Source organism: Streptomyces sp. HUAS TT11 (assembly GCF_051553595.1).
Taxonomy (GTDB): Bacteria; Actinomycetota; Actinomycetes; order Streptomycetales; family Streptomycetaceae; genus Streptomyces.
Window position 1 is genome coordinate 1,422,617 of sequence record NZ_CP196184.1, and the last position, 110,678, is coordinate 1,533,294.

Here is a 110,678-nt window from a genome sequence, read left to right on the forward strand (position 1 = left end):
TCGCCCCGGCCGCCTGCCAGGTCGAGGGGGAGTGTGATGTTCTCCGCCACGGTGAGTGTCGGCACCAGGTTGAAGGCCTGGAAGACGAAACCGATCCGGTCACGGCGCAGGAGGGTCAGCCGGCGGTCGTCCAGGCTGCTCAGATCGGTGTCACCGATGAGGGCGGAGCCGGAGGTGAGGGTGTCGAGTCCGGCGGCGCAGTGCATCAGCGTCGACTTGCCGGACCCCGAGGGCCCCATGACGGCGGTGAAGCGGCCCGCCGGGAAGGCGACGCTCACCCCGTCCAGGGCCCGTACCGCGGTGTCGCCGCTCCCGTACACCTTGACGGCGTCGACGACCCGCGCCGCCGTCCGTGCGGCGGTGGCCGCGGGAGCGGTCCGATGCGGTCCCGGTGAGGCGCTGCGCTCCGCGGGGACCTCGTTCGGGACAGTGGTGGACGACGGGCCGGAACTCATGCGGCACCGCCCTTGCCGGTGCGGCCGAACTGGTCGTCGAGGACGGAGAGGCGGCGCCAGTACTCGTCCTCGTCGATCTCTCCGGAGGCGAAGCGCCGGCCGAGCACGGCGATCGGCGAGTCGCCCGCCGGACGGCCGTCCACGGCGCGCCAGGGCGCGCCGCGCCCCCGCCAGGCGGTGCGGCGCAGGACGGTCACGACGCCGATCACGACGGCCGCCCAGATCAGCGGGAAGAACAGGATCCAGGGGCCGGGGCCGCCGTCCCAGTGAGCCAGGGTCTGCATCTCGGGTCATCTCCTCGGTGCGTTGCTGCGGGATGCCTCGAGACTGGCGCCGGAGGGGGGTCCGGGTCGTCGTACGGCCAGCGGCAGTGTGCGTACCCCCGCGGGAGTACGTGTGCGGGTGGCCGCTGCTACCAGGAGAGCTCGATTTCTGTACCTACTGGTATGTACAGTGCTCGCATGAACACCCCGGAGCGACTGATCGAGTCCACCCGCGAACTGCTGTGGGAGCGCGGCTATGTGGGCACGAGTCCCAGGGCGATCCTGGAGCGCGCGGGCACGGGCCAGGGCAGTATGTACCACCATTTCCGGGGCAAGCCGGATCTGGCGCTGGCCGCGATCCGCCGTACCGCCGAGGAGATGTGGGCCACCGCTCGGAGCCTGCTGGACGGACCCGGCACGCCGTACGAGCGGATCGAGGCGTATCTGCGCCGCGAGCGCGACGTACTGCGCGGCTGCCCTGTCGGTCGGCTGACGATGGACCCGGACGTGATCGCCAGTGACGCACTGCGCGCACCCGTCGACGAGACCCTGGACCGGCTGCGCGAGCGGCTCGCCGAGATCGTCGAAGAAGGCAAGGCGCAGGGTGAGTTCGCACTGTCCCTGGACGCGGCGGAGATCGCGGCGACGATCCTCGCGACGGTCCAGGGCGGCTATGTGCTGGCCCGTGCGTCGGGTTCGCCCACGGCCTTCGACGCGGGCGTACGGGGCCTGCTGTCCCTGCTCCGTACCGACACCCCCTGCTGAGGAGCCGATCGATGCACGCCATGCAGTACGAGCTGACCCTGCCCGCCGATTACGACATGGACGTCATCCGCGCCCGCGTCGCCCGTATCGGTCATCTGCTCGACGACTGGGCGGGCCTCGGCTCCAAGGCCTATCTGATGCGGGAGCGAGGCGTGCACGGCTCGCCGGTCAATCAGTACGCCCCGTTCTACCTGTGGAACACGGTCGAGGGCATGAACTCCTTCCTGTTCGGCGGAGCCTTCCAGGGGCTGGTCGACGACTTCGGACGGCCGGAGGTCCGGCAGTGGACCGGGGTGGCCTTCGAGGAGGGCGCCGCGGCCGGCTCCCCCGCCGTCACCGCGGTACGACGCGGTGAACAGGTCACGGCGGGGGCGCAGTTGTCCGGACTCCTGCAGGAGGCGGCGCGCGAGAGCGGGCGGCTGGCGGCACAGGACGGGGTGGTGCTCGCGGCGGCAGCCGTCGACACGCACCGCTGGGAGGTGGTCCACTTCTCGCTCTGGGACCATGACGCGCCCAAGGAGCCGGGTGACGTCTTCCAGGTGCTGCACCTGTCCGCGCCGGGACGCCACGCGCTGCCGCGGGGCCGGCAGTGGTGAGTACTGTCCGCACCGTCCTCGGTGACGTGCTCTCCCGGGAGTTGGGCGTGTGCGACGCCCACGACCACCTCTTCTTCGGCAGCCCCCTGCTACCGGGTCAGGAACTGCGCAGCGCGTCCGCGGCGCGTGCCGAACTGACCGCGTTCCGCGAACAGGGCGGCTCCGCCGTCGTGCAGTGGACGCCGTACGGCCTCGGCCGGCGCGCCGCGGACCTGCCGGCGCTCTCCCGCGCCACGGGAGTGCATGTGGTGGCCGCGACCGGCCTGCACCAGTCCGGCCACTACGACGACGGCACCCTCGCCGGCCTGCGCGGCCGGCTCGCGGACGTCCTCGTCTCGGAACTCCTCGACGGCATCGGCACGTCCGGCGTGCGGGCCGGGCTGATCAAGGTCGCCGGCGTCTTCCACGCCGTGGACGCACACGCCCGCTGGACGATGACGGCGGCCGCGGAGGCTCATCACGCCACGGGTGCGCCGATCGCGGTCCACCTCGAGCTGGGCACGGCCGCGCTCGACGTACTCGACCTGCTCTGCGGTGAGTTGGACGTGCCGCCGCACCGGGTCGTCCTCGGGCATCTCAACCGCCACCCGGATTCCGTCGTACACCGAGAGGCCGCGGACACAGGCGCGTTCCTCGCCTTCGACGGCCCTTCACGCGCCCACCACGCCACGGACTGGCGCATGCCGGAGGCGCTGCTCGCGCTCGCCGAGGCAGGACACGGCGGACAGTTGCTGCTGGGTGGCGACACGACGACGTCCGCGGCGCGGTCCGTGAACGGCGGGCCCGGACTGCCGTATCTGCTGCGCCGTGTACGGCCGAGGCTGGAGGCCGCCCTGGGCGGCGACCTGGTCGTGCGGATCCTCATCGACAATCCCGCTCGGGCCTTCGCCGTGGAGTGGGTCTGAACCGACCGCGGCCGACCGTGGGACGCATCGCTGCCGCCGCCCCCGATCAGGCGAGCGCCGCCAGCGGATCGTCGAGCACCGGCTGCCAGGCCAGTTCCGCCGCGCCCACCAGGCTGTTGTGGTCCAGCGTGCAGGGGAGGATGGGGACTCCCCCGCTGCGGCCCCACAGACTGCGGTCGGCGACGACGGCCCGCAGCCGCTCGGGGTCGGCGTCCACCAGGGTGCGGTGCAGTCCGCCGAGGATGATGCGGTCCGGATTGAGGATGTTGACCAGTCCGGACAGGCCGAGGCCCAGCCGGTCGATCAGCGCCTCCACGGCGGTCCGGACGGCCGGGTCGGCCGGGTACCGGGTGCGGATGAGCTCGTTGGCCTGCTCCAGCTGCGAGACCTCGGGCCCGGCGTCGTGGCCCGCCTCCTCGAGGAAGGCCAGCGGGTCCGCCTCCACGTCGAGGCAGCCGCGGCTGCCGCAGTGGCAGGGGCGTCCCTCGGGGTTGACGGTCAGATGTCCCACCTCGAGCGCGAGACCCGAACTGCCGGTGTGCAGCCGCCCGTCGAGCACCAGCGCACCACCCACGCCCCGGTGCCCCGTGGCCACGCACAACAGGTCACGGGAACCGCGACCGGCACCGTGCCGGTGCTCGGCGAGCGCGGCGAGGTTGACGTCGTTGGCGGCGAAGGCGGGCCCGGCGAGACCCGCGGCGCGCACGCACTCGGCGAAGATCTCCCGCACGGGGGCGCCCGGGGGCCACGCGAGGTGGAGCGGGTTGAGGGCGAGGCCCTCCGGTTCGGCGACCGCGGACGGCACGGCGAGGCCCGCGCCCACGCAGCGCCGCCCGGTCCGGCGCAGCAGCTCGTTGCCCGCCTCCACCACCGAACGGAGCACCTTCGCCGGGTCGGCGTCGACGGTCTCGCAGCCGGGCGCTGTCGCGACGATACGGCCGCCGAGCCCGACCAGCGCGGCCCGGAAGCCGTCCGCGTGCACCTGGGCGGCGAGTGCGACGGGTCCGTCCTCGGCGACCTCCAGCCGGTGCGAGGGACGGCCCTGCGCGCCGGCCGCGGCGCCCGGATGCGCGTCGACCCGGATCAGGCCGAGCGCCTCCAGCTCGGCGGCCACCGCTCCCGCGGTCGCCCGGGTGACGCCGAGTTCGGCGGTGAGCACGGCACGGGTCGGCGCACGCCCGGTGTGCACCAGCTCCAGCGCGGGACCGAGCGCCCCGCGCCCCCGGTCGAGTCGCGTCCGGGTGTTGCCTTCCCCTGTCGTCCGGGGGGCCGCCTTGCCAGTCATGAGGGCGAGTCTCCCATGATCCGCTCCGGATCCGTCCGGAGCCCGCTGACCCGCAGGGTGATGTTGAGCCGCCCCGTCAGTCCCAGTCCGGACGGCGCGGTCCCCGGACGCACCAGCGGCACCCCGTGGTAGGCGAACCGCGCCGGGCCGCCGAAGACGAACAGGTCCCCGCTGCGCAGCTCCACGTCCGTGTAGGGGCGTGCGCGCGTCTGCGTGTTGCCGAAGCGGAAGACGCAGGAGTCACCGAGGCTCAGTGACACGACGGGGGCACCGGACTTCTCGTCGCTGTCGCGGTGCATGCCCATACGGGCGTCCGCGTCGTAGAAGTTGATCAGCGCGATGTCGAACGGCTCGCGGGGTGCGGCGGCCGCACCGAGGGCCGTCTCGACCGCCTCGCGGCCGAGCGCGGCCAACCAGTCGGGCAGCGGTTTCACGGGGGCGCCGTCGCCGTCGACGACTGTGCGGGCGTATCCGTAGGGATACCAGTGCAGGCCGAGGCAGACCTGCCGTGCGGTCATGGTGCCGCCCCCGGGGGTGTGCACGGTCCGCAGTCCGGCCGGCGGCCGGGCCCACTCGCGGCAGGCCTGAAGAAGCCGCACCTGACGGCCCTGGTCCAGCCAGTCCGGCACCTGGACCGCGCCGGGGACGACCTCGATGCGGCTGCGCGGGAAGAGCTCGGCGTCCATGGACTCATCATCACGCAGCGCGGGCGGCCCACGGGACCGCGTGCCACTGCCGGGAACGGGGCCCGACCTGCGGCTCGGCTAGCCTGGACGCACGATGAACGACCGTATGACCACGCCCTGGGGCACGTACACGCTGGCCCGCTTCCCCGAGGATCCCCGTGACCGGCTGCGCGCCTGGGACGCGTCCGACGCGTACCTGCTGCGGCACCTCGCGGCGGACGGCACCCCGCCGGCCGGCGCGGTCGTGGTCGTCGGCGACCGATGGGGCGCACTCACCACGGCCCTCGCGGCGCACCGGCCGACGCTGATCACCGACTCCTTCCTGGCCCGCGAGGCGACCCGGGCGAATCTCGCGCGCAACGGCGTCGAGGCGGACACGGTAAGTCTCCTGACCACCCGGGACGTTCCGCCGGACCGCATCGACGTGCTCCTCGTACGGGTGCCGAAGAGCCTTGCCCTGCTGGAGGACCAGTTGCACCGGCTGGCACCGGCCGTGCACGAGGGGACGGTCGTCGTCGGCACGGGGATGGTGAAGGAGATCCACACCTCGACGCTGAAGCTGTTCGAGCGCATTCTCGGCCCGACCCGCACTTCGCTGGCCGAGCAGAAGGCCCGGCTCGTCCTCTGCACCCCCGACCCGGCACGCGTGCGGGGCGCCGACCCCTGGCCCTACCGCTACGAACTCCCCGACGGTATCGGTGTGTTGTCCGGCCGGACCGTCACCAACCACGCCGGCGTCTTCTGCGCCGACCACCTCGACATCGGCACCCGGTTCTTCCTCGGTCATCTGCCGCGGGGCGGGGGTGCCCGCCGGATCGTCGACCTGGGCTGCGGCAACGGCGTGGTCGGGCTGGCCACCGCCCTGGCCGACCCCGAGGCGGAGGTGGTGTTCGTCGACGAGTCCTATCAGGCGGTGGCCTCGGCGGAGGCGACCTACCGTGACAACGCCGGGGGGAAGGCGGAGTTCCGGGTGGGTGACGGCATGTCCGGGCTGCCGGACGCAAGCGTCGACCTCGTGCTCAGCAACCCGCCGTTCCACTCCCACCAGGCCACGACGGACGCCGTCGCCCGGCGTATGTTCTCCGGCGCGCGGCGTGCGCTGCGGCCCGGCGGCGAGCTGTGGGTGGTCGGCAACCGCCACCTGGGCTACCACGTGACGCTGCGCCGCATCTTCGGCAACAGCGAACTGGTCGCGAGCAACGCCAAGTTCGTCGTCCTGAAGGCCGTCCGGAAGTAGCCGCAGCGGCAGGCCCCACCGCAGGGTCTACAGGGGAGCCGCCCCGGGCCCGCCACCCAGGAGGACGGTGACGAGGCGGGCCAGGGCGGTGCTGGCGAACCGGGTCCGGACGACGGAGCGCTCGTCGGCGTGGTCGAGGACGATCACGTCGTCGGCGATGTCCGTCACCGGTGTGCGCGGGTCGGCCGTGATCGCGGTCGTCCGGGCCCGTCCGCGGAGCCGGTCGAGGAGGTCGAGTACCTCGGTGGTGGTGCCGGACCGGGTGAGGGCGACGACCCGGTCGTACGGGGGATGTCGCCGTGCTGGGCGTGGCGGCCTTCGATGCCGTCCACGGCGCGGCGGCGAACGACGAGGCGGAGGCGGCGATCAACCGGCCGCTGTGCGAGCGCGCCGAGCGCGTCGTCGTGGCGGCGGACTCCGGCAAACCGGGGCAGCGCGCGTTCGCCCGCATCTGCGCGGTGGAGTCGGTGGACACGCTGGTCACGGACGCCGTGGCGGGGGCCGATGCGGTACGGCCGTTCGAGGAGACGGGCGTACGGGTGATCACGGCCTGAGGCGCGGCCACCCGCCCGCCGGTGGGCGAACCGGCCCGCCGCGCCGGTGAGCCCCCGCGCCTGCGCTCCCCGCGCCCGCGCCGACCGTGGCGCCTAAGCTGTTACCTGCGGTGGGGCGGTTCCTGGTGCTCAGGGAGGCTTCGATGGCCGAGACGCCGTGCGACCGGTTCGCACCCGGAGACTCGCGGTATCTGCCGATCGCCGACCATGGCCTCATCGGCGATCTGCGTACGGTCGCTCTGGTGGGGACCAATGGCACCATCGACTGGTACTGCTGCCCGGCCTTCGACCGCCCGAGCGTCTTCGCGTCGATCCTGGACGCGGAGCGGGGCGGCTCCTTCGAGCTGACGGCCACCGTGCCGGCCCGGACCAAGCAGTTCTACTTCCCCGACACCAACGTCCTCATCACCAGGTTCTTCACCGAGGACGGCGTCGGCGAGGTGCAGGACTTCATGCCGGTCGGCACGGGGTGCGTCGAGGCCGAACGCCACCGGCTGATCCGGCGGGTGCTGTGCGTGCGCGGCTCCCTCCCGTTCCGGGCGCGGATCGCCCCGCGGTTCGGCTACGGCGCTCAGCCGCACACCCTCCGCCTCCTCGGTGACGTGGCCGTCTTCGAGTCCGCCGACCTGTCCCTGGCCCTGACCGCCACCATGCCGCTCGAAGGCGACGACTCCGACGTCTGGACCGACTTCAAACTCAGCGAGGGCGAGTCGGCGGTGTTCTCCCTGGACCAGGTCGACGAATCCCTCCCGCCGCGCATGTGCGCACGCGCGGAGGCGGAGCGGCAGTTCGCCACCACGGTGGCGTACTGGCGGCACTGGCTGGCCGCGTCGCGCTACCGCGGCCGCTGGCGGGAGATGGTGCACCGCTCCGCCCTCACGCTGAAGCTGCTCACCTACGCCCCGACCGGCGCGATCGTGGCCGCGCCCACGACGAGCCTGCCCGAGCAGCTCGGCGGCGAGCGCAACTGGGACTACCGGTACGTCTGGGTGCGCGACGCGGCCTTCTGCGTCTACGCCCTGCTGCGCCTGGGTTTCACCGGCGAGGCCGAGGCGTTCATGCGGTTCGTGACCCGGCACATCATCCCCGGCGACGGCGGGCCGTCGGGCCCCCTGCAGATCATGTACGGCATCGACGGGCGCACCGACCTGCCCGAGTACGAACTCGACCATCTGGAGGGCCACCAGGGTTCCGCGCCGGTGCGGATCGGCAACGCCGCCGCCGACCAGCTCCAGCTCGACATCTACGGCGCCCTCATCGACTCGATCTATCTCTACGACAAGTGGGCACAGCCCATCTCCAGCGACCAGTGGGACAACGTCTGCGAGCTGGTGGACTGGGTCTGCAAGCACTGGGACCAGCCCGACGAAGGTGTCTGGGAGACCCGGGGCGGCCGCAAGAACTTCCTCTACTCCCGGCTGATGTGCTGGGTGGCGATCGAACGTGCCATCCGGCTCGCCAACCGCCGGGGGCTGCCCGCCGACCTGCCCCGCTGGCGCCAGTGCCGGGACACCATCTACCGGCGGATCATGCAACGGGGCTGGTCCGAGCGGCGGCAGGCCTTCGTCCAGCACGAGGACGGCGACGTGCTCGACGCCGCGGTGCTGATGATGCCGCTGGCCAAGTTCATCGCGCCCACCGACCCCAAGTGGCTGTCCACCCTCGACGCCCTCACCCAGGACCTGGTGTCCGACTCCCTGGTCTACCGCTACGACCCGCAGGCGAGCCCGGACGGTCTGCGGGGCGACGAGGGTACGTTCTCCATCTGCTCGTTCTGGTACGTGGAGGCCCTGGTCCGGGCCGGCCGCCTGGACGAGGCGCGGCTCGCCTTCGAGAAGATGCTCACCTACGCGAACCACCTGGGGCTGTATGCCGAGGAGATCAGTCACACCGGTGAGCAGGAGGGCAACTTCCCGCAGGCGTTCACCCACTTCGCGCTGATCAGCGCGGCGTTCAACCTCGACCGGGCGCTCGGCTGACCGGCCGTGCGCCCCCGGCGGCTCTCTTGCCCCCACCCGGTGGACCCCTCTAGGCTGATTTTGTGCCGCTAATAAACAAAACCCGCCCGCACAGTGTCGTGCCGGGCAACGACCTGACCCGGCTCCGGATCGCCGTCACCGTCTTCTTCGCCCTGGACGGCTTCATCTTCGCCGGCTGGGTGGTCCGCATCCCCGCCATCAAGCAGCAGACGGGCGCCTCGGCCGGCACACTCGGTCTCGCCCTGCTCGGGGTCTCCGCCGGCGCGGTCGTGACGATGACGCTCATCGGGCGGCTCTGCCGACGCTACGGCAGCCACCCGGTGACCGTGGTCTGCGCGGTGCTGCTGTCGCTGAGCGTGGCGCTGCCCCCGCTCACGCACTCGGCGCTCGCCCTGGGGCTGGTACTGCTGGTCTTCGGGGCGGCGTACGGGGCGATCAACGTCGCGTTCAACAGCGCCGCCGTCGACCTGGTCGCCGCGCTCCGGCGGCCGGTCATGCCGAGCTTCCACGCGGCGTTCAGTCTGGGCGGCATGGTGGGCGCCGGTCTCGGCGGACTGGTCGCGGGATCCCTGTCCCCCACCCGGCACCTCCTGGGGCTCACCGTGATCGGCCTGCTCGTGACCGCGGCCGCCGGGCCCACCCTCCTGCGTCACGAGCCCTTGGTGCCGCCGGACCGCGTGCGGAGCGCGGAACACCCGGCACGCCGTCTCGACACCAGGACCCGTGGCCTGGTGACGGTCTTCGGCCTGATCGCCCTGTGCACCGCGTACGGCGAGGGCGCGCTCGCGGACTGGGGCGCCCTGCATCTGGAGCAGGACCTCCATGCGCACCCGGGTGTGGCCGCGGCCGGCTATTCGTCCTTCGCCCTCGCCATGACCGTCGGCCGGCTCGGCGGCACATCGCTGCTGGAACGGCTCGGCCCGGTCCGCACCGTGGTCGCAGGCGGCGCCACCGCCACCGCGGGCATGCTGCTCGGCTCACTCGCCCCTTCCGTGTGGGCGACGCTCCTCGGCTTCGCGGTGACGGGCCTCGGCCTCGCCAACCTCTTCCCGGTCGCCGTCGAGCGCGCCGGCAGGCTCGCGGGCCCGACCGGGGTCGCGGTGGCCTCGACGCTCGGCTACGGCGGCATGCTCCTCGGCCCACCCGCGATCGGATTCATGGCCGACTGGTACTCCCTGCCCGCAGCGCTCACCAGCGTCGCGGTGCTGGCCGCCGTCGCCTCCGCGATCGGATATGTGACGCGCCGTGCGACCACCGTCCGTGAAACCACGGTGAAACCGGGCTGAAGGCGGCTACCGGCACGCCGTCCGGCGTGGCGTCGCACCACTTCGCACCACACCACCACCCCGGCCGCCGGAACCTGCCCGGTCCATCTGACCCCCGAGCTCGTCGAGGACCCAGTGGGCGCCTACGCGCGCATCCGCGCCCGGGAACGCCTCCCGCAGGTGATGCTCCCGGGTCTGCGGACCCCGGTCCGGCTCGTCACGCGCCATGCCGACGCCGAGGCCGCACCGACCGAGCCCCGGCCGATCCGGGACCGCTCCAGGGTTCCCCGCGTGACCGGGGGCGCGGACCCACAGGCGGAACTGCTGGAGCGGGCCTTCGCGGGCTTCCCCGCCGACTGCGCCACGTACGTCTCCGGACATCCGGCCCTGCTCGACGGCGAGGAGCACGCGCGATCGCGGCGCGCCCGTTCGTGGAACGGGCGGCCGAGGACCTGCTGTCCGCTCTCGCGCACAAGGACGAGGCGGACCTGCCGGCCGAGTTCGCCCACCCGCTGACCACCGTCGTCGTCCGCGAGCTCGTCGGCTTCGACGACACCGACCGGGACTCGGCGCGTCCATGTACGCCACCGAGGACTTCGCGTTCACCGGAACCCCACCGCAGAAGGGGGCCGAGGCGGTGACCGTCGCCCTGCTCACCGCCGACGACGATCCACGGGAGGACGGCGAAGGACCGGAACGTCCGGACATCGCACCGGAGTTCGCCCGGAGAGACGGGCATCCGACCTTCGGCCACGGCCCCCGCTACTGCCTGGGCTCCGCCCTCGGGCGCCTTGGCGCCTCCGCCGTCCTCGACCGGGCGCTCGTCCGGCGGCCGGAGACCGCGCCCGCCGTGGGCCGCGGGACGGTTCGGGCACTGGCCGGGCGACGGCTTCCATCTGCTGCGCCCCCGTCGGGCCGCGCGCCGATGCTCCCGGGCGGTCGCCGGACGTGTGGCACGGGCCCGCCGGTGCGGTTCTCCCTTCGGCGCACCGCGTCCGGCACACTCCCCCCATGGAGACTGCCGAGTTCGTACAGATCCTGGACCGTGAAGGCGGGTTGCTGGCCGCCGCGGCGGAGCAGGCCGGCGTCGACGCCGAGGTGCCGACCTGCCCGGGCTGGCAGGTGCGGGATCTGCTGCGGCACACGGGCATGGTGCACCGCTGGGCCGCGTCCTTCGTCGCCGAGGGGCACACCTCGCCCCACCCGGTCGGCGGCCTGCCCGATCTCGACGGCTCCGCACTGGCGGCCTGGTTCCGGGACGGCCACCGCCATCTCGTGGACACCCTCTCCTCCGCCGCGCCCGATGTGCGGTGCTGGCACTTCCTGCCGGCGCCCTCACCGCTCGCGTTCTGGGCGCGGCGGCAGACGCACGAGACGACGGTGCACCGGATCGACGCGGAGGCGGCACGCGGCGGCGCACCCACCGCCGTCGCCCCCGCACTCGCCCTCGACGGCATCGACGAGTTGCTGCGCGGCTTCCACGCCCGCCATCGCAGCAGGGTCCGCAGCGAGGAGCCGCGTGTCCTGCGCGTGCGGGCCGCGGATGCCGACGACGCCGTGTGGACCGTGCGGTTGTCGACCGAGCCGCCCGTGACCGAGCGGGACGACGCGGGCCGGGCGGACTGCGAAGTGACCGGACCCGCCGACCGGTTGTACCTGGCGCTCTGGAACCGGCTGCCGTTCCCGGCCGTGACCGGCGACGCCTCGATCGCGGCGCTGTGGCGCGAGAAGTCCGCCATCGCCTGAAGTTGAGCGGGCCCACCCGCCGGACGCGTCCCGCCAGGCGCTGCCAAGCCCTCAGTCCGTGAGCATCCTCGCCAGTACCGCACGCTGCACCGGAAGCACCTCGCCGTGCAGCGTGCGCCCCTTCGCGGTGAGCGCCACGCGCACGCCCCGCCGGTCCTCGGGGCACAGGGCCCGCTCGAGCAGTCCGTCCTTCTCCAAACGCGCGATCAGCCGCGACAGCGCGCTCTGGCTCAGATGGACCCGCTCGGAGATCTCCTGGACGCGGTAGGAGCAGGAACCGTCACCCGCCGCCTCGGACAGGACGTCGAGGACCTCGAAGTCACTGCCGCACAGACCGTGCGCGTGCAGGGTGCGGTCGAGTTCGCACTGGGTGCGCGCATGCAGGGTCAGGATGTCGTGCCATCGGCCCACGAGCGTCTGCTCGGCCTTGTCCACAGCCGCCATGGTCGCACGGTAGCAAGGATCCAAGATTGTTGCATCCGAATTAAATGCACTTGCATTGCATGCATGTGCATGTAGTCTCTCGTCCATGACCTCTCCGCTCACCACCTCTTCGTCCGAGGGACGCTGGACTCCCCGGCTGTGGGGCACCCTGCTGGTGCTCTGCGCAGCGATGTTCCTGGACGCACTGGACGTGTCCATGGTCGGCGTCGCCCTGCCGTCCATCGGTTCCGATCTCCATCTGACGACATCGACGCTGCAATGGGTCGTCAGCGGCTACATCCTGGGATACGGCGGTCTGCTCCTGCTCGGCGGACGGACCGCGGACCTGCTCGGCCGGCGTCAGGTGTTCCTGATCGCCCTCGGCGTCTTCGCGGTCGCCTCGCTGCTCGGCGGGCTTGTGGACTCCGGCCCGCTGCTGATCGCCAGCCGCTTCGTCAAGGGCCTCAGCGCCGCCTTCACCGCGCCCGCCGGCCTCTCCATCATCACCACGACCTTCCCCGAGGGCCCGCTGCGCAACCGCGCCCTGTCGATCTACACCACCTGCGCGGCCACCGGCTTCTCGATGGGGCTCGTCCTGTCCGGGCTGCTCACCGAGGCCAGTTGGCGGCTGACCATGCTGCTGCCCGCTCCGATCGCACTGATCGCCCTGGTCGCCGGCCTGAAGCTGCTGCCGCGCAGCGAGCGCGAGAAGGACCACAACGGCTACGACATCCCCGGCGCCGTCGTCGGCACCGCGTCGATGCTGCTGCTCGTGTTCACCGTGGTGGAGGCGCCACAGGCGGGCTGGGCGTCGGCCCGCACGCTGGCGTCCTTCCTCGCCGTCGCCGTGCTGCTCACCGTCTTCGTCCTCGTCGAGCGGCGTTCGGCCGGCCCGCTGATCCGGCTCGGCGTGCTCCGCTCCGGCAACCAGATCCGCGCCCAGCTCGGGGCCATGGCGTTCTTCGGCTCCTATGTCGGATTCCAGTTCCTGGTCACGATCTACATGCAGTCGCTGCTCGGCTGGTCCGCGCTGCACACGGCGCTCGCCTTCCTGCCCGCGGGCGCACTGGTCGCCGTCTCCTCCACGAAGGTGGGCTCGATCGTGGACCGCTTCGGCACCCCGCGGCTCATCGCGACGGGCTTCGCCCTCATGGTCGTCGGATACGCGCTGTTCCTGCGCGTCAGCCTCGACCCCGGCTACGCGGCGGCCATCCTGCCGAGCATGCTGCTGATCGGCGCGGCCTGCGCACTCGTCTTCCCTTCGCTCAACATCCAGGCCACGAACGGGGTCGACGACCACGAACAGGGCATGGTCTCCGGTCTGCTCAACACCTCCGTCCAGGTGGGCGGTGCGCTCTTCCTGGCCGTGGTGACGGCGGTGGTGACCGCCCACACCCCGGAGCACGCCTCGCCCCAGGCCGTCCTCGACAGTTACCGGCCCGGTCTGATCGTGGTCACCGGCATCGCCCTGGCCGGGCTGCTGATCACCCTCCCGGGACTGCGCACACGCCGGACCGGACGGTCCGTCGTGGTCGCCAGGTCCCTTCGGGCGGAGGCGGACGCGGAGACCGTGGCGGTCCGCGACTGAGGTCCGTCGTCCGGATCAGGTCGGCATGATCCGAACGACAGGCCCCTGGGGGACGCCTCCCGGTGTGCGCCCGGCGGTGCGGTCTTCCCCCGCCGGGCGCACGGCTGTTTGCATCAGTCCGTGGAGAACCACGGGGGCGGTTCGTTCACGGGCGGGACACGGCGCACTCAGGCCGATCGGGACGCGGTCACCGTCGAGATCGGGTACGCCCTGTGCAGCGCGGCGTTCGCGGCGGCGCTGGTGTGCGCGGCCGTGGTGGGACCGGTTTCCGCCTTCGGCCTGAGGGGCGGCCCGCGGCGTGCACTCCTCCTCGCCGGCACGACCGTCGCCTGCCTGGTCTTCGCGGCGCGCGTCGTGGCCGTACTGATCCGCTTCCACCCCGGGACCACGGCTCAGCCCAGCCAGCCCGGCCGGACCAGTCCCGACTCATAGGCGAGAACCACCAGTTGGGCCCGGTCGCGGGCTCCCAGCTTGACCATGGTCCGGCTGACGTGCGTCTTCGCCGTGAGCGGGCTGACGACCAGACGGCGGGCGATCTCCTCGTTGGACAGGCCGATGCCGACCAGCGCCATGACCTCACGCTCCCGCTCGGTGAGCCGCGCGAGCGAAGCGGCGGCGGCCGGCTCCTTGGAGCGGGCCGCGAACTCGGCGATGAGCCGCCGGGTCACGCCCGGGGAGAGCAGGGCGTCGCCCTTGACCACCGCCCGTACGGCACGCAGGAGTTCGTCCGGCTCGGTGTCCTTGACGAGGAAGCCGGAGGCACCGGAGCGGATCGCCTCGAAGACGTACTCGTCGAGTTCGAAGGTGGTGAGCATGACCACCTTCACCCCCTCCAGGTCCGGATCCCCGGTGATGCGGCGGGCCGCCGCGAGCCCGTCGACCACGGGCATACGGATGTCCATCAGCACCACGTCGGGCCGTGTCTCCCGCACCCCGCGCAGCGCCTCCTCGCCGTCGGCGGCCTCCCCGGCCACCTCGATGTCCGGCTGCGCGTCCAGCAGCGCTTTGAAACCGGCCCTGACGAGCGACTGGTCGTCGGCGAGCAGTACCCGGATCACACGTCCTCCCTGTGCTCGGCCGACTTCCGGGCCACCGCCTCCAGCGGCAGCCGGGCGAGGACCCGGAAGCCCCCGTCGTCACGCGGACCCGCCTCGATCGTGCCGCCGAGGGCGCCGGCCCGCTCCCTCATCCCGGCAAGGCCGTTGCCGCTGCCCCCCTCGTCGGTACCGCTCGGCGGACCGTCGTCGTCGACCCGGAGGCGCAGGACGCCCTCCACCCCCTCCACGTGCACGCGCGCATGCCGGGAACCCGAGTGCCGTACGACGTTGGTGAGGGCCTCCTGGACGATACGGAACGCGGCGAGATCGGTACCCGGAGCCAGTCGCGGCACCTCGCCCTCGACCCTGACCGCCAGACCGGCGTGCGCGGCCTGTTCGACGAGTTCCGGCAGCCGGTCGAGGCCGGGCGCCGGCGTGCGCGGCGCGTCACCGGGTGTGCGGAGGGTGTCGAGCACCTGGCGCACCTCACCGAGTGCCTCCTTGCTGGCGGCCTTGATCGTGGTGAGCGCCGTGCGCGCCTGCTCGGGGTCGGAGTCGAGCAGTGCAAGACCGACGCCCGCCTGGACGTTGATCACGGAAATGCTGTGGGCGAGGACGTCGTGGAGTTCGCGGGCGATGCGCAGCCGCTCCTCGTCGGCGCGTCGGCGGGCGGCGAGCGCGCGTTCGGCCCGCTCGCGTGCCCATTGCTCGCGGCGGACACGCATCAGCTCCGCCAGGGCCACGATCGCCACCACCCAGGTGGCGATCACCAACTCCTGCCCCCAGGAAGGGGACGAGTCGTCCGGCGGCGGCAACCACCGGTACAGCCAGTGCGACACGAGCACGTGCCCGGCCCAGAACACCCCGACAGCCGTCCACGCGACCTTGCGGCGACCGGCGACAAGGGCGCTGAAGCACCCGACGGCGACGGTGAGGAACACGGGACCGTACGGATACCCGGCGCCCAGGTAGACCACGGCGGCGGCCGCCGTGATGAACACCACGGGCACGGGATGGCGCTGCCGCCACAGCAGCGCTCCACAGGCCACGAACAGAAGCGCATAGGCGAGGGGCCCGAGACCGACCCGCTCGCCCTTCTGGTTCAGGGCCGCGAAGTGCGTGCCGAAAAGCACGACCAGGGTGAACAGCACGGTGGAGCGCCAGGGAAGACGGGACCCCCCGGACTCGTTGTTCCACCACGGCGGTCCGGGCCACCGCCGGGGAACGTCTGCGCGCTGCTCCTGCATGAGGTTCACGCTAGACGTACCCGGCCGGGTAGGACGTCGGCCGGGCGAGGTGATCACGCGTACTCCCGGGGAAGTACGCCGCGGCCGCACCCGGCACCCGTGCACGCCCCTCAGCGTCCGGCCGTCAGCCCTTCGACCTCGGCTGCGAACAACAGCTCGGGGTCGAAGCCCATACCGGTGAAGTGGCCCGCGAGCTCCAGCGACAGGACCCCGTGCAGACGGCTCCAGAAGACCAGCGCCCTGTGCAGGACGGCGGGAGCGTACGCGGGGTCTCCCGCCCAGTGCCCGTGGTCCGCGAGATGCGCGTCGAAGCTGTCGGGGACCGCGGTCCCGGTCCCGGCCGCCGCGCACACCTCGAGCAGCGCCGACATGATCTCCCGGGCGATGGTGGTGATGTCGTCGGGCGCGTGGTAGCCGGGGACGGGCGTGCCGTAGACGAGGAAGTACCGCTGGCGGTCCTCCAGCGCCCAGCCGCGCAGCGCCCGGGCCAGCCCCGGCAGGCCGTCGCCCGATCCGGCCGCGGCGCGGAACGTGTCCGCGAGGCTGCGGTAGGCGTCGCGGATCAGCTCGGTGATCAGCTCGTCCCGTCCGCCGAAGTACCGGTACAGCGCCGGGCCGCTCATGCCGAGTTCCTTGGCGATCGCGTTCAGGGACAGCCCCGACGCCCCGGCCGTGGCGATCTGCTGCCAGGCCCGCTCCTTGATCTCCGCGCGCACCTGGCTGCGATACCGCTCACGGGGGCTTGCCGCACCTGCCGCCATCGTCCCGGGCTCCTCTCCGCTGGTCCGTTTCAAGCTATCACCGCCGAGAGAGGGCGTAACCACCGAACAGGCAGCCGCTTGACACTCGCGCGAGTAGCAGTCATGTTTGTTATAGCTTCTAACGCAAGCAAGAACTTCACCGCTCGACGGAGGTCGTCATGGAAAGCCAGGAACTGCTCGAGGTCGTTCTGCCGGGGAAGGTCGAACCGGAGGGCCTTCAGTTCCGGCGCGGGGCCGTGCCCACGGCCGGCGCAGGGCAGGTCGTGATCCGCATGGAGGCCACGGGGGTCTCGTTCGCCGAGCAGCAGATGCGCCGCGGCCGGTACTACGACCAGCCGCCGTTCCCGTTCGTGCCCGGCTACGACCTGGTCGGCACGGTTGCGGAGGCCGGCCCGGGCGTCGCACCCGCACTCGTCGGCAAGCGGGTGGCCGCGCTGGTCAAGGTCGGGGGCTGGGCCAGCCATGTCGTCCTGGACGCGGCCGACGTGGTGGAGGTGCCCGCCGGCGTCGGCGCGGCCGAAGCGGAGACCCTGGTGGTCAACGGCGTCACCGCATGGCAGATGCTCCACCGCAAGGCCCGCGTCCGCGCGGGCGGGACGATCCTGGTGCACGGCGCCAACGGCGGCGTCGGCACGGTGCTCGTACAGCTCGCACGGGCTGCGGATCTCACGGTGATCGGCACGGCGTCCGCGCGCCACCACGACTCACTGCGGGAACTCGGCGTCATCCCCGTCGACTACCGGTCGCAGGACGTGCCCACCCGGGTCCGTGAACTCGCGCCCGGCGGCGTGGACGCCGTCTTCGACCACCTCGGGGGCCGAAGCGTGCTCGACTCCTGGCGCCTGCTCGCCCCCGGCGGAACCCTGGTCTCCTACGGCAGTGCATCGACGAGGGACGACACGGGCTCCAAGCAGTGGCCCGTCCTGAAGATCCTCGGCCGCGTGTGGTGGTGGAACGCGCTGCCCAACGGCCGCCATGCCTGCTTCTTCAACGTCTGGGCCGGCCGCGCGCTGAGCAGGGACCGCTTCCGGTCCCGGCTGCACGCCGACCTCACCTCCGTGTTCGGCGCCTTCCGGCGGGGCGAGGTGACCGCACGGATCGCCGCCCGGATGCCCCTCACCGACGCCGCCGAGGCCATGCGGCTGGCCGAGTCCGGCACGGTCGCGGGCAAGGTGGTCCTGGTCCCCGGCGACCAGGGGCTGTTGTTCGGATCGGGCCGGCAGGGCTAGACCGCGCCTTTCGGGTCGGCATGATCCGAACGACAGGCCCTGACTAGGGGAACACCAGGCCCACACCGTGCGCCAGTCCGGCCGCTGCATGGCGGAAGAACGTCTCGCGCTCCACCACCACGTTGTTGAACTGCCCGAACAGCTCGAACCCGACCAGTCCGTACAGCTGCGCCCAGGCGGCCACCAGGGCCGTCACCACCTCCGGCGGGAGGTCGGGGGCCAGGTCGGCGGCCATGCGCCGGGCCTCGGGCTCGAGTTCGCCGGGCAGCCGGTTGCGGGCCACCCCGTGGCGCCCGTACGCGTCGCGGACGATGCCGATCAGCAGGAGCCCCACCCGGGAGGCCGGCGGGATGGTCGCCTCGGGTGCGGAGTAACCGGGCACCGGCGAGCCGTAGATCAGGGCGTACTCGTGCGGGTGCGCAAGCGCCCAGCCGCGCACCGCCTCGCACACCACGACCCACCGCCGGGCGGGGCCGATGTCGCCGGCCTCGGCGTCCGCGGCCTCGGCGGTCTCGCCGAGGGAGTTGTAGGCGTCGATGATCAGCGCGGTGAGCAGATCGTCACGGCTCGGGAAGTAGCGGTAGAGCGCGGAGGAGACCATGCCGAGCTCACGGGCCACGGCGCGCAGCGAGAGCCGGGCGGCGCCCTCCGCGGCAAGCTGCTTGCGGGCCTCCTCCTTGATGGCGGCGGTCACCTCGATCCGGGCACGGGCCCGGGCTCCTTGTGGGGTGCTCATGCTGGGAGTGTGCCATGTTCGCGGAGCAGTGCACACATTACGGAGCGGCGCTCATTCTTTGGAGCGGCGCTCACTATTTGGAGCGGTGCTCACCCGGAGGGGCGTGCACTCAAAACGGCGCTCACCACGGACCGACACCCGTCCGCAGCTCCGGCGAGAGCAGTGCACAAAAACGAGAGCAGTGCTCTTGCATTGGATCGCCGATCTCCCCCACACTGTTCCTTGAGCGAGAGCACTGCTCTCGGAAACTGGGTGAGAGCACTGCTCTCCCGAACAGATGGGGGTCACCATGTCGTCTTCGTCCGCGCCGTACTACCGCCAGGGCAGCCCGATGACCGTGCGTCTCAACAGCGTCATCGGCTGGCTGGCCCGGCACGGGTTCAGCCTCGCCGGCACGGCGGAGATGTCGGTGCGCGGCCGCAAGAGCGGTCAGATGCAGCGCATCCCGGTCAATCCGCATGTGTACAAGGGCGGCCAGTACCTTGTCTCCGCCCGCGGGCACTCCCAGTGGGTCCGCAACATGCGCGTCGCCGGTGGCGGGGAGCTGCGTGTGGGCCGCAAGGTCCGCGAGTTCACCGCGGTGGAGCTGCCCGACGACGAGAAGCTCCCGCTCCTGCGTACCTACCTGGAGAAGTGGGGCTGGGAGGTCAACCAGTACTTCCAGGGGGTCACGGCCAAGTCCAGCGACGAGGAGATCATCGCGGCCGCTCAGGACCACCCGGTCTTCCGCATCGAGGTCAGGAGCTGACCCCGTCGCCCGCAGGCCCCCGGTCCAGCGCGGTCAGCGCACGCTGGGCGATCGGACGGGTGCGGACGAGCTCGCCCAGGGAGGTGGCGCCCTGGGTGATGTCCTTGAACACGTTCCAGGCGGGACGGAATCCGGTCAGCGCCGCGTGGACCAGGCCCGGGCGGCGCTCGAACACCGCGAGCATCCGCTTGCCGACGCTCATCTCGACGCCCAGCCCGGCCTTGATCGCGAAGGCGTAGTTCAGGGCCTGCCTGCGGGTGTCCACCGCGTCGTGCGCCTCCGCGATACGGACCGCCCACTCCCCCGCGAGCCGTCCCGACCGCAACGCGAACGAGATCCCCTCACGGGTCCAGGGCTCCAGCAGGCCGGCGGCGTCCCCGCAGACCAGCACCCGCCCGCGCGACAGCGGTGAGTCGTCGGCACGGCAGCGGGTCAAGTGCCCCGAGGAGACGCTCGGTTCGAAGCCGGCGAGCCCCAGACGCGCGATGAAGTCCTCCAAATACCGCTTGGTCGCGGCGCCTTCACCGCGTGCGGAGATCACGCCGACCGTCAGTGTGTCCCCCTTCGGGAAGACCCAGCCGTAACTCCCGGGCATCGGTCCCCAGTCGATGAGCACCCGACCCTTCCAGTCCTTGGCGACGGTCTCCGGCACCGGGATCTCCGCCTCCAGGCCGAGGTCCACCTGGTCGAGCTTGACGCCCACGTGCGCCCCTATACGGCTGGCGCTGCCGTCGGCGCCGACGACGGCGCGCGCCAGCAGGGTCTCTCCGCCCTGCAGGACGACGGCCACCGTGCGCCGGTCCGGCACCGACGAGCCGTGCTGCTCGACCCGCGACACCGTGACGCCGGTGCGCAGTTCCGCGCCGGCCTTCTGGGCGTGCTCGACGAGCTGCTGGTCGAACTCCGGACGGTTGATCAAGCCGAACAGCATGTTCTTGGAACGGCGGGTACGGGTGAAGCGCCCGTTGTTCGAGAAGGTGACCGCGTGCACCCGGTCGCGCAGCGGCAGTTCGAAGCCGGGCGGCAGGGCGTCGCGCGAGGGGCCGATGATGCCGCCGCCGCAGGTCTTGTAGCGCGGCAGTTCGGCCTTCTCCAGCAAGAGCACGCTGCGTCCCGCGACTGCCGCCGCGTAGGCGGCCGAGGCCCCCGCCGGTCCCGCGCCCACCACGACGACGTCCCACACCTGCTGCACGTCGTCCGCCGAAGAGTTCTCGCTGCTCACGATGGTCTACTGCTCCCGATCAAGCTGCTTGCCGCACCTGTCCCTCGCATCCTACGGCGGCGTCGTCACAGGTCGCTGTGGGAGGATCGGCAGCGTATGCGCCCTGCACACCAGTACGCGCATGCGCATATCCGTACAGGAACTGCTCAACAGTACAAAGTCGCACCTACAAGGAGCGTGCCCATGTCGTCGAATCCGGTCGCCGAGGCCGTTGCCTCGCTGATGCCCAGGGCGAAGGAGGAGCTCACGGAGCTGGTCGCCTTCGCATCGGTGGCGGACTTCGACCAGTTCCCCAAGAGCGAGAGCGAGGGCGCCGCGCGGTGGATCGCCGACGCGCTCGCCACCGAGGGCTTCCAGGACGTGGCGCTGCTCGACACCCCGGACGGCACACAGTCGGTGTACGGCTACCTGCCCGGCCCGGAGGGCGCCAAGACGGTGCTGCTGTACGCGCACTACGACGTGCAGCCGCCCCTGGACGAGGCCGGCTGGACCACCCCGCCCTTCCGACTGACGGAGCGCGACGGCCGTTGGTACGGGCGCGGCACCGCCGACTGCAAGGGCGGCGTCATCATGCATCTGCTCGCGCTGCGCGCCCTGCGGGCGAGCGGCGGCGTGCCGGTGCACGTCAAGGTCATCGCCGAGGGCTCGGAGGAGCAGGGCACCGGGGGCCTGGAACGGTACGCCGAGGAGCACCCGGACCTCCTCGCCGCCGACACCATCGTCATCGGCGACGCGGGCAACTTCCGCGCCGGACTGCCGACGGTCACCTCGACACTGCGCGGTATGACGCTCGTCCGGGTCAGCGTGGACACGCTCGAAGGCAACCTCCACTCGGGTCAGTTCGGCGGTGCGGCACCGGACGCGCTGTCCGCCCTGATCCGTGTACTGGACTCGCTGCGGGCCGAGGACGGCTCGACGACCGTCGACGGACTGGTCGCCGAGAACCGTTGGGAGGGCGTCGAGTACCCCGAGGAGCAGTTCCGCAAGGACGCCAAGGTGCTCGACGGGGTCGAGCTGATCGGCTCCGGCTCGGTCGCCGACCGCATCTGGGCGCGCCCGTCCGTGACCGTGCTCGGCATCGACTGCCCGCCTGTCGTGGGCGCCACCCCGTCCGTCCAGGCGAGTGCCCGCGCGCTGATCAGCCTGCGGGTGCCGCCGGGTGTCGACGCCGTCGACGCCACGAAGCTGCTCCAGGCGCACCTGGAGGCGCGAACGCCGTGGGGCGCACGGGTGCGGACGGAGCAGATCGGTCAGGGACAGGCGTTCCGGGCCGACACCTCCAGTCCGGCGTACGCGGCGATGGCCGAGGCGATGGAGGCCGCCTACCCGGGCCAGGAGATGCAGTACGCGGGCCAGGGCGGCTCCATCCCGCTGTGCAACACCCTTGCCTCGCTCTATCCGCAGGCGGAGATCCTCCTCATCGGCCTGAGCGAGCCCGAGGCGCAGATCCACGCGGTCAACGAGAGCGTGTCTCCGGACGAGTTGGAGCGACTGTCGGTGGCCGAGGCGCTGTTCCTGCGCAACTACGCGGCCGGCTGAGCGGCTCCGCACACGGCGAAGGGTCCTCGCCCCTCCTGGGCGGGGACCCTTTCCACGGCCGTCCCCCGACCTCCGGCGCCGTCCTTGCACACCGTCGGCGACAGCAGGGTGCGGGCGCGAAGCCGGTTCAGCCGACCGGGACGCCCGCCTCCAGATAGTGGGCCGCTCCACGCTCACGCGCCCGCAAGGCCCAGCGCAGCCGCTCGTAACGGACGGCGGGGAGCAGACCGGCCGCTTCCGCCTCCGTGACGAACCGCCAGTCGCGCAACTCGGGCCCGGGCAGCAGCAGGCGGTCGGCCGCCGTGCTGTCCAGTCGGCCGCCGTCGAAGAGGAGCCGCAGTCCGCCGTATCCGGGCGGTACGGGGGGTTCCCAGTCGACGACCAGCAGCCGGGGGACCTCGTCGAGCGTGAGCCCGGTCTCTTCCGCGACCTCGCGTACACCGGCGCGCGCGGGGGCCTCTCCGGGTTCGACCACGCCGCCGGGAAACTCCCATCCGGCCTTGTAGGTGGGGTCGACGAGCAGCACTCGGTCCTGCTCGTCGAAGAGCAGCACACCCGCGGCGAGGGTCTCGGAGGTCGGTTCCGGGGTCTGCACGATGTCGCAGACCGGCGCGGTACCGGTACGGACGGCCTCGGCGATCCGCAGGGCGGTCTCGTACGGGGTGAGGGCGCTGGTGTCGACGGGGTACGCGTCCGCGGTGAGCCAGGCGGCGAGGGCGGCGCGATAGGGCTCGATGTGGTCGTACGACCACTGGCGGACCCGTATCTCTCCGTCGGGGAGGTCGGGCGGCACCTCCCGGCCGGCTATCCGCTCACGCAGGATCGTTTCGGCCGGGGCGAGGAGGACATGGCGTACCGGGATGCGGCGGGCGGCGAGGCCGCCGAAGATCTCGTCGCGGTACTCCTGGCGCAGCAGGGTCATCGGAACCACGAGGACACCGCCGAGTTCGGCGACCATCGCCGCCGCCGTGTCGATCACGAGCCGTCGCCAGATCGCCAGGTCCTGGAAGTCGCCGACCTCGGCGAGGCGCTTCGGCGGCAGCAGGTACGTGAGAGTTCCGCCGATGACCTCGGGGTCGAAGAGCGTGCTGTTCGGGATCAGTTCGATCAGTTCCCGTGCGGTAGTGGTCTTCCCCGCACCGAACGCACCGTTGATCCAGACGATCACGGTTCCATACCTTTCTTCCTGGGTTCGTTCCGGTCATTCGTAAGATCGGGAAACCCAGGGGTCCTGGGTGTGGCTGTTCATGGTTTGCCGCTGTTGTGGCTCAGGGGGATTGGCCGCCCGGGACCCCGCGACGACTCGGCCACTCATTGGGATACGCGAACTGCATCGCTTCGTATGGACACGTCGGCGAGGTCGTCTGCTGGGATCGGTGACGGAACGACTTCGGAGGTGGACGTGCCCGAACTGTGGGCCGGAACGGATGCGGGCAAGGCCGAGCATCACTGCACGGTGATCGACCAGGACGCCACGGTGTTCCTCACCCGCCGGGTCCCCAACAACGAGGCCGACTTGCTGGAACTCCTCGCGGTTGTCCTGGAGTTGGCAGAGGGCGAGCCCGTCACCTGGGCGGTCGACCTGAACGCCGGCGGTGCCGCACTGTGGATCGCTCTGCTGGTCAAGCACGGTCAGCGACTGCTCTACATCCCCGGCCGCACGATCCACCACGCATCCGCTGCCTATCGAGGCAGTGGCAAGACGGACGCGAAGGACGCCTTCGTCATCGCCGACACCGCCCGCATGCGCCGCGACCTGCAGCCGCTTCAGGCCACCAGCGAGATCGCGGTCGACCTGAAGATCCTCACCGCCCGGCGCATGGACCTGTCCGCAGACCGCACCCGAGCGATCAACCGGCTCCGTGCCCAGCTGCTGGAGTACTTCCCCGCGCTGGAACGGGCCTTCGACTACAGCACCTCCAAGACCGCGCTCATCCTGCTCACGAAGTATCAGACCCCCGCCGCCCTGCGACGGGTCGGCCGGGCCCGGCTGGCGACCTGGCTGAAGAACCACGGCGTCCGCACCATCACCACTGCCAAGAACGCCGCAGACGCGGCGGTGACGGCGGGCGAGGCCCAGCACACGGTGGTGCCTGGGGAGAAGAGCGCCGCGAAGATGGCCCACACCCTCGCGCGGGAGGTGATGGCCCTCGACCTGGAGATCGCTGAACTCGAAGCCCAGATCGAGGGCCGGTTTCGCGAACATCCCGACGCCGAAGTGATCACGTCCATGCCCGGCATCGGCGACATGCTCGGCGCCGAGTTCATCGCCGCCACCGGCGGAAACATTGCTGCCTTCGGCAGCCCCAACCGCCTGGCCGGCGTCGCCGGACTCGCCCCCGTCCCCCGAGACAGCGGCAAAGTCTCCGGCAACCTCCGCAGGCCCTACCGCTACAGTCGAAGACTCCTGCGCATGTTCTACCTGTCCGCCCAGGTCGCAGCTCTCCACTGCCCCGAGTCCAAGCGGTTCTACCAGCGAAAACGAGCCGAGGGAAAGAACCACAAGCAGGCCGTCCTCGCCCTGGCCAGACGCCGCCTGAACGTGCTCTGGGCGCTCATCCGCGACCACCGCACGTTCGAAGCAACCCCTGCTGCCGCAGCGGCCTGACCCGCTCACGAAGCGTCACCCAACCCGTTTGACAACGTCATTGGGAATCCCCCTCTTCTATTGGCCCCCTGTGGCTTGCCCCTTCAACCCTGCCACGGAAACCCGCCGCAGATGAGGGTGCATCCGGCGGACGGCGCGCCGCGGCGCCGGTGTCCCCGCCGTCGGGGCCCGGCGCCGGGAAGCGGGCTCCGGGTCAGCCGTTCTGCCCGAGGGTGCCCTCGTCCGCTGCCAGGCTGTCGTGGTCGACGGCGTGGTCGACGGTGCTGAACGTGTCCTTCACGTTGAGGTCGCCGAGCCCGTCGTGGTCGGCGGCGGGTGACGGGGTGATGGCCGCCACGACGAGTCCGGTGGCGAGGGAGGCGATGGCGAGCATGCTGCGCTTCTTCATGCCCTCTTCAACTGCGAAACGGGGCAGGAGTCACGCACCTGCCCGTCGGCCCTGTGCCCCTTCGCGATCGGATGCCGGTCCCCCGGCGCGTTCCACCCGACGGGATGTCCTCCTGCCGCGGCCCGGTCCGCCGCCGCACGCGTTCGACAGGACGGACGACAATCGCATCGGTCACAACATGCGGGGCCTTCGGGCAGAACATCCGATGTCCCCAGGGGGAAGCTCCATGACACAGGGCCGTTCACCGGTGACTCCGCAGGCCCCTCCCAGAGGCGCCCCTGCACACAACCGAACGCGGAGCCTCGGCACTTCACCGGATTGAGCCACATTCACCTGCTTCCGGTCCATACCGAACAGCCGCCACCCCTCCTCTTCCACCACAGTCCAACACGGCCTACCGTAAGCGAACAGTTTGACGCGAGCATGCAGACGTCCCATCTCCAGCGAGAGACGGAGGAACGTAACGATGCGTCACCTTCTTCCCCGCACAACCCGCCGACGAGTGGTCGGTGCGCTCACCGCGGGCCTGTTGTGTACGACGGGGCTGGCGGCACCGGCCCTGGCCGCTCCCGCCGATGTACCGGCCCGGCCCGCACTCGCCGACGGCCTGGCCCTCACCCCGCCCATGGGCTTCAACAACTGGAACTCCACGAACTGCCGCGCCGAGTTCGACGAATCGATGGTCAAGGGGATCGCGGACCTGTTCGTCGACGAGGGCCTGAAGGCCGCCGGATACCAGTACGTCAACCTCGACGACTGCTGGGCCCTGCCCTCGCGGGACGCGGACGGCAAGCTCGTGCCCGACCCGGTGCGCTTCCCCGACGGGATCAAGGCCGTCGCGGACTACGTCCACTCCAAGGGGCTCAAGCTCGGCATCTACACCAGTGCGGGCACGAAGACGTGCAACAGCGCGGGATTCCCGGGCGCCCTCGGCCACGAGTACAGCGACGCGCAGCAGTTCGCCGACTGGGGCGTGGACTACCTGAAGTACGACAACTGCAACAACCAGGGCGTGGACGCCGAGCAGCGCTACACGACGATGCGGGACGCCCTGAAGGCGACCGGCCGCCCCATCGTCTACAGCATCTGCGAGTGGGGCCAGAACAAGCCGTGGGAGTGGGCCTCGGACGTCGGCCATCTGTGGCGTACCACCGGCGACATCAGTGACAACTGGGGCTCGATGCTCTCGATCCTCAAGCAGAACCTGCCCCTGGCGTCCTACGCGGGTCCCGGGCACTGGAACGACCCGGACATGCTGGAGGTCGGCAACGGCGGCATGACCGACACGGAGTACCGCTCCCACTTCTCCCTGTGGTCCGTGATGGCCGCCCCGCTGCTCATCGGCTCCGATCTGCGCGAGGCCTCCCCGGCGACCCTCGACATCCTCGGCAACAAGGAGGTCATCGCCGTCGACCAGGACCCGCTCGGCAAGCAGGGCGCGGTGGTCTCCTCCGAGGGCGGACGCTGGGTGATCGCCAAGGAGATGAAGGACGGCAGCCGGGCGGTCGCCCTGTTCAACGAGACGGGCGAGGCCCAGCGCATCGGTACGACCGCCGCGGCCGTCGGCCTCCCGTCCGCGGACGCCTACACACTGCGCGATCTGTGGCAGCACCGCAGCTACAACACCGCCGGCACGATCTCGGCGACGGTTCCGGCACACGGCACGGTCCTCGTCCGCGTGGCGGCCGACCGGCACTGGGCGCTGCAGCCGCCCGCCGTGGAACTCGGCCTGAGCGGCAGCCCGTTGGTCCAGGCGGGCAGGCCCGCGGCCATGGCCTCGACGGTCACGGACCTCGGGCGTACACCGGCGACGCACGTGTCCGTGTCGCTGGGCGGCCCTGCGGGGTGGTCGGTGAAGCCGACGTCCGGGACGACCGCGAACGTCCTGCCGACGGGACACTCGCTGCGCACGTCGTGGCGGGTGACAGCGCCGCCGGGCACGGCGACGGGGTCGTACGCCCTGACGCTCAGGACCGTCTACCGGTCGCCCACGGGCGTGCCGGTGGAGAATCTGCTGCCGGTCACGGCAACCGTGGTCGTGCCGCCGCCCTCCGGAGTCTCCTACCTCAGTGATCTGCCGTGGCTCTCCACCACCAACGGTTACGGCCCGGTCGAGCGCGACACCAGCAACGGGGAGAGCGCCGCGGGTGACGGCCATCCCCTCACGATCGGCGGGGCCGTGTACGCCAAGGGACTCGGCGCACACGCCGAGAGCGACATCGCCTACTACACCGGCGGGGCGTGCACGACGGTCACGGCGGACGTCGGCGTGGACGACGAGAAGGGAAGCAAGGGCACGGTCGCCTTCGAGATCAGGGCGGACGGCGGGACGGTCCTGACCACCGGCGTGCTGACCAACGCGGATGCCGCCCAGCCGATCACCGCCGACGTGAGGGGCGCCCAGGTGGTCCACCTGGTCGTCACCGACGGCGCCGACGGCATCGACTCGGACCACGCGGACTGGGCGGACGCGCAGCTGAGTTGCTGACCGGACGCAAGGGCGCCCCGGCGCATGCGCGCCGGGGCGCCGCTGTCCGCGCGGTCCCACCGGGACGGCGCGGACCGGTCAGCCGGCGAGGCCCGCGGCCGGAGCGTCCTCCCGGCCGCGCAGCGCGGCGGCCGCCGCGCCCACCAGTCCCGCATCCGTGCCCATCTGCGCCGGCTCCACGGTCAGCCCCTGCACGAAGGACAGCGTGGCGTAGTCGGGCAGGGCCTTGCGCAGGGGCGTGAAGAGGACGTCGCCCGCCTTGCCCACTCCCCCGCCGATCACCGCGATGTCGATCTCGACGAGCGTGGCGGTCGCGGCGATCCCGGCGGCCAGTGCGCGGGCCGCCCGTTCGAAGGAGGCCACGGCCACCGGATCGCCCTCGCGGGCGGCGGCGGCCACCGCGGCGGCCGAGGTGTCGCCGTCGGGCCCCGGCCGCCAGCCGCCCTCCAGGGCGCGGCGTGCGATGTTCGGCCCGCTCGCGATGCGCTCCACGCAGCCGCGCGCCCCGCACGGGCAGAGGTCGCCGTCCAGGTCGACGCTGATGTGCCCGATGTGGCCCGCGTTGCCGGTCGGCCCCGGGTACAGGCGGCCCCCCAGCACCAGACCGCCGCCGACGCCCGTCGACACCACCATGCACAACGCGTTGTCGTGACCGCGGGCCGCGCCCTGCCAGTGCTCGGCAGCGGTGATCGCCACACCGTCGCCGATGAGCTCCACGGGCAGACCACCCGTCGCGGCCCGCACCCGCTCGACCAGCGGGTAGCCGCGCCAGCCGGGCACGTTGACCGGGCTCACCGTACCCGCGGAGGCATCCACCGGACCCGCGCTGCCGATGCCGACGGCCTGCGCCCGACTCCACAGCGGCGAGGCCGTCAGCTCCCCGATGACGGCCTCCACGGCCCCCATCACGGTCTCGCCGTCCTCCTGCGCGGGCGTCGCGCGCTGTGCGCGCAGCAGGATCCGGCCGTGGCCGTCCACCAGCGCTCCGGCGATCTTGGTGCCGCCGATGTCGAGCGCGGCCACGAGGTCGGTGTGCATCAGTGTCAGATCTCCCAATGCTTCGGTCGTACCGGCACCGCGCACGGCGGGCGCCGCCGCGGATCCGGATGCCCCGGCCGGGCGCAGGCAGGAGGCACCCTGGAGGGAAGGCGCAGGCCGGAGATTGCGGTGGACAGTGTCTCCCGCATCTGACAACGTTGTCCAGGCTCTATGCTCGACGCCACATCCTCATACAACCCCATGGACCGACGCATCACCGTGGACGACAGGACAGGACAGCGCATCGTGCCCGACACCGCACGCCGATCCGAGAACCGCTACGGCAACCGGCCGACCATGAAGGACGTCGCAGCACGTGCCGGAGTCGGTCTGAAAACGGTGTCGCGTGTCGTCAACGGGGAGTCCGGTGTCACCCCGGACACCGAGCGCCGGGTCCAGGAGGCCATCGAGGCCCTGGGCTTCCGCCGCAACGACAGCGCACGGGTGCTGCGCAAGGGCCGCACCGCGAGCGTCGGCCTGGTCCTCGAGGATCTCGCCGACCCCTTCTACGGCCCGCTGAGCCGCGCGGTCGAGGAGGTCGCACGGGCCCACGGAGCCCTGCTGATCAACGGCTCCAGCGCGGAGGACCCGGACCGCGAGCAGGAACTGGTGCTGGCGCTGTGCGCACGCCGCGTCGACGGTCTGGTCGTCATCCCGGCCGGCGACGACCACCGTTATCTGGAGCCGGAGATCAAGGCCGGGGTCGCCACGGTGTTCGTGGACCGCCCCGCCGGCCGGATCGACGCCGACGTCGTGCTCTCGGACAGCTTCGGCGGCGCGCGCGACGGGATCGCCCATCTGATCGCGCACGGCCACCGCCGGATCGGTTTCATCGGCGACATGCCCCGCATCCACACCGCGGCCGAGCGACTGCGCGGCTACCGGGCCGCGATGGAGGACGCCGGCATACCGGTGGAGGAGTCGTGGATCTCCCTCGGGGTCACCGACCCCGAACGGGTACGGCGGGCCGCCGAGGAGATGCTGTCCGGTACCAACCGCGTCACCGCCATCTTCGCGGGCAACAACCGTGTGACAGTCACCGTCGTCCGTGTCCTCGCCGAGCACGACCGCCCGGTCGCCCTCGTCGGCTTCGACGACTTCGAACTGGCCGACCTCCTCGACCCGGGGGTCACGGTCATCGCCCAGGACGCCGCCGCCCTCGGCCGCACGGCCGCCGAACGCCTCTTCCGTCAACTCGACGGGAGCCTCATCACCCCCGAACGCATCGAACTCCCCACCCGCCTGATCGCCCGGGGTTCGGGCGAACTGGCGCCCGCCGACTGAGAAGCGGCAGCACCCGGGGTGTTCGGCGACAGCCCAGGCCGGCCCGCGGGGCGGCCGGGCCGGCCGCCCCGCACCCTGCAAGGGACCCCTATGTGCCCGGGACCGTGAGATCCCCGCGCCCGGGTGCCGCGAAGCCCTCCAGATCCGCCCGGGTCAGGCCGGTGGCCTCGGCGACTTCGCCGGCGTCCAGCGCGCCGCAGTCCAGTCCTCGCAGCAGATAGCCGCTCAGGGCCTTGGCGGTCGCGGGTTCGTCCATCACATCACCGCCGCTGCGCCGGGCATAACGGGCCAGACGCGCCGCAGCCTGCGCGAACCCTTCGCGGTAGAAGGCGAAGACGGCCGCGTAGCGGGTCGGAAGGTGGCCGGGGTGCATGTCCCAGCCCTGGTAGTAGGCGCGGGCCAACGCCCGCCGGGTGAGCCGGTAGTGCAGCCTCCAGGCCTCGTGGACCTGTTCGGTCGGCCCGACCGGCAGGACGTTCGTGGAGCCGTCGCACACCCGTACGCCGGTGCCCGCCGCCGCGACCTGCATGATCGCCTTGGCGTGGTCGGCGACCGGGTGGTCACTCGCCTGGTAGGCGGCGGACACGCCGAGGCAGGCGCTGTAGTCGAAGGTGCCGTAGTGCAGGCCGGTGGCACGGCCACGCGCGGCCTCGATCATGCGGGCGACCGTTGCGGTGCCGTCGGCGGCCAGGATGGCCTGGCTGGTCTCGATCTGGATCTCGAACCCGATCCGGCCGGGCTCGAGTCCGTGCACCCTCTCGAACTCCTCCAGCAGTCGCACCATGGCGGTGACCTGCTCGGCGTAGGTGACCTTGGGCAGGGTGAGCACGAGTCCGTCCGGGAGACCGCCCGCCTCCATCAGACCGGTCAGGAAGATGTCGAGCGTGCGGATCCCCCGGTCCCGTACCGGGGCTTCCAGGCACTTCATGCGGATGCCCAGGTACGGGGCGGTGGTTCCCGCCCCGGATGCCGGCTCCGCGGCGCGTGCGGCCCCGGCATCCGCGATCAACCGGGCCGCCCCGGCGGCCGCCCGGTCCTCCTCGGCGTCGGGACGCGGGCCGTAGCCGTCCTCGAAGTCGACGCGCAGGTCCTCGATCGGCTCGCGCTCCAGCTTCGCGCGCACCCGGTCGTGGACCGGCCCGGCCAGGTCGTCGGCGAGACCGAGCACGGCGGCCAACGCCGCGGCGTCCGGAGCGTGTTCGTCGAGGGCCGCGAGGGCCCGGTCGCCCCAGGAGCGGACCGTGTCGGCCACGAAGACGTCACCGGGGACATAAACGGTGTGGACCGGCTGACGCGTGCCGGGGTCACCCGGGTAACGGCGCTCGAGTTCACGGTCGATCGGGGCGAGAGAGGTGCCGATCTCCCTGACGACGGCGCCCGCGAGGCTCGTCGCCACCCTCTCCTGATGCCCCTGGCCCATCCCGACGCCCTCCCGTTTTCCGCTTCCCGGAATCAACAATCCGTTGAATGAAGCTATCCGCGGATCTCGCCGCGGGTCAACACCCCCTTGCGCGCCGGGCACTCCTCGCCTTCCATGGGAGACACGCCCACCTTTGCCATGTTCACGCCCACCTCATACGGCTCTGTCACACTACGGTGCGCCCGGCCCGTCCGGCACCCTCCACTCAAGGAGCCTCCCGTGCCCCTGTCCAGTCGAGTCACCCGCCGCCTGGGCCTCAGGACCGTTGCGGCGGCCGCGGTCACCCTTCCCCTGTCCAGCGCGGCGCTGTCCGCGCACCGCGCCTCGGCATCGGGCCCGCACACGCACCATCTCGAGGTCATGTCCTTCAATCTGCGCTTCGCGAGCACCGCCGAACCCCACAGCTGGACGGAGCGGCGCCCGGTCATGCGCACACTGCTGCGCCGGGAACGACCGCACGTCATCGGCACCCAGGAGGGTCTGTACCACCAGGTCCGCGACATCGCGGCCGACCTGGGATCGGACTACGCCTGGATCGGCACCGGGCGCGGGGGCGGCAGCCACGACGAGTTCGAGTCCGTCTTCTACGACTCCCGGCGGCTCGACCCCGTGGAGTACGACCACTTCTGGCTCTCCGACACCCCTGACGTGATCGGCTCGAACACCTGGGGCGGTGCCTGCATCCGCATGGTCACCTGGGTCCGCTTTCGCGATCTGCGCCACGAGGGGCGGGAGTTCTATGCGCTCAACACCCACCTGGACAACAAGAGCGGGCACGCACGCACACGCGCGGCCTCCCTCATCGCCGACCGGATCGCCGGGCTCGACCGCTCCCTGCCGCTCGTGCTGACAGGCGACTTCAACGCAGCCGCGCACAAGAGCCCCGTCTACGACACGCTCCTCGGCGCCGGCCTCGTCGACACATGGGACACGGCCGCCGAGCGCACCGCGCCGTACGGGACCTTCCACGGCTACAAGCCGCTCAGGCCGGACGGCGACCGCATCGACTGGATCCTCGCCACCCCGGGCGTGACGGCGCACCGGGCGTCGGTCAACGCCTTCGCGCAGGAGGGCCGGTACCCCAGCGACCACCTTCCGGTGCAGGCGTCGCTGACCCTGGGATGACAAAGACCCCCGCGACCGCCGGTGCGGTCGCGAGGGCCTCGTGTCCGGGAAGTCGCTCAGCCCTTGCGGGCCTCGACCTCCTCGGTCAGCTGCGGGACGACGTCGAAGAGGTCGCCCACCACGCCGTAGTCGACCAGGTCGAAGATCGGCGCCTCGGAGTCCTTGTTGATCGCCACGATCGTCTTCGAGGTCTGCATGCCGGCCCGGTGCTGGATCGCACCGGAGATCCCGGAGGCGATGTACAGCTGCGGGGACACGCTCTTGCCGGTCTGGCCCACCTGGTTGGTGTGCGGGTACCAGCCGGCGTCGACGGCGGCACGCGAGGCGCCGACGGCCGCACCCAGGGAGTCGGCCAGCGCCTCGATGATCGCGAAGTTCTCCGCGCCGTTGACACCACGGCCACCGGAGACCACGATCGCGGCCTCGGTCAGCTCCGGACGGCCCGTCGACTCGCGCGGCGTGCGGCCGGTGACCTTGGTGCCGGTCGCCTGGTCCGAGAAGGACACGTTGAGCGCCTCCACCGCACCGGCGGCCGGGGCGGCCTCCACCGCAGCCGAGTTCGGCTTGACGGTGATGACCGGGGTCCCCCTGCTGACACGGGACTTGGTGGTGAAGGACGCGGCGAACGCCGACTGCGTGGCCACCGGGCCCTCGTCGCCGGCCTCCAGGTCGACGGCGTCGGTGATGATGCCGGAGCCGATGCGGACCGCGAGACGGGCCGCGATCTCCTTGCCCTCGGCCGAGGACGGCACCAGGACGGCGGCCGGGGAGACCTGCGCACAGGCGGCCTGCAGCGCGTCCACCTTGGGCACGACCAGGTAGTCGGCGTACTCGGGCGCGTCGTGGGTGAGCACCTTCACCGCGCCGTGCTCGGCGAGAGCGGACGCGGTGTTCTCCGCGCCCGCGCCGAGGGCGACGGCGACCGGCTCGCCGAGGCGGCGGGCCAGCGTGAGCAGCTCCAGGGTGGGCTTGCGGACGGCACCGTCCACGTGGTCGACGTAGACGAGAACTTCAGCCATGGGAATGGATCTCCTTGCGGATTACGAAGTCTGAGGGGCGGTCAGGGTGGTGAGCCCTAGATGAACTTCTGGCTCGCGAGGAACTCAGCGAGCTGCTTGCCGCCCTCGCCCTCGTCCTTGACGATCGTGCCCGCGGTGCGCGCCGGACGCTCGGCCGCGGCCTCGACCTTCGTCCAGGCACCTTCGAGGCCGACCTCTTCGGCGTCGACCTCCAGGTCGGACAGGTCCCAGGACTCGACCGGCTTCTTCTTGGCGGCCATGATGCCCTTGAAGGACGGGTAGCGTGCCTCGCCCGACTGGTCGGTGACCGAGACGACGGCCGGGAGCTGCGCCTGGAGCTGCTCGGAGGCGGTGTCGCCGTCGCGGCGGCCCGTGACGACACCGTCCTCGACGGAGACCTCGGACAGCAGCGTGACCTGCGGGACGCCCAGCCGCTCGGCCAGCAGCGCGGGAACCACACCGGCGGTGCCGTCGGTGGAGGCCATGCCGGAGACGACCAGGTCGTAGCCGGCCTTCTCGATCGCCTTGGCCAGCACCAGCGAGGTGCCGATGACGTCGGTGCCGTGCAGGTCGTCGTCCTCCACGTGGATCGCCTTGTCCGCACCCATCGACAGAGCCTTGCGCAGCGCGTCCTTGGCATCCTCGGGACCCACCGTCAGCACGGTGACCTCGGCGTCGTCGGCGTCGTCCGCGATCTGCAGCGCCTGCTCGACGGCGTACTCGTCGAGCTCGGAGAGCAGACCGTCCACGTCGTCCCGGTCGACGGTCAGGTCATCGGCGAAGTGCCGGTCGCCGGTGGCGTCGGGCACGTACTTCACAGTGACAACGATCCTCAAGCTCACGCCGGCTCTCCTACTGCATCGTCATTTCTGGGCTGCCTTCTTCCAGGCAGCATAGGCGCCTGAAGCGGCCGATCCCGGTCGGGGCGACCCCGCGCTCCGAACGAAATATTACTCGCCAGTACACCCAGTACGTGCCCGCTGAGCAAGCGCTTTGAACTGTGACCTTGGCAACGCTGCGTAACCGGACGGTGGGTTCAGTCGCGCAGCCCGTTGAACCGCCCCTGGTGATAGAGCAGGGGCCGGCCGGCTCCCGAGGGATCGCCGAACACGACCTCGGCGATCACGATGCGGTGGTCCCCGGCGGGCACCCGCGCCACCACACGGCAGACGAGCCAGGCGAGCACTCCGTCCAGCACGGGAACACCCTCGGGCCCCTCGCGCCAGCCGGTCGGGGCGCCGAAACGGTCGGCACCGCTCGTGGCGAAGACGCCGGCCAGGGCTTCCTGGTGTTCACCGAGTATGTGCACGCCGACGTGCTCGGCCTCGGAGATGACGGACCAGCTCGATCCGCCGACACCGACACCGAACGAGATCAGCGGGGGCTCGGCGGAGACGGAGCTGAGGGAGGTGGCGGTGAAGCCCACCGGCCTGCCGCCCTCTTGGGCGGTGACCACGGCGACTCCCGCCGCATGCCGCCGGAAGACGGAGCGCAGCAGGGCCGGGGAGGCGAGCCCAGGGGTGCCGAGGCCGGGCGTGGCCGTCATGGAACTGTCCTTCTGCGAGGGGCGACGTGGGGCGGATCCGTGGCTGTTCAGCAGTTCGGCCAACACGCACTCGCAGTGCGCACCAGGTCCACGTGGACGCGCTCGAAAAGAAGGAGTTCCGGGGGCATGGGGTCAGGCTGACGATAGATGGTGGGCGCAGTCAAGTTCGTCCGGAGATCTGGGAGATACCTCATCGTCCGCCTCCCGCTCGCGCCGCGGAGACCGGCACGGGTCCTGCCGGCCGGCCGAGAGGGCGTCAGACCGCCTCGCCCAGCGCGGCGATCACATCCGCCTTGCGGGGCTGACCGGTCGCACGGCGCACGATCCTGCCGTCCGCGTCCAGGACGAGCACGGTCGGTGTCTTGAGGATGTCCAGCGCGCGCACGAGTTCGAGACGCTGTTCGGCGTCGATCTCCACATGGGTGACACCGGGGACCATCGCGGCCACCTCGGTCAGGGTCCGCCGCGTCGCCCGGCAGGGTGCGCAGAAGGCACTGGAGAACTGCACGAGCGTCGCCCGCTCGCCGAGCCCGTCACCCAACTCGGCGGCACCGAGCCGCTTTCCGTCGTCCCGCCCGCGCACTCTCACTCTCCCGCTCCGCCGCCGGTGCAGCACACCGTAGGCACTCGCCAGCACGAGCACGGCCACACACACCACAAGTCCGGTCATCACCTGCTCCAGCATTCACAGGACTGCAAAGATTCCCGCCTCCACGAAACGTCTTCCCTGCGGAATGCTCGATTCATGGACATCGATGCGAGAGGACCGCGCTTCGGGGCGGCCCTGACAACAGTGGTGCTGGTGATCGTCCTGATCACCGGCAGCGGGTGGCTGCTTGCCTGGCAGCTCCTGGCGTTCGCGCTGGGTGCGGCCGGGGGTGTGCCCCGGTCACCCTACGGCCTGCTCTTCCGAACCCTGGTCCGGCCGCGGATCGGGCCGCCGACGGAGTTCGAGGCGCCGCAGCCACCGCAGTTCGCCCAGGCGGTCGGGCTGGCCTTCGCGGCCGTCGGGCTCGTGGGGTACACCGTGGGACCGCAGTGGCTCGGGCAGGCCGCGACGGGGCTCGCGCTCGCCGCCGCCTTCCTCAACGCGGTGTTCGGGTACTGCCTCGGCTGCGAGTTGTATCTGCTCGTACGGCGAACAGCGGTGCGGGGTCGGTAGGACGGGGCCGACAGCCGCCGTGGTGCACACGGGTGACGTGACGAGGATCTCGCCGCCCGGGGGCACCAGGACTGGCCCCGCGTCCGTTCTTCGGGCACGATCTGCGACAAGCCGTAAACCTACGGCTGCGTAACTTCGGCTGGGAGTCCCTTCCCAGACAGAGAGAAGGGTCCGTCCCGGCCATGGCTGAGCTCGTCTACCGTCCCGTCATCGGTCTCGCCCTCACGACGTTCAAGGCATGGGACCTGAAGATCGACTGCAAGGGGGCGGAGAACATCCCGCGCTCGGGCGGTGCGGTGCTGGTGAGCAACCACATCAGCTATCTGGACTTCATCTTCAACGGCCTCGCGGCGCTCCAGCAGAAACGCCTGGTGCGCTTCATGGCCAAGGAGTCCGTCTTCCGGCACAAGCTCTCCGGCCCGTTGATGCGCGCCATGAAGCACATCCCGGTGGACCGCAAGCAGGGTGAGGCTGCCTACGCCCACGCACTGGACTCGCTGAAGTCGGGCGAGGTCATCGGGGTGTTCCCGGAGGCCACGATCTCGCAGTCCTTCACCCTGAAGAGCTTCAAGTCGGGCGCCGTGCGCCTTGCCCAGGAGGCCGGCGTCCCGCTGATCCCGATGGCTCTGTGGGGTACGCAGCGCCTTTGGACCAAGGGGCACCCGCGCAACTTCCGTCGCAGCCACACCCCGATCACGATCCGGGTCGGCGAGGCGGTCGAGGCCTCGCGCGACACGTACGCCGGGGCGCTCACCCGCCAGCTGCGCGAGCGGGTACAGGAGTTGCTGGAGGCCGCGCAGCGCGCCTACCCCGTGCGGCCCAGGACGCCGGACGACACCTGGTGGATGCCCGCCCACCTCGGCGGGACGGCGCCGACCCCGGAGCAGCTGCGCGCCGTCGAGGCGCACTGACCGGTGTCACGCCGGGGCGTGGACGGTGATCCGCGCCCCGGGGCTGAACTTCTCCAGCAGTTCGGCGAGTTCCGCGCCGGCGTTCTCGACGTCGGCCACCGGCATCGGAGCCAGACTCTCCAGCAGGAAGAGCGCCGAGGTCGAAGCCTCGGTGAGCCGGGTGCGCGGCCCCTGGCGCCAGTTCCAGCGGCGGCAGGTCACACCGGATCCGTCACACCAGACCACCTCGCCGGCCTCGGGATGCTCGACGGTCACCTCGCCGCCCGCGACGGTCACGAAGTCCTCCTCACCCGAGGCCCGCACAAGGTGCATGGCGCCCTGGATCAGGTCCAGGTCCTCGCCTCCGACCGGGATCAGATGGGCGACGCTGATCGCGTTGTAGATGTCGACGAGCACATTGATCCGGGGCAGACCGCTGTCCGACAGTGCCCGCTTCGCCAGCGCCTCGGCCGAGTTGCGGGTGCGCGACGGCTTGGCCCCGAAGGCCGTGTACACCTCCCGCCAGGCCGCCATGTGCGGGTCCTCGTGCGAGGCGCGCCCCTCCAGCCGGGCCGCGAGGCGGCGGGCCGCGTCGTCGAGCAGGGCCGAAGTGCCCTCGGTGCTGGGCCCGTTCACCAGGTCGTGTGCCTCGATCGCCACATGGGTGAAGCCGGGCGCGAGGGCGCGCACCGCGTCGGACACGGTCAGGGTGGTGGTCATCGCCTTGCCTCAGAGTGCGGTGGGGAGCGTCTTCCAGAGGGCCGGCCGGTCTCGAGCGGCCTTGAGCGCACCGAGCACAACCGGATGAGGTACAGCATACAGGACTGGATAGTCCGCTTCATTGGACTTCTTGTCGGGAACCCAGGCCAGGTGCTCCCCGTGGAGGGAGAAGCGGGCGTCGACGCCCGGCTTGTTGCCGCGCGGGTCCTGCCGATGCCACGCACCGTCGAACCGCACGGCGACCAGGCCGTGCACGACATGGCCGCCGCCGTCGTGCAGGAGTCGCTGGTAGCACAGGGCCGTCGGGATGTCCTCGGCACGCAGCAGGGCGGCCAGGGCATGGGCCTTGGCGTGGCAGATGCCGGTGCGCTGCCCGATGACGTCGGAGGCGCGCCAGGTGACGCGTGGATCGCCGCTGTCGGCGGAGTGCGGAATGGCGTCACGCACGAATTCATACGCCGCGCGCGCATAGGCATACGAGTCCGCTGCCCGGCCGGCGAGTCGCGCGGCCGTCTCGCGCACCACCGGATGATGGTGGTCGATCGCCTCGTCAGCGACCAAGTAAGCGGAAAGGTCCGGGGTCTGCTGGATCAGCTCCATGCCGGCAGAGCATAGGAATGCGACCGACCCTCAGTCGATTGATTTTCGGTCGGCCGCACACTTATGCAATCGGAGCGACGCGGTCAGCGCGCCATCTCCTCCTTGAGGGCGGCGACGAAACGGTCCACGTCGTCCTCTCGCGTGTCGAAGGCGCACATCCAGCGGACGTCACCCGCGGCCTCGTCCCAGAAGTAGAACCGGAAGCGCTTCTGCAGGCGCTCACCGACCTCGTGCGGCAGGCGGGCGAACACGGCGTTGGCCTGTACCGGGTAGAGGATCTCGACGCCGTGGACCGCGCGCACACCCTCCGCCAGACGCTGCGCCATCTCGTTGGCGTGGCGGGCGTTGCGCAGCCACAGGTCCTTGGCGAGCAGGGCCTCCAGCTGCACGGACACGAAGCGCATCTTGGATGCGAGCTGCATGGACAGCTTGCGCAGGTGCTTCATGTGGCGCACGGCGTCCTGGTTGATGACGACGACCGCCTCGCCGAACAGCGCACCGTTCTTCGTCCCGCCGAGGGAGAGGATGTCGACGCCGACGGCGTTGGTGAACGTCCGCATCGGCACGTTCAGGGAGGCGGCAGCGTTCGCTATCCGGGAGCCGTCCAGATGCACCTTCATCCCGTGCGCATGGGCGTGCTCGCAGATCGCACGGATCTCGTCGGGGGTGTAGAGGGTGCCCAGTTCGGTGCTCTGGGTGATCGAGACGACCTGCGGCATCGCGCGGTGCTCGTCCTCCCAGCCGTAGGCCTGCCGGTCGATCAGCTCGGGGGTGAGCTTGCCGTCCGGCGTGGGCACGGTGAGCAGCTTGAGGCCGCCCATGCGCTCGGGGGCGCCGCCCTCGTCCACGTTGATGTGCGCGCTCTCGGCGCAGATCACCGCACCCCAGCGGTCGGTGACCGCCTGGAGCGCGACGACGTTCGCACCGGTGCCGTTGAAGACCGGGAAGGCCTCCGCCGTGGCGCCGAAGTGACCGCGGACGATCCCCTGGAGGTTCTCCGTGTAGTCGTCCTCCCCGTACGCCACCTGGTGCCCGCCGTTGGCCACGGACAGCGCGGCGAGCACCTCCGGGTGCGCCCCGGCGTAGTTGTCGCTCGCGAAACCGCGGACCTCCGGGTCGTGATGGCGACGCGCGTCGGTCCTGGGAGGGTTCACGGCGTCTCGGTGAGCCACAGACGGTTTCCGTTCACTTCGGCGGCGGGCTTCTCCCAGACTTCGGCGATGGCCTCGGCCAGGTCCTCGACGTCCGTGAAGCCCGCGAACTTCGCGTTGGGGCGGTCGGCGCGCATCGCGTCGTGCACCAGCGCCTTCACCACCAGGATCCCAGCCGCCGACGTCGGTCCCTCGGCACCCCCCGTCTTGCGGAAGGCGTCGGCCATGGCGAGCGTCCATGCCTCGGCGGCGGCCTTGGCCGCGGCGTAGGAGGCGTTGCCCGCGGTGGGCTTGGTCGCACCCGCGGCGCTGATCAGGACGTACCGGCCGCGGTCGCTGCGCTGGAGGGCGTCGAAGAAGGCGAGGGAGGTGTGCTGCACGGTGCGGATGAGCAGCAGGTCCAGGAAGTCCCAGTCGTCGAGGCTGGTCTTGGTGAAGGTCTCGCTGCCGCGCCAGCCTCCGACGAGGTGCACGAGCCCGTCGACGTGCCCGAAGTCCTTCTCGATGTGGGAGGCCCAGTCGCGGGTGGACTTCAGATCGAGCAGGTCGACGGTGTCCCCGATGACGGTGGCGCCGCCGTGCGCGTAGCGGGCCGCGTCCACCGCCTCCGCGAGGCGCTCGGGGTCGTTGTCCGAACCCACCACGGTCGCGCCCGCCTCGGCCAGCCGCTGCAGCGTCGCCCGGCCGGCGGGTCCGCCCGCGCCCGCCACCGCGATCACCGCGCCGCTCAGTGCCCCGTTCCCGTTCCGCATGATCCTCGCCTCCCGAGCAGCGTCCGCTGCATCACCCGTACGCACTGCGCGAGCGCTCACGCGGCTGCCTGCTCGGCCGCGTCCGCGGTGATGCCCCTGGTGGAGGCGATCACGTTCTTCAGCTTCTTCTGGAGCGCCTCATAGAACATGCTCAGCGGAAACTCGTCCGGAAGCACGTCGTCCACGAGCTTACGCGGCGGCAGGGTGAGGTCGAGCGCATCCGGGCCCTTGGCCCAGCGGGAGCCGGGGTGCGGGGCGAGGTAGGTGGAGACCAGTTCGTACGCCTTGAACCAGTGGACGAGCTTGGGGCGGTCGATGCCCTCGCGGTACAGCGTCTCGATCTCGGTGCACAGCTGGTTGGTGATCCGCGGGGCACGCTGCCAGTCTATGGACAGCCTGTTGTCGGTCCAGCGGACGACGTCGTGCTTGTGCAGGTAGGCGAAGAGCAGCTGGCCGCCGAGGCCGTCGTAGTTGCGCACGCGCTCGCCGGTGACCGGGAAGCGGAACATGCGGTCGAAGAGCACCGCGTACTGCACGTCGCGGCCCTGCGGGAAGCCGTCGCCCTCCAGCTTCACCGCCTCCTTGAAGGCCGTGAGGTCACAGCGCAGCTCCTCGAGGCCGTACATCCAGAACGGCTGGCGCTGCTTGATCATGAACGGGTCGAACGGCAGGTCACCGTGGCTGTGGGTGCGGTCGTGGACCATGTCCCACAGGACGAACGCCTGCTGGCAGCGGTCCTGGTCGTGCACCATCGCCGCGATGTCCTCCGGCAGCTCCAGGCCGAGGAGGTCCACGGCGGCCGCAGTGACCCGGCGGAAGCGGGCGGCCTCGCGGTCGCAGAAGATGCCGCCCCAGGAGAAGCGCTCGGGCGCCTCGCGCACGGCGATGGTCTCGGGGAAGAGGACGGCCGAGTTGGTGTCGTAGCCCGCCGTGAAGTCCTCGAAGGTGATGCCGCAGAACAGCGGGTTGTCGTACCGGGTGGCCTCCAGATCGGCGAGCCACTCGGGCCAGACCATGCGCAGCACGACCGCCTCGAGATTGCGGTCCGGGTTGCCGTTCTGCGTGTACATCGGGAAGACGACCAGGTGCTGCAGGCCGTCCCGGCGGTCCGCGGCGGGCTGGAAGGCCAGCAGCGAGTCCAGGAAGTCGGGCACCGGGAAGCCGTCCTCGGCCCATCGGCGCAGGTCCTTCACGAGCGCCTCGTGGTAGGCGGAGTCGTGCGGCAGCAGCCCGGAGAGCTCCGCGACGGCGTCGGCCACCCGGCCGACGACGCGCTCGGCCTGCGTGACGGTCGGCGCGCCGTCCGCCTCGAAGTCGATCGAGCCGTCCTTGGACTGCCATGGCCGAATCTGTTCCACGGCACCCTTGAGCACGGGCCAAGCCGGGTGATCCACCACCCTGCTCACCGGAGCAACCTGCCCCTCCGGACCCACCTGCACAAGAATTTCCGTCATGACCCGACCTCCACGGGAGAACCTCGCGTAAGGACACCGTATGCGTACAAGCTTTCTCCCAGCAAGTAGACGATCGGGAAATTATCCTGCCATCCCCCCGGCTCCACCGCGCTTTTTCCTGTCGGTCACGCCGCCGACGACGAGTTCGCCGTGCACGGGGATGCCCGGGCGGGCGCGGCCCGGGCCGACACCGCCGTTGCGCGACCCACCCCGTCACGCCGGCCAGGCCCGACGGCCGTCGCGGAGCGGCACGGGAGCGAGGGCGACAATCGGCCACACACGAGCGACGGCACAGGCGTCAACACAGGCGTGACGCGCCCACCCAGGGGTGACACACGGTCGCCGGTTCGCTCAGGATTCACGCCGCGCTCGGCACCCATTGGCCCGCGTACGAGCGGGTTCACCTCGGACCCGGGCCACTAGGCTGCCGCCGTGCCACGCCGGTCGCGGGAACGCCGCGTGGCAACCGAGCCGCCGTCGACGGAAGCGAGTTGAACCTTGAACTTCCTCACCATCGGTCACCGCGGAGTCATGGGTGTCGAGCCCGAGAACACCCTCAGGTCCTTCCTCGCCGCCGAGCGCGCAGGCCTGGACCTGATCGAACTCGATCTGCATCTGAGCAAGGACGGCGCTCTCGTGGTCATGCACGACGCCGAAGTGGACCGTACAACCGACGGCTCGGGGGCGATCACCGAGAAGACCCTCGCGGAACTGCGCGCACTCGACGCCGGCCGCGGGGAGCGCGTGCCGGTCTTCGAGGAGGTCCTCGACGCGGTCGGGACGCCGCTCCAGGCGGAGATCAAGGACGTGGCGGCCGCACGGGCGCTGGCCGAGGTGATGCGCCGCCGGGACCTCGTCGGCCGGGTCGAGGTGTCGTCGTTCCACGACGAGGCGGTCGCCGAGATCGCCCGGCTCGTACCGGGCGTGCGCACCGCGTTGATCGCCAGCCGCTACGGGACCGACATCGTGGAGCGCGCCGTCGAGGCCGGCGCCGCCACGGTCTGCCTCAACATCCGCCGGCTGACCCTCGAGGTCGTCGAGCACGCCCGCAAGGCCGATCTGAAGATCATCGCCTGGGTCGTGAACACGCTGGACCACCTGCGGCTGGTGCGCGCCCTGGAACTGGACGGCGCCACGACCGACTACCCGGAGATCAGGCGGACCGGCCGGTTCACCGCGTGAGCGTCACCCGGCCGGGCCCCGCTCCCGGCGTCAGACCAGCGGCTTGACCAGCAGCTCGAACTGCAGGTCGTCGCGCTGCGGGACGCCGAAGCGCTCGTCGCCGTACGGGAAGGGGCTCATCTGTCCCGTACGGCGGTAGCCGCGGCGCTCGTACCAGGCGATGAGGTCCTCGCGGACGGAGATCACCGTCATCTGCATCTGCGTGACGCCCCAGTCCGCGCGTGCCGCCCGCTCGGCCTCGGCGATGATCTCTTTGCCCAGGCCCGCGCCCTGGAGCACGGGGCTGACCGCGAACATGCCGAAGTAGGCGCTGTCGCCGCGGTGTTCGAGCTGGCAGCAGGCGACGACCGCGCCATCGCGCTCCACGGTGAGCAGCCGGCTGTCGGGCGACTTGATGACCTCGAGCACGCCCTCGGCGTCGGTGCGCTGCCCTTCCAGGATGTCCGCCTCGGTGGTCCAGCCGGCCCGGCTCGAGTCACCGCGGTAGGCCGACTCGATCAGTGCGACCAGTGCGTCGACGTCCGCGTCGGTGGCGTCGCGGAAGGTCAGGCCGGGGGTGGCGAGGGCGGCGCTGTCCATGGCTGTCTCTCCGAATCGGTGGCGCGGCGTGGGCATCGACGAGGGTAGCCCTCCCACTAGGCTCCCGTTGCATGGTCCACGTTCTGAGCAGCCGCACCCTCCTGCGCCCGACCGATCCGGACCGCTCCCGCACCTTCTACGGCGAGAAACTCGGGCTCCCGGTGTACCGGGAGTTCGGCACGGGACCGGAGCGCGGGGTCGTGTACTTCCTCGGCGGAGGCTTCCTGGAGGTGGCGGGGCACAGCGAGGTCCCGCCGTCCCCCGCGCTGAAACTCTGGCTGCAGGTGCCGGACGTGGCCGCCGCGCACCGGGAGCTGGCAGACGCAGGCGTCGGCATCGTCCGGCCGCCCGTCGAGGAGCCGTGGGGCCTGATCGAGATGTGGATCGAGGACCCGGACGGCACGGAGATCGTGCTCGTGGAGGTCCCGGCCGATCATCCCTTGCGGTGCCGCCCGGGGATCTGATGCCCATCACAAGGACGCGGGTACGGGCCGGCGGCGGGGCCGCGGGGCCGACCGGGCACGGTGCGCTGCCTGTGCGCACCGTTTCCGACCCGCCCGGACGGGCGCCGGTCTCCTGCCGGAGCCGGCGTCGGTCCCGGACGGACCGCGCTTCGCGCTGCCCGAGGACGCACAGGGTGCGTACGCCGGCATCCACGCGGCGGAACAGCGAGGGCCGAGCGCGCGGCACACCGGTGGGCCGCGGTCGCCGAAGCGGTCAGCTCCGCGACGCGCCGAGCCGGCCCTCCAACAGGACCAGCAGTTCGCCGAGCAGCGCCGCGAGTGTGTGCTGTCCCCCGTCGTCGAGGCCGGACAGGACGCTTCTCTCGTAGGAGAGTTGCTCGGGCAGGACCCCGTCCACGAGGGCGCGGCCGGCGTCGGTGAGCCGGACGTGGGCGACCCGGCGGTCCCTGTCGTCCCCGCGGCGCTCGACCAGACCGCGCTCGGTCAGCTGCTTCAGGCGCTTGGTGACGGCGGCCCCGGAGGAGAAGGTCTCGCGGGCGAGTTCACCGGGTGTCAGTTCGTGCCCTGTGCGCCGCAGTGTGCCAAGGACGTCGAACTCCGGCCGGGTGAGCCCGGCGCGGCGCAGCGGCGCGTCCTCCGCCTGCTGGAGCAGGGCGGCGCAGCGGTTGATACGGCCGATGATCTCCATGGGCCCGGTGTCGATGTCGGGGCGGACGAGGTGCCACTGGCGCACCACGGCGGCGACGATGTCGTTACCCTGCCCGGCCGCGCCACTGCCCGCGGCCCGCACGTCCCTTCCCGCGCCCGGGCGGTCGTCCGCGCCGCCGTCCGTGTCCCTCCGCCCGACCGCACGGTTCCCTGAGGCCGCCCGTCCGTTCGCCGCCGTCATACCCGTGTGCCTTCCGACGTGTGCAGTCCCTGGCGTCGTACCGTCGCTGCGAGCGTACGGTGTCCGGCCCGCTCCGCCTGCAGCACCCGCTCCTGCGGCAGTGCGCGCTGCCACCATTCGCCCGCAGCGGCGTCGGCGGCGGCGCGCAGGTCCGTCACGGCGGCGGCCAGGTCCCGGCGCGCGGATTCCAGGGCGCGCGGCTCCGGGTGCTCCGCGGCCATGACAGCGGCCGCACGCCCACGGGCCCGTTCCACGGCAGCGAGGGTGTGTTCGATGCGGTCGCCGGCGCGCCTGTTGGTGACGGCGATCGCGGCGGCGAAACCGACCAGCGCCCCGATGAGGGTGTCCAGGACCCGGTCCGCCATCAGGCCGCCGGGCTCCTGGTACCGCGCGAACTCGCTGATCAACAGGGCCATCGGGGTCACACAGACGCTGCCGAGCCAGTAGTTGCGCCCGATCAGCGCCTCGGCCCCGAAGTTGAGGACGAGACAGCAGACCACGAGGGCGAGCTGACCGATGTGGACGACCGGGGCGACGGCCGCGAAGACCAGTACACCGGCGAGGTTGCCGACGATCCGCTGGATGCCGCGGCGCCAGGTGAGCGTGACGTTGGCCTGGTAGATCGAGGCGGCGGTGACGAGCGCCCAGTACGGACGGCCGACGCCGAGCGCCAGCGAGACGTATCCGGCGAGGGCGCAGCCGAGCGCGGTGCGCAGGGCGATGGGAGCGAGCGGTCCGAGCGCCTGGCGCCATGGGCGCCGCGGCCCGTCGAGTTCGGCCTCGACACCGAAGAGCCGGTCGGCCGTCCCGCCCGGGTCGGCCGGGCGGGGCAGCGGGCCGGTGCCCCGCAGGGCACGGGCCTGGAGGCGCAGCCGCTGCGGGTCGGAGTCGGCGGGCGCCGCCATCGCGATCTCGGCCCGGACGACAAGTCGTTCGAGGGGGCGCCGGGCCGCGGAGCGGGCACCGGTGGACAGCAGTGACTGCCACGCGCTGTGCACGGCCGCCGCGGCACCGGCCCGCGCCGCGGCCTCCCCGCTCTCGGCGAAGGCGGCCGCCGCGGTCAGGGCCTGGGCGACGGCACGGCGCTCGGGGCCGTGCGGACGCAGCAGCCCGGGGGCCATGCCCACGATCCAGGACCAGACGCCCGCCGCGGCGGCGAGCGCGACATGGGCGGGGACCTGACCGGGGGACTGCGGGGCGAACAGGGACGCCGAGGTGATGAAAGCGAAGATCACATTGCCCGGCGGGCCGATGCGTGTCGCGTCGCAGAGCGCCTTCTGCACGGCCGCGAGCAGTGCCCCCACGGTCACCAGCAGCACCCCGTTCGCGGTCAGCGACGCGGCCGTCAGGGCCACGGCGAGGCCGCCGACCATCCCGAGGACGACCAGGGCGAGCACCCGGGCGCGGGCCGCATAGGGGCGGTTGTGTGCGTAGAGGGCGCACAGGGATCCAGCCATGGTGTAGACGGCCAGGTCGAGCCGGCCGACGGCGAGCAGCGTGAGATTCGGCGGGGCGACCGCGGCCACCACGCTCAGCGCGGGCTTGAACCAGATGTCCGAGGGTCCGCCGAGGCGCAGGAGACCGGAGAGGGGTAGGGGGTGCACTCGGGGGGTTCCGGGGATCTCACTGCTCATCCATAAAGCTTAGCATGTGTTTTACTCGTGAAATATTTTGCCGTCGCGACCCCGGCCCGCGGAACCGTTCGCGCGCTCCCCCTCGTACCCCTGTGCGCTCGCTTGCGCACCATCGGTGAAGGGCATGCCTCCTGCGACCGTCCGAGACCGTCGAGCGGGAGGTGCGCCCGTGCACGGACCGGCTTCGCCCGGCTGGCTGCTCGTCGCACTGTGTGCGGCGACCGGGGCCTACTGTCTGCTGCGCATGCGCAGTTCCGTCGAGGAACAGCGCCGGGCCGCGGGCGGCGAGGCGCTGATGGGGTTCGGGATGGCCGTGATGGCCGTGCCTGCGGCCGTCGTCGCGCCACCCCGCTGGGCCTGGACGGCCTACCTGGTGGTCTTCGCGGGGGCCGCCGTGCGAGCCCTGTGGACGGCCCGCAGGAGCACCCATCATCTGCACCATCTGGTGGGTGCGTTGGCGATGGTCTACATGGCGGCGGCGATGACCGCCTCACCCGGGCACCACATGCACGGCGGTCGCGAGGGGCTCGCGCCGCTCACCGGCGTGCTCCTGCTCTATTTCGCGGGGTACGTGCTGTGGTCCGGGGTGCGGCTCGTCCCGGTCACCGCCGCGGCCGCCGCCGGAGGTGCGCGGACCGTCGGCTGGGGAGACCGGCCGGAGTTGGCGCGCGTATGCCGTCTGTCCATGGCCCTCGCCATGGTGGCGATGCTCCTCACGCTCTGAACCGCGGCGCAGGCGCATGCGCCGGACGGCCCCACCGCACTCCCGGCGGTACCGTCGCCGGCGCCCCCGCCGCCCTGCGGCAAACCGTGGCGTGCGTCACTTTGCCGCGGCAGTACGTATCCCCTCGCGACACCCGGCTCATAGGCTTCGGCCCATGATGGTCCCCGCGGCACTGCTGCTGCTCGGCGCCCTGACCGCCGTTCTCGCTCCGCGGCTGCTCGCCCGGGCGGACTGGCCGGACCGAGAACCGGTGGTCGCCCTGTGGATGTGGCAGTGCGTGGTGGCGGCCGTGCTGGTGTGCTGCGCACTGTCGATGACGCTGAGCGCGGCAGCCGCCTGGGAGGCCGTGCGGGGCCATGTGTTCGCCCCGGCGCCGCACGCGGTGGTGGACGCCTATGCGCTGGGCACCGGGAGCGGGTGGGCGGCGACCACGGCCGTGGCCCTGGCCTGCGGCGGGGTGTGGACCGCGGCGATGCTGGTCCAGGAGGTCGCCCAGGCGCGGGCCCGGCGCCGGCACAGCCGCGCCGAACTGCTCGTCCGGGCCCCGCTGTTGCCCGGCGAGGAACCCGACACCGACCGGCTGGTGGTGCTGGAGGGAGAACGCCCCGACGCCTGGTGGCTGTCCGGTGCCACGCCCCGACTGGTCGTCACGACGGCCGCGTTGCGCCGGTTGAAGGGCAGGCAGCTGGACGCCGTGCTCGCCCATGAACAGGGTCATGCGCGGGCCCGGCACGACTGGCTGCTGCATTCGTCCGCCGCACTGGCCAACGGGTTTCCCCAGGTGCCCGTGTTCGCCGCGTTCCGCGACGAGATGCACCGGCTCGTCGAACTCGCCGCCGACGACATGGCATCCCGCCGCCACGGCCGCCTCACCACCGCTCTCGCCCTGGTGGAACTCAACGAGGACCGGGGCGTGTTCGGGCCGTGCCCGACTCCGCAGGCCCATGTGCCGCAGCGCGTCCATCGTCTGCTCACTCCCCCGGACCGGCTGCCGCCCGCACACCGGCTGCGGCTGACGGCGACCGCGGCGCTCGTGCCGGTGATCCCGGTGCTGGTGGCCTTCGTCCCGGGGCTGCGGGCCCTCGGATAGCCGTTGCGTGTTGGCCCGGGCCCCCTTGTGTCGGCGAGGATCGGTTCATGCACCTCGCGCACGTCGACTCGCCGCCGCACCGGTCGAGCCCCGGGGTCGCGGTGTTCGCCGCCGCGGCCCTGTCCCTCGCGTCGCTGACGCTGCTTCTGCTGGTCGCGCTCTCCTGGCACCCGTTGACGGCGCTGGACGGCGACGTCTCGCGCACCCTGCACCGCTCGGCGCTCGCCCACCGCGGGACCACCCGTGCGTTCCGCATCCTGACGGACTGGGTCTGGGACCCGGCCACCATGCGCATTCTGGCCGCGGCCGCGGTCCTCTGGCTGCTGTGGCGGCGCCGGGACCCGCGGACGGCCCTGTGGGTGGCCGCCACCGGCGTGCTGGCCGCGCTCGTGCAGAACGCCTTCAAGGTACTGGTGGGCCGGGCACGCCCCGTGTGGCCCGACCCGGTGGACTCCGCCCGCGGATCGGCCTTCCCGTCCGGTCACGCGATGACGGCGACCGTGGTGTGCGGCCTGCTGCTGTGGCTCCTGCACCGGTACGGCGCCGGGGGCGCGACACGGCTCATGGCGTGGGCGGCGGCGGTGGTCTCCGTCGTGGGAGTGGGGCTTACCAGGGTCTGGCTGGGTGTGCACTGGCCGTCGGACGTGGTCGGCGGCTGGCTGCTCGGGGCCCTGATGGTCACGCTCGCCGTGGCGTCGTACGAGCGGTGGGGCCCGGGCGAGGAGGAGCCCGCAGCACCGGCGGGGCCGTCTTGACCTGGCGGGCCGCGTCGCAAAAGATCGCACCCATGGCGATCAAAGGCGTGCTCTTCGACTTCTCCGGCACCCTCTTCCGCATCGAGTCGACCGAGTCCTGGCTGCGCGCGGTGCTGGCCGAAGCCGGTGCGGCACTGCCCGAGACCGAGGTCGTGTGCGCGGCCGAGCGGTTGGAGGCCGCGGGCGCACTGGCCGGAGGCGCCCCTCCCGAGGATCCCCTGCCGGACGACCTCGCCGCGCTCTGGGTGGTGCGGGACCGCAGCGCCGAGGAGCACCGGGCCGCCTACACGGCCCTCTCCCACCGGGTGCCGCTGCCCGGCCCGGGCCTCCACGACGCACTGTACGACCGCCACATGACGCCTGCCGCCTGGCGGCCCTACCCGGACACCGCCGAGGTGCTGGCCGCCCTGCGTGCGCGCGGAGTCGCCATCGGCGTGATCAGCAACATCGGCTGGGATCTGCGGCCGGTCTTCCGGGAGCACGGCGTCGACCACTACGTGGACGCATACGTGCTGTCGTACGAGCACGGTGTGCAGAAACCCGACACCCGGCTGTTCGCCCTGGCCTGCGACGCACTCGGCGTCGCGCCCGGAGACACGCTCATGGTCGGCGACAGCCGCCACGCGGACGGTGGTGCGGCGGACCTCGGCTGCGCGGTCCACTTCGTCGACCACCGTCCGGTGGCCGAACGACCGGACGGGCTCCGTCCGGTCCTCGGCCTGATCGGCTGACGCGGGGCTCCCGCCTCCTCAGCCCTGGTAGCCCTCGACCTGCGACGCCGGGCGGACGCGGGCGTCGTCCGGGTTCTCACCGAACTCGGACTTCGCGCGGCGCTGGCGCAGCAGGTCCCAGCACTGGTCCAACGCGCTTTCGATCTCGGCGAGTCGTTCGTGCTCCGTCGCGCTGTCGATCCGGCCGGACGACACCGCCTCCCGCAGACCGCGCTCCTCGTCCACCATCGCCGTGATCCTGGACAGGATCTGCTCTTCAGCCATGTGTGTTACGCCTCCTCGTGACTCGTGCCCACTCTAGGGACGGATCAGTGGCTCTGCGACACCTGGGCCGACGGCCTCACCGCGCGGGGACGGCCGTGCAGGGCGGCCCGCAGCGGCGGTCCCAGGATCCGCCGGACGTCCGCCGCCTCCAGCGCCGTCACGGGGCCGAGCGGATTCAGATAGCGCGTGAAGATCAGGCCGCCGATCACCGCCACCGCGGCCGTGGCGCGGTCCGTGGCGTCCCGGCCGCCGAGATGGTCCGCGATCCGGCCGAGGACCTCCCGCTCGAGGAACTCACGGAACACGCGCATCACGTCCTCGTCCCGCAGTGCCGTGCCGTCCATGGCGGCGAACCCGGCACCCGACGGGTCCTCCCACAGCGAGGTGACGGCGTCCAGAAGCCGCTCGGCGAGTCCCGCCGGGTCGCCGGTCAGGGCGCCGACGATCGCGTTCGACCGGCCGCAGCGCAAATTCATCGACTCGCCGAACAGACCCTGCTTCGAACCGAAGTGGTAGCCGATGAGCGCCACGTCGACATCGGCCTCGGCCGCGACCGCGCGCAGCGTCGTGCCCTGGTAGCCGCGCTCCAGGAACAGGTTCCGGGCGGCGCGGGCGATGCGGGCCTTGGTGGCGGGGCGGCCGGGTGGACGACCGCGCGTTTTATTCATCAGCGTTGAATATCCCGGCCCCCGGGCGCGAGTGTCAAGGGACGAGCAGACCATCGACCCGAGGAGACACCTCATGCACATCGTCGTTTTCGGAGCGGGCGGACCCACCGGGCGTGAACTGGTCGCCCAGGCACTGGCGGACGGCAACGAGGTGACCGCGGTGACCCGCCGGCCGCATCTGACGGCCCCGCGTGCGGGCCTGACCGTCGTCGACGCCGACGCCACCGACCCGGACGCGGTCGACGGCTTGGTGGAGGGTGCCGACGCCGTACTGTCCGCGCTGGGGGTCCGGCCGGGCCGGGCGCCGGTGACGCTCTACTCGGCATCGGCACGGGCCATCACCGAGGCGATGGGGCGCCACGGTGTGAAGCGGCTGGTGGCGGTCAGTTCCAGCGCCCTGGACCCGGATTGGCGGCCCAGCGGGGCCTTCTTCTTCAACCATGTGCTGGATCCGTATGTGAACCGGGTGCTCGCCCGGACCGCGCACGACGACATGCGCCGCATGGAGGCCGTGCTGCGGCAGAGCCCCCTGGACTGGACGGTCGCCCGGCCGTCCGGACTCTTCGACCATCCGGAGCCGACCCGCTACAGGATCGCGCAGGACAGCGCGGACGGCGTGTTCACGGCTCGGGCCGACCTCGCGGCGGCCATGCTGCGGGAGGTGGCCGACCGGCGTTTTGTGCGCGCGGCGATGGGCGTCGTCACGAAGGACGTGAAGCCGAACGTGCCGCGGATGATCTGGCGCGAGGCCGTGCGCGGACGGTGACCTCGGCGCCGCCCTGGACCATCCCCCGTGTGGCCCAGGGCAGACGCCGACCCCGGACCCTCCCGAGGGGAACGGGCCCGGATGCGCTGAGTATAGTTGGCTGACAACCAGTCAACGCAGGAGTCCCAGGATGTCGCCGCGCAGCGCCTCGGTCAATGAAGAATTGCGGAGACGTTCCCGTGAGCGGCTTCTGCAGGCGGCGATCGAACTGGTCGGCGAGCGCGGCTACGAGGCGACGACGCTGGGCGACATCGCCGACCGGGCGGGTTCCGCCCGGGGGCTGGTGTCCTACTACTTTCCGGGCAAGCGGCAACTCCTGCAGTCGGCGGTGCACCGCGTGATGCACCGCACCCTGGAGGAGGCCCTGGAGCGCGAGCCGCGCACGGACGACGGCAGGGAGAGGATGGCGCGGGCGGTCGACGCGATCCTCGGACTCACCGTGCACCACCCGGTGCTGATGCGCCAGCACATGGCGGGGATGCTGCACGCCGAGGGGTTCGTGCAGTGCCCCGAGCAGCAGCGGCTGGCACAACTGCTGCGGGACACCGTCACCCGGCACGGCTCGAGGAACACCGACGCCGACTATCCGATGCTGCGCGCACTGCTGATGGGGGCGGTCTACGCGGCACTGATACCGGGCGCCCCGATGCCGCTGCCGGTACTGCGCGCCGAGTTGTTCGAGCGGTACGGACTCGACCGGGAGATGGGCACACCACCGGATCCCGAAGGACCGGACGGGCGGCACGACACCGGCCTTTCGAGGTTCTTCGCGACGGAGAGCCGGCACCCGGAGACGACCGAACGCCCCACGTAGCCCGGCCCGGCATGAACGTTCCTGTACTCGCCGGGGCAAAAGCACCTCTCAGCAGCGCACATGACGTGGCGGCAGGAACCCGGCCTCCCTTGCGCCCGCGATCAGCTTGAGCGACCTGCGCCGGCTGCGCCCGGTCGCCCGCATCACCGCGCACACCGGGTCGACGCCCTCGCGACGGGCGGCCAGATACTCCTCGGCGACGAAGCGCAGCCCGTCGACACCGCGGGGCATGGCGGGCCGGTCGGGGCACGCGGACGTCCCGCCGGGTTCGCCCTCGCGTTCCGGCGCCATCCCGCAGGCCTCGAGCAGCGGTTCCTCGATCCAGTCGACGACGGCCGCCAGGTCGTCGAACGTCAACGGCGGCTGGGACCGCACCTCCTCGATCCCCACACACCCACCCGACGCCACGGCGAGCACATCGATCCACCCGCCGTCGGGCAGATCGAGCCGCACGGCGAACCACGTCGTGACGTCTCCGTGCTCCCGCACTTCCCACGCGGGACATACGGACACCGCCCCATCCGACCGGAAGTGATCGGAAAATTCCTGAAAGGACACTTCGAGCACACAACGCAACGTATGCGCGTCATCACATACGATGCGAAAGCCACGCACGGCAGGAGCGCGCACCGCACCCCGTCGGCCCAGCGCCGCACCCGTTCACCCCTCCCTTCATGCCGCGCGCGGTGCAATGCTGGAGCCACCAGCGATCTCCTCAGCGAGGGAGTTCCGCCGTGCTGCATGTCGCCGTCGTCGGCTCCGGGCCGAGCGGGGTCTACACCGCCCAGAGCCTTGTCCAGCAGGATCCACAGGTACGCGTCGACGTCCTGGACCGGCTGCCGTGCCCGTACGGTCTCGTGCGCTACGGAGTGGCACCGGACCACGAGAAGATCAAGTCGCTGCAGAACAACCTGCGCACCGTCATGGAGCACGAACGGGTCAGATTCCTCGGCGGCGTCCAGGTCGGGCCGGGCGGGGTGTCGCCGGCGCGGCTGCGCGAGCACTACCACGCGGTGGTCTACTGCGTGGGTGCCGCGACCGACCGGCACCTCGGCATCCCCGGCGAGGAACTGCCCGGCAGCTGGTCGGCGACCGAGTTCGTGTCCTGGTACAGCGCGCATCCGGACTCCCTCACCGACGACTTCGTGCTCGGCGCGCGCACGGCAGTGGTGATCGGCGTCGGAAACGTCGCGGTCGACGTGACCCGGATCCTGTCCCGCCGGCTGCCCGAGCTCAGCCCCACCGACATGCCGCAGGCGGCGCTGGCCGCACTGGGCGACAGCAAGGTGGCCGAGGTCCACATGGTGGGGCGGCGCGGTCCCTCGCAGGCCCGTTTCACCACCAAGGAACTGCGCGAGCTCGGCTCCCTGCCCGACACCGAGGTGGTCGTGGACGAGGCCGAGCTGGCGCTCGACCCGGCGTATGCCGACCCCACCGGACTGCCGACGGCCCAGCGGCGCAATGTCGAGGTGCTGCGCGCCTGGGCCGCCGCACCGCCTCGCGGTGCGCCGCGCCGGATCCGGCTGCGCTTCTTCCTGCGCCCGGTCGAACTGCTCGCCGACGGCGGCCGGGTGGGGGCCGTGCGCTTCGAGCGGACGCTGCCCGACGGACGGGGAGGGGTCACGGGCAGCGGGCGGTACGAGGACATCGAGGCACAGCTGGTACTGCGCTCGGTCGGCTACCGCGGAGTGCCGCTGGAGGGTCTCCCGTTCGAGACGGCGACGGGGACGGTGCCGCATCGGGCGGGGCGCGTGCTGCGCGACGGCGAGGTCTCCCCGGGCGAGTACGTGGCCGGCTGGATCAAGCGGGGCCCGACGGGCGTCATCGGAACGAACCGGCCGTGCGCGAAGGAGACCGTGACGTCGCTGCTCGAGGACGCCCCCGCACTCATGCAGCGCGAGGTCCCCGAGGACGCGCTGCCGGCCCTGGAGGCGGACGGGCTCGCCCCCGTCGAGTGGACGGGGTGGCAGGCGATCGAGCGGGCCGAGGCGGAACTGGGGGCGTCGCTGGGCCGGTCCGCGGTGAAGCTCCCGGACTGGCGGTCCCTGATGGCCGCGGCGCGCGGAGACGCGCACTGAAGAGTCGATCCGCGGCGGCAGCCACCGGGACGTCGACGGCCGGTTCGAGCGGCCCGCGGTCCCGCCCATGACCATGTCCGTGCACCCGGTCGACGAAGTCCCGCCCCTGCGCCGACTGGCCGTCTTCGGCTTCCAGCACGTCCTCGCGATGTACGCCGGTGCCGTGGCGGTTCCGCTGATCGTGGGCGGCGCGATGAAGCTGTCGGCCGCCGACCTGGCCTACCTGATCACGGCCGACCTCCTGGTGTGCGGTGTGGCCACGCTCATCCAGTGTGTCGGCTTCCTGCGTTTCGGTGTACGGCTGCCGATCGTGCAGGGCTGCACCTTCGCCGCCGTGTCTCCGATGGTGCTGATCGGGACGACGGGCGGTGGGCTGCCCGCGATCTACGGCTCGGTGATCGTGTCGGGGTGCGCGATCATGCTGCTCGCGCCGGTCTTCGGCGGGCTGCTGCACTTCTTCCCCCCGCTCGTCACCGGCACGGTGATCCTGATCATCGGCCTCTCGCTGCTGCCCGTGGCGGGCGACTGGGTCGCGGGCGGCCGGGGCTCGAAGGACTTCGGGGAACCGGGGAACCTCGCTCTGGCGGCCTTCGTCCTGGCCGTGGTGCTCGGGGTGCAGCGGTTCGCGCCGGCGTTCCTGAGCCGGATCGCGGTGCTGATCGGCATCGCGGTGGGGGTCGCGGTCGCGGTTCCGTTCGGGTTCACCGACTTCGGCGGCGTCCGCGATGCCGACTGGGTCGGCATCAGCACGCCCTTCCACTTCGGAACTCCGGTCTTCCGCGCCTCGGCGATCGTGTCGATGCTCGTGGTGGCGCTGGTGACGATGACCGAGACGACCGGCGATCTGATCACGGTCGGGGAGCTGACCGGGCGCAGGGTCGAGCCCCGCTCGCTCGCGGACGGCCTGCGGGCCGACGGGCTCTCCACCGTGCTCGGCGGCGTGTTCAACACCTTCCCGTACACGGCCTACGCGCAGAACGTCGGTCTGATCGGCATGACCCGGGTGCGCAGCCGATGGGTGGTGGCGACGGCCGGCGGCATCCTCGTGGTGCTGGGGCTGCTGCCCAAGCTCGGCGCGGTGGTCGCGGCGATTCCGGCACCGGTGCTGGGCGGTGCGGGTCTGGTCATGTTCGGGACGGTCGCCGCCAGTGGGCTGCGGACGCTCGCGGAGGTGGACCTGAAGGCCGGCCACAACGTGACCGTGGTGGCCGTCTCGCTCGCGGTCGGCATGCTGCCGGTCGGTGTGCCGACGGTGTACGAGCGCTTCCCGGACTGGTTCCGGACAGTGATGAACAGCGGGATCAGCGCCGGCTCCCTGACGGCGATCGCCTTGAACCTGCTCTTCAACCACCGGCCGGCGAAGGCGGGTACGGCCGCCACCGGGGGACGCGGGGGCGCGGAATACGGCGAGGTCGCCGACGAGCACGGCAAGGACGTCTAGGCGCAATGCCGTTGCCTTTGCTGTGGGCGTAGCCTGCTTGGCAGTGGATCCCGGGGGTGGTTCGGGTGGCTGCGAGTGTGTCCGACTTATCGGGTCTCGGCTTGTTGACCTGGGTGTATCCGCCAGGCTTGGTGGATCGGGTGGTGGCCGCGTGCGGGCGTTCTGAGCAGCGTCAGCGGCTGCTTCCCGCGCGGCTGGTGGTGTACTTCGTGCTGGGGCTGGCCCTGTTCTCGCCTGCTCCGTATCTGGAAGTGATGCGGCACCTCGTCGAGGGACTGCGGGGTGTGGGGCTGCTGGGTACCTGGCGTGTTCCGGCGAAGTCTTCGCTGTTCAGGGCTCGGGAGCGGCTGGGATCCGAGCCTTTGCGGGTGCTGTTCGCCACGACCGCGAAGCCCATGGCCACCGAGGCGACGCGCGGGGCGTTCTGGCGGGACTTACGGCTGCTGGCCGACGACGGAACCTGCTGGGACGTCGCGGACAGCGAGGCAAATGAAGCCGCTTTCGGACGTCCCGGCAGTGGCCGTGGGTCGGGCAGGAGTGCGTTCCCGCAGGTGCGGATGGCGGCGTTGGTGGAGATCGGCAGTCATGCGGTGCTGGACGCGGGATTCGCCGGCTGCCGCACCGGAGAAGTCACCCTGGTCGCCCGCCTGCCCCGGTCGGTCGGCCCGGGGCAGCTCGTCCTGGCCGATCGGGAGTTCCTCGGAGTCCCGTTGTGGCGTGCGTTTGCAGACACCGGTGCCGACCTGGTGTGGCGAGTACCCGCCAACCGCGTCCTGCCTGTCACCAGGCAGTTCCGTGACGGGTCGTGGCTCTCTCATATCCGGGTGAGCAGTGGCCCCGCCCGCGATGAACCGGTCGTGGTGCGTGTCCTGGCCTACCGGGTCAAAGAACAGGCTGGCGAGGACGGGGCCGACGGATACTGCCTGGTCACCACTTTGCTGGACGCCCGACGGTATCCGGCCCGGCAACTGGCCGCGCTCTACCGCGAGCGCTGGGAGATCGAGTCCGTCTTCGCCGAGATCAAAACACACCAGCGCGGCGCACGCGTCGTCCTCAGCAGCAAGACACCCGAAGGTGTCCGCCAGCAGATCTGGGCACACCTCCTGGTCCACCACGCACTGCGCGAACTCATGCTGAGAACGGCTGCCACCCGCGGCCTGGACCCCGACCGGGTCTCCTTCACCGAAACCCTGCACTCTGCCCGGCGCAGCGTGACCGTCACGCCGGGCAGCTTTCCCCCTGACCTCCTGGTCAGAGCACTGGTGATGCTCGAGCAGGACCTCCTGGAACGACTCCTGCCCGTCAGACGGCTCCGCAGCCAGCCCCGAGCCGTGAAACACAAGATGTCCAACTACCACCTCAAGCGGACTGAACACCGTGCCTGGCCGCAGCCGACCCGCACCGGCATGCAAGCCGTCCTCATCACAAGACCCCAACCCACAAGCCCGTAACGCAACGGCATTGCGTCTAGGCGTACACCCCTCGTCGGAGGTCCGGGGTGCCGAACAGGCCGTTCCGCGGGCGGTCGCGCGGCGCCGGTTCCGGCCTTCCCCGACCCGGCGGCGGAGTGGGGCCGGACGCCGTCGGGTCCGCCTGTCCGGGGCGGGACGTCCGACCGGATGCGGGCCTGACACGCTCGGCGGGACGCCGGGGACCGTGCCGATCCGCCCGAGCGGCGAGGCGGCACCCGCGCCGCTCATGAGCGTCCGCGCAGCTGCGGGCAGCTGTCGCTCCGTTCCCGGCACGATTGTCGCAGCGCGTGTCCGAACAGGGGCAGGACTCGGCTCGCTTCGGCGGATCCCGGGCGTGGCTGTCAGTGGGGTGATACACACTCTCGACCGGCTGCTGACTTACGGGGAGGAGCGCCGTGTTCATCGGAATCGACGAGGTCGACTGGGCCTCCATGGAACATGCCTACGGAAGCGCCGAGGACGTGCCCATGCTGCTGCGGGGACTCGTCTCGAGGCTCCCGGACGAGCGGGAGAGAGCGCTCGACGGTATGTACGGCGCCGTGCACCACCAGGGGGATGTGTACGACTCGACACTCGCCTGCATCCCCTTCCTCTTCGACGTCATAGGCCGGGCCGGACTGCCCGATCGCGGAAGCGTCGTGGAACTGCTGGCGAGCATCGGCGGGACGGACCTGGAGGACGAGGACTTCCCCGACGACACGGACGCGGACCGGCCGGACAACTACGCGATGGCCCGCGCGGCGGTGCGAGCGGGCGCCGAGACCTTCTTCGGCCTGACCGAGGACGCCGATCCCCAGGTGCGGCGGGCGGCGGCACACGCGGTGGTGCGGTTCGCCGACGGCCCGGCACGGGTGTTCGCGGTGCTGAGCAGGCGCGTCGAGCGGGAGGCGGACGGCAGCGTGCAGACGGCGCTGATCGAGGCTCTCGGGTGCTTCGCACGGCTTCACCCGCGGTCGCCTCTGCCCGCCGTCGATCTCCTGCACGAGCTGTACGGGACACTGACCGACCCGGGACTGCGACTGGCCGCACTGGGCCAACTGGCCGGCCGCGCCCCCGAACGGCTGCCGAAGGACCTGGTGCCGACGGTCGTCGCACTGCTGCGGGAGAGATCCCGAGTGCCCCGCGCACCCCGGACGGACGACCGTCCGGAGACCGACACGCTCGTCGGCCGGCTGCGGCGGCTGCGTCCGGCGGACGAGGAGGGCTCCCGGCTGCTGCGCACGCTGCACGCCGCGCTCGGCGGCCGCACCGTCGACCGGATCGCCCTGCTGAGCGGCCAGTTGACGAGTCCGGACGTGGCCGACCGGTGCAATGCGGTGTGGATGTCGGCCGGGCTTTTCCGCGAGTGGCGTGGCGCGTACGAGGAACCGGTCGCGCTGATCGGCGACCAGCTCGCCGCCGACGACGCGCGATTGCGGGAGGCGGCGGTCTCCGTCCTGGAGGACCTCTTCGAGCTGGCGGCGCCGGCAGCCGACCGGCTCGCGGCGCTGGTGGCCGCCGACCCCGAGTGCTGGGTGCGGCGCTGGGAGCACGGGGCGCCGACCCTCGGCGGTCCGCTGAGGGCGCTCGCCCGGACCGGGGACCCTCGTGCGATACCGGCCCTGGCCGCGGTGCTCGGACAGGAGACCGTTCCTCACGACCTGGGGTACGTGGTGGCGCATCTGGGACCCGAGGCCGCCGGACTCGCCGGTCCCCTGCGCGCCCGTCTGAGGTGCGTCCCGCCGGACTCCCCCGACGTGTGCGGTCACGCCGGGACGACCCTGCACGCGCTCGCACAGCTGCGCGATCCGGCCGCGCTGCCGGACGTGCTCCGCCTGCTGCACGAAGTGCCCGGCGACCTGCCGCGGCGCGAGGCGCTCACGGAATCCGCCGTACGTGTCCTGGACGCCCTGGCGGCACCCGAGGCGATCCCCGTGCTGCGCGGACTGCTGGACGGGGAGTGCGCGGTGCCGGCGGCCGCCGCGCTGTGGTCGGCCGAGAGGGATCCCGAAGCGGTTCTTCCCGTGCTGGGCAGGGAGTTGGGGTCCGGGCGGCCGCATCGCCGGCGGGCGGCCGCCGAGACACTGGGACGGATGGGCGCGCAGGCTCGGTCGCTGGTGCCGGAGCTGAGCGTCATGACGCGGTCCGACGAGGTGTGGCAGCGTACGGCGGCCGCATGTGCCCTGTGGCGCGTCACGGGCGATCCGGACCCCGTCCTGCCCGTGTTGCGCGCCGCCTGGGAGGAGAACCTGTACACGCGCGGCACGATCGCGGAGTGCCTCGCCGGGATGGGTCGGGCCGGCGAGCCGGTCCACGATCTGCTGCGCACGGAGGTGGCCGCTCCGCGTCGGCACCGGGCACGAACCGGCGGATACGGCAGCCATGACGTCCTGGAGGACGAACGGCTGCTGCGCGTCTGCCGGGAGGCACTGAGCGCGGTCCAGGTTCTACGGCCGAAGCACTGCTAGCGGCGTCGACAGCGGCAGAGCCGACGTGACCGTGTCCCGCGCGTCCCCGGTTCGGGACGCGCGCGACACGGCGGGGTGCGGGCCCTGCCGGCCGTGCGCCGCGAGAGAGCGGCGGCGCTCCGCCTCGACGGGGTGCCGCGGGTGGGAGCCGCCGCGCGGGAGGCCCGCCGAGCTCGCCGCGGAACCCGTCGATTTCCGTGTCCGCGGGGGGAGTCCGGCGGTGGCTCGCCCCGGCGGGGATCAGCCCGTCTTCCGCCCCCAGGCCGACCCGAACCGCGCCCAGGCCGCGTCCCACTGCGCCATGCGCCGCCGGTCCAGACCGTCGCGGGCGATGCGCCCGCCCAGGAACGGGACGGCCGCCGCGCCGGCTCCCGTCATCAAGCCGACCATGGCGGCGCGCACATGTATCGCGGACGCCGTGGGGGGCTGTGTCACCAGGAAGCCGTCGCGATCCGACCAGACGGTGACGGCGGTGCCCGTCGGGCTTCCGGCGGCCACCCGCGCCTGGCCGAGGTGGAACGCCCCGTCTTCTCCCCTCCAGCGCACGTCCGCCCACACCGGGCCGGCGCCGGACGCTCTCGGCGCGTCCTGGGCGAGCAGGGCCACCACCGGGCGCCACTCGGCCCGTTGCCGGGCCAGACCGCGCTCCACGGCGTGTGCCGCCGCCGTCCCCGCCAGCACTCCCCCGATCACGGTCGCGGACCAGACCGCCAACACGATCCAGGCCTCCAGAGCATCGCTGCGGCGCCGCAGCGGATTGCGCCGCCACCGCCACCACCACACCCCGGGACCGCGGAACGCCGTCATCGATGGCAACCTCCTCACGCACGGACACCCCCCGACCGCACTTCCATACGCGTGCCGGGCGCCCGCCGCTCAGCCGGGGTCCACCGGTCCGCGGCGCGACGGCGGCCGGGGCACCCGGTCCCGGACCGTCGCGACCGACCCCACGGACCCCGGCACACGTCGCTCCGCACGACGGCAACACGGCTGCCGACCTGCGAGGACAAGCGGTCCGAGGGTGTCTGTCACTGCCGGGGTGCAGACTGGCCCCTGTCTGGAACACCGGCGTTTCGGAGGTGGTCGGCATGGCCGACGTACTGCTCACCGTGGGCACACGCAAGGGACTCTTCATCGGGCGACGGCAAGGCGGCGCCTGGGAGTTCGACGAGAGTCCGTACTTCAACGCACAGGCGGTCTACTCGGTCGCCATCGACACCCGGGGCGACACCCCGCGTCTGCTGGCCGGAGGGGACAGCGCGCACTGGGGGCCCTCCGTCTTCCACTCCGACGACCTGGGCCGCACCTGGACCGAGCCGGCGCGACCCGCCGTCAAGTTCCCGAAGGACACCGGCGCCTCACTGGAGCGGGTGTGGCAGCTGCACCCGGCGGCGGCGGAGCCGGACGTGGTCTACGCGGGTACGGAACCGGCGGCGCTGTACCGCTCCGAGGACCGGGGCGAGACCTTCGGCCTCGTGCGCCCTCTGTGGGAGCACCCGACGCGGGACAAGTGGGTGCCGGGCGGCGGTGGCGAAGGGCTGCACACCGTGGTCAGCGACCGGCGGGACCCGAAGGCGCTGACGGTCGCCGTGTCGACGGCGGGGGTGTTCCGCAGCGAGGACGGGGGCGCGAGCTGGAAGCCGTCCAACTCCGGTGTCTCCGCGGTGTTCCTGCCGGATCCGAACCCGGAGTTCGGCCAGTGCGTGCACAAGGTCGCCCAGGATGCCGCGACCCCGGACCGGTTGTATCTGCAGAACCACTGGGGGGTGTACAGAAGCGACGACGCGGGTGCGCACTGGACGGACATCGGCGCGGGTCTGCCGTCGACGTTCGGGTTCGCCGCGGCCGCGCATCCGCACCGCGGGGACACGGCGTACGTCTTCCCCATCACCGCCGACGCGGACCGCGTTCCGGCCGGACGCCGGTGCCGGGTCTTCCGCACGGCCGACGCGGGCAAGAACTGGGAACCGCTGGCCGCGGGGCTTCCGGACGAGGACCACTACGGCACGGTGCTGCGCGACGCCCTGTGCACGGACGACGCGGACCCGGCGGGCGTCTACTTCGGCAATCGCAACGGCGAGCTGTACGCGTCCGCGGACGACGGCGACTCCTGGCAGCGGCTGGCGTCGCACCTCCCGGACGTGCTGTGCGTACGGGCGGCGGTGATCTCCTGATCCGGCGGCGGCCGTGCCGCGGCCTCCGCGGGAGGGAACCGGGCCCCGCCCCGGGAAGGAATGACGTCCGGTCAAGTACGAGCGCAGCGCCCCCTGTTCGTCAACGGAACGGTCGTTCCCGGTCGCTCTCGGACCACCCGGTGATCGCGACGGTCCGCACGGCAGTAGGGTGACGCCCGTGGCACCACGACCGTTGCATGAGATCGTCGAACCCGGCTGGGCGAAAGCCCTCGAACCCGTCGCCGGACGAATCGCCGAGATGGGGGACTTCCTCCGTACCGAGATCGCCGCGGGGCGCACCTACCTCCCGGCGGGCCCCCATGTCCTGCGCGCCTTCCAGCAGCCCTTCGACGAAGTCCGCGTCCTGATCGTCGGACAGGATCCGTATCCCACACCGGGGCACGCGGTGGGCCTGTCGTTCTCCGTCGCCCCGGAGGTTCGGCCGCTCCCGGGCAGCCTGATCAACATCTTCCGGGAGCTGAACACCGACCTGGGCCTGCCCCAGCCGTCCAACGGCGATCTCACACCCTGGACCCAGCAGGGTGTGCTGTTGCTCAACAGGGCGCTCACCACTGCGCCGCGCCGTCCCGCCGCGCACCGGGGCAAGGGCTGGGAGGAGGTCACCGAGCAGGCGATACGCGCGCTGGCCGGGCGAGGAAAGCCGCTGGTGTCCGTTCTGTGGGGGCGTGACGCACGCAATCTGCGGCCGCTGCTCGGAGACCTGCCGTCGATCGAGTCGGCGCACCCGTCCCCGATGTCGGCGGACCGGGGCTTCTTCGGTTCACGCCCGTTCAGCCGGGCAAACGACCTGCTGATCGGCCAGGGTGGGCAGCAGGTGGACTGGCGTCTGCCGTGACACGCCCGGGTCCCGTGGACGGCCCAGCCGCCGGCACACGGGACCCAGCACCGAAAGCCGTCCGATCTGCACTCCGAGGTGCTGGGACATCCCTTGTCCGCCGAGGCAACTCCCCACGCAGGAAGGCGGGTTGGGTTCGGCTACGGGCGCCGGCGAAGTGAAGGCCGCCAGGCTCGGGGGGCGGTCCGCTCCCGGGAGGCACTCAGATCGCGTCCCGGCGGACGGCAACCCGCCCGCCCTGCACCGCACGACTCGCACTCGCACTCATATCCGATGGACTCGAACTTCCCTGCGCCCAAAGCCCCCTTTCCGGTGCGGACGACGGCGGCGGCCGATTCTCCCTGCCGTAACGGGGAAGTTGTTCCCGATGAACGGAGGAGAAGTCGCGCCGTATCGACCACTTCTCCTCCGTACGTAACTCATCAGACAAAACCGGACGCAAACCGCTCACCTGCACCCTCCCCGAACAGGGGAGCCCACAAATTGAGTAGCATGCGGCGCCATGAGCTCCCCCACTGGCCCCGCACCCGGCCTGCCTGTACGAATGCCGCGACCCCGCCAGCCGGGTCGGCACCGCCGCCCGGAACCGCTGGCGGCCCCCGAGGGCGCGCCCGCGCTCGTCCTCGCGGTGCCCGGCAAGCCCAGCGCCGCCACGCGCAGCCTCGCCGAAGAGGTCGTGAGCATCGCGCGTTCCGAGCTGCCCGGCCTTGACGCCCGCATCGGGTACCTGGACGGGGACGACTCCGAGTTCCCCACGCTGCAGTCCGTTCTCGTGAAGACCTCCGAGGAGCGCACTGCCCGTTACGAGCAGGCCGTCGCCGCCGGTGTGGAGGCCAAGGAGCCGGACGGGCCCGTCGCCGTGGTGGTGCCCCTGCTGGCCGGCCCGGACAGCGCGCTGCTGCGCCGGATCCGCCAGGCCGTCATGGACAGTCGCATCGCGGCCGACCTCACCGACGCCCTCGGCCCGCACCCGCTGCTCGCCGAGGCGCTGCACGTGCGCCTGTCGGAGGCGGGCCTGGCCCGTGCCGACCGCGCCCGGCTGTTCACGGTGGCGACCGCCGCGGACGGCATCATCCTCGCCTCCGTCGGCGGCGACGAGGCCGTACAGGCGGCCGGCATCACGGGCATGCTGCTGGCCGCCCGGCTCGCCGTGCCGGTGATCGCGGCGGCGCTCGACGAGGAGGGCTCGATCGCGGCCGTGGCGGAGCAGCTGCGCTCCTCGGGCTCGCAGCAGCTGGCGCTCGCGCCGTACCTCATCGGACCGGAGCTGGAGCCCGGGCTGCTGGACGCGGCGGCGAAAGAAGCGGACTGCTCCACGGCGGAGGCGCTCGGCCCGTATCCGGCGATCGGCAAGCTGGCGCTCTCCAAGTATGCGGCGGCGCTGGGCATCGCCCCGCAGCAGCCGCAGGGCGCTCCGGTCCACTGAACGCGGTCGGACCGCGCCCGATGCCCGGGCAAGGGCCCGCTCCTCTCAGGAAGCCGGGCCCTTCGTCCTGTCGGAGCCGCGCCCGTGCACACACCGCACACCGGTGGAGCGCACCGCCGCCCCCGACGCCGTGCACGGCTCCAGGACGGTCCGACTGCACCGTTGCGGGCGGGGTTCAGCCGAAGACGACGCAGGAGGCCGCCGGGACCTCCACGGAGCCCCGCCGTCGCGGTACGCCCGAGGCGGGGTCCACGGCGAACCAGCTCACGTCCCCCGACCGTTCGTTGGCGACGTACAGGAACCCCTCCGACAGGGCGATCGCCCGCGGCCAGACACCCCCGCACGGCACCGCGCCTGGCCGGCCGAGCGACCCGCCCTCGACGGGGAGCACGGACAGTACGTCCTGCCCACGCGTCGCGGTCCACACGAAGCGCCCGTCGGGCGAGACGACGATCCCGGACGGGTAGGCATCGCCCACGGGCTCGTCGGGCAGCACGGGCATCTCGCCGACCGGCTGGAGCGTTCCGGCCGCGGCGTCCCAGCAGCAGACGGTGACGGTGGGGGCCAGTTCGTTGAGGACGTAGGCGCGCTCACCGTCCGGATGGAAGGCCAGATGGCGCGGCCCGGACCCGGGACGCAGCACGGCCTCGTGATGCAGCGTGAGGGCGCCGCCCCGCAACGCGCACACCCGTACCGAGTCCGTGCCGAGGTCGACACTGACGATCCACCGGCCGCTCGGATCGGGCTGCACCTGATGGGCGTGCGCCGACTGCTGCCGCTCCACGACCGGGCCCGAGCCCTCGTGCCGGAGCACGGCTCCGGCACCGTCCACGACGGTGCCGTCGCCGCGCAACGGCAGCGCGGTGACGCTGCCGGAACCGTAGTTGGCGGTCAGTACGTGTCCGGCGTGCACACTCAGATGCGTGGGCCCGCTCCCCCCTACGGAGACGGGTGCACCGATGGGCACGGGCCCCTCTCCGTCGACGCGGTACGCGGCCACCGCTCCGGCGCCCGTCTCGCTGACGGCGTACAGCACGCTGCCGGACAGTGCGAGGTACGAGGGATCGGGCACTGCGTCCACAGCACCCAGAAGGCTCAGCGCCCCGCTGTCCGGATCCACGGTCGCCGCGATGACACCCCGTCCTCCCGCCGCCGTGAACGAGCCGATGTACGCCCTCCGCCGCCCGCCGCCGTCCGTCACTGACGTCCCCTCTCACCGACACTCTGCGGGAGAAGGTAGCAGCAGGTCTAGACCAAAAGGGAGCGGTGGGAGCGGGGAGCGCCGTGTGCCCCGTGGCCGGTGTCAGGCCTGGGCGAGGGAGGAGCCCCGCAGCGGGGTGGCCAGGGCCACGAGCGCGCGCTCCAGGTCGTGGAGGTGGCCGAGGGCCTGTTCGGCGCCCGGATGGTGGTCGGGGACGCCGGTCGAAGGCACCCCTGCGGCTCGCTCGGGGACCGCACCGAGCAGCGCCTCCACGGCCGTCTCCACGCGGCGGCACGCGGCCGTGAGCCGGGCGTCGTGCGAGGCGTCGGGATCGGCGGCGACGGCGACGAGACCGCGCGCCTGACGGGCGCACTCGTCCAGCAGGGCGAGCACCCGAAGTGCCCGCGCCCTGCGCGCCCGCAGCGGGTTCAGCGGGTGCACCAGCGGCGCCAGGGCGAGACGCACACGGCCCAGAAGCCCTTCGAGCTCCGCCGCGCGGGCCGCCGGTTCCGAGGCCGCGTCGCCCGCGAGCCGCCGGGTCGCCGCCGCGGTGCAGTCGTGCACCGCGTGCAGGGCGCGGCGCACCCACTGGTCGGTGACCGCGTGGGTGGTGACCGGCAGCACGAGGGCGACCGCGAGCGCGGCCCCGAGCGCCCCCACGCCCGTCTCCGCGAGACGCAGTCCGAGGAGCCCCGGGTGCAGGACCCCGAGGAGGCCGTAGAGCAGCCCCGCCAGCACGGTGACGAAGAACATCATCCAGCTGTACGACGGCGCCGCCGTGTAGAAGATCCCGAACACGCAGACGGCGATGAGCGCGGCGGTGGCGATCGGCGCGCCGTGCAGGGGGACGGTGATCGCCAGTCCCGCCGCGACGCCGGCCACCGTGCCGACGACACGCCGGACGCCGCGTACGAGCGTCTCACCGCGTGAGGCGGCGTTCACGAAGATCCACCACGCGGCGCCGACCGCCCAGTACCAGCGCTCGTGCGAGACCACCTGGCCGACGGCGGCGGCGAAGGCGCAGGCGGCCGTCGCCTGGAAGGCCTGCCGGGTGGCGGGCCGGCCGAGGCCCCGTCCTGCCGGCGGCGCGGGCGCGGGCGCGGCGGGCAGCGGCCGGCGGCGCTCGATGCACCACACGCCGAACCGGACCGCCGAGGCGGTGGCGAGCGACAGTCCCACAGCCGCGTACAACTCCGGGATCCGGTCCGGGACGGCGTGCAGGAACTGGGCGACGAAGAACATCATGAACGCGAAGATGCCGAGCGCATGGCCGCGTGTCCCCCAGCGGCGGGCGTACACGCCGGCGAAGGCGACCGCGAGCCAGACCGCGTCCCGCACCGCCGGAACACCGTGCAGGAACGACGCGAGCGCGAGCACCGGGAGGCCGACGACCGGCATCAGCGCGGTGGTCAGGGCCTGACCCCGCGCGGTGGGATCGGCGACCGTGAACAGCGCGAGGAGCGCGGCGGGCCCGCCGGTGATCGAGGCGGGCAGGGAGAGTCCGGCGCTTTCGCACACGGCCACGGCAAGGCCGATCCCGAGCACCGCGCGCAGCGAGATCCGCAACCGGAACAGCCCCGGATCGGGAGCCGAGAACATCTTCTTCACGGTCGGAAGTCCGCCCCCTACAGGTCGACGCCGGCGCCGGAACATGGAAAGGCGCCGCGGGCACGGATTCCGGCTTCGTCACCGGTCCTGCGCTGCGCGGCGCCATTGATACCCACAAGGAAAGCACCCGTAGGACAGTGGCTCAAGCGGCACGTCGTTCATTGGGCCATTGGTACAGTCGAGCGAAACCCCCGTGCACGACGAGGAGGCCAACGGACCATGGCCGTGGACGAACTCGACACCCGCATCCTGCGGTTGCTGCTCGAACAGCCGCGCACCAGTGTGCGGGAGTACGCGCGCACCCTCGGCATCGCCCGCGGCACCCTCCAGGCGCGGCTCGACCGTCTGGAGCGGGACGGGGTGATCACCGGTACGGCGCCCTCCCTGTCCCCCGCCGCCCTCGGGCATCCGGTGCTCGCCTTCGTGCACGTCGAGGTCACCCAGGGCCACCTGGACGACGTGGGCGACGCCCTCGCGGCCGTGCCCGAGATCGTCGAGGCGTTCTCGATCACCGGCGGCGGGGATCTGATGACCCGGGTCGTGGCGCGGGACAACGAGCACCTGGAAGACGTCATCCAGACCCTGATCGGCCTGCCCGGTGTGGTGCGCACCCGTACGGAGGTGGCGCTGCGCGAGCGTGTTCCGCACCGTGTGCTGCCGCTGGTGGAGTCGATCGGCCGCGCGACCGCGCGATGATCCGCCCGGTGCGGAGCGCGCAGGGGCCCCTTGGCATCCTGGACGCCATGGCCCTTCCCGGCACGACCGCGGTCGTCTTCGATCTCGACGGAACGCTCGTCGACAGCGAGCCCAACTACTTCGAGGCGGCACGGAGGCTGCTCGCGGATCGCGGCGTCCCCGACTTCACCTGGGCGGACCACCAGCGGTACGTCGGGATCAGCACCCGGGAGACGCTGGCGCTGTTCCGGGAGCGCTACGGCCTCGACTCCCCGCTGGACGAACTGCTCGCGGAGACGAACCGCCGCTACATGGACCTGGCTCGGGCCTCCACCCCCATCTACCCGGAGATGCGGGCGCTCGTGGAACTGCTGGCCGGCGAGGGCGTCCCGATGGCCATCGCCTCCGGCTCGTCGCCGGGGGCCATCGAGGCGATCCTTTCGGGAACGGGCCTGGCTTCCCGGTTCACCGCGTACGTCTCGGCCGACGAGGTCGCACACGGCAAGCCGGCCCCGGACGTCTTCATCGAGGCCGCCCGCCGCCTCGGGGTGTCGCCCGCCGACTGCGTGGTCCTGGAGGACGCGGCGCCCGGTGTCGCCGCCGCGTACGCCGCCGGAATGCGCTGCATCGCCGTCCCGTACGTCCCGGCGCAGGCCGACGAACCGGTGTTCGCCACGGCGGGGCTGCTGCTGCGCGGGGGCCAGGCGGAGTTCACGGCGCGCACGGCGTACGACTGGCTCGTGGGCTCCGCCCCGGCCTCCTCATGACCCCGCCGCCGCTTTCGTTCGTGCCATGACGGCGGCTTCGAGGACGACTCCCTAGGTGCGGCGGCGGGGCTTGCCGCGCCCGTTGCCCTTCGAGCCCGAGGCGCCGCCCTGCCGGCCACGGCCCGTGGACTGCCGCGACGCGGGCTTCTGCCGGGCCGTGACCGCGCCGGGCTTCTTGTCCTTCTTCGGCTGCGCCTCGGGGACGGTGCGCCCCCGTGTGCTGTTGACCGTCCGCCCGCGGACGATTCCGATGAAGTCCTCCACCAGATCCGTGGTCGCGTCCTCCGGCCAGGACAGGACGACTCCGGACTGAGGGGCGTCCACGACGGTCCGGTAGGTGAGGTCACGGCGGTGGTACAGCCGCGCCAGGGACTGCGGCACGACGAGGAGGCCCACACCGGCCGCGACCAGTTCCACGGCGTCCTCGGTGGTGGCGGGGCGCTCGAAGGCGGGCTCCCCCGGCACCTCCTCCCAGCCCAGAACGTCGTCGAGGGGGTGGAAGACGACCTCGTCGGCGAGATCGCCGACGGACACCTCGTCGACCGCGGAGATCAGATGGTCCTTGGGGACGACGACCACGGTCGTCTCGGTGTAGAGCGGGATCGCGCTGAAGACCGTGCGGTCCACCGGCAGCCGTACGAGCCCGACGTCCGCCTCGCCGTCGCGCAGCACATCGGATGCCTCACGGGCCGACACCGGGAGCAGGGTCAGCGGGACGTCGGGCAGGCGCTCGTTCCAGATCCGCACCCACTTGGCGGGCGTCACCCCGGGGACGTACGCGAGCCGGAACGAAGGGGATGCTTCCGAGCCTGTCACCCCGCCAGGTTACCCGGCGTGGTCGGACGTCTCGTGCGCGGCCGATAGTCTGGACAGCATGAAGTCGCACCAGACCGCCCAGACGATGAAGCCCGCGACCGCGGCGAAGAAGCTGGGTGTGTACCTGCCCGCCACCCCCGCCGAGTTCCAGGAGGGTGTCGTGACGCGCCAGGAGCTGAACGCGCTCCAGGCCGATCCGCCCGCGTGGCTGGAGGAACTGCGACGCAACGGTCCGCACCCCCGCCCGGTGGTCGCGGCGAAGCTCGGTGTGTCCATCTCGGGTCTCGCGCGCGCCGGGGTCACGGAGGCCCTCACGAGCGAGCAGATCGAGGCGCTGAAGCAGGACCGGCCGGAGTGGCTGGAGAAGGAGCGCGCCACCCAGGCCGAGGTCCGCAAGGAAACGGCACGGATCAAGAGGCGGGACGCCGAGCGTGCGGCCTCGTCCGACGAGCCGGGACGGTAGTTCTTCCCGGCATCTGCCTTCCGGGTCCCGCGCGACCGTACCGACGTTCGGCCACCGCCTGTAGCCGTCCGGCGATCCCGGTCGCTGTCGTACACCCTGGCCAGGTCCGGGGCGGTCGGGCACCTCGGCGCCTGCGGGGCGGGGGGCCGCGCAGGAGAACGACGACGGCCCGTCGAGCCCCGCCGCCCTCGCCGGCCGGACGCCGGGCCCGGCGCGGTCCACCGGCTGCGGCCGTTCCTCATCGGCGCCGGGGGGCCTGCGCGGGGGGTTCTCGGGACGGTGTTCCGGTATGCGACTCGCCGGGACCGACCGGTCGCCTCGGCGCGCCCGGCCGGAACCTGGTCACGGGACGGTGATCGCTCGTGTACCCGCCCTCCACGGTCTGCCGTACCTCCCCGCTCTCCTGTCCCCGCGTCAGCCGCTTCTGCTCCGCCTCCACCAGGGCGCGGCACAGCCTCCGTGTGATCAGGAAGGCGACGATCGGCGCCACCACCATGGCGATCCGGAAGATCCAGGTCAGGGCGTTCAGTGAGATCCGGAAGCTGTACGCCATGATGTCGTTGCCGCCTGCCAGGAGCAGGACGGCGTAGAAGACGATCCCGGCGACACCGAGCCCACTGCGTACGGGACGGTCCCGCGGCCGGTCGCACAGGTGCCGCTCCCCGCTCCACTCACCCGTCAGCCTCTGTTCGGCGAAGGGGTAGGCGTACAGGACCGAGAAGAGCAGCCCGGGCAGCACGACCGCGGGCAGCAGCACGTTCCACATCAGGGTGTGGCCGGCGAGGTTCGTCTCCCAGGGCGGTACGAGCCGCAGCGCGCCCTCCAGGAAGCCGACGTACCAGTCCGGCTGGGAACCGGTCGACACCTGGTCCGGCCGATAGGGCCCGTACACCCAGACGGGGTTGATCTGCGCCAGACCGCCGAGCAGCGCGGTCACCCCGAACAGCATGAAGGACAGGCCCGTCGAGGACGCCATGAACTGCGGGAAGAGCGGCTTGCCGACGACGTTCCGGTTGGTTCTGCCGGGTCCGCGCCACTGGGTGTGCTTCAGCTGGAACACCAGCATCAGGTGCACCGTGACCATGGCGATCAACAGGCCGGGCAGCAACAGGATGTGCATGGCGTACAGCCGGGGCACGATGTCCTCGCCCGGGAACTGGGCCCCGAACACGAACATGCTGACGTACGTGCCCACCACCGGCAGGGACAGCATGATGCCCTGTGCGATGCGCAGCCCCGTCCCGGAGAGCAGGTCGTCGGGGAGCGAATAGCCGGCGAATCCCTCGCTCATGGCGATCACGAGGAGTGTGACGCCGATGACCCAGTTCAGCTCCCGGGGACGGCGGAAGGCACCGGTGAAGAAGATCCGCAGCATGTGCACACCGACAGCGGCGACGAACACCAGGGCGGCCCAGTGGTGCATCTGGCGGACGAGGAGGCCTCCGCGCACCTCGAAGCTGATGTGCAGGGTCGAGTCGAAGGCCCGCGACATGCGGACGCCACGCAGCGGTACGTACCGCCCCTGATAGACGACCTCGCTCATCTCCGGTGCGAAGAAGAACGTCAGCCACACACCGGTCAGGATCAGCAGGACCAGGCTGTAGAGCGCGATCTCCCCGAGCAGGAACGACCAGTGCTCGGGGAACGCCTTGCGCAGCAGCCGACCGCCGCCCGTCATGGGCAACCGCCCGCCCAGCGCCCCCACGATCCTCTCCCCCGGTCGATGCGCCCCCGTCGGCCGGGGCGCGGCAGACGGTCGACGCCTCGCCCTCATCGCGCTCGACCGTCGTCGTCGGCGGGCGCCTCGTAGCGGTCCCGGTCCACCGAACACCTCCTCCGCCCCCTCCCGCCGATCGCTCCCCTGCATGCCTTGCCGCGGGGCCGCCGGGTGAGTACCGCGTCGTCGTGAAACACCCGCGCGCACCGGACCGGGCACCCGTTCGGATGCCGGGGCCGACTCCACGGGACCACGTGACCACGGACGGAAAATGCGTCGACAGCGCCTCGCCGTGCCCGGCAGAGTGGCCGCCCATGACGAGCAGTGAGCTGTGGACCCGCGCGACCGCCGAGCGCTACGACGTCGAGGAGACCGAGATGTCCTCGGTCGCCGTCCTCGGTCCGACGCTCGCCTTCCTCGCCGAACTGGCCGGAGACGGCCGGGCCCTGGAGTTCGCCATCGGAACCGGACGGGTGGGCGTCCCGCTGAGGGAGCGCGGTGTGCCCGTGACGGGCATCGAACTGTCCGAGCACATGGCGGCCGTCCTGCGGAGCAAGATCGACGAGGACGCTCTCCCGGTCGTCATCGGGGACATGGCCACGACCGTCGTCCCCGGCGAGTTCACCCTGGTCTATCTCGTCTACAACACCATCTCCAACCTGCTGACGCAGGAGGAGCAGGTCGAGTGCTTCCTCAACGCGGCACGTCATCTGGCACCCGGCGGACGGTTCGTCATCGAACTGGGGGTACCGCCGCTGCGGTTCCTGCCGCCCGGTCAGGTCGCGGTGCCCTTCGACGTCTCCGAGAGGCATCTCGGCTTCGACACCTTCGACCTGATCGAGCAGACGCTCGTCTCGCACCACCTCATCCGCGACGGCGACGGCCGCTACCGCCGCGACAACTCGCGGCACCGGTACGCGTGGCCGGCGGAACTCGACCTGATGGCACGTATCGCGGGGCTCGAGCCGGAACGGCGCGTCGGGGACTGGGACGGGGCACCGTTCACCCAGGAATCCGCCAAGCACGTCTCGGTGTGGCGCAAGCCCGCCTGAGGAGTCCGTCGGCTGCGGGTGGAGTCCGTCCCGTGGTCGTGGCCGGGGGCTACCCGAGGAACGACAGACGAACCTGCCGCTGGGGATTGTCCCTGTTCGTGTCGACCAGACACACCGACTGCCAGGTTCCGAGTTCCAGCCGGCCGCCGATCACGGGCAGGGTCGCGTGCGGTGGGACGAGGGCCGGCAGGACGTGGTCGCGCCCGTGGCCGGGGCTTCCGTGGCGGTGCTGCCAGCGGTCGTCGGCCGGGAGCAGCGTGTGGAGAACCGCGAGAAGGTCGTCGTCGCTGCCGGCACCCGTCTCGATGACGGCCACGCCGGCGGTCGCGTGCGGCACGAAGACGTTCAGAAGACCGTCCCGTCCTCCCGCTCTGTCACGGAGGAAGGCCTCACACGCCCGGGTGAGATCGACCACCGTCTCACCGGAACCGGAGGCGACGTTCAGGACGAGGGTGCTGAAGGCATCGGACATGTCCCCATCCTCACCCATCGGACGGCGCCCACACCTCACCGGCCGCCCCCGCGGCAGGGCGCCGGCCCTCCCGCGGGAAGATCCCCGGCCCCGGCACGGTTGGTGGAAGCGTGAACGACACAGGGGTACGCGAAGTCGACGTGGTCGTCATAGGCGCTGGTCAGGCAGGACTGTCCAGCGCCTACCATCTGCGGCGCACGGGGTTCGAGCCGGAGCGCGACTTCGTCGTCCTCGACCACGCCCCGGAGCCCGGCGGCGCGTGGCAGTTCCGCTGGCCGTCGCTGACGTTCGGCAAGGTGCACGGGATGCACGCGCTACCGGGGATGGAACTGACCGACGCGGATCCGGAGCGACCGTCCTCCGAGGTCGTCAGCGCCTATTTCGCCGCCTATGAGCGCACCTTCGATCTGCGTGTGCGGCGGCCGGTGGACGTACGGGCGGTGCGTGAGGGCACGGACGGGCGGCTGCTCGTCGAGACGTCGGCGGGGACGTGGTCGACCAGGGCGCTGATCAACGCCACGGGCACCTGGGACCGGCCCTTCTGGCCGCGCTACCCCGGTCAGGAAACGTTCCGGGGGCGGCAACTGCACACCGCCCAGTACGCCGGCCCCCGGGAGTTCGCTGGCCTGCGGGTGGTGGTCGTGGGCGGCGGCGCCTCCGGCACCCAGCATCTGATGGAGATCGCCCCCTACGCGGCGGCGACGACCTGGGTGACCCGGCGCCCGCCGGTGTTCCGCGAGGGCCCGTTCACCGAGGACGTGGGTCGCTCGGCGGTGGCGCTCGTGGAGGAACGGGTGCGGCAGGGCCTGCCGCCGAGGAGTGTCGTCTCGGTGACCGGCCTGCCGCTCAACGACGCGATCCGCCAGGCGATCGCCGACGGGGTCCTGGACCGGCAGCCGATGTTCGACCGCATCGTGCCCGACGGCGTGGCATGGGACGACGGCCGACACCTGGACGCCGATGTGATCCTGTGGGCGACGGGCTTCCGGGCCGCGATCGACCACCTCACCCCGCTCCGCCTGCGCGCGGCGGGCGGCGGCATCCGGATCGACGGCACCCGGGTGGTCTCCGACCCGCGGATCCATCTGGTCGGGTACGGCCCGTCGGCCAGCACGATCGGTGCCAACCGGGCGGGACGCGCCGCCGTACGGGACATCAGGCGGCTGCTGGCGGGCGAGCGGTTCGCGGTGGAGAGCGCCGCATAGCGCGCGTGCCGCCGGACGCACCGCACAGGGCGGTGGACGCGTGATGTGCCCTCAGTTCGACGGCGAGGCCGCGGCGCGCAGCCGGTTGAACTCCCGGACGTTGCGCAGATGCTCCTCGTAGCTCGATGTGAACCGGGTGTCGCCGGGCTTGACCGTGACGAAGAACAGCCAGTCGCCCGGTGTCGGGTTCAGCACCGCTCGCATCGCGTCGCTGCCCGGGTTTGCGATGGGCGTCGGGGGCAGGCCCATGTGCCGGTACGAGTTGTAGGGGCTGTCCATCCTCGTGTCGTCCAGGCTGGTGTCCAGCGTGAAGCGGTCCTTCGCGTAGTTCAGGGTGGAGTCCATCTGCAACGGCATGCCGCGCTGGAGGCGGTTGAAGATGACCCGGGCCACCCTGCGCATGTCCTGGCTGGTCGCCGCCTCCGACTGCACGATGCTGGCGAGGGTGACGGTCCGGTAGAGGCCCATCGCGGTGCGCGGGGAACCGGCGGTGGTCGTCCCGCCCTTGAACCTCTTGTTCGCGGTGTCGACCATGTACTGCAGCACGGACTCGGGGGTGGAGTCCTCACGGAGCGGATACGTGGCCGGGAAGAGGTATCCCTCGGGATTGCCGTGCGCCTCCTGCGGCAGTCCGAGATGGGCCTTGGCGAGGGATTTCCTCGTGGAGCCCGGAGGCAGCCGGAGTGCCTTGTCGACGGCCCGGTAGATCTGGCCGGCACGCCAGCCCTCCGGGATGACGAGTCTGACCTGCCGGGGCTCGTCGCCCCGCGTCAGAATCAGCAGCGGCACCCCCACGACGGCGCCCGCCACGATCGCCCCGGCCACGACGAAGGCGACCCGGGCGGGGCCGGTCAGTCGGGTCCGCTTCCCTGACGGAGTGTTCGTCTCCATATGGGCACCGTAACCCGCCGAACCCGACAAACCCGGCATATCTTCATCTTGTCGTCTCCATTCGGGCGTCCCGCCGGACGAGGGCCGCATACCTCCCGCCCAGCTCCAACAGCTCCTCGTGCGTGCCCCGTTCGACCGTGCGCCCGGCGTCGAGGACCACGATCTGGTCGGCCCCCCGGACGGTGGACAGCCGGTGGGCGATGGTGAGCGTGGTGCGGTTGGCCGACAGGGCGTCGATGGCCTGCTGGACCGCGTGCTCGGTACGTGTGTCGAGCGCACTCGTCGCCTCGTCGAGGATGAGCACCGGCGGGTCGCGCAGGATGGTGCGGGCGATGGCGAGCCGCTGCTTCTCGCCGCCCGAGAAGCGGTGACCGCGCTCGCCGACGATCGTGTCGTACCCGTCGGGCAGTGCGGCGATGTGGTCGTGGATCTGCGCCGCCCTCGCGGCCGCGTGCAGTTCCTCGTCGGTGGCGTCCGGCTTGGCGAAACGCAGATTGTCGGCGACCGAGGCATGGAAGAGGTAGGTCTCCTGGGACACCACGCCGACCGCGCGGGCGAGCGTGTCGAAGTCCAGGTCCCGCACGTCGACCCCGTCGAGCATGACCCGCCCGCCCGTCACGTCGTACAGCCGCGGCACCAGGTAGCTGAGCGTCGACTTCCCGGAGCCGGTCGGGCCGACCACGGCGAGACTCCCGCCGGGCGGGACGGTGATGTCGATGTCCTCGAGGATCGGACCGCTCTTGCCGTCGTAGTGGAACTCGACGCCCTCGAAACGGATCTCGCCCTTGACCCGGTCGAGATGCACCGGGTCCGCGGGCTCGGTGATGTCGATGGGCAGGTCGAGATACTCGAAGATCCGCTGGAAGAGCGCCAGCGACGTCTGGATCTGGACACCGGTGGACAGCAGGCTCACGGTCGGCCGGAACAGCCCCTGCTGCAGCGAGACGAACGCGACGAGCGTACCGATGGAGATGGAGGGGCCGCCGAGCCGGAGTGCGATACCGGCGGTCCAGTAGATGACGGCCGGCATGGCCGCCATGACGATCGTGATGACCGCCATGCGCCAGCGGCCCGCCATGTTCGACTTCACCTCGAGGTCGACGAGCCCTTCGGACTCGCCCTCGAAGGACTTGGTGAGCGAGTCGGCACGCCCCATGGTGCGGCCGAGCAGGATGCCGCTGACGGACAGCGACTCGGTGACCGTGGCGGCCATGGCGGCCATCTGCTTCTGCCGCTGGGTGGCGATCTTCTTGCGTTCGTTGCCGACCCGGCGGCTGATCCACACGAACACCGGCAGCAGGAGCAGCGAGACGACGGTGAGCCGCCAGTCCAGGGCGACCATCGCGACGATCGTGGCCACCACGCTCGTGAGGTTGGAGACCAGGGACGTCGCGGTGGAGGTGACGGTCGCCTGCATGCCGCCGATGTCGTTGGCGATACGGGACTGGACCTCGCCGGTGCGGGTGCGGGTGAAGAAGGCGAGTGACATGCGCTGCAGCCGTCCGTAGACGGCGGTGCGCAGATCGTGCATGACGCGCTGGCCGACCGTGGTGGAGATCAGGGTCTGCAGCACGCCGAAGACGCTGTTGACGACGGCACTGAGGATCATGCCGAGCGCGAGCAGGCTCAGCAGTCCGGTGCGGCCCTGCGGGATCGCGACGTCCAGGGTCTCCTTGAGCAGGAACGGCGTGGCGACGGACACGAGGGACGCGGCGCCGACCAGCAGGCCGACGATGGCGAGACGGCCGCGGTACGGCTTGAACAGCTTCACGATGCGGCGGACCTGGCGCGGCCGCTCCGCGGCGTCGCCGGGCACGGGGGCCGGGGCGGTGTGGTCGGGATGCATGGGCTCCTACGGGCGGTGAGAGGGAGATGCAGGGCTCTGGCTGCTGCGGGCCATCCGCAGCGGTGCATGGCGAGGACCAGCGGATCCTAGCTCATTGTTACCTATACTCACAATGAACGGCATCCTGATATTGTTCCCGCATGAGCACCCCAGATCCCGACGGCCTGCTCGCCGAGCAGCTCCTGCGGTTCACCCGCCGGGTGCAGCGCATCCAGAAGCGCCATCTGGAGCAGTGCGGGCTGGGCATCACCCCCGCCCAGTCCCGGCTGCTGCGCACCCTCGCGCACTTCGGCTCACCGCCCCGGATGGCGGATCTCGCCGAGTACCTCGAAGTGGTGCCGCGAGCGGTGACGACGCTGGTCGACGGCCTCGAGGCGAGCGGTAGGGTGCGCCGGGCACCCGATCCCACCAACCGCCGGGTGATCCGGATCGAGATCACGGACGAGGGCCACAAGGCGCTGCGGGAGTTGCACGGCGCACGCCGGGCCGCCGCCCAGGAGATCCTCGCCCCGCTGACGGACGGGCAGCGCGAGGTGCTCGGCACCCTGCTCGACACCTTGATGGACGGCGGGGACACCCCCGCCATGTCCGGGCGGCACCGGCGCTGCTGACGGCGGGTCACCAGCGGAGCGACGGCCGGATCGACCTCTCGCCCGTGCGCTCCCGATCGACCGCCGACTGCCGACTGCCGACTGCCGACCGCCGACCGCCGACTGCCGGACTCGTCGGCCACCCGGGCCCAGCGGCCGGCGACGAGCGGCCGAAGACATCCGATCCCGAGACCCGCAGTTCCCGCGAAACGGTCAGGCCTCCAGATTCCTCCTGTCCCCCATCACCACCACCGGACGCCGTTCCGGGTCGAGCGTGTGCAACAGGTAGTCCAGACCGTCCTCCGGCAGGGTGACGCAGCCCGACGTTCCGTCACCGTGGTCCACGTGCATCCAGATGCCGCCCCCCTTCTTCTGCCCCTCAGGACGCGTCGGATCGCTCGGCGGCGTACCCGGGATCCGGTTGTAGTCGATCGCGATGACATGGTCGAAGTCGTTGCGGTGCTTCTCGCCCCAGCCCTCCGGCACCCGGTACGACACCGCGTTGTGGTCGTACGGGAGCCCGGAGCCCGGGTAGTCGAGGACACCACCCGCGTCGGTGAGCGTGAACACCCCCACCGGAGTGCGCAGATCGTCCTCGTGATGGTCCGTCGTCCAGCCCGCGCGCCCGTTGTGGCCCCACCAGCGGCCGGCCTCGTACCAGACGGGGCCCTCCCTCTCGTAGAACACGATCTCCGAGTCCGGTGAGTCCTCGTCGTCGCCGTAGACCACCACGGCCTGACCGGTGTACGCGGGGATGCTTTCGTACAGCCGTTCACCGACCCCCGGAAGGCGATCCTTCGCTTCCGGCCCGCCGTCGGGTGGTTCGGCCATGGCCGCAGGGGGACCCGCCGCCCTGGTGGGCGCGCGGGCACCCGGCGACCGGCCGGGCTCCGCACCCGAACCACCGCACGCCGACAGGAACATCAGAAGCACACCGCAGGCCGCACCCAGGGCTCGTGAGCGCACCGTGCCGTTCACATCACCTGTTCGCATGCGTCATATCGTCACATTATCTTTCCGGCAATCAGGTATATATGAGCGCAATCCGCCCGCGTGTCGCGGAGATGCACCCCCGCGCCCCATCCGGCCGGAAAACCGTTTGCCTCCGACCACGTCCCGAGGCGACCCTTTCACGGTTTGTTACGGGCAATCGCGGACGCACGCAGGCGCTCCACCCGGGGGCGGCCGCGCGCCACGACCCCGTCCATCACTGACACGAGCCACTGGGACGTCATGCAGATCCAAGACCTTCCGTATCCCGACCCGGGGGTGCCGGACGCGCGCTCCGGGCCCCGGTTCCTGTGGTGGCTCGGCCGCAGTCAACTGGGGGGCCAACTCAAGTCCCTCGCCTGGGGGCTGCTGCACTTCCTGTCCGTCTGCGGGCTGCCCTTCTGCGTCGGTTTCGCGGTCCAGGCCGTCGTCGAACGATCGGGGACTCGCCTCGCCCAGACGGGCGGACTGCTCCTGTTGTGCGGGCTCGGCATCGCGCTGGGCGACGCCATGCTGCACCGCACCGCCGTCACCAACTGGATCACCGCGGCCGCCCGGGTCCAGCAGCTTCTGGCGCGCCGAACGGCGTTGCTCGGCTCGGCCCTGACGCGCCGGGTCGCGGCCGGCGAGGTGGTCGCGGTGTCCACCGGCGACGTGGAGAAGATCGGCTGGTTCGTGGAGGCCGTCTCGCGCTTCAGTGCGGCCGCGCTCACCGTGGTGGCGGTCTGCGTGGGCCTGCTCGTGTACCAGCCCGCCCTCGGCGTGATCGTCGCGGTGGGCGTGCCCGTGCTGGCCCTCGCGGTGCTGCCGCTGCTGCCGCGGGCGACCCGGCGGGCCGACACCCAGCGCGAGAAGGCGGGCCGCGCCACGGAACTGGCGTCGGACACCGTCGCGGGCCTGAGGGTGCTGCGCGGCATCGGTGGCGAGGAGCTGTTCCTCGACCGCTATCGCAGGGCCTCGCAGGAAGTCCGTACCGCGGCGGTGCGCAGTGCCCGGATGTGGTCGGTGATCTCGGCGCTCCAGGTGCTGATGCCGGGGTTGCTGATGATCGCCGTGGTCTGGCGCGGTGTGCAGCTGGCCCACGAGGGCCGGATCGCCGTCGGCGAGCTGGTCACCGTCTACAGCGCCGTCATGCTGCTCACCTATCCGCTGCAGCACTTCCAGGAGATCGCCATGGCGTACTCCTTCTCACGGCCCTCCGCCCGTCGCGCGGCCAGGGTGCTGTCACTGGAGCGCGCGACGGACTCCCGCGGGTCCCGCGAGGCCACCGTGCCGACCGGAGACCTCTACGACCCCACGACCGGGCTCCTGGTGCCCGCGGGACTGTTCACCGCGGTGGTCTGCGGTGACCCGGACGCGGCAGGTGTGCTCGCCGAGCGGCTGGGCGGGCACCCGGCGGAGGAGGGGACGTCGGTGCTCCTGGGCGGCATCCCTCTGGACGAGCTTCCGCTCCACTCGGCGCGGACGGCCGTCCTCGTCCAGGACAAGGACCCGGTGCTGCTGTCCGGTTCGCTGCGTGAGCTCCTCGACGTGCCAGCCTCCGGCGCGGTCGGTGCCGAGGCCGCGCTCGCCGCCGCGCAGTGCGGCGACGTACTCGACGCGCTCACTCAGGGGTCACCGGCGGCCGACGACCCGATGGACGCCCGGATCACCGAGCGCGGCCGGTCCCTGTCGGGCGGCCAGCGCCAGCGGCTCGCCCTGGCACGGTCACTGATCACCGATCCGCAGGTACTCGTCCTGGACGAGCCGACCTCCGCGGTCGACTCACACACCGAGGCCCGGATCGCCGAAGGCCTCCGGACGCTGCGGGCCAACCGTACGACGGTTGTCTTCACCTCGTCGCCGCTGGTCCTGGATCGCGCGGATCGCGTCGTGCTGGTGCACGAGGGCCGGGTCGCGGCGGTGGGCCCGCACCGCGAGCTGGTGCAGGACGACCCCCGTTACCGCGCCGTCGTGACCCGCGAGACCGAAGAGGAGTCCGCCGCCCCGGACGGCGCACCCACCGCCGACGGACCGGCCGACGACGGGCTCACCGAGCGAGTACTGGCGGAACTGGAAGAGATCGAGGAGACCGCATGATCGGCGTGGCGCCACCGGTGTACGACCCGGCGGCCCCGACGGTGGCGAACACACTGCCCGTCGGCGCCCCGACGACCGTCCGCGCCTACGTGGCCGAACTGTTCCGCCGGCACCGCCGGGCCTTCCTGCTGCTCGTCGCGGTGAACACGGTCTCCGTCGTCGCCTCCATGGCGGGTCCGTACCTGCTGGGCGGCCTCGTGGAGCATGTGTCGGACGACGCCCGGGAGCTCCACCTGGAGCGCACCGCCGCACTCTTCGTCCTCGCCCTGGTCGTCCAGGCCGTGTTCGTGCGGCTGGTCCGCCTGAACGGCGCCGTGCTCGGCGAACGCATGCTCGCCGATCTGCGGGAGGACTTCCTCGTACGCTCGGTGGGGCTGCCCCCGGGCGTACTGGAACGGGCCGGGACGGGAGACCTCCTCTCCCGGATCACCACCGACGTCGACCGGCTCGCCAACGCGATGCGCGAGGCCGTACCGCAGCTGGCGATCGGCCTGGTGTGGGCGCTGCTGCTGCTCGGCGGCCTGACCGTCACGGCTCCGCCGCTCGCCGCGACCGTGCTGCTCGCGCTGCCGCTGCTGGTGATCGGCTGCCGCTGGTACTTCCGACGTGCCCCCTCGGCCTACCGCTCCGAGGCCGCCGGTTACGCGGCCGTGGCCGCCGTCCTCGCCGAGACGGTGGACGCGGGACGCACCGTAGAGGCGCACCGCCTCGGCGAACGTCGTATCGCTCTCTCCGACCGGCGGATCAAGGAATGGACCGCCTGGGAGCGCTACACGCTGTGGCTGCGCTCGGTGCTCTTCCCCGTCGTGAGCATCACGCATGTCACGATCCTCGCCTCCGTGCTGCTGATCGGCGGGGTGTTCGTCCTGCACGGCTGGATCGGTGTCGGCCAGCTGACGACGGGCGCGCTGATCGCGCAGATGCTCGTCGACCCGGTGGGCCTGATCCTTCGCTGGTACGACGAGCTGCAGGTCGCCCAGGTGTCACTGGCCCGGCTGGTCGGGGTCCGCGACATCGAGCCGGAGGCCGGCGACACCTCGCTCGCGCCCGAGGGACGTGACGTCGAGGCCGACGCGGTGCGCTTCGGCTACCGTGCCGGAGTCGACGTGCTGCATCGGGTCTCCCTCGAGGTGGCGCCCGGTACGCGGCTCGCCCTGGTCGGGCCGTCCGGTGCGGGCAAGTCCACGCTGGGCCGGTTGCTCGCCGGGATCTACGCGCCCCGGGACGGCCGGATCACCCTCGGGGGTGCGGAACTGTCCCGCATGCCCGCCGAGCGAGTGCGCTCACACGTCGCCCTGGTCAACCAGGAGCACCACGTCTTCGTCGGTTCCCTGCGCGACAACCTGCTGCTGGCCCTCCCCCACGCCCGGCACGGGTCGAGCGGGGAGGCGAGCGCGGCGGACGCCGCCGACGCGCAGTTGTGGTCGGCGCTGGCGGCGGTCGACGCGGACGGCTGGGCACGTGCCCTGGACGACGGCCTGGACACCGAGGTGGGCTCCGGCGGTCTGGCGCTGACCCCGGCCCAGGCACAGCAGATCGCGCTGGCCCGGCTGGTGCTCGCCGACCCGCACACGCTGGTGCTCGACGAGGCGACCTCCCTGCTCGATCCCCGCGCGGCCCGCCATCTGGAGCGCTCACTGGCCCGCGTCCTGGACGGGCGCACGGTCGTCGCCATCGCCCACCGCCTGCACACCGCGCACGACGCCGACGTGATCGCCGTGGTCGAGAACGGGCGGATCAGCGAGCTGGGCAGCCACGACGAGCTGGTCGCGGCGGACGGTGCGTACGCGGCGCTGTGGCGGTCCTGGCACGGCTGACAAGGCTCACGAGCGGGCCGCCGGCTTCCGCAGCCGGCGGCCCGTCCCGGAGCGTGTCGCGCCGCCCCCGCGTACCCGTGCCGAGCTGCGACCACGGTTGCCGTTGCGCAGTGACGTCGCGGAGTGGAAGGCTGGAAGTGGCAACGGCGCGGGGGACGTGCCGCGGCCACCCGCTTCGGAAGGGCACGGCCCGTGCACGGTGCTACCCGTGTCCGCCGTGACGCGGCGGTGCCCGGCTCCGTCCCATATCTGGAGGTTCCCGTGGACAGCACCGACGGTTGGGGAGACGACGTCTACCAGCCCGACGGATCCGAGGTGCAGGACGACGCGGGGCTGCTCGACTCCGAGGACACCCTGCTCGCCGACGGGGTCGGCGACCCTCTCGACCGGGGCTGGTCGCCGCCGGAGCGGCCCTGGGCCGTGGATCACGTGGGCGTGACCGCGTCCGAGGGGCACCGTGGGGAAACCCTGGACGAGCGACTCTCGGAGGAACTCCCGGACATCGCGATCCCCGACGGCGACGGCATCGGAGACTGGATGGACGGCGACGGGGAACCTCTCGACAGCGAGGTCGGCGACGTCCGCTCGGGTCGCCTCGTCGCCCCCGGTGAGGGGGCGCACGAGGACGAGGAGAGCGGTCTGATCGCGAGCGACGTCGGCATCGACGGTGCGGCGGCGTCGGCCGAGGAGGCAGCCGTGCACATCGTCGACGAGGACACCTCGTTCAGCTGACACCGCCGGTCCCCGCCACCCAGGGAGCAGCCCATGCAGCAGGACAAGCACCCCGACTACCACCCCGTCGTCTTCCGTGACCGCGCCGCCGGATACGCCTTCCTCACGCGTTCCACCGCGAGCAGCGACGAGACCATCGAATGGGACGACGGACAGACCTATCCGGTCGTGGACGTCGAGATCTCGTCCGAGAGCCATCCCTTCTACACGGGCAAGGCGCGGACCGTGGACACGGAGGGCCGCGTCGCCCGGTTCGAGCGCCGATACGGCGGCGCGGAGCAGCAGGGCGGCCGGGCGGCGGACCGGTAGTCCGCCGCCCGGCCCCGGTCAGATGACGTTGAGGGCCGCCGCGCAGCCCACCCCGCCGAGCACCATGAAGACCGGCATCAGCACCTTCAGCTCGACCCAGCTGCCGGCGCGGAACCGCATCACCTTCGGCGGGCCCAGGGGGTACCAGCGCTTGCGGCCCACGGGTATGGGCCACAGGATGGGGCAGCCCGAGACCGTCAGCGCGTCACCGATGTCGTGCACCAGGGCACCCAGGACGATCGGCATGCCGAGCCACAGATACTGCTGGCCCGGCTCCGCGAACAGCCAGTCTGAGCCATTGCCCGGCTTGTCGAGTACGCCCGCGAGGATCCAGGCGCTCGTCGCCGCCAGCAGCCACACCAGGACATCGCTGCTCGAACCGCGCGCCGCCCGCCAGAGCAGCCCCTCGATGGCCAGCACCATGTGCACGAAGAGGATGGCCAGCACCGCCCAGCGGCCGCCCGTGATGGCGAGGACCGAGGTGCCGGCACCGAGCAGCACCGCCCACAGCCAGGTGTGCGTCAAGGTGCGGTGACCGCCGGACCTGCGCGGGTCCCCCGCCTTCCGGGTCCCCTTGTAGACGGCATACGACAGCTTGTCGACGATCTCGCACACCCAGCGTGAGATGGGCCCGAAGGACCGCGAGATGGTGGCCGCCTTGTGGTCCAGATCCGGAGCCAGTGCGGCACCCGCGCAGATCAGGGCCCCGACCAGGAGCACCGGCCAGGGCATCGGGTGGCCCGCCGCGGCGGCCGCGGCCCCGACCCCGAGCCAGGCCGCGGCCCCCGACAGTGAGTGTGCTGGTCCCATCATGGCCGCTTCCCGCCCCATTCTTCTTTTCGCGCTGCCCAGTTGCCCGTGTGCGCTGACGCCACGTAGGCGCCACAGCGTAGCGTTCGTGATCTTCCAACCGGCATCTGATTCCCCCATCCGCCGCCCGGGCAGGCAAGATGGGGGCGTGACCCTCATCGATCAGCTCCCGCAGACCGCAGACCCCGACGCTCTCTACGAAGCCTTCGAGGCGTGGGCCGGGGAGCGCGGTCTCACCCTCTATCCCCACCAGGAGGAGGCACTGATCGAGGCGGTCTCGGGAGCGAACGTGATCGTTTCCACGCCCACCGGCTCCGGCAAGAGCATGATCGCCGCCGGTGCGCACTTCGCCGCTCTCGCCCGGGACGAGGTCACCTTCTACACCGCGCCGATCAAGGCGCTGGTTTCGGAGAAGTTCTTCGAGCTGTGCAAGCTCTTCGGCACGGAGAACGTCGGCATGCTCACCGGCGACGCCTCCGTCAACGCGGACGCCCCTGTGATCTGCTGCACAGCCGAGGTCCTCGCGTCCATCGCGTTGCGCGACGGCAGACAGGCCGACGTCGGCCAGGTCGTGATGGACGAGTTCCATTTCTACGCCGAGGGCGACCGCGGCTGGGCGTGGCAGATCCCGATCCTGGAGCTGCCGCAGGCGCAGTTCATCCTGATGTCGGCGACCCTCGGCGACGTCTCCATGTTCGAGAAGGACCTGACCCGCCGCACCGGGCGGCCGACCGCCGTGGTGCGCTCCGCGACCCGTCCCGTGCCGCTCTCGTACGAGTACCGGCTGGCCCCCCTCACCGAGACGCTCACCGACCTCCTGGACAGCCGGCAGGCCCCGGTCTACATCGTCCACTTCACGCAGGCGCAGGCCGTGGAACGGGCCCAGGCGCTGATGAGCATCAACATGTGCTCGCGCGAGGAGAAGGACGAGATCGCCGCGCTGATCGGCAACTTCCGCTTCACCACCAAGTTCGGCCGCAATCTCTCCCGTTATGTACGGCACGGCATCGGCGTCCATCACGCCGGCATGCTGCCCAAGTACCGCCGCCTGGTGGAGAAGCTGGCCCAGGCCGGCCTGCTGAAGGTCATCTGCGGCACGGACACCCTCGGCGTCGGCGTCAACGTCCCCATCCGCACTGTGCTGTTCACGGCCCTGACCAAGTACGACGGAAGCCGGGTCCGCACCCTGCGCGCCCGTGAGTTCCACCAGATCGCCGGACGCGCCGGGCGCGCGGGCTTCGACACGGCGGGCCTGGTAGTGGCGCAGGCACCGGAGCACGTCATCGAGAACGAGAAGGCGCTCGCCAAGGCCGGCGACGATCCGAAGAAGCGCCGCAAGGTGGTGCGCAAGAAGGCACCGGAGGGCTTCGTCGGCTGGACGGAGAACACCTTCGAGAAACTGATCGCCGCCGAGCCCGAGCCGCTCACCTCCCGCTTCCGGGTCACCCACACCATGCTTCTGTCGGTGATCGCCCGGCCGGGCAATGCCTTCGAGGCCATGCGCCATCTGCTGGAGGACAACCACGAGCCGCGCAAGCAGCAGCTGCGGCACATCCGGCGGGCGATCGCGATCTACCGCTCGCTGCTGGACGGCGGCATCGTCGAAAAGCTCGACCGGCCGGACGCCACCGGTCGTATCGTGCGCCTCACCGTCGACCTCCAGCAGGACTTCGCGCTCAACCAGCCGCTGTCCACATTCGCGCTGGCCGCCTTCGAGCTCCTCGACCCGGAGTCCCCGTCCTACGCGCTCGACATGGTCTCGGTCGTCGAGTCCACGCTCGACGACCCGCGGCAGATCCTGGTCGCCCAGCAGAACAAGGCGCGCGGTGAGGCCGTGGCGGCGATGAAGGCGGACGGTGTCGAGTACGAGGAGCGCATGGAGCGGCTCCAGGACGTGACCTACCCCAAGCCGCTCGAGGAACTGCTCTTCCACGCGTACAACACCTACCGCAAGAGCCACCCGTGGGTCGGCGACCATCCGCTGTCGCCGAAGTCGGTCATCCGCGACATGTACGAACGGGCGATGTCCTTCACCGAGTTCGTCTCCTTCTACGAGCTCGCCCGTACCGAGGGGATCGTGCTGCGCTATCTGGCCGGCGCCTACAAGGCCCTCGAACACACCGTCCCCGACGACCTGAAGTCGGACGATCTGGAGGACCTGATCGCCTGGCTCGGTGAGATGGTGCGCCAGGTGGACTCCAGCCTGCTCGACGAGTGGGAGCAGCTGGCCAACCCCGAGGAACTGACGGCCGAGCAGGCCCAGGAGAAGGCGGACGAGGTCAAGCCCGTCACCACGAACGCCCGGGCCTTCCGCGTCCTGGTCCGCAACGCCATGTTCCGCCGGGTGGAGCTCGCCGCCCTCGACCAGGTCGAGGAACTCGGGGAGATGGACGCCGATTCCGGCTGGGACGCCGAGGCGTGGGGCGCGGCCATGGACAAGTATTGGGACGAGTACGACGAGCTCGGCACCGGCCCCGACGCCCGCGGCCCCAAGCTGCTGATGATCGAGCAGGAGCCGGAGCACGGGCTGTGGCGTGTCCGGCAGGCCTTCGCCGATCCGAACGGCGATCACGACTGGGGTATCAGCGCCGAGATCGATCTCGCGGCATCCGATGCGGAGGGCCGCGCCGTCGTCCGGGTCACCGACGTCGGTCAGCTGTGAGCACAGGAGAAACCGATTCATGACGAACCCGGCCGAGAGGCTCGTCGACCTGCTCGACCTGGAGCAGATCGAGGTCAACATCTTCCGTGGCCGCAGCCCCCAGGAGTCCCTGCAGCGGGTCTTCGGCGGCCAGGTGGCCGGCCAGGCCCTGGTCGCGGCCGGCCGTACCACCGACGGCGAACGGCCGGTGCACTCGCTGCACGCGTACTTCCTGCGCCCGGGCATCCCGGGCGTTCCCATCGTGTACCAGGTCGAGCGGGTGCGGGACGGCAGGTCGTTCACCACCCGTCGGGTCACCGCCGTACAGCGGGGCCGCACGATCTTCAATCTGACCGCTTCCTTCCACATGCCTGAAGAGGGGGGCTTCGAACACCAGCTGCCGCCGGCCCGGGAGGTGCCGGGTCCGGATCGCTGCCGACGGTGGCCCAGGAGGTGGAGAAGCACCTGGGCACCCTGCCCGAGACGCTGGAGCGGATGGCGCGGCGTCAGCCTTTCGACATCCGCTATGTGGACCGGCTGCGCTGGACCACCGAGGAGATCAAGGACGCGGAGCCGCGCAGCGCCGTTTGGATGCGCGCGGTGAGCCCGCTCGGGGACGATCCGCTCGTGCACACCTGCGCGCTCACCTACGCGAGCGACATGACCCTTCTCGACGCCGTCCGGATTCCCGTCGAACCGCTGTGGGGGCCACGGGGCTTCGACATGGCGTCGCTGGACCACGCCATGTGGTTCCACCGGCCGTTCCGCGCGGACGAGTGGTTCCTGTACGACCAGGAGTCCCCGATCGCGGTGGGTGGTCGCGGCCTTGCCCGGGGCCGCATCTACGACATCGAGGGTCGGCTGCTCGTCTCGGTCGTCCAGGAGGGCCTGTTCCGCCGACTCGAGCGATGACGCCGGGCGTGCGGGGGCCCCGGCCCGGGTCCGCCCGGTCAGGAGCTCCCGCGGCGCAGCCAGCCGAACATGCCGCGTGAGGAGGTCGGATCCGCCCGCACGGGTGGATCCTGGCAGGCGTTCACGCCCCCGGGCGGACCGGCCGGCGGCTCGGGCGGCGCACCCGGCGCGGGGCGGTACCTGCGGGCCTCGACGACCGCCTGCGCCAGGTCTGCCCGGAGCCAGCCGATCTCGTCGTCATCGTCCGCGGTCGTGATCCGCGCGGCGATCCGCGCCGCGGGCGAGTCGGGCGATGCCGGTACGGCCTGCGTGGGCCGGAGCCGGTACAGCTCGGCGCGCTCGTACGGATCGCGGACGGTCTCTTCCACCCGCGCCGGGTCGAGGTGGGAGGCCACCACTGCGGCCTTCGCCCAGAGGTCGTCCGTCTCACGCAATCGGAATCCGAGGTGGCGCCCCCGCCAGTTGCGGGCCCGTAGATCCAGGCCCCCGTCCAGTTGGTCGCGCAAACCTTGCGGCGTGCGGCCGCCGAGCAGTGGCGCGTTCGCCTCGCCGGTGGCGAACTGCCGCAACTCCTCGGCCAGATAGAGCCAGACCACGGCCTGGTAGCGGTTGACATACCACTTTACGGGCACGATCAGGCCGAGCCGGGCGAAGCGTGTGAACCTGGCGGCTGACACACCCATCAGGGCGGCTCCGTCACGTGTGCCCATCACCTGGACCCGCTTCCGGAGCGAATCCGGGAAGTCCTCCTCGCCGCGCACCCGGTCCAGCTCCGCCCGGGTGACGCGGCGGCCCCCTGTCTCACCGGAAACGGTCCGCACGTAGCCCAGCTGTACGGCAAGCTCGAACTCGCCGCGCCTGAGATCCAGTTCGCGCGCGGCGCCGCTCAGGGCCAGCGATGTGCGCCGGGACCTGGCGCCCGGAGCAGTGCGGGTGGCTTCGGCAACGGTGGACGTGATCGTGTTTCCGGACATGGCGGCTCTCCCCCGTGGAGTCCCTGGCGAGCGCCCTGTGCGTCCGCCTGGGAAAAACCGTAGCCGGATCGCCGAATTCCGTTTTCTGCCTGTGGATAACTCGGCGCGTCACCCTTCCTCGCAGGCCCGAGGGACCGTCCGCGGTGCACGTCCGATGCCGCGTCGAAGATCCGCGAAGAGTTTTGGTCCTGCCCCGGGGGTCCGCCGTGGGCGCGCGTCCGTGGGAGACCACGAACGCGCGTGCAGACCACCCCGTCAGGCTTCCGTGGACGGCTCACCGATCGGCGGACGGCGCGCGTTCCCGTGACTCCACGGCGAGGTGGTCCCCGACCCGGTTCACGAGGAGCGTCAACTCGTAGGCGATCTGGCCGATATCGGCCTCGGCGGCGCTGAGCACGCACAGGCAGCTGCCCGGGCCCGCGGCGGTGACGAACAGGATCGCATCATCGAATTCGATCATGGTCTGCCGGACCTGGCCCGCACCGAAGTGGCGGCCGGAGCCCTTGGCCAGGCTGTGCAGACCGGACGAGACCGCGGCCAGGTGCTCGGCGTCCTCGCGCCGCAACCCTGTGCTCGTTCCGGTCACCAGTCCGTCGTTGGACAGCAGCAGCGCATGCCGTATGTGCTCCACGCGCTCGGTCAGATCGTCCAGGAGCCAGCCGAGCTCCGCGTTCTGCCCCATTTTCCTCTCTCCCCGTGAAGTCGCTCCCCCTCGCCGGAGGATCCGGTCAGCCAGCCTTCACCACAGCCGCCTTCGCGGCAAGCAGGATGGAGGCATGGCACAGAAGATGACCGACGAGGAATGGCGGGCCTTCGTCTCGGAAGGCACCCGCACCGGGAAACTCTCCACGGTCCGGGCGGACGGAAGTCCGCACGTGGCACCGATCTGGTTCCTGCTCGATGGCGACGACCTGGTCTTCAACACCGGGAAGGAGACGGTGAAAGGGCGGAATCTGGCCAGGGACGGCCGCGTCGCGCTGTGCGTGGACGACGACCGGCCGCCGTACGCGTTCGTCGTGCTGCAGGGACGCGCGCGGCTGTCGGAGGACCTGGACGAGCTGCGGCACTGGGCGGCCCGGATCGGCGCCCGGTACATGGGTGAGGATCGGGCCGAGGAGTTCGGCGCCCGCAACGGCGTCCCGGGGGAACTCCTCGTGCGGGTCCGCATCGAGAAGGCGCTGGCCCACTCCGCCGTGTCCGAGTAGCACGTCAGCCGACGGAGTCCAGCAGCCGGGCGGTGTGCATCCGCCCGGCGTACTCCACCAGCCGGATCAGCACCTCCTTCCCGGAGTCCCGGTCCCGGGCGTCGCACAGCACGACCGGAGTGCCCCGGTCGAGATCGAGGGCGCGCGACACGTCGTGGGCACCGTAGGTGCGGGCACCCGCGAAGCAGTTGACCGCCACCACGAACGGGATGTGCCGGTGCTCGAAGTAGTCCACCGCGGGGAAGCAGTCCTCGAGCCGCCGGGTGTCCGCGAGGACCACGGCGCCGAGGGCACCCTGGGACAGTTCGTCCCACAGGAACCAGAAGCGGTCCTGGCCCGGCGTGCCGAAGAGGTACAGCGAGAGCCCGGACCGGATGGTGATCCGCCCGAAGTCCATGGCGACCGTCGTCGTGACCTTCTGGTCCACTCCGTCGATGTCGTCGACGGACTGGCCGGCTTCGCTCAGCAGCTCCTCCGTGCGCAAGGGCCTGATCTCGCTGACCGCGCCCACCAAGGTCGTCTTGCCCACGCCGAATCCGCCGGCGACCAGTATCTTCAACGCCAGGGCGGTCATCTCGTCCTCGGCGGCGTCGGAGTGCTCGGAGACCATCGATCACTTCTCTCGGGAGTGCCGGCAACGGTCGATGTCAGTACATCCGTGAAGGAGTCAGCATCATGACAACTGCGGCCCGCCCGCGAGGCCTTGGACCGGTATTTGACCGATCCGGCCACTTGTCGCCCATTCGGTTCCCGAATCGGCGCACATCGCGGCGCGGGGTGGTTCCGGTGCGCCGCCTAAAGGGCCCTCAACCCCTCGATGACCTCGCGCAGAATCCGTTCGTCGGGCAGTTGGGCCGGCGGTACGGGGCGCGAGACCGTGACACAACCGAGCTCCAGCAGATCCCCGAGCAGCACACGCACGACGCCCACCGGCAGGTCGGCGTCCGCGGCCAGCTCGGCGACGGACTGCGTCTCGATGCGGCACAGATCGATGAGGGAACGGTGCTCCGGGCCCAGTGAGGCGTCGTCGACCCCGTCCAGCGCCCCGATGTCGAGGGAGACGAGGGCGATGAGGTCGAAGCGCACCCCGCTGGGTCCCGGTGCGGTACGCCCGCCCGTCATCGCATAGGGACGGACGAGCGGTCCCGCCTCGTTGTCGTACCACTGGCTGGCCGGCCCGTTCGGCGCGCCCGTCCGGTCGTCGCTCATCTGCGACCGCCCGCGGCCGTCATCCGGCGGCGGGCGGCCCGGCGGACGCCCTGGGCGGGGTGTAGAGGTGCTCGCCGACACGCTTCACCAAGCGTGCCATCTCGTACGCCACCAGACCGATGTCCGCCGTGACGGCGGTGAGAACGGCCAGACAGGATCCGTCGCCCGCGGCCGCCACGAAGAGGAAGCCGTCGTCCATCTCGACCATCGTCTGGCGGACTCCGCCGGCACCGAAGTGCCGGCCCGCGCCCTTGGCGAGGCTGTGGAAACCGGAGGCGACGGCGGCGAGGTGCTCGGCGTCCTCACGGCTGAGATCGGAGGAGGCGCCCACCGCCAGTCCGTCGTTCGACAGCACCACGGCGTGTCGCACTTCCTTGACGCGCACCACCAAGTCGTCCAGCAACCAGTCGAGTTCGCCCGACCGCTGGGCGGCTCTCATACCGGGGTCCTGGATCATGCAGGGTCTCCTTCGCTGCTGTCGCCGGCGTGTCCTGCCGCCCGCCCGGCCGCGCGGCCGCCGCCACGCACCCAGCCTTCGCGATAGGCCGCCATGCGGTCCCGTACCAGTTCGGGTGTGCGCTCGTCGTCGCGCACCGGGCTCCGGGGGCCCGTGGTCGGTTCCTGCGTGCTCTGCTTGCGCAGCTGGGGGGCGAGGCTTGCCTGCCGTACACGTCGCGGCAGGTCCTCGGCGCTCTCCGAGTCGTCATCGCTGCGGTGCAGCCTCAGCGTGGTGACCCCGGGTGGCGCCTTGTCCGGTGGGGCTCCGGCGGACGCCCGCCTGCCGGCCGGGGCAGAGCCCGCCAGTGCGGGCCGCTCCTCGGCCTGTTCCACCGGCTCGTTGCGCACGACGGCGGCCACGGGCGCGTGCTCCTCGTGCCGCTCGGCTTCGGCCGGCCGGGCGGGACGGTCCTCCGTCCCGTGGTGCAGCAGCGCGGTCGGCAGCAGGACGACGGCGGTGGTGCCTCCGTAGGGCGAGGTCTGCAGATGTACCTTGATCCCGTGCCGGGCGGCGAGCCGGCTGACCACGAAGAGACCGAGCCGGTCGCTGTCGAACAGGTCGAGCGCCTCGGACTGCTCGATACGCCGGTTGGCCTTGGTCAGGGTCTCCCTGCCCATGCCGAGCCCCCGGTCCTCGACCTCGATGGCATAGCCGTTGCCGACGGGTTCCCCGCTGACGCGCACGCGCGTGTGGGGAGGCGAGAACTGGGCGGCGTTCTCGATGATCTCGGCGAGCAGATGCGTGAGGTCCGCCACCGCGGAGCCGGTCACCGAGGCTTCGGGGAGCCGTCGTACCTCCACGCGCGCGTAGTCCTCGACTTCGGAGACGGCGGCTCGTACGACGTTGGTCAGCGAGACGGGCATGCGCCAGGCACGGCCGGGTGCGGCTCCGGAGAGGATGATCAGGCTCTCGGCATGGCGCCGCATGCGTGTGGTGAGGTGGTCGAGCCGGAAGAGGTCGCTCAGCTCGCTCGGGTCCTCGGAGCGGCGCTCCATGCTGTCGAGCAGGCTGAGCTGGCGATGCACCAGGACCTGGCTGCGCCGGGCCAGGTTGACGAACACGCCGGAGATTCCGCTGGCGAGCTCCGCGCGTTCGGCCGCGGCGCGCAGGGCCGCGCGGTGCACGGTGCCCAGCGCCTCGGCGACCTGCCCCGTCTCGTCCTCGGCGGACGGTCCCGGCGGCGCCTCCGCGTCGACGTCGATCTCCTCCCCGGCACGCAACTTGCGCATGGCCTCGGGCAGTTTGCGGCGCGCGATCTCCAGGGCGCCGTTGCGCAGGCTGACCAGTTCGACGACGAGTCCGCGTCCGATCCTGACGGAGATGACGAGCGAGGCGGCGACGGCGACGAGACCCAGCAGGACGGCGGCACCGGCGGGGGTGAGCACACCGCGGGTGAACGGGTCCGCCCGGTCCGCCACTCCTCGGCCCGCCTCCGTCTCGATGGCCCGCATGCCGCCCTGCACGCGCGTGTGCGCCGGGGTCCAGGTGGCCGCGGGCGCCGCGTCGGCGGCCTGGGCACCGGGCTTCCCTGCCAGCACCTTGTCCTCGACCGCGCCGAGGTCCGTGTATGCGTCGCTCCCGGCGATCCGCTGCCAGGCGGCCTGTTCCGAACCGCGCAGGTCGGCCACGGCGGAGTCGGTCAGCGTCCGCCGGGTGTCCACGGCGCCGGTGAACAACCTCAGACGTTCGCCGTCGAGAGTGCCCGCGAGGCGGGCGGTCGTGAGCACGGCGTCCTCCTGGGCGAGCGACTCGCCCGCGCGGGAGAACTCGAGCAGTACGCGCGCGTCGGAGCCGAGGTCGGCGTCCTGGACGTCGGTGAGCGCGCCGCCCACCGCGAAGGCCGTGGCGATGGTCCTGGTGTACTGCCCGTATGTCTCGTCCCAGCCGACGCGATGGGCGAGAAGGTCGTCCCGCAGGGAGCGCAGCGCTTCGGCGCCGGTGACGAAGGTCTCGAGCCTGCCGGGGAGTCCTGAGGGCAGATCGGCACCGTCGGCCACCGTGTTGCGGTCGCCCAGCCGCAGCTTGGCCACCGCACGGTCGGTGCGGCCGGCCAGGGTCTTCAGGTCGTCCGGACGCTCGGCGGCAGGGTCGGTCGCATAACGCACGGCGGCCACCCGTTCGGCCTGGATCGCGGCGACGGCGTCGGCGAGTGGAGCGCGGACCATGGAATCCACACGTTGGAGCCGGCGCAGCCCGGCGATGTCCTGGGCCGTGGTGACGGTGGCGTAGGCCCACAGGGCGAGCAGGGAGATCACGGGCACCATCAGCAGACAGACGATCTTCGCCCGGACGGTACGGGGGCGGATGTGCCGGCGTCCCGCCCGCACGGGCGGATCGGACTCCGGGCCCCCGTGCTCGTCGGTCTCGTGGCGCTCGTCGGCCGGCGGGCCGGCGTGCGCCCGGCGGCCGCGCACCGGAGGTGCGGGGGACGGTCCGGCACCCGCCGTGCGGGCCCTACGGGATGTTCGCATGAACTCCTCGCTCGGAAAGTGTCGGGAACGGGTCGTCCGGGCCTGCGGTCAGCGGGCCGCGCTCTCGACGGGGCGCTGGGCCGACGCGGAAGCCGCGCGCTCCCCGGCTGTCGGCGACAGGGCGACGAACGCCGAGGTGAGGAAGAGATAGGACCCGAGGCCGACGGCGAGGGGGAAGATGAACTGCATCGCCGTGGCCCCGGGAAGGGACGCGCCGGACGGAGTGACATGAACGCTCACTGCGAACATTCCGGTGTAGTGCATGCTGCTGACCGCCGCGCCCATGACGAGCGAGGCGACGGTGACCGCGACGGGCGACTTGATGTTCAGTCCGGCCCACAGGGCCACCGTCGCCGCGACAACGGCGATCAGCACGGAAACCCCCACCATCAGCGGGTCGTAGTGCACCGTTCCGTGCAGCCGCAGCGCCGCCATGCCGAGGTAGTGCATGCTGGCGACGCCGAGGCCGGTGGTGAGCCCGCCCAGGACGAGGGCCCGGGCCCGATCACGGCTGTAGCCGACGGCGAAGACGCCGGCACCGACGACGACCATGGCCACCAGCAGGCTGAGGATGGTCAGCGGCACGTCGTAGCGGATCTCGGTACCGGTGGCGGCAAAACCGAGCATGGCCACGAAGTGCATGGTCCAGATGCCCGTGCCGATCGCCGAGGCCGCGGTGAGGAGCCAGTTGCGACGCGACCTGCCGGTGGCGCTGAGCGCGCGGACCGTACAGCGCAGCCCGAGGGCGGCGCCTATGCACGCCATCACGTATGACAGCAAGGGTGTCAGCCAGCCGAATGCGGCGTGGTCCATGTGTCCCATGGCCACGGGACGCTAGTCGGAGCGCGAGCGCGCAGAGGGGGCGCATTTCGAAAGGTGCTGCAATCTGACACAGTCGGGCCCTGGAACGATCGCATCACGCTCGAACATGTGCACTGCGGCACCGTTCGTGGAGGTGAGGAATCATGCGGAACATGAGCGACGACCACACGCACGTCCAGGAGTTCTTCGGCGCACGTGCCGCCGACTGGGATGCGCGATTCCCCGACGACGGTCCGGCGTACGCCGCGGCGGTCGACGGTCTCGGACTGCGCTCGGGTGACCGTGTGCTCGACGCGGGCTGCGGTACGGGCCGGGCCCTCACGCCGCTGCGTGCCGCCGTGGGAGCCTCGGGGATCGTCCTCGGCGCCGATCTGACCCCGCCGATGCTGGAGGCCGCCGTACGGGCCGGACGGGACCGCGACGGCCTGCTGCTGCTCGCCGACGTGGCCGCGCTCCCTGTCCGGACGGGGTCCCTGGACGCGGTGTTCGCGGCCGGTCTGATCGCCCACCTGCCGCGTCCCGCCGAGAATCTGCGGGAGCTGGCCCGGGTGGTGCGGCCCGGCGGTCTTCTCGCGCTGTTCCATCCCATCGGGCGAGCGGCGCTCGCGGCCCGCCAAGGCCGGCAGATCACCCCCGGCGATCTGCGCGCCCGGGCGAACCTCGGCCCCCTGCTGGCCGGTTCGGGCTGGCGGATGACGTCGTACGTCGACGAGGACTCCCGTTTCCTCGCCGTGGCCGTCCGCGCGGGCTGAGCCGCTGCCGGAAAGCCACCTCGGACACGAGCACGTCCGGGTCACCGGACATGACGTCGAACCCGGCACACACACCGCGCACACGTGCAGGTCTCCGGGCCCTCGCGGCCGCCCGGGCCGCCGTTCGGTCGGCCGGACGCCTCTCCGGTGCGCACCGCTCACCATCGCGCAGGCCACCGCCCAAGCCGTTCGCCCCGGCGACGGCCGACGTTCGGCTCACTCGGGCGGGAGGCCCGCCGCACCGCCCGTCCGCCGGATCGGACATCCCTGGACACCGGGCACGGGACGGGTCCCCAGAGCGGCGACACGGAAGCCGTTCGGGTAGCCCTTGATCTCGGGGTTCTGCCGTACGAAGTGGGGAGCACGCCGCGGAGGCATGAGGCGTACGAGACGGCCGCGGGCCCGGACAGCCCGGCGCACCGACGCGCGCGTGGCAGCGCTCGGCGGCTCGTAGCGGAAGGCTTCGAGGAGCGAGTCGTCGAGCAGGGCGAGCGTCGCCAGGCGGACCAGGGGAGCCAGCGCGCGCGGGTACCAGGAGGCCATCAGGTCCAGGGTCGCGTCGGAGACACGCCGGGCTCCCGCGTCCGTCCCGAAGTGGGCCTCCTCGTAGGCGTCGAGGAAGGTCTCGAACTCCTCGTAGGTCTTCGGGATGTCCTTGATGCCCATGTGCCGCCCGAGGGTGCGGTAGTACACGACGGATGCGACCGTCTCGTGCCGGGAGAGCCTGCGCCATCCGTAGGCGTCGATCCATCGCTTCGGCATCACCACGAAGGTGCAGAGCACGTACCGCATGTCGTCGTCGGCGATGTCGTAGCTGTGGTGCATCTGGTTGATGCGCCGGATCGCGGTGCGTCCCTCATCGCCGTCGAAGCCGTGCTCCACGACGGCGCCGAGCAGCAGCGCGGTGTCGTCGTAGCGCTTCTGGGTCCGTTCGGTGAGCTCACCGGTCTCGGCGAGCAGACGACCGATGCGGGGGACGGCGTAGGTGCGGTAGAGGGCCAGTTCCAGGGCACGGGCGTAGTCCCAGGGGAACTCGTGGGCGGTGCTGAGCCGGTAGATCTCCAGGGCGTCCTTCTCAGGGTCCAGACGCCTGATCCGTTCGAGTCGATCGAATCGCTTCACGGTCCCGTCCCCCTTCTGCCATCGAGGCTTCAACCATAGGTTGAGAGCAGCAGATGCACGTCGAAGAAGGCAACCGTGAGGGGGAAGGTGGCCCGGCATGTTCGACAGGATCCGCACATCGGTCGGCAGACTCGTCAAGTCCCTGCGCCTGGCGGAGCCCGCAGGCGGCGAGAAGCGCACGCACAACCTCTTCGAGGCGGCCGCCGAGTACGTCGCGGCGTGCGCCGAGGACGACCGGGACCGGATGGACGAGGTCTCGACCTGGGTCTCTCCGGAGGCACTGTCGTTCGGCGTGAGCGAGCTTGCCTGCCGCGGGGTCATCGCCCTTGCGCGGGAGCGCGACGAGTCGCCGCGGGCGGTCGCGCGCACACTTCTCGGTCTGCCCACCGCCTAGTGCGGAGTTTCCTCCGGTCGATTCGCCCGGTCCGGCCTGACACGTGCGGCTCTTCGTGGAATTCGCACTCGTGACAAGTGGCGCGCGGGCGCATTAAGGTGCGCCGACGGACGAAAGCTTGGGGAGGATGGCATGGCCGGGACGGACGAGGACGCCGTCGCCGCCGAGGACGACGCGCTGTATGTGCTGACGGCGATTCTGTTGACGCCCGCGCAGTTCCCGAGCGTGCTGGGCGACGACTTTCCGGAGGCCTGCGCGGCTCTCGACCTGCCACCCGTCGCTGACGGATACGGGCTCGTGCTCGGCCAGGACGGCGATGGGGCGCGCTGGACGGTGGTGGTCGACGACGTGTCGCTTGTGGCCGTGGCCATCGCGTCCTGGGACTGCGGCATGGAGTACGACCTGTCGCCCGACGAGCGGTCGGTCGTGGCCGCTCTGCCGGGCTGGCCGCTGGCCGTGGCCGTCGCGGCGCCCAACGTGCCCGCACCCCACGACCCCGGTCCCGAACTCGTCGACCGCAGGCCGCTCGCGCCGCCGGACACCGAAGCCTGGGGGCCCGCACAACGGCGGCTGGGCGCGGACGACATCGCACTGCGGTGGGCCGTCTGGCGCGAGCAACTCGACGACGCCGCCTTCGCACCCGCAGACGGCGGGACGAAGGCCGAGAAGGGAGTCGAGCCGGCCGAGGGCACGGGCGAGAGCAGGCTCAGCACCGGCGTCCGCCGCGTCCTCGCCGAGGCACACGCATACGTGGACGCTCCTCCGCCGCCCGGACGTGTGCGTTCCTCGTTCGCCTCGGGAGACGCGCGCATCCTCCGCGCCGACGGGCCCGGCTGGTCCATGATCGCCCGGACCGACGACATCGCGTTCGTCCTCCTGGACGAGGAACCCGGCGAGGTGGTCCCGGTGGGCCGGGGCCCGGAGCTGCCGAGCCTGCTGGACGCGCTCGACAAGATGGCGGTACGTCCGCTCTGAGACGTCCGGCGCGTCGGGATGGATCAGACGGCGGGCCGCCGGGGCGCGTTGTGAGCCCCCATAGGGGCGTCCACGTCCCTGTGGCCCGCACCCATGGTCGGCGGACTCCCGCGGACGCAGCATGGCAGCCCCGTGCTCCCGTCGCGTCCCGGAGGCCCCGTCATGCGCCTGTCCCGAAGTGTTCTGCTGTTCGCCGCCGCCCTGCTGGCCTCGACCCTCGGCGGCCCTGCGTCGGCCGTCGGCGGTGATCCCTGCGGCCGGCAGGAGAAGGTGCGGGTACCGGGCGCCGCGTTCCAGCAGAGCGCCTGCCTCGAGGACATGACGACGGCCGCTCTTGCGGGGACCCCGTACACGGACATGGCGGATCAGGCAGGGCTGACGGCCAAGGACACGCGCAACCCGTCCGGCGTGCCGGGGCTGCAGATCGACGGCTTCTTCCCGGACGACTCGCACACCAACACGACGCACGGCTGGAACCACGACGCCCAGTTCGTGATCAGGCTGCCCGACCACTGGAACGGCGGCCTCGTCGTCACCGGGGCGCCCGGAACGCGCCGGCAGTACGCGACCGACACGGCGATCTCGGACCGGGTCCTCGCCCAGGGATATGTGTACGCGGCCACGGACAAGGGCAACAGCGGGGCGGACTTCTACCGGGACGGAACCCGCCCCGGCGACGCGGTCGCCGAGTGGAACCGGCGCACGACCCAGCTCACGCTCGCCGCCAAGCGGGTCGTCGCCGCACACTACGGACGCGCACCCCGGCGGACGTACATGACCGGGATCTCCAACGGCGGCTATCTGACACGCTGGCAACTGGAGCACCGGCCCGAGCTGTACGACGGCGGCGTGGACTGGGAGGGCGCCCTGTGGACGGCCGAGGGCCCGAGTCTCCTGACGTCGCTTCCGGTGACCGTGGCCCGGGCGCTCGGCTCGGCCCGGGACGAGGACCTCTATGCGGCAGGGTTCGCCCCGGGATCGGAATTCCTGTGGGCGTACCACGAGAAGGCCTACTGGGGTCTGACGCAGAAGATCTATCGCGCCGAGTTCGACCCGTCGTACGACACCGCCTGCCCCGGCGCGTCCGCGGGATCGTCGGTGGAGGAGATACTCGCCCCCTGCCCCTCGGACGCGGCGTACGAATACGCGGCCCGGCCGGCGTCCGTGCACCGGGCGGTGGCCCGTGTCGCCCTCACGGGACGGATCGGCAAACCGCTGATCACACTGCACGGCGATCTGGACGCCCTGCTGCCCAAGGCCACGGACTCGGACGTCTACGACCGCATGGTGGCCCGTAGCGGACGCGGCGCACTGCACCGCTACTACACCGTCGAGGGCGGCACCCACGTCGACGGCCTCTACGACACGTATCCCGACCGGCTGCGGCCCGTCCTGCCCTGCTACCGGGCCGCCTTCGACGCGCTCACCGCCTGGGTGGACCGGGGCGTGCGGCCGCCCGCGGACCGTACCGTCGGCAGGCCCGCGAACGGCGACGTGGTCGGCTCCTGCGCCCTGACGGACGCCCCGGCCGGCCGCTGAGGGGTCAGCGGCCGATCTCCTTGCGTGCGACACGGCGCAGCCTGCGCCGCTGGGAGGGGTCCAGGGTGAGGTACGCCGCCGCGGGGACCCCCACCACGATCAGAAGGACCGCCCACCAGGGCAGCCAGATCCACAGGACGAGCCCGGCCAGCACCGCCCCCGTGGCGATCTTCGTGTTTCTCGACATGTGTCGCCTCCTTCGCGGCCGAAGCCGCTCGCGGGCCTCGGCGGCACCGCTCTCTGTTCTGAGAACGGCCACGTGCTCCGGCCGGTTCCGGACCGCGACCCTGAGAGAACCCTGAGCCGCGGACCCTGAGACGCGCGCGTGGCGCCCGCCGGCGAGGGACGGCCGGTGGGTCCTGCCGCGGATCAGGAAGCAGGGGTGGCGAAGAGTGATTCGAGGTCGCTCGGGAGGCCACTCGGCAGTGCGCTGGGGAACCCGGACGGCAGCTTCGTCGGCAGACTCGAAGGAAGCCCGGAAGGCAATTCGGAGGGCAGCTCGGTAGGCAGTCCGGACGGGATGCCGAGGGAGGGGGCGGACGAGCCGCTCGGGTTGCTCCCGGCGGGCGGTTCATGCTTCGGGGACCCTCCACCGCGGTTCACCACCAGGACCACGGCGACGATCCCCAGCGCCACGATCACGGCGACAGCGAGGAAGAGCACACCGCGGCGCGGACCGGGCGTACCGGGCGGCCCCTGTGGCGGCTCGGGGGGCAGGCCGCCCCCGCCGTCCGGCGACCGGTGGCCACCGCCCGGAGGCGGACCGTAGCCGCCGGAAGCGGGACTTCCGTAAGGCGCGCCCTGGTCGTGGGTGGGCGGGCCGTAACCGCCGGAGACGGGGCCGTGGCCCTCTCCGGGCGGCGGGCCGAATCCACCGTGATCCGCGGGCGGCGTGTCTCCTGGTGGCTTGGGTGGCATGGGCGGGATGGCCATACCGCCACGGTCGCCCCGGACGGGCCCGTGGCGCGACCCCCGCACCGCGGTTGATACGGAGTCATGTCGTGGATCGCATGATTCCGGAGCATTGCGCGCGGAGGTCGCCCGCGGGCGGGATTCGGCAGCGATCAGCCTCGTGCGCCCAGCAGATGGTCCATGGCCAGCTGGTCGAGGCGCTCGAAGGCCATGCCGCGCGCGGCGGCCGCCTCCACGTCGAACTCCTCGAAGGCACCGCGGTCCGCGAGCAGCGCCTCGAGGCCGTCCGCGGCGGTCGGCTGCGCGAGCTGGTCCAGACGCGAGGCGCGCAGGGCCTCCTGGACCTCGGGGTCCGCGCGGAAGGCCGCGGAACGCTCCTTCAGGATGAGGTAGTTGCGCATGCAGCCCGCGGCCGAGGCCCAGACGCCGTCGAGGTCCTCGGTCCGCGGCGGCTTGAAGTCGAAGTGACGCGGGCCGCTGTAGCCGGCGCTCTCCAGGAGGTCCACCAGCCAGAAGGCGGACCGCAGATCGCCCGCGCCGAAACGCAGGTCCTGGTCGTACTTGATCCCCGACTGGCCGTTGAGGTCGATGTGGAAGAGCTTGTCCGCCCACAGGGCCTGGGCGATGCCGTGCGGGAAGTTGAGGCCGGCCATCTGCTCGTGGCCCACCTCGGGGTTGACTCCGTAGAGCTCGGGGCGCTCCAGGCGCTCGATGAACGCGAGGGCGTGGCCGACCGTGGGCAGCAGGATGTCGCCGCGCGGCTCGTTCGGCTTGGGCTCGATGGCGAAGCGCAGGTCGTAGCCCTGGGAGGTGACGTACTCGCCGAGGAGGTCGAAGGCCTCCTTCATGCGGTCGAGGGCGGCGCGCACGTCCTTGGCCGCGCCGGACTCGGCGCCTTCCCGGCCGCCCCAGGCGACATAGGTCTTCGCGCCGAGCTCCGCCGCCAGGTCGATGTTGCGGATGGTCTTGCGCAGCGCGTAACGACGGACGTCCCGGTCGTTCGCGGTGAAGGCCCCGTCCTTGAACACGGGGTGCGTGAACAGGTTGGTCGTGGCCATCGGCACGGTCATCCCGGCCGCGTCGAGGGCCTGCCGGAAGCGCTTGATGTGCGACTCGCGCTCGCTGTCCGAGGATCCGAAGGGGATCAGGTCGTCGTCGTGGAAGGTGACTCCGTAGGCCCCGAGCTCGGCGAGGCGCTGAACCGACTCCACCGGGTCAAGGGCACGCCTGGTGGCGTCGCCGAAGGGGTCCCGTCCCTGCCAGCCGACGGTCCACAGGCCGAAGGTGAACCTGTCCTCGGGGGTGGGCTGGTAGCTCATGCCACGGCTCCTTGTTCGCTGAAGACTATTTCGTCATGGCGCTTAACAAATTAGTATGCCAAGGCATCTCTGGGAAGAGACGATGTGTCCCCGTACAAGGACTTCGTACGGTGACGATGTGTGCACACAGGGCCGCACGGGCCCGCGACACGCCCTCACAGGCCAGATCCCGCCAGCCGCGGAAGAGGAGAGCCCGATGTCAGCAGCCGAGGGTCCGCTCGTCGTCGGGGTGGACTCGTCCACCCAGTCCACCAAGGCCCTGGTCGTCGACGCATCGACCGGACAGGTGGTGGCGAGCGGTCAGGCACCGCACACCGTCTCGACGGGCGCGAGCCGCGAGAGCGATCCGCGCCAGTGGTGGGACGCCCTGTGCGAGGCACTGGACCAGTGCGGCGAGGCGGCCCGCGAGGCGGCCGCGGTCTCCATCGGCGGCCAGCAGCACGGGCTGGTCACCCTGGACGCGCACGGCGACCCGGTACGCCCGGCCCTGCTGTGGAACGACGTGCAGTCGGCGCCCCAGGCCCGCCGGCTCGTGGAGGAACTGGGCGGCCCGAAGGCATGGGCCGACCGCACGGGCAGCGTTCCCGGCGCGTCCTTCACGGTCACCAAGTGGGCATGGCTCGCGGAGAACGAACCGGAGGCCGTCCGGGCGACCGCGGCCGTTCGCCTGCCCCACGACTACCTCACCGAACGTCTCACGGGGCAGGGCACGACCGACCGCGGCGACGCCTCCGGCACCGGCTGGTGGGCGTCCGCGACGGAGTCGTACGACGAGGAGATCCTCGCGCACGTGGGACTCGACCCCGCACTGCTGCCCCGGGTGGTGCGCCCCGGCGAGGTCGCCGGCACGGTGCGCGACGCCCATGACCTGCCCTTCTCCAAGGGCACCCTGGTCGCGCCCGGAACGGGCGACAACGCGGCCGCCGCCCTTGGCCTCGGCCTGCGCCCCGGCACCCCGGTGCTGAGCCTCGGCACCTCCGGCACGGTGTACGCGGTCTCGAAGCGACGCCCCACCGACCCGACCGGCACCGTGGCGGGCTTCGCGGACGCGCACGGTGACTGGCTGCCGCTGGCCTGCACTCTGAACTGCACCCTCGCCGTCGACCGGATCGCCGCGCTGCTGGGCCGGGACCGCGAGGCCGTCGAACCGGGCACCGGCGTGACACTGCTCCCCTTCCTCGACGGCGAGCGCACCCCGAATCTCCCGCACGCCACGGGACTGCTGCACGGCCTGCGGCACGACACCACGCCCGGCCAGCTGCTGCAGGCGGCGTACGACGGGGCGGTGCACTCGCTGTTGGGCGCCCTCGACCTCGTGCTCGACGAGGACGCCGACCGCACGGTTCCGTTGCTGCTGATCGGTGGCGGCGCCCGCGGCAGGGCATGGCAGGAGACGGTGCGCCGGCTCTCCGGGCGTCCCGTCCAGGTGCCGGAGGCCAGGGAACTCGTCGCGCTGGGCGCCGCCGCGCAGGCGGCCGGACTGCTGACGGGCGAGGACCCGGCCGCCGTCGCCCGGCGCTGGGACACGGCCCGCGGCCCGGTGCTGGAAGCCGTGCAGCGGGACGAGGCGGCCCTGGCCAGGATCGCCGGGGTACTCTCCGACGCGGCACCGCTGCTGGAGCGCGAGCCGGACCGGCACTGACGGGATCCGAGGGAGGCATGACCGCACCGCTGCACGAAGCCCATCCGTCCAGCCCCGGCCGCCGGCTGCCGGACACCCAGCAAGGTATGCGCCGCCGCAATCTGGCACGGGTCATGCACACCGTGAGCGCCGAGGGTCCGCTGTCGCGTGCCGCGGTCGCCTCGCGGATCGGCCTGACCCGGGCGGCCGTCTCGACACTGGTCGACGAGCTGATCCGTACGGGCCTGCTGGAGGAACTGGGGCCGGAGCGCCCGGGCCGGGTCGGGCGACCCGGTTCCGCCCTGACCGTCAGCGGTCGTGGTCCCGCCGGTATCGGTGCCGAGATCGGCGTCGACCACCTCGCGGTGTGCGCGGTCGATCTGCGCGGCGCCGTACGGGCGCGGGCGGTTCGGCACGGCACGAACCGCGGCCGCCCACCGCAGCCGGTGCTCGGCGAACTGACCGCGCTCGTGGGTCGGGTCGTGGCGGAGGCGGAGCGGGAAGGGCTGTGGCCCGCCGGGCTCGCCGTCGCGGTGCCCGGCCTGGTCGCGCGCGATGCCCGGACCGTGGTCCGGGCCCCCAACCTCGACTGGCACGATCTCGACCTCGGGCCCCTGCTGCCCGACCGGCTGCCGCTGACCGTCGACAACGAGGCCAACTTCGGCTCGCTCGCGGAACTGTGGCTCGGCGAAGCCACCCCTCGTGACTTCCTGCACGTCTCGGCGGAGATCGGTATCGGTGGGGCGGTGGTCGTGGACGGGCGGCTGCTGCGCGGTACGCACGGTTTCGCGGGCGAACTGGGACATGTGCCCGTGCGTCCCGACGGACCGGAGTGCGCGTGCGGCGGGCACGGCTGCCTGGAGCAGTACGCCGGTGAGGAGGCGGTCCTGCGCGCGGCCGGACTGCCACCGGGTCAGGACCGTGTCGGGCTGCTGGCCGAACGGGCCGCGCAGGGCGACACGGAGGTGCGCGGTGCCCTGCGCGAGGCGGGCACCGCGCTCGGTATCGCGCTGACCGGAGCCGTCAACCTGCTGGACCCGCAGGCGGTCGTGGTCGGCGGGGCCCTGGCCGCCCTGGCACCCTGGCTTCTGCCGTCCCTGGAACGGGAGCTGGCACGGCGGACGGCGGGCCGGGGCTGCGCGGTGGCGGTGTCGCGTCTGGGGCCCGAGGGGCCACTGCTCGGCGCCGCGCACTCGGTCGTGCGCGCGGTGCTGGACGACCCGGCGGCCGTCGCGGAACGCATGTAACGGGCCGGCCGTCGGAGAACGGGTGTGGCGGGCGGCCCGCGGCTGCGGAGCCGCCCGCGAGGGCCGGCGGGCCTTTCGACGGGGCTCCCCCTCGAACGGGTGGGGGAGTTGTCCACAGTCCCGTCCTTGTCCACCGAGGACACCGCCCCCTTCCTGCTCAACCGCCCAGCGCCTTACGGTTGTTCACGCGAGGCGCAGCTGCGGGGCGGCGACCGCGCACGAGTCGGATCGGGGGATTCATATGGCGGAGCAGGCACCCTTGGGCTTGCGGCGTGAGGCGATCGGTCTGCGCGAGGTCCTCTTCCAGAGCATCACGGCGATGGCGCCGGCGGCCGCGGTCGCGGCGTCCATCCCCTCGGGCGCCGCCTTCGCGGGCGGCAGCCTTCCGCTTGCCGTCCTCGTCGCCCTCGTGGCCTGCCTGTTCACCGCGTCGTGCGTGGCCGAACTGGCGCGCCGACTGCCTGCGGCGGGCTCGGTGGCGACGTATGCGGCGCAGGGGCTGCATCCGACGGTCGGCTTCCTCGTCGGCTGGGGCTATGTGTTCGTCGAGGCGCTGGTACCGCCCCTGCTGCTTCTGCAGCTCGGCTTCACCACGGCGGGGACTCTGCACCAGGAGTGGCCCTCGTACCCCGAGGACCTGTGGTGGCCGTGGGCCGTCGCCGGGGCGCTGGTCATCGCCGCGGCGGGGTACTTCGGGGTGCGGGCCTCGGCCCGCTTCGGCACGATCCTCGGTGCGTTCGAGGTGCTGGTCCTTCTGGTCTTCGCGGTCTGGCTCATCGTCAGAGCGGGCGGCGACAACACGCTGTCGGTGTTCGGCACCTCCCACACCGCCAAGGGGTACGAAGGCATCGGCGGCGTGTTCGCCGGGTCGGTGTACACGGTGCTCGCCTTCGCGGGGTTCGAGGCCGCGGCACCGCTCGCGGAGGAGACGAAGGACCCTCGACGCACGATGCACCGGGCCGTCCTCGGGGCCGCGCTGGCGATCGGCCTGTTCTACGTGGTCACGACGTACGCCATGACCGTGTACTTCGGGCCGGACCGCTTCGCCGGCTTCGGTGCCTCCGGAGCGGCCTCCTGGGAGGGTGTGGCGCGTGCGTCCTACGGACTCTTCTGGGTCCTGGTGTTCCTGGCCGTCGTCAACTCCACCGTCGCCAACGCCAACGCGTGCGCCAACGTGTCGACCCGTACCGCCTTCGCGTTCGCGCGGATCAAGGTGTTCCCGGCCCTCTTCGCGCGCCTCCACCCCCGTCATCTCTCCCCCGTGGCCGGAGTCCTCGTGCAAGCGGTGGTGGCCGTCGCCGTAATGCTGGGCCTCGGCCTGTACTACGACCCCGTCACGGCGTTCCTGCTGCTGGCCACGGTCATCGTCACCGTCGTCATCGGTGTGTACATCGTCGTGAACGCGGCGTGCACGGGCTACTTCCTGCGTCGCAGCCGCGAGTCGTTCAGCCCGGTGAAGCATCTGCTGTTCCCGCTGCTGGGCATCGCCGCCTTCGTGCCCGCCCTGCTGACCGCGGCGGGCCTGCCCGTCTTCGACTTCGTGTCCACCCTGTCGGCGCCTGTGTCGTACGCCGGGCCGATCGTCGGTGTCTGGATGGCCGCCGGGGTCGTGGTGCTGCTCGTCCTGCTGCGGCGCCGTCCCGGGCGCATAGCCGAGACCGCCCGGGTCCATCTCGACGATGCGCCCGCACCCGACCCCCGCCCGAACGGAGCCGTGCAGCAATGAGTGATCCCCGAATCCTGACCGTGCGCCCCACGCCCGGCGAGTACGCGTGGACGTTCGGCGGTGCTCCGCCCGTCGCGCGGATCGTGCCGGGCACTGTGCTCGAGCTGTACACCGAGGACTGCTTCGCCGGACGTGTGCGGTCGGAGAAGGACCTCGTGTCCGAGGTGTGCGAGTTCCCGTTCCTGAATCCGCAGACCGGTCCGTTCCATGTGGAGGGAGCCGAGCCGGGCGACACCCTCGCGATCCACTTCGTGTCGATCGAGCCGGCCCGGGACTGGGCGGCCTCGACCACGGTGCCTCTGTTCGGAGCGCTGACCTCCACGCACACCACGGCCACGCTGCAGCCGCCGTTGCCGGAGACCGTGTGGATCTGGCGACTCGACCGGGAGCGGCGTACCGCTCTGTTCACCGCGCACGACGGCGACATCAGCGTCGAACTGCCGATGGATCCCATGCACGGGACGGTGGGCGTGGCGCCGGCCAATCTCGAGGTGCGCTCCGCTCTCGTGCCGGACGCGCACGGGGGAAACATGGACACTCCGGAGATGCGGGCGGGGGTCACCTGCTATCTGGGAGTGAACGTCGAGGGCGGGCAGTTCAGCCTGGGCGACGGGCACGCCAGGCAGGGTGAGGGCGAGACATGCGGTGTGGCCGTCGAATGCGCGATGGACACCGTGGTGATCGTCGAACTGCTCAAGGGGATCGCCACGCCCTGGCCGCGCATCGAGTCCGACACCCATATCATCTCGACGGGCTCGGCCCGCCCGTTGGAGGACGCCTTCCGGATATCCCAACTCGACCTGGTGCAGTGGCTGGTGCGGGACTACGGCTTCAGCGAGTTGGACGCGTATCAGTTCGCCACCCAGACGGTCGAATCGCCGCTGGCGAACGTCTGCGACACCAACTACACGTGTGTGGCCAAGATTCGCAAGGAATGGCTGCCCGCGCGCGAGACGCATCGTGGAATCCACGCGCAGTTGCGCGAAACGGCCGCAGCACTGAGGCGTTGAGCACTCCAGGAACAAGACCGGCACAGCTGCGGACCTCAGGCGCGGAAGGCACTTCCTCCATGGATCGAGACGCTTCGGAACAAGCGGGACACGATGTGAGCAGGCGGCGGTTGCTGAAAGGCGCTGCCCTCGCCGCGGTGCCCTACGCGCTGCTTCCCTCGGTGCCCGCCGCTGCCCGGCCCCGGATCGTCGACCATCCTTTCGCCGTCTGGATGGCGGCCGACCCCGCCAACTTCACGGCCTCGGCCCGGCCACTGAGCCATCCGGTCGACCGCGTCGTCATCCACGTGACCCAGGCGAGCTACACCAACACGCTGGGGATCTTCACGAACCCGCGCAAGAAGGTGTCCGCCCACTACGTGGTCCGGTCGGTGGACGGGAACGTCACGCAGTGCGTCCGCGAACACGACATCGCCTGGCACGCGGGCAACTGGGACTACAACACACGCAGCGTCGGCATCGAGCACGAGGGATGGGTGGACCGGCCCGGCTACTTCACGGACTCCCTGTACGAAGGGTCCGCCCGGCTGACGGCGGCGATCTGCGCGAGATTCGGCATCCCGAAGGACCGGGCGCACATCATCGGGCACTACGAGGTCCCCGGTACGGACCACACCGACCCGGGACCGGACTGGGACTGGGCGCGGTACATGCAACTGGTCAACTTCGGCTGAGGGCAAGGGACCCACAGCCGTCTGCTCCTGAAAGGAGGCGATGTCGAAGCCCCCACGCCGTGCTCGCCGGCCTCTCGAGCCCGAGGCTCTCGTCGCGGTTTGGGGGGCAACCGCTGCTTCTCCCGGTCCCGTTCGGGTCGATGACGGTCCAAACGGTTGTCGACCGGGATCCCCGGAGTGACGATGTCCCCAGCGGAGCGCCGTCCCGGGAGGCCGAGTTGACCGATGTGTGGGTGGCCCTCGAGTCGGGGGCCGATCCCGTCGAGCGAGCACGGGAGTTGCGTCGCGCACACGAGACGTTCAGAGCGGTGGGCACGGTGGCGCGCCGGGTCCGCCCTGTGGTGGCGGAGTCGTGGCGCCGTTCGGCGCGGGCGGGCGTCGGACCCGACGGTACGGCCCGTGTGGAACTGACGGACGGCGATCTGGGTTCCTACCGGGCGGCACATCCGCTCGCCCGGGTGATGCCGCTGGTGCGCGAGCTGATGGGTCCGTTCGCGTCGGACGGGGAGCATCTGCTCGCCGTGTGCGACGCGCAGGGCAGGCTGCTGTGGGTCGAGGGACATCCCGCGACCCGGCGGCGGGCGGACCGGATGAACTTCGTGCCGGGGGCACGCTGGGCGGAGTCGGCGGTGGGGACGAACGCCCCGGGAACGGCCGTCGCCGTGGACCGGCCGGTGCAGGTGTTCGCGGCGGAGCACTTCGCCGTGCGGGTCCAGCCGTGGACGTGCGCGGCGGCACCGGTGCACGATCCGCGCACCGGGCGCGTGCTCGGCGCGGTGGACATCACCGGTGGCGACAGGCTGGCGCATCCGCACAGCCTGGGGTTCGTCCAGGCGGTGGCGCGCGCTGCCGAGTCCCAACTGGCGCTGCTGGCACCGGCCGAGGCCGCGGCGGACACCGTGGAGCTGACCGCGCTCGGCCGCGACGAGGCGCATCTCCTCGCTGACGGCCGCACGATCAGGCTCAGCCGCCGTCACAGCGAGATCCTGCTGCTGCTGGCCAGGCATCCGGAAGGACTGACCGGCGACGAACTGCTGTGCGCGCTGTACGAGGACGAGTCGGTCACGCCGGTCACCTTGCGCGCCGAGCTGGCCCGTCTTCGACGAGTCCTCGGTCCCGGACTGCTCGCCTCGCGCCCCTACCGGCTGACGAGCGCGGTCGAATCGGATGTGGCGGTCGTGGAACGGCGGTTGGCGTCGGGAGCGGTGGCGGAGGCCGCGACGGCCTACCGAGGCCCCCTGCTGCCGGGTTCGCAGGCACCGGCAGTGGCCCGGCTGCGACGCAGGCTCGACGACGGGCTGCGCACCGCGCTCATCGCCCGCAGGGACCCCGACCTGCTGGCCGACTGGGCAAATGCTCCCTGGGGAGAGGACGACCTCGACATCTGGCGCGCGCTCGCGGCGGTGCGGCCGACGGCGACCGTGCGCGCACGCCTCGACGAGCTGGAGTCGGAGTTCGCGGCGCCGCGGTGGGGACGCACGCTGCCGCGCTGACACGCCGCACGGGGCAGCGCCTCCCGCCCGTGTGCTCACCGCGCGTACAACCCGACAGCCACACGACGCGGACGAACCACACACGAGCACGGCCACACGGCAGTGTGCTCATCGCGTGTGCGGCCCGACAGCCACGCAACGTACTCGCAACGTCGCAATCCCTAGCCTCGCGCCGAGAGCTGCCCAACGGCGGGCAGCGCTTTCCCGGGAGGCAGAGCCGCATGACCCGTTACGCAGCGCCCGGAAGCGAGGGCGCGATCGTCTCCTACCAGGCGCGCTACGACCACTTCATCGGCGGTGAGTACGTGCCGCCGGCCCGCGGTCAGTACTTCGAGAACCCCAGTCCGGTGAACGGGCAGCCGTTCACGGAGATCGCCCGGGGTACCTCGGAGGACGTGGAGCGGGCGCTGGACGCGGCGCATGCCGCCGCACCCGCCTGGGGCCGTAGCTCCGTGACCGAGCGCTCCGACGTCCTCCGCAAGATCGCCGACCGGATGGAGGCCAACCTGGAGCAGCTGGCGGTGGCCGAGAGCTGGGAGAACGGCAAGCCCGTCCGGGAGACCATGGCCGCGGACATCCCCCTCGCCATCGACCACTTCCGCTACTTCGCGGGGGCGATCCGAGGGCAGGAGGGTTCGCTGGCCGAGCTCGACGACGACACGGTGGCGTACCACTTCCACGAGCCGCTCGGTGTGGTGGCGCAGATCATCCCGTGGAACTTCCCGATCCTGATGGCCACATGGAAGCTCGCACCGG

The 110,678-nt window shown here is 71.6% G+C and carries 107 protein-coding genes and 3 pseudogenes (2 of these 110 running past the window's edge); 59 read left to right on the forward strand and 51 right to left on the reverse strand.

Going from position 1 to position 110,678, the window contains the following annotated elements; genetic code table 11:
- Both ACSHXN_RS06600 and ACSHXN_RS06605 read right to left on the reverse strand, forming a co-directional pair.
- Window positions 1-455, reverse strand: partial view of an ABC transporter ATP-binding protein gene (locus ACSHXN_RS06600; protein ID WP_356114110.1) — the 5' portion only. The gene continues 376 nt to the left of window position 1, outside the view; only the first 455 of its 831 coding nucleotides appear in the window; the start codon lies at window positions 453-455; its stop codon lies off the left edge, out of view.
- Complete coding sequence (locus tag ACSHXN_RS06605; protein WP_059127462.1) at window positions 452-739, reverse strand: SHOCT domain-containing protein; 288 nt, start codon at window positions 737-739, stop codon at window positions 452-454. The genes ACSHXN_RS06600 and ACSHXN_RS06605 overlap by 4 nt, the downstream gene beginning before the upstream one ends.
- A gap of 162 nt (window positions 740-901) precedes the next feature.
- Here ACSHXN_RS06605 and ACSHXN_RS06610 point away from each other — a divergent pair, with 162 nt between their 5' ends.
- The 3 genes from ACSHXN_RS06610 to ACSHXN_RS06620 are packed head-to-tail and all read left to right on the forward strand — an operon-like array spanning window position 902 to window position 2,984.
- Window positions 902-1,483: a TetR/AcrR family transcriptional regulator gene (locus ACSHXN_RS06610; protein ID WP_355129784.1), complete on the forward strand. Its 582-nt coding sequence runs from the start codon at window positions 902-904 to the stop codon at window positions 1,481-1,483.
- An 11-nt stretch (window positions 1,484-1,494) separates the two neighbouring features.
- A complete protein-coding gene (locus tag ACSHXN_RS06615) occupies window positions 1,495-2,079 on the forward strand; it encodes a DUF4865 family protein (protein ID WP_355129782.1) in 585 nt (194 codons plus the stop codon).
- Window positions 2,076-2,984: a phosphotriesterase family protein gene (locus tag ACSHXN_RS06620; protein WP_355129780.1), complete on the forward strand. Its 909-nt coding sequence runs from the start codon at window positions 2,076-2,078 to the stop codon at window positions 2,982-2,984. Before ACSHXN_RS06615 ends, ACSHXN_RS06620 begins: the two co-directional genes overlap by 4 nt.
- Window positions 2,985-3,030: 46 nt before the next feature.
- On the opposite strand, the gene ACSHXN_RS06625 is transcribed toward ACSHXN_RS06620, so the two are convergent.
- Complete coding sequence (locus ACSHXN_RS06625; protein WP_355129778.1) at window positions 3,031-4,269, reverse strand: ROK family protein; 1,239 nt, start codon at window positions 4,267-4,269, stop codon at window positions 3,031-3,033.
- On the reverse strand, window positions 4,266-4,955 hold the full coding sequence (locus ACSHXN_RS06630; RefSeq protein ID WP_355129776.1) for an alpha-ketoglutarate-dependent dioxygenase AlkB family protein: 690 nt from the start codon (window positions 4,953-4,955) through the stop codon (window positions 4,266-4,268). Before ACSHXN_RS06630 ends, ACSHXN_RS06625 begins: the two co-directional genes overlap by 4 nt.
- A gap of 94 nt (window positions 4,956-5,049) precedes the next feature.
- Here ACSHXN_RS06630 and ACSHXN_RS06635 point away from each other — a divergent pair, with 94 nt between their 5' ends.
- Window positions 5,050-6,192: a methyltransferase gene (locus ACSHXN_RS06635; protein ID WP_355129774.1), complete on the forward strand. Its 1,143-nt coding sequence runs from the start codon at window positions 5,050-5,052 to the stop codon at window positions 6,190-6,192.
- A 72-nt stretch (window positions 6,193-6,264) separates the two neighbouring features.
- Here the strand turns inward: ACSHXN_RS06635 and ACSHXN_RS06640 are convergent.
- Window positions 6,265-6,477: pseudogene (locus tag ACSHXN_RS06640) on the reverse strand (sugar isomerase); the annotation flags it as partial.
- On the opposite strand from ACSHXN_RS06640, the pseudogene ACSHXN_RS06645 reads away from it, so the two are divergent.
- The 5 genes and pseudogenes from ACSHXN_RS06645 to ACSHXN_RS06665 all read left to right on the forward strand — a co-directional run.
- Window positions 6,477-6,746 (forward strand): annotated as a pseudogene (locus ACSHXN_RS06645) (alkaline phosphatase); the annotation flags it as partial. The pseudogenes ACSHXN_RS06640 and ACSHXN_RS06645 sit on opposite strands and share 1 nt — an antisense overlap.
- Before the next feature lie 143 nt (window positions 6,747-6,889).
- A complete protein-coding gene (locus ACSHXN_RS06650) occupies window positions 6,890-8,725 on the forward strand; it encodes a glycoside hydrolase family 15 protein (RefSeq protein ID WP_355129772.1) in 1,836 nt (611 codons plus the stop codon).
- Window positions 8,726-8,823: 98 nt separating this feature from the next.
- Window positions 8,824-10,011, forward strand: coding sequence for an MFS transporter (locus tag ACSHXN_RS06655; protein WP_355130144.1), 1,188 nt, complete (start codon window positions 8,824-8,826; stop codon window positions 10,009-10,011).
- A 114-nt stretch (window positions 10,012-10,125) separates the two neighbouring features.
- A complete protein-coding gene (locus tag ACSHXN_RS06660) occupies window positions 10,126-10,506 on the forward strand; it encodes a hypothetical protein (RefSeq protein ID WP_438302792.1) in 381 nt (126 codons plus the stop codon).
- Between the two features lie 495 nt (window positions 10,507-11,001).
- Window positions 11,002-11,736: a maleylpyruvate isomerase family mycothiol-dependent enzyme gene (locus ACSHXN_RS06665; RefSeq protein WP_356114117.1), complete on the forward strand. Its 735-nt coding sequence runs from the start codon at window positions 11,002-11,004 to the stop codon at window positions 11,734-11,736.
- A 51-nt stretch (window positions 11,737-11,787) separates the two neighbouring features.
- Here ACSHXN_RS06665 and ACSHXN_RS06670 read toward each other — a convergent pair whose 3' ends face one another.
- Complete coding sequence (locus ACSHXN_RS06670) at window positions 11,788-12,180, reverse strand: MarR family winged helix-turn-helix transcriptional regulator (RefSeq protein WP_355129766.1); 393 nt, start codon at window positions 12,178-12,180, stop codon at window positions 11,788-11,790.
- An 85-nt stretch (window positions 12,181-12,265) separates the two neighbouring features.
- Between ACSHXN_RS06670 and ACSHXN_RS06675 the strand changes: the two genes are divergently transcribed.
- On the forward strand, window positions 12,266-13,747 hold the full coding sequence (locus tag ACSHXN_RS06675) for an MFS transporter (protein WP_355129764.1): 1,482 nt from the start codon (window positions 12,266-12,268) through the stop codon (window positions 13,745-13,747).
- 120 nt (window positions 13,748-13,867) lie between these two features.
- Window positions 13,868-14,179, forward strand: a complete 312-nt coding sequence (locus ACSHXN_RS06680) for a DUF6332 family protein (protein WP_355142365.1) — start codon at window positions 13,868-13,870, stop codon at window positions 14,177-14,179.
- Here ACSHXN_RS06680 and ACSHXN_RS06685 read toward each other — a convergent pair.
- From ACSHXN_RS06685 to ACSHXN_RS06695, 3 genes are all read right to left on the reverse strand, one after another.
- Window positions 14,140-14,805, reverse strand: a complete 666-nt coding sequence (locus tag ACSHXN_RS06685; RefSeq protein WP_355142348.1) for a response regulator transcription factor — start codon at window positions 14,803-14,805, stop codon at window positions 14,140-14,142. The two genes, ACSHXN_RS06680 and ACSHXN_RS06685, sit on opposite strands and share 40 nt — an antisense overlap.
- The gene (locus ACSHXN_RS06690) at window positions 14,802-16,031 is read right to left on the reverse strand and encodes a sensor histidine kinase (RefSeq protein ID WP_355142350.1); all 1,230 of its coding nucleotides are present in this window, start codon (window positions 16,029-16,031) and stop codon (window positions 14,802-14,804) included. The genes ACSHXN_RS06685 and ACSHXN_RS06690 overlap by 4 nt, the downstream gene beginning before the upstream one ends.
- 110 nt (window positions 16,032-16,141) lie before the next feature.
- Window positions 16,142-16,792 carry a TetR/AcrR family transcriptional regulator gene (locus ACSHXN_RS06695; protein WP_359455462.1) on the reverse strand — a complete coding sequence of 217 codons (651 nt, stop codon included), beginning with the start codon at window positions 16,790-16,792 and terminating at the stop codon, window positions 16,142-16,144.
- Between the two features lie 158 nt (window positions 16,793-16,950).
- Here ACSHXN_RS06695 and ACSHXN_RS06700 point away from each other — a divergent pair, with 158 nt between their 5' ends.
- Window positions 16,951-18,021: a medium chain dehydrogenase/reductase family protein gene (locus ACSHXN_RS06700; protein ID WP_438302793.1), complete on the forward strand. Its 1,071-nt coding sequence runs from the start codon at window positions 16,951-16,953 to the stop codon at window positions 18,019-18,021.
- 43 nt (window positions 18,022-18,064) lie between these two features.
- On the opposite strand, the gene ACSHXN_RS06705 is transcribed toward ACSHXN_RS06700, so the two are convergent.
- Window positions 18,065-18,757, reverse strand: a complete 693-nt coding sequence (locus ACSHXN_RS06705) for a TetR/AcrR family transcriptional regulator (RefSeq protein WP_355142356.1) — start codon at window positions 18,755-18,757, stop codon at window positions 18,065-18,067.
- Window positions 18,758-19,046: 289 nt separating this feature from the next.
- Here ACSHXN_RS06705 and ACSHXN_RS06710 point away from each other — a divergent pair, with 289 nt between their 5' ends.
- Window positions 19,047-19,505: a nitroreductase family deazaflavin-dependent oxidoreductase gene (locus ACSHXN_RS06710; RefSeq protein ID WP_355142358.1), complete on the forward strand. Its 459-nt coding sequence runs from the start codon at window positions 19,047-19,049 to the stop codon at window positions 19,503-19,505.
- Here ACSHXN_RS06710 and ACSHXN_RS06715 read toward each other — a convergent pair.
- Window positions 19,495-20,727 (reverse strand): geranylgeranyl reductase family protein, encoded by a 1,233-nt coding sequence (locus ACSHXN_RS06715; RefSeq protein ID WP_355142359.1) that lies wholly within the window; start codon window positions 20,725-20,727, stop codon window positions 19,495-19,497. The two genes, ACSHXN_RS06710 and ACSHXN_RS06715, sit on opposite strands and share 11 nt — an antisense overlap.
- Window positions 20,728-20,910: 183 nt before the next feature.
- Between ACSHXN_RS06715 and ACSHXN_RS06720 the strand changes: the two genes are divergently transcribed.
- The gene (locus tag ACSHXN_RS06720; RefSeq protein ID WP_355142361.1) at window positions 20,911-22,266 is read left to right on the forward strand and encodes a dipeptidase; all 1,356 of its coding nucleotides are present in this window, start codon (window positions 20,911-20,913) and stop codon (window positions 22,264-22,266) included.
- Between the two features lie 127 nt (window positions 22,267-22,393).
- Here ACSHXN_RS06720 and ACSHXN_RS06725 read toward each other — a convergent pair whose 3' ends face one another.
- Complete coding sequence (locus ACSHXN_RS06725; protein WP_355142363.1) at window positions 22,394-23,434, reverse strand: NUDIX hydrolase; 1,041 nt, start codon at window positions 23,432-23,434, stop codon at window positions 22,394-22,396.
- A 228-nt stretch (window positions 23,435-23,662) separates the two neighbouring features.
- Here ACSHXN_RS06725 and ACSHXN_RS06730 point away from each other — a divergent pair, with 228 nt between their 5' ends.
- Entirely contained in the window at window positions 23,663-24,874 is a 1,212-nt protein-coding gene (locus ACSHXN_RS06730; protein ID WP_438302794.1) for an IS110 family transposase, read from the forward strand.
- 193 nt (window positions 24,875-25,067) lie between these two features.
- Here the strand turns inward: ACSHXN_RS06730 and ACSHXN_RS06735 are convergent, their stop codons facing one another.
- A complete protein-coding gene (locus ACSHXN_RS06735; protein WP_355135558.1) occupies window positions 25,068-25,262 on the reverse strand; it encodes a hypothetical protein in 195 nt (64 codons plus the stop codon).
- Between the two features lie 466 nt (window positions 25,263-25,728).
- Here ACSHXN_RS06735 and ACSHXN_RS06740 point away from each other — a divergent pair, with 466 nt between their 5' ends.
- Window positions 25,729-27,750, forward strand: a complete 2,022-nt coding sequence (locus tag ACSHXN_RS06740) for an NPCBM/NEW2 domain-containing protein (RefSeq protein ID WP_438302795.1) — start codon at window positions 25,729-25,731, stop codon at window positions 27,748-27,750.
- A gap of 78 nt (window positions 27,751-27,828) precedes the next feature.
- On the opposite strand, the gene ACSHXN_RS06745 is transcribed toward ACSHXN_RS06740, so the two are convergent.
- Window positions 27,829-28,788 (reverse strand): ROK family protein, encoded by a 960-nt coding sequence (locus tag ACSHXN_RS06745; RefSeq protein ID WP_383354392.1) that lies wholly within the window; start codon window positions 28,786-28,788, stop codon window positions 27,829-27,831.
- A 201-nt stretch (window positions 28,789-28,989) separates the two neighbouring features.
- Between ACSHXN_RS06745 and ACSHXN_RS06750 the strand changes: the two genes are divergently transcribed.
- Window positions 28,990-30,072 carry a LacI family DNA-binding transcriptional regulator gene (locus ACSHXN_RS06750; RefSeq protein WP_355135564.1) on the forward strand — a complete coding sequence of 361 codons (1,083 nt, stop codon included), beginning with the start codon at window positions 28,990-28,992 and terminating at the stop codon, window positions 30,070-30,072.
- 88 nt (window positions 30,073-30,160) lie between these two features.
- On the opposite strand, the gene ACSHXN_RS06755 is transcribed toward ACSHXN_RS06750, so the two are convergent.
- A complete protein-coding gene (locus ACSHXN_RS06755; RefSeq protein WP_356112675.1) occupies window positions 30,161-31,492 on the reverse strand; it encodes a DUF6986 family protein in 1,332 nt (443 codons plus the stop codon).
- Between the two features lie 219 nt (window positions 31,493-31,711).
- Here ACSHXN_RS06755 and ACSHXN_RS06760 point away from each other — a divergent pair, with 219 nt between their 5' ends.
- Entirely contained in the window at window positions 31,712-32,617 is a 906-nt protein-coding gene (locus ACSHXN_RS06760) for an endonuclease/exonuclease/phosphatase family protein (RefSeq protein ID WP_438302796.1), read from the forward strand.
- Between the two features lie 56 nt (window positions 32,618-32,673).
- On the opposite strand, the gene ACSHXN_RS06765 is transcribed toward ACSHXN_RS06760, so the two are convergent.
- From ACSHXN_RS06765 to ACSHXN_RS06780, 4 genes are all read right to left on the reverse strand, one after another.
- Window positions 32,674-33,636 (reverse strand): electron transfer flavoprotein subunit alpha/FixB family protein, encoded by a 963-nt coding sequence (locus ACSHXN_RS06765; protein WP_355135570.1) that lies wholly within the window; start codon window positions 33,634-33,636, stop codon window positions 32,674-32,676.
- Window positions 33,637-33,692: 56 nt separating this feature from the next.
- Entirely contained in the window at window positions 33,693-34,478 is a 786-nt protein-coding gene (locus ACSHXN_RS06770) for an electron transfer flavoprotein subunit beta/FixA family protein (protein WP_355135572.1), read from the reverse strand.
- Window positions 34,479-34,672: 194 nt separating this feature from the next.
- On the reverse strand, window positions 34,673-35,182 hold the full coding sequence (locus tag ACSHXN_RS06775) for a flavin reductase family protein (protein ID WP_355135574.1): 510 nt from the start codon (window positions 35,180-35,182) through the stop codon (window positions 34,673-34,675).
- Between the two features lie 256 nt (window positions 35,183-35,438).
- The gene (locus ACSHXN_RS06780; protein ID WP_059127600.1) at window positions 35,439-35,852 is read right to left on the reverse strand and encodes a TlpA family protein disulfide reductase; all 414 of its coding nucleotides are present in this window, start codon (window positions 35,850-35,852) and stop codon (window positions 35,439-35,441) included.
- A 75-nt stretch (window positions 35,853-35,927) separates the two neighbouring features.
- On the opposite strand from ACSHXN_RS06780, the gene ACSHXN_RS06785 reads away from it, so the two are divergent.
- Window positions 35,928-36,344, forward strand: coding sequence for a DUF4395 domain-containing protein (locus ACSHXN_RS06785; RefSeq protein WP_355135576.1), 417 nt, complete (start codon window positions 35,928-35,930; stop codon window positions 36,342-36,344).
- Window positions 36,345-36,526: 182 nt separating this feature from the next.
- Window positions 36,527-37,255 (forward strand): lysophospholipid acyltransferase family protein, encoded by a 729-nt coding sequence (locus ACSHXN_RS06790; protein ID WP_115976812.1) that lies wholly within the window; start codon window positions 36,527-36,529, stop codon window positions 37,253-37,255.
- A 6-nt stretch (window positions 37,256-37,261) separates the two neighbouring features.
- Here the strand turns inward: ACSHXN_RS06790 and ACSHXN_RS06795 are convergent, their stop codons facing one another.
- The 5 genes from ACSHXN_RS06795 to ACSHXN_RS06815 form a co-directional block, all read right to left on the reverse strand.
- Window positions 37,262-37,954 (reverse strand): B3/B4 domain-containing protein, encoded by a 693-nt coding sequence (locus tag ACSHXN_RS06795; protein ID WP_438302797.1) that lies wholly within the window; start codon window positions 37,952-37,954, stop codon window positions 37,262-37,264.
- Window positions 37,955-37,963: 9 nt separating this feature from the next.
- Window positions 37,964-38,554: a transglutaminase family protein gene (locus ACSHXN_RS06800; RefSeq protein WP_355135580.1), complete on the reverse strand. Its 591-nt coding sequence runs from the start codon at window positions 38,552-38,554 to the stop codon at window positions 37,964-37,966.
- Window positions 38,555-38,637: 83 nt separating this feature from the next.
- Window positions 38,638-39,708, reverse strand: coding sequence for a threonine aldolase family protein (locus ACSHXN_RS06805; RefSeq protein WP_355135582.1), 1,071 nt, complete (start codon window positions 39,706-39,708; stop codon window positions 38,638-38,640).
- Window positions 39,705-40,457: an SDR family NAD(P)-dependent oxidoreductase gene (locus tag ACSHXN_RS06810; protein WP_355135584.1), complete on the reverse strand. Its 753-nt coding sequence runs from the start codon at window positions 40,455-40,457 to the stop codon at window positions 39,705-39,707. Before ACSHXN_RS06810 ends, ACSHXN_RS06805 begins: the two co-directional genes overlap by 4 nt.
- Window positions 40,458-40,513: 56 nt before the next feature.
- The gene (locus ACSHXN_RS06815) at window positions 40,514-41,911 is read right to left on the reverse strand and encodes a DUF6421 family protein (protein WP_355135586.1); all 1,398 of its coding nucleotides are present in this window, start codon (window positions 41,909-41,911) and stop codon (window positions 40,514-40,516) included.
- Between the two features lie 498 nt (window positions 41,912-42,409).
- Between ACSHXN_RS06815 and ACSHXN_RS06820 the strand changes: the two genes are divergently transcribed.
- Window positions 42,410-43,093 carry a glycerophosphodiester phosphodiesterase gene (locus ACSHXN_RS06820; protein WP_356112680.1) on the forward strand — a complete coding sequence of 228 codons (684 nt, stop codon included), beginning with the start codon at window positions 42,410-42,412 and terminating at the stop codon, window positions 43,091-43,093.
- Between the two features lie 30 nt (window positions 43,094-43,123).
- Here the strand turns inward: ACSHXN_RS06820 and ACSHXN_RS06825 are convergent, their stop codons facing one another.
- Entirely contained in the window at window positions 43,124-43,672 is a 549-nt protein-coding gene (locus ACSHXN_RS06825; protein WP_355135590.1) for a GNAT family N-acetyltransferase, read from the reverse strand.
- A gap of 71 nt (window positions 43,673-43,743) precedes the next feature.
- On the opposite strand from ACSHXN_RS06825, the gene ACSHXN_RS06830 reads away from it, so the two are divergent.
- The gene (locus tag ACSHXN_RS06830; protein WP_438302798.1) at window positions 43,744-44,136 is read left to right on the forward strand and encodes a VOC family protein; all 393 of its coding nucleotides are present in this window, start codon (window positions 43,744-43,746) and stop codon (window positions 44,134-44,136) included.
- Between the two features lie 253 nt (window positions 44,137-44,389).
- Here the strand turns inward: ACSHXN_RS06830 and ACSHXN_RS06835 are convergent, their stop codons facing one another.
- Both ACSHXN_RS06835 and ACSHXN_RS06840 read right to left on the reverse strand, forming a co-directional pair.
- Window positions 44,390-45,025: a MarR family winged helix-turn-helix transcriptional regulator gene (locus tag ACSHXN_RS06835; protein ID WP_356294619.1), complete on the reverse strand. Its 636-nt coding sequence runs from the start codon at window positions 45,023-45,025 to the stop codon at window positions 44,390-44,392.
- Window positions 45,022-46,659 (reverse strand): FUSC family protein, encoded by a 1,638-nt coding sequence (locus ACSHXN_RS06840; RefSeq protein WP_438302799.1) that lies wholly within the window; start codon window positions 46,657-46,659, stop codon window positions 45,022-45,024. The genes ACSHXN_RS06835 and ACSHXN_RS06840 overlap by 4 nt, the downstream gene beginning before the upstream one ends.
- 169 nt (window positions 46,660-46,828) lie before the next feature.
- Here ACSHXN_RS06840 and ACSHXN_RS06845 point away from each other — a divergent pair, with 169 nt between their 5' ends.
- From ACSHXN_RS06845 to ACSHXN_RS06860, 4 genes are all read left to right on the forward strand, one after another.
- Window positions 46,829-47,383 carry a DUF5134 domain-containing protein gene (locus ACSHXN_RS06845; protein WP_356112686.1) on the forward strand — a complete coding sequence of 185 codons (555 nt, stop codon included), beginning with the start codon at window positions 46,829-46,831 and terminating at the stop codon, window positions 47,381-47,383.
- Between the two features lie 154 nt (window positions 47,384-47,537).
- Window positions 47,538-48,473 (forward strand): M56 family metallopeptidase, encoded by a 936-nt coding sequence (locus ACSHXN_RS06850; RefSeq protein ID WP_438302800.1) that lies wholly within the window; start codon window positions 47,538-47,540, stop codon window positions 48,471-48,473.
- 47 nt (window positions 48,474-48,520) lie between these two features.
- A complete protein-coding gene (locus tag ACSHXN_RS06855) occupies window positions 48,521-49,228 on the forward strand; it encodes a phosphatase PAP2 family protein (protein ID WP_355135602.1) in 708 nt (235 codons plus the stop codon).
- A 32-nt stretch (window positions 49,229-49,260) separates the two neighbouring features.
- Window positions 49,261-49,959 carry an HAD family hydrolase gene (locus ACSHXN_RS06860; RefSeq protein ID WP_438302801.1) on the forward strand — a complete coding sequence of 233 codons (699 nt, stop codon included), beginning with the start codon at window positions 49,261-49,263 and terminating at the stop codon, window positions 49,957-49,959.
- An 18-nt stretch (window positions 49,960-49,977) separates the two neighbouring features.
- Here the strand turns inward: ACSHXN_RS06860 and ACSHXN_RS06865 are convergent, their stop codons facing one another.
- Window positions 49,978-50,223: a DUF2630 family protein gene (locus tag ACSHXN_RS06865; protein WP_355135606.1), complete on the reverse strand. Its 246-nt coding sequence runs from the start codon at window positions 50,221-50,223 to the stop codon at window positions 49,978-49,980.
- Window positions 50,224-50,267: 44 nt separating this feature from the next.
- A complete protein-coding gene (locus ACSHXN_RS06870; protein WP_383354408.1) occupies window positions 50,268-50,891 on the reverse strand; it encodes a TetR family transcriptional regulator in 624 nt (207 codons plus the stop codon).
- A gap of 73 nt (window positions 50,892-50,964) precedes the next feature.
- On the opposite strand from ACSHXN_RS06870, the gene ACSHXN_RS06875 reads away from it, so the two are divergent.
- On the forward strand, window positions 50,965-51,657 hold the full coding sequence (locus ACSHXN_RS06875; RefSeq protein WP_438302802.1) for an NAD(P)-dependent oxidoreductase: 693 nt from the start codon (window positions 50,965-50,967) through the stop codon (window positions 51,655-51,657).
- 130 nt (window positions 51,658-51,787) lie between these two features.
- A complete protein-coding gene (locus ACSHXN_RS06880; protein WP_356112694.1) occupies window positions 51,788-52,471 on the forward strand; it encodes a TetR/AcrR family transcriptional regulator in 684 nt (227 codons plus the stop codon).
- A gap of 48 nt (window positions 52,472-52,519) precedes the next feature.
- Here ACSHXN_RS06880 and ACSHXN_RS06885 read toward each other — a convergent pair whose 3' ends face one another.
- The gene (locus tag ACSHXN_RS06885) at window positions 52,520-52,984 is read right to left on the reverse strand and encodes a DUF6214 family protein (protein WP_355135614.1); all 465 of its coding nucleotides are present in this window, start codon (window positions 52,982-52,984) and stop codon (window positions 52,520-52,522) included.
- Window positions 52,985-53,205: 221 nt separating this feature from the next.
- Here ACSHXN_RS06885 and ACSHXN_RS06890 point away from each other — a divergent pair, with 221 nt between their 5' ends.
- The 4 genes from ACSHXN_RS06890 (at window position 53,206) to ACSHXN_RS06905 (ending at window position 59,909) form a co-directional block, all read left to right on the forward strand.
- Complete coding sequence (locus ACSHXN_RS06890; RefSeq protein WP_356112696.1) at window positions 53,206-54,549, forward strand: FAD-dependent oxidoreductase; 1,344 nt, start codon at window positions 53,206-53,208, stop codon at window positions 54,547-54,549.
- Window positions 54,550-54,616: 67 nt separating this feature from the next.
- Complete coding sequence (locus tag ACSHXN_RS06895; RefSeq protein ID WP_438302803.1) at window positions 54,617-55,990, forward strand: nucleobase:cation symporter-2 family protein; 1,374 nt, start codon at window positions 54,617-54,619, stop codon at window positions 55,988-55,990.
- Window positions 55,991-56,067: 77 nt separating this feature from the next.
- Window positions 56,068-57,441, forward strand: a complete 1,374-nt coding sequence (locus ACSHXN_RS06900; protein WP_438306435.1) for an IS4 family transposase — start codon at window positions 56,068-56,070, stop codon at window positions 57,439-57,441.
- A gap of 416 nt (window positions 57,442-57,857) precedes the next feature.
- Complete coding sequence (locus ACSHXN_RS06905; RefSeq protein ID WP_355135620.1) at window positions 57,858-59,909, forward strand: HEAT repeat domain-containing protein; 2,052 nt, start codon at window positions 57,858-57,860, stop codon at window positions 59,907-59,909.
- A gap of 240 nt (window positions 59,910-60,149) precedes the next feature.
- On the opposite strand, the gene ACSHXN_RS06910 is transcribed toward ACSHXN_RS06905, so the two are convergent.
- Window positions 60,150-60,716 (reverse strand): Rv1733c family protein, encoded by a 567-nt coding sequence (locus ACSHXN_RS06910; RefSeq protein WP_438302804.1) that lies wholly within the window; start codon window positions 60,714-60,716, stop codon window positions 60,150-60,152.
- Between the two features lie 281 nt (window positions 60,717-60,997).
- On the opposite strand from ACSHXN_RS06910, the gene ACSHXN_RS06915 reads away from it, so the two are divergent.
- The 3 genes from ACSHXN_RS06915 to ACSHXN_RS06925 all read left to right on the forward strand — a co-directional run bounded on the left by ACSHXN_RS06915 (window position 60,998) and on the right by ACSHXN_RS06925 (window position 64,365).
- Window positions 60,998-62,083: a WD40/YVTN/BNR-like repeat-containing protein gene (locus ACSHXN_RS06915; RefSeq protein WP_355135624.1), complete on the forward strand. Its 1,086-nt coding sequence runs from the start codon at window positions 60,998-61,000 to the stop codon at window positions 62,081-62,083.
- 178 nt (window positions 62,084-62,261) lie between these two features.
- A complete protein-coding gene (locus tag ACSHXN_RS06920; RefSeq protein WP_356294597.1) occupies window positions 62,262-62,939 on the forward strand; it encodes a uracil-DNA glycosylase in 678 nt (225 codons plus the stop codon).
- A gap of 502 nt (window positions 62,940-63,441) precedes the next feature.
- Window positions 63,442-64,365, forward strand: coding sequence for a sirohydrochlorin chelatase (locus ACSHXN_RS06925; protein ID WP_355135628.1), 924 nt, complete (start codon window positions 63,442-63,444; stop codon window positions 64,363-64,365).
- Window positions 64,366-64,540: 175 nt separating this feature from the next.
- Here the strand turns inward: ACSHXN_RS06925 and ACSHXN_RS06930 are convergent, their stop codons facing one another.
- On the reverse strand, window positions 64,541-65,566 hold the full coding sequence (locus ACSHXN_RS06930; protein WP_438302805.1) for a lactonase family protein: 1,026 nt from the start codon (window positions 65,564-65,566) through the stop codon (window positions 64,541-64,543).
- Window positions 65,567-65,668: 102 nt separating this feature from the next.
- Window positions 65,669-67,165, reverse strand: a complete 1,497-nt coding sequence (locus ACSHXN_RS06935) for an FUSC family protein (protein WP_438306436.1) — start codon at window positions 67,163-67,165, stop codon at window positions 65,669-65,671.
- 228 nt (window positions 67,166-67,393) lie between these two features.
- Here ACSHXN_RS06935 and ACSHXN_RS06940 point away from each other — a divergent pair, with 228 nt between their 5' ends.
- Window positions 67,394-67,870 carry an Lrp/AsnC family transcriptional regulator gene (locus tag ACSHXN_RS06940; protein WP_355135632.1) on the forward strand — a complete coding sequence of 159 codons (477 nt, stop codon included), beginning with the start codon at window positions 67,394-67,396 and terminating at the stop codon, window positions 67,868-67,870.
- 47 nt (window positions 67,871-67,917) lie between these two features.
- On the forward strand, window positions 67,918-68,616 hold the full coding sequence (locus tag ACSHXN_RS06945) for an HAD family hydrolase (RefSeq protein WP_438302806.1): 699 nt from the start codon (window positions 67,918-67,920) through the stop codon (window positions 68,614-68,616).
- A 51-nt stretch (window positions 68,617-68,667) separates the two neighbouring features.
- On the opposite strand, the gene ACSHXN_RS06950 is transcribed toward ACSHXN_RS06945, so the two are convergent.
- Window positions 68,668-69,432 carry a LysR family substrate-binding domain-containing protein gene (locus tag ACSHXN_RS06950; protein ID WP_355135636.1) on the reverse strand — a complete coding sequence of 255 codons (765 nt, stop codon included), beginning with the start codon at window positions 69,430-69,432 and terminating at the stop codon, window positions 68,668-68,670.
- 58 nt (window positions 69,433-69,490) lie between these two features.
- On the opposite strand from ACSHXN_RS06950, the gene ACSHXN_RS06955 reads away from it, so the two are divergent.
- The gene (locus ACSHXN_RS06955; RefSeq protein ID WP_355135638.1) at window positions 69,491-69,895 is read left to right on the forward strand and encodes a DUF5997 family protein; all 405 of its coding nucleotides are present in this window, start codon (window positions 69,491-69,493) and stop codon (window positions 69,893-69,895) included.
- 238 nt (window positions 69,896-70,133) lie between these two features.
- Here the strand turns inward: ACSHXN_RS06955 and qcrB are convergent, their stop codons facing one another.
- On the reverse strand, window positions 70,134-71,669 hold the full coding sequence (qcrB, locus tag ACSHXN_RS06960) for a cytochrome bc1 complex cytochrome b subunit (RefSeq protein ID WP_438302807.1): 1,536 nt from the start codon (window positions 71,667-71,669) through the stop codon (window positions 70,134-70,136).
- Window positions 71,670-71,926: 257 nt separating this feature from the next.
- On the opposite strand from qcrB, the gene ACSHXN_RS06965 reads away from it, so the two are divergent.
- Window positions 71,927-72,664: a class I SAM-dependent DNA methyltransferase gene (locus tag ACSHXN_RS06965; RefSeq protein WP_356294589.1), complete on the forward strand. Its 738-nt coding sequence runs from the start codon at window positions 71,927-71,929 to the stop codon at window positions 72,662-72,664.
- A 49-nt stretch (window positions 72,665-72,713) separates the two neighbouring features.
- Here the strand turns inward: ACSHXN_RS06965 and ACSHXN_RS06970 are convergent, their stop codons facing one another.
- Complete coding sequence (locus ACSHXN_RS06970) at window positions 72,714-73,136, reverse strand: secondary thiamine-phosphate synthase enzyme YjbQ (RefSeq protein WP_438302808.1); 423 nt, start codon at window positions 73,134-73,136, stop codon at window positions 72,714-72,716.
- 110 nt (window positions 73,137-73,246) lie between these two features.
- Between ACSHXN_RS06970 and ACSHXN_RS06975 the strand changes: the two genes are divergently transcribed.
- Window positions 73,247-74,341, forward strand: a complete 1,095-nt coding sequence (locus tag ACSHXN_RS06975) for an NAD(P)-binding domain-containing protein (protein WP_355135644.1) — start codon at window positions 73,247-73,249, stop codon at window positions 74,339-74,341.
- Window positions 74,342-74,392: 51 nt separating this feature from the next.
- Here the strand turns inward: ACSHXN_RS06975 and mltG are convergent, their stop codons facing one another.
- The gene (mltG, locus tag ACSHXN_RS06980) at window positions 74,393-75,232 is read right to left on the reverse strand and encodes an endolytic transglycosylase MltG (protein ID WP_355135646.1); all 840 of its coding nucleotides are present in this window, start codon (window positions 75,230-75,232) and stop codon (window positions 74,393-74,395) included.
- Window positions 75,233-75,275: 43 nt separating this feature from the next.
- Entirely contained in the window at window positions 75,276-77,078 is a 1,803-nt protein-coding gene (locus ACSHXN_RS06985) for an ABC transporter ATP-binding protein (RefSeq protein ID WP_383356845.1), read from the reverse strand.
- 140 nt (window positions 77,079-77,218) lie between these two features.
- Here ACSHXN_RS06985 and ACSHXN_RS06990 point away from each other — a divergent pair, with 140 nt between their 5' ends.
- Complete coding sequence (locus ACSHXN_RS06990) at window positions 77,219-77,689, forward strand: MarR family winged helix-turn-helix transcriptional regulator (RefSeq protein WP_355135650.1); 471 nt, start codon at window positions 77,219-77,221, stop codon at window positions 77,687-77,689.
- A 192-nt stretch (window positions 77,690-77,881) separates the two neighbouring features.
- On the opposite strand, the gene ACSHXN_RS06995 is transcribed toward ACSHXN_RS06990, so the two are convergent.
- Window positions 77,882-78,661, reverse strand: coding sequence for a L,D-transpeptidase family protein (locus tag ACSHXN_RS06995; protein ID WP_356112708.1), 780 nt, complete (start codon window positions 78,659-78,661; stop codon window positions 77,882-77,884).
- 240 nt (window positions 78,662-78,901) lie between these two features.
- On the opposite strand from ACSHXN_RS06995, the gene ACSHXN_RS07000 reads away from it, so the two are divergent.
- The 4 genes from ACSHXN_RS07000 to ACSHXN_RS07015 all read left to right on the forward strand — a co-directional run bounded on the left by ACSHXN_RS07000 (window position 78,902) and on the right by ACSHXN_RS07015 (window position 83,595).
- The gene (locus ACSHXN_RS07000; RefSeq protein ID WP_356112710.1) at window positions 78,902-80,737 is read left to right on the forward strand and encodes an ABC transporter ATP-binding protein; all 1,836 of its coding nucleotides are present in this window, start codon (window positions 78,902-78,904) and stop codon (window positions 80,735-80,737) included.
- Entirely contained in the window at window positions 80,734-82,554 is a 1,821-nt protein-coding gene (locus tag ACSHXN_RS07005; protein WP_355135656.1) for an ABC transporter ATP-binding protein, read from the forward strand. Before ACSHXN_RS07000 ends, ACSHXN_RS07005 begins: the two co-directional genes overlap by 4 nt.
- Before the next feature lie 261 nt (window positions 82,555-82,815).
- Complete coding sequence (locus tag ACSHXN_RS07010) at window positions 82,816-83,286, forward strand: DUF5709 domain-containing protein (protein ID WP_059127606.1); 471 nt, start codon at window positions 82,816-82,818, stop codon at window positions 83,284-83,286.
- Between the two features lie 33 nt (window positions 83,287-83,319).
- Entirely contained in the window at window positions 83,320-83,595 is a 276-nt protein-coding gene (locus tag ACSHXN_RS07015; RefSeq protein ID WP_355135658.1) for a type B 50S ribosomal protein L31, read from the forward strand.
- 18 nt (window positions 83,596-83,613) lie between these two features.
- Here ACSHXN_RS07015 and ACSHXN_RS07020 read toward each other — a convergent pair whose 3' ends face one another.
- Complete coding sequence (locus tag ACSHXN_RS07020; protein ID WP_355135660.1) at window positions 83,614-84,408, reverse strand: metal-dependent hydrolase; 795 nt, start codon at window positions 84,406-84,408, stop codon at window positions 83,614-83,616.
- A 145-nt stretch (window positions 84,409-84,553) separates the two neighbouring features.
- On the opposite strand from ACSHXN_RS07020, the gene ACSHXN_RS07025 reads away from it, so the two are divergent.
- Window positions 84,554-87,067 carry a DEAD/DEAH box helicase gene (locus tag ACSHXN_RS07025; RefSeq protein ID WP_438302809.1) on the forward strand — a complete coding sequence of 838 codons (2,514 nt, stop codon included), beginning with the start codon at window positions 84,554-84,556 and terminating at the stop codon, window positions 87,065-87,067.
- Window positions 87,068-87,086: 19 nt separating this feature from the next.
- Window positions 87,087-87,958: pseudogene (locus ACSHXN_RS07030) on the forward strand (acyl-CoA thioesterase).
- A gap of 38 nt (window positions 87,959-87,996) precedes the next feature.
- Here the strand turns inward: ACSHXN_RS07030 and ACSHXN_RS07035 are convergent.
- Together ACSHXN_RS07035 and ACSHXN_RS07040 are read right to left on the reverse strand one after the other, a co-directional pair.
- Window positions 87,997-88,932, reverse strand: a complete 936-nt coding sequence (locus ACSHXN_RS07035; protein WP_355135666.1) for a DUF6397 family protein — start codon at window positions 88,930-88,932, stop codon at window positions 87,997-87,999.
- Window positions 88,933-89,206: 274 nt separating this feature from the next.
- Window positions 89,207-89,614, reverse strand: a complete 408-nt coding sequence (locus ACSHXN_RS07040) for a roadblock/LC7 domain-containing protein (protein ID WP_355135668.1) — start codon at window positions 89,612-89,614, stop codon at window positions 89,207-89,209.
- Between the two features lie 94 nt (window positions 89,615-89,708).
- Here ACSHXN_RS07040 and ACSHXN_RS07045 point away from each other — a divergent pair, with 94 nt between their 5' ends.
- Window positions 89,709-90,137: a PPOX class F420-dependent oxidoreductase gene (locus ACSHXN_RS07045; RefSeq protein WP_355135670.1), complete on the forward strand. Its 429-nt coding sequence runs from the start codon at window positions 89,709-89,711 to the stop codon at window positions 90,135-90,137.
- Window positions 90,138-90,141: 4 nt separating this feature from the next.
- Here the strand turns inward: ACSHXN_RS07045 and ACSHXN_RS07050 are convergent, their stop codons facing one another.
- From ACSHXN_RS07050 to ACSHXN_RS07070, 5 genes are all read right to left on the reverse strand, one after another.
- Window positions 90,142-90,747, reverse strand: a complete 606-nt coding sequence (locus ACSHXN_RS07050; protein ID WP_355135672.1) for a GTP-binding protein — start codon at window positions 90,745-90,747, stop codon at window positions 90,142-90,144.
- A gap of 185 nt (window positions 90,748-90,932) precedes the next feature.
- Window positions 90,933-91,346, reverse strand: coding sequence for a DUF742 domain-containing protein (locus tag ACSHXN_RS07055; protein WP_355135674.1), 414 nt, complete (start codon window positions 91,344-91,346; stop codon window positions 90,933-90,935).
- A 19-nt stretch (window positions 91,347-91,365) separates the two neighbouring features.
- Window positions 91,366-91,803, reverse strand: coding sequence for a roadblock/LC7 domain-containing protein (locus tag ACSHXN_RS07060; RefSeq protein ID WP_355135676.1), 438 nt, complete (start codon window positions 91,801-91,803; stop codon window positions 91,366-91,368).
- Entirely contained in the window at window positions 91,800-94,316 is a 2,517-nt protein-coding gene (locus tag ACSHXN_RS07065) for a sensor histidine kinase (protein ID WP_438302810.1), read from the reverse strand. The genes ACSHXN_RS07060 and ACSHXN_RS07065 overlap by 4 nt, the downstream gene beginning before the upstream one ends.
- A gap of 48 nt (window positions 94,317-94,364) precedes the next feature.
- Window positions 94,365-95,138, reverse strand: coding sequence for an MHYT domain-containing protein (locus tag ACSHXN_RS07070; RefSeq protein WP_355135680.1), 774 nt, complete (start codon window positions 95,136-95,138; stop codon window positions 94,365-94,367).
- A 152-nt stretch (window positions 95,139-95,290) separates the two neighbouring features.
- Here ACSHXN_RS07070 and ACSHXN_RS07075 point away from each other — a divergent pair, with 152 nt between their 5' ends.
- Window positions 95,291-95,890, forward strand: a complete 600-nt coding sequence (locus ACSHXN_RS07075; RefSeq protein WP_355135682.1) for a class I SAM-dependent methyltransferase — start codon at window positions 95,291-95,293, stop codon at window positions 95,888-95,890.
- 216 nt (window positions 95,891-96,106) lie between these two features.
- On the opposite strand, the gene ACSHXN_RS07080 is transcribed toward ACSHXN_RS07075, so the two are convergent.
- On the reverse strand, window positions 96,107-97,012 hold the full coding sequence (locus ACSHXN_RS07080) for an oxygenase MpaB family protein (RefSeq protein WP_355135684.1): 906 nt from the start codon (window positions 97,010-97,012) through the stop codon (window positions 96,107-96,109).
- A gap of 97 nt (window positions 97,013-97,109) precedes the next feature.
- Between ACSHXN_RS07080 and ACSHXN_RS07085 the strand changes: the two genes are divergently transcribed.
- The 3 genes from ACSHXN_RS07085 to ACSHXN_RS07095 all read left to right on the forward strand — a co-directional run bounded on the left by ACSHXN_RS07085 (window position 97,110) and on the right by ACSHXN_RS07095 (window position 99,920).
- Window positions 97,110-97,406 carry a hypothetical protein gene (locus ACSHXN_RS07085; protein WP_438302811.1) on the forward strand — a complete coding sequence of 99 codons (297 nt, stop codon included), beginning with the start codon at window positions 97,110-97,112 and terminating at the stop codon, window positions 97,404-97,406.
- Window positions 97,407-97,538: 132 nt separating this feature from the next.
- Window positions 97,539-98,381, forward strand: a complete 843-nt coding sequence (locus tag ACSHXN_RS07090) for a hypothetical protein (protein ID WP_438302812.1) — start codon at window positions 97,539-97,541, stop codon at window positions 98,379-98,381.
- A gap of 162 nt (window positions 98,382-98,543) precedes the next feature.
- Window positions 98,544-99,920 (forward strand): tannase/feruloyl esterase family alpha/beta hydrolase, encoded by a 1,377-nt coding sequence (locus tag ACSHXN_RS07095; RefSeq protein WP_438302813.1) that lies wholly within the window; start codon window positions 98,544-98,546, stop codon window positions 99,918-99,920.
- 4 nt (window positions 99,921-99,924) lie between these two features.
- Here the strand turns inward: ACSHXN_RS07095 and ACSHXN_RS07100 are convergent, their stop codons facing one another.
- The 3 genes from ACSHXN_RS07100 to xylA all read right to left on the reverse strand — a co-directional run bounded on the left by ACSHXN_RS07100 (window position 99,925) and on the right by xylA (window position 102,151).
- Window positions 99,925-100,107, reverse strand: a complete 183-nt coding sequence (locus ACSHXN_RS07100; RefSeq protein WP_355135692.1) for a hypothetical protein — start codon at window positions 100,105-100,107, stop codon at window positions 99,925-99,927.
- A 182-nt stretch (window positions 100,108-100,289) separates the two neighbouring features.
- Window positions 100,290-100,853: a hypothetical protein gene (locus ACSHXN_RS07105; protein WP_438302814.1), complete on the reverse strand. Its 564-nt coding sequence runs from the start codon at window positions 100,851-100,853 to the stop codon at window positions 100,290-100,292.
- 131 nt (window positions 100,854-100,984) lie between these two features.
- Complete coding sequence (gene xylA / locus ACSHXN_RS07110) at window positions 100,985-102,151, reverse strand: xylose isomerase (protein ID WP_355135694.1); 1,167 nt, start codon at window positions 102,149-102,151, stop codon at window positions 100,985-100,987.
- A gap of 196 nt (window positions 102,152-102,347) precedes the next feature.
- On the opposite strand from xylA, the gene xylB reads away from it, so the two are divergent.
- From xylB to exaC, 7 genes are all read left to right on the forward strand, one after another.
- Window positions 102,348-103,793 carry a xylulokinase gene (xylB, locus tag ACSHXN_RS07115; protein ID WP_355802891.1) on the forward strand — a complete coding sequence of 482 codons (1,446 nt, stop codon included), beginning with the start codon at window positions 102,348-102,350 and terminating at the stop codon, window positions 103,791-103,793.
- Between the two features lie 17 nt (window positions 103,794-103,810).
- On the forward strand, window positions 103,811-105,019 hold the full coding sequence (locus ACSHXN_RS07120) for an ROK family protein (RefSeq protein ID WP_438302815.1): 1,209 nt from the start codon (window positions 103,811-103,813) through the stop codon (window positions 105,017-105,019).
- Between the two features lie 241 nt (window positions 105,020-105,260).
- The gene (locus tag ACSHXN_RS07125; RefSeq protein ID WP_356112726.1) at window positions 105,261-106,745 is read left to right on the forward strand and encodes an APC family permease; all 1,485 of its coding nucleotides are present in this window, start codon (window positions 105,261-105,263) and stop codon (window positions 106,743-106,745) included.
- The gene (locus ACSHXN_RS07130) at window positions 106,742-107,755 is read left to right on the forward strand and encodes an acetamidase/formamidase family protein (RefSeq protein ID WP_361157226.1); all 1,014 of its coding nucleotides are present in this window, start codon (window positions 106,742-106,744) and stop codon (window positions 107,753-107,755) included. The genes ACSHXN_RS07125 and ACSHXN_RS07130 overlap by 4 nt, the downstream gene beginning before the upstream one ends.
- Before the next feature lie 59 nt (window positions 107,756-107,814).
- Complete coding sequence (locus tag ACSHXN_RS07135) at window positions 107,815-108,429, forward strand: N-acetylmuramoyl-L-alanine amidase (protein ID WP_355135704.1); 615 nt, start codon at window positions 107,815-107,817, stop codon at window positions 108,427-108,429.
- 218 nt (window positions 108,430-108,647) lie between these two features.
- Window positions 108,648-109,922 carry a GAF domain-containing protein gene (locus ACSHXN_RS07140; protein WP_356112731.1) on the forward strand — a complete coding sequence of 425 codons (1,275 nt, stop codon included), beginning with the start codon at window positions 108,648-108,650 and terminating at the stop codon, window positions 109,920-109,922.
- Between the two features lie 221 nt (window positions 109,923-110,143).
- Window positions 110,144-110,678 carry the 5' portion of an acetaldehyde dehydrogenase ExaC gene (gene exaC, locus ACSHXN_RS07145; protein ID WP_355135708.1) on the forward strand. 989 nt of this gene lie beyond the right edge of the window, so only the first 535 of its 1,524 coding nucleotides appear in the window; its start codon is at window positions 110,144-110,146; its stop codon lies off the right edge, out of view.

Bases quoted from the DNA above. Each gene is read 5' to 3' on its own strand.
- ACSHXN_RS06605 (WP_059127462.1), bottom strand. From the start codon at position 739: ATGCAGACCCTGGCTCACTGGGACGGCGGCCCCGGCCCCTGGATCCTG.
- ACSHXN_RS06610 (WP_355129784.1), top strand. From the start codon at position 902: ATGTACAGTGCTCGCATGAACACCCCGGAGCGACTGATCGAGTCCACC.
- ACSHXN_RS06615 (WP_355129782.1), top strand. From the start codon at position 1,495: ATGCACGCCATGCAGTACGAGCTGACCCTGCCCGCCGATTACGACATG.
- ACSHXN_RS06625 (WP_355129778.1), bottom strand. From the start codon at position 4,269: ATGACTGGCAAGGCGGCCCCCCGGACGACAGGGGAAGGCAACACCCGG.
- ACSHXN_RS06630 (WP_355129776.1), bottom strand. From the start codon at position 4,955: ATGGACGCCGAGCTCTTCCCGCGCAGCCGCATCGAGGTCGTCCCCGGC.
- ACSHXN_RS06635 (WP_355129774.1), top strand. From the start codon at position 5,050: ATGAACGACCGTATGACCACGCCCTGGGGCACGTACACGCTGGCCCGC.
- ACSHXN_RS06650 (WP_355129772.1), top strand. From the start codon at position 6,890: ATGGCCGAGACGCCGTGCGACCGGTTCGCACCCGGAGACTCGCGGTAT.
- ACSHXN_RS06665 (WP_356114117.1), top strand. From the start codon at position 11,002: ATGGAGACTGCCGAGTTCGTACAGATCCTGGACCGTGAAGGCGGGTTG.
- ACSHXN_RS06670 (WP_355129766.1), bottom strand. From the start codon at position 12,180: ATGGCGGCTGTGGACAAGGCCGAGCAGACGCTCGTGGGCCGATGGCAC.
- ACSHXN_RS06675 (WP_355129764.1), top strand. From the start codon at position 12,266: ATGACCTCTCCGCTCACCACCTCTTCGTCCGAGGGACGCTGGACTCCC.
- ACSHXN_RS06690 (WP_355142350.1), bottom strand. From the start codon at position 16,031: ATGCAGGAGCAGCGCGCAGACGTTCCCCGGCGGTGGCCCGGACCGCCG.
- ACSHXN_RS06695 (WP_359455462.1), bottom strand. From the start codon at position 16,792: ATGGCGGCAGGTGCGGCAAGCCCCCGTGAGCGGTATCGCAGCCAGGTG.
- ACSHXN_RS06700 (WP_438302793.1), top strand. From the start codon at position 16,951: ATGGAAAGCCAGGAACTGCTCGAGGTCGTTCTGCCGGGGAAGGTCGAA.
- ACSHXN_RS06705 (WP_355142356.1), bottom strand. From the start codon at position 18,757: ATGAGCACCCCACAAGGAGCCCGGGCCCGTGCCCGGATCGAGGTGACC.
- ACSHXN_RS06710 (WP_355142358.1), top strand. From the start codon at position 19,047: ATGTCGTCTTCGTCCGCGCCGTACTACCGCCAGGGCAGCCCGATGACC.
- ACSHXN_RS06720 (WP_355142361.1), top strand. From the start codon at position 20,911: ATGTCGTCGAATCCGGTCGCCGAGGCCGTTGCCTCGCTGATGCCCAGG.
- ACSHXN_RS06735 (WP_355135558.1), bottom strand. From the start codon at position 25,262: ATGAAGAAGCGCAGCATGCTCGCCATCGCCTCCCTCGCCACCGGACTC.
- ACSHXN_RS06740 (WP_438302795.1), top strand. From the start codon at position 25,729: ATGCGTCACCTTCTTCCCCGCACAACCCGCCGACGAGTGGTCGGTGCG.
- ACSHXN_RS06745 (WP_383354392.1), bottom strand. From the start codon at position 28,788: ATGCACACCGACCTCGTGGCCGCGCTCGACATCGGCGGCACCAAGATC.
- ACSHXN_RS06750 (WP_355135564.1), top strand. From the start codon at position 28,990: ATGGACCGACGCATCACCGTGGACGACAGGACAGGACAGCGCATCGTG.
- ACSHXN_RS06755 (WP_356112675.1), bottom strand. From the start codon at position 31,492: ATGGGCCAGGGGCATCAGGAGAGGGTGGCGACGAGCCTCGCGGGCGCC.
- ACSHXN_RS06765 (WP_355135570.1), bottom strand. From the start codon at position 33,636: ATGGCTGAAGTTCTCGTCTACGTCGACCACGTGGACGGTGCCGTCCGC.
- ACSHXN_RS06775 (WP_355135574.1), bottom strand. From the start codon at position 35,182: ATGACGGCCACGCCCGGCCTCGGCACCCCTGGGCTCGCCTCCCCGGCC.
- ACSHXN_RS06780 (WP_059127600.1), bottom strand. From the start codon at position 35,852: ATGACCGGACTTGTGGTGTGTGTGGCCGTGCTCGTGCTGGCGAGTGCC.
- ACSHXN_RS06785 (WP_355135576.1), top strand. From the start codon at position 35,928: ATGGACATCGATGCGAGAGGACCGCGCTTCGGGGCGGCCCTGACAACA.
- ACSHXN_RS06790 (WP_115976812.1), top strand. From the start codon at position 36,527: ATGGCTGAGCTCGTCTACCGTCCCGTCATCGGTCTCGCCCTCACGACG.
- ACSHXN_RS06795 (WP_438302797.1), bottom strand. From the start codon at position 37,954: ATGACCACCACCCTGACCGTGTCCGACGCGGTGCGCGCCCTCGCGCCC.
- ACSHXN_RS06800 (WP_355135580.1), bottom strand. From the start codon at position 38,554: ATGGAGCTGATCCAGCAGACCCCGGACCTTTCCGCTTACTTGGTCGCT.
- ACSHXN_RS06810 (WP_355135584.1), bottom strand. From the start codon at position 40,457: ATGCGGAACGGGAACGGGGCACTGAGCGGCGCGGTGATCGCGGTGGCG.
- ACSHXN_RS06815 (WP_355135586.1), bottom strand. From the start codon at position 41,911: ATGACGGAAATTCTTGTGCAGGTGGGTCCGGAGGGGCAGGTTGCTCCG.
- ACSHXN_RS06825 (WP_355135590.1), bottom strand. From the start codon at position 43,672: ATGGACAGCGCCGCCCTCGCCACCCCCGGCCTGACCTTCCGCGACGCC.
- ACSHXN_RS06830 (WP_438302798.1), top strand. From the start codon at position 43,744: ATGGTCCACGTTCTGAGCAGCCGCACCCTCCTGCGCCCGACCGATCCG.
- ACSHXN_RS06835 (WP_356294619.1), bottom strand. From the start codon at position 45,025: ATGACGGCGGCGAACGGACGGGCGGCCTCAGGGAACCGTGCGGTCGGG.
- ACSHXN_RS06840 (WP_438302799.1), bottom strand. From the start codon at position 46,659: ATGAGCAGTGAGATCCCCGGAACCCCCCGAGTGCACCCCCTACCCCTC.
- ACSHXN_RS06850 (WP_438302800.1), top strand. From the start codon at position 47,538: ATGATGGTCCCCGCGGCACTGCTGCTGCTCGGCGCCCTGACCGCCGTT.
- ACSHXN_RS06855 (WP_355135602.1), top strand. From the start codon at position 48,521: ATGCACCTCGCGCACGTCGACTCGCCGCCGCACCGGTCGAGCCCCGGG.
- ACSHXN_RS06860 (WP_438302801.1), top strand. From the start codon at position 49,261: ATGGCGATCAAAGGCGTGCTCTTCGACTTCTCCGGCACCCTCTTCCGC.
- ACSHXN_RS06865 (WP_355135606.1), bottom strand. From the start codon at position 50,223: ATGGCTGAAGAGCAGATCCTGTCCAGGATCACGGCGATGGTGGACGAG.
- ACSHXN_RS06870 (WP_383354408.1), bottom strand. From the start codon at position 50,891: ATGAATAAAACGCGCGGTCGTCCACCCGGCCGCCCCGCCACCAAGGCC.
- ACSHXN_RS06875 (WP_438302802.1), top strand. From the start codon at position 50,965: ATGCACATCGTCGTTTTCGGAGCGGGCGGACCCACCGGGCGTGAACTG.
- ACSHXN_RS06880 (WP_356112694.1), top strand. From the start codon at position 51,788: ATGTCGCCGCGCAGCGCCTCGGTCAATGAAGAATTGCGGAGACGTTCC.
- ACSHXN_RS06895 (WP_438302803.1), top strand. From the start codon at position 54,617: ATGACCATGTCCGTGCACCCGGTCGACGAAGTCCCGCCCCTGCGCCGA.
- ACSHXN_RS06910 (WP_438302804.1), bottom strand. From the start codon at position 60,716: ATGACGGCGTTCCGCGGTCCCGGGGTGTGGTGGTGGCGGTGGCGGCGC.
- ACSHXN_RS06915 (WP_355135624.1), top strand. From the start codon at position 60,998: ATGGCCGACGTACTGCTCACCGTGGGCACACGCAAGGGACTCTTCATC.
- ACSHXN_RS06925 (WP_355135628.1), top strand. From the start codon at position 63,442: ATGAGCTCCCCCACTGGCCCCGCACCCGGCCTGCCTGTACGAATGCCG.
- ACSHXN_RS06935 (WP_438306436.1), bottom strand. From the start codon at position 67,165: ATGTTCTCGGCTCCCGATCCGGGGCTGTTCCGGTTGCGGATCTCGCTG.
- ACSHXN_RS06940 (WP_355135632.1), top strand. From the start codon at position 67,394: ATGGCCGTGGACGAACTCGACACCCGCATCCTGCGGTTGCTGCTCGAA.
- ACSHXN_RS06945 (WP_438302806.1), top strand. From the start codon at position 67,918: ATGGCCCTTCCCGGCACGACCGCGGTCGTCTTCGATCTCGACGGAACG.
- ACSHXN_RS06955 (WP_355135638.1), top strand. From the start codon at position 69,491: ATGAAGTCGCACCAGACCGCCCAGACGATGAAGCCCGCGACCGCGGCG.
- qcrB (WP_438302807.1), bottom strand. From the start codon at position 71,669: ATGAGGGCGAGGCGTCGACCGTCTGCCGCGCCCCGGCCGACGGGGGCG.
- ACSHXN_RS06965 (WP_356294589.1), top strand. From the start codon at position 71,927: ATGACGAGCAGTGAGCTGTGGACCCGCGCGACCGCCGAGCGCTACGAC.
- ACSHXN_RS06970 (WP_438302808.1), bottom strand. From the start codon at position 73,136: ATGTCCGATGCCTTCAGCACCCTCGTCCTGAACGTCGCCTCCGGTTCC.
- mltG (WP_355135646.1), bottom strand. From the start codon at position 75,232: ATGGAGACGAACACTCCGTCAGGGAAGCGGACCCGACTGACCGGCCCC.
- ACSHXN_RS06985 (WP_383356845.1), bottom strand. From the start codon at position 77,078: ATGCATCCCGACCACACCGCCCCGGCCCCCGTGCCCGGCGACGCCGCG.
- ACSHXN_RS06990 (WP_355135650.1), top strand. From the start codon at position 77,219: ATGAGCACCCCAGATCCCGACGGCCTGCTCGCCGAGCAGCTCCTGCGG.
- ACSHXN_RS06995 (WP_356112708.1), bottom strand. From the start codon at position 78,661: ATGCGAACAGGTGATGTGAACGGCACGGTGCGCTCACGAGCCCTGGGT.
- ACSHXN_RS07000 (WP_356112710.1), top strand. From the start codon at position 78,902: ATGCAGATCCAAGACCTTCCGTATCCCGACCCGGGGGTGCCGGACGCG.
- ACSHXN_RS07005 (WP_355135656.1), top strand. From the start codon at position 80,734: ATGATCGGCGTGGCGCCACCGGTGTACGACCCGGCGGCCCCGACGGTG.
- ACSHXN_RS07015 (WP_355135658.1), top strand. From the start codon at position 83,320: ATGCAGCAGGACAAGCACCCCGACTACCACCCCGTCGTCTTCCGTGAC.
- ACSHXN_RS07020 (WP_355135660.1), bottom strand. From the start codon at position 84,408: ATGATGGGACCAGCACACTCACTGTCGGGGGCCGCGGCCTGGCTCGGG.
- ACSHXN_RS07035 (WP_355135666.1), bottom strand. From the start codon at position 88,932: ATGTCCGGAAACACGATCACGTCCACCGTTGCCGAAGCCACCCGCACT.
- ACSHXN_RS07040 (WP_355135668.1), bottom strand. From the start codon at position 89,614: ATGGGGCAGAACGCGGAGCTCGGCTGGCTCCTGGACGATCTGACCGAG.
- ACSHXN_RS07045 (WP_355135670.1), top strand. From the start codon at position 89,709: ATGGCACAGAAGATGACCGACGAGGAATGGCGGGCCTTCGTCTCGGAA.
- ACSHXN_RS07050 (WP_355135672.1), bottom strand. From the start codon at position 90,747: ATGGTCTCCGAGCACTCCGACGCCGCCGAGGACGAGATGACCGCCCTG.
- ACSHXN_RS07055 (WP_355135674.1), bottom strand. From the start codon at position 91,346: ATGAGCGACGACCGGACGGGCGCGCCGAACGGGCCGGCCAGCCAGTGG.
- ACSHXN_RS07060 (WP_355135676.1), bottom strand. From the start codon at position 91,803: ATGATCCAGGACCCCGGTATGAGAGCCGCCCAGCGGTCGGGCGAACTC.
- ACSHXN_RS07065 (WP_438302810.1), bottom strand. From the start codon at position 94,316: ATGCGAACATCCCGTAGGGCCCGCACGGCGGGTGCCGGACCGTCCCCC.
- ACSHXN_RS07070 (WP_355135680.1), bottom strand. From the start codon at position 95,138: ATGGGACACATGGACCACGCCGCATTCGGCTGGCTGACACCCTTGCTG.
- ACSHXN_RS07075 (WP_355135682.1), top strand. From the start codon at position 95,291: ATGAGCGACGACCACACGCACGTCCAGGAGTTCTTCGGCGCACGTGCC.
- ACSHXN_RS07085 (WP_438302811.1), top strand. From the start codon at position 97,110: ATGTTCGACAGGATCCGCACATCGGTCGGCAGACTCGTCAAGTCCCTG.
- ACSHXN_RS07090 (WP_438302812.1), top strand. From the start codon at position 97,539: ATGGCCGGGACGGACGAGGACGCCGTCGCCGCCGAGGACGACGCGCTG.
- ACSHXN_RS07095 (WP_438302813.1), top strand. From the start codon at position 98,544: ATGCGCCTGTCCCGAAGTGTTCTGCTGTTCGCCGCCGCCCTGCTGGCC.
- ACSHXN_RS07100 (WP_355135692.1), bottom strand. From the start codon at position 100,107: ATGTCGAGAAACACGAAGATCGCCACGGGGGCGGTGCTGGCCGGGCTC.
- ACSHXN_RS07105 (WP_438302814.1), bottom strand. From the start codon at position 100,853: ATGGCCATCCCGCCCATGCCACCCAAGCCACCAGGAGACACGCCGCCC.
- xylA (WP_355135694.1), bottom strand. From the start codon at position 102,151: ATGAGCTACCAGCCCACCCCCGAGGACAGGTTCACCTTCGGCCTGTGG.
- xylB (WP_355802891.1), top strand. From the start codon at position 102,348: ATGTCAGCAGCCGAGGGTCCGCTCGTCGTCGGGGTGGACTCGTCCACC.
- ACSHXN_RS07120 (WP_438302815.1), top strand. From the start codon at position 103,811: ATGACCGCACCGCTGCACGAAGCCCATCCGTCCAGCCCCGGCCGCCGG.
- ACSHXN_RS07125 (WP_356112726.1), top strand. From the start codon at position 105,261: ATGGCGGAGCAGGCACCCTTGGGCTTGCGGCGTGAGGCGATCGGTCTG.
- ACSHXN_RS07130 (WP_361157226.1), top strand. From the start codon at position 106,742: ATGAGTGATCCCCGAATCCTGACCGTGCGCCCCACGCCCGGCGAGTAC.
- ACSHXN_RS07135 (WP_355135704.1), top strand. From the start codon at position 107,815: ATGGATCGAGACGCTTCGGAACAAGCGGGACACGATGTGAGCAGGCGG.